The sequence below is a fragment of the Streptomyces sp. 3-6 genome, assembly GCF_056323165.1.
Genome location: NZ_JBWHZP010000009.1, coordinates 114771 through 228502, shown reverse-complemented (window position 1 = coordinate 228502; position 113732 = coordinate 114771). Strand labels below are relative to the sequence as shown.

The following is a 113732-nucleotide window of genomic DNA, read 5'->3' as shown; positions in this document are numbered from 1 at the left end:
CCCGGGACCCCCAGCCGCGCCGACCTGCTCGGCCACCTCACCGCCACCCGCATCGCGGGCGATGTCGCCACCCCCCGCGAGAACAACCTCTCCCACTACCGCAAGCTGGCGAACGGTGACCGCCACTACTGGCTCGGGCTGGAGCTCGGCGACCGCTGGAGCGACGAGCAGGACGTGCTCGCGGTGATGGCGGAGCGGGTCGGCGTCAACGACGACCCCGAGTACCGGTACGGCCAGGACACCATCGACCCGGAGCTGACCGTGTCCGCCCTGGAGCGCATGGCGGCCCGGCTGCGCAAGGCGGCGGACGGCCGGCAGCGGGTCCTGCTGGCCACCGGCCACCCGGGCGGGCTGCTCGACGTGCACCGCGCGACCGCCGACGCCCTGCGGGCGGCCGGCTGCGAGATCGTCGTCATCCCGGACGGGCTGACCACGGAGGAGGGCTACGTGATGCAGTTCGCCGACGTGGCGATGCTGGAGCACGGCGCCACCCTGTGGCACACGCACTCCGGTGAGCCGATGAAGGCGATCCTGACGGCGCTGGAGCGCGAGGGCCGCCCGCTGCCCGACCTGGTCGTCGCCGACCACGGCTGGGCGGGCGCCGCCGGGCAGTACGGCGTCGACTCCGTCGGCTACGCCGACTGCAACGACCCGGCACTGTTCCTCGCCGAGGCCGAGGGCACCGTGCAGGTGACGGTCCCCCTCGACGACCACGTGGTGAGCCCCCGCCACTACGACCCGATGACGGCGTACCTGCTGTCGGAGGCGGGGCTGACACAGGACTGAGGCGGCGCGGGCTGAGGCGGGACGGAGGCGAACCCGGCGAGGGCTGAGGCGGGACGGAGGCGGACCCGGCGCGGGACCGATGCGGGACCGGGCGGACCCGGCCCCCGACCGAGGCCCGACCGAGGCGGGAGGGCTGACCGGTCCGGTCGGCCGGAAGCGGCGGCCGTGGCGGCCGCGGGCACGCCGCCGGTCCGCCGGCCGCACCCCGGACGCCCGCGGGCGGAAGTCCCCCGAAGCGCCGGAACGGCCCCGTCCCCCCAGAGTCCCCCTAAGGGACCTCCCGCGGGACCCGGACCACGCCCTCCTGGATGACCGAGACCGCCAGCCGGCCGTCCTGGGTGTAGATACGGCCCTGGCCCAGGCCGCGTCCGCCGTGGGCCGACGGGGACTGCTGGTCGTACAGCAGCCACTCGTCGGCGCGGAACGGGCGGTGGAACCACATGGCGTGGTCCAGGGAGGCGCCGACGACGTCACCGACGGCCCAGCCGCCCCGCCCGTGCGCGAGGAGCACCGAGTCCAGCAGCGTCATGTCGGAGACGTAGGTGGCGAGCACCACGTGCAGCAGCGGGTCGTCGGCGGCGCTGTCCAGCTTGCCGTTGGTGCGGAACCAGACCTGGGAGTGCGGCGCGCGCGGCTCGCCGAAGCGGCCGTAGGGCGGCTCGTCGACGTAGCGCAGGTCGACGGCCGCGTGCGCCTCCAGGGACCGCCGGACGACCTCCGGGTCGAGGTGGCCGTACGCGCGCATCCGCTCCTCGGCGGTGGGCAGCGTGGCCGGGTCCGAGGACGGCGGCATCGGCGCCTGGTGGTCCAGGCCCTCCTCGTACGTCTGGAAGGACGCCGAGAGGTGGAAGATCGGCTTGCCGTGCTGCACGGCGACCACCCGGCGGGTGGTGAAGGAACGGCCGTCGCGGATGCGGTCCACGTCGTAGACGATCGGCGCGTCCGGGTCCCCGGGGCGCAGGAAGTACGCGTGCAGGGAGTGGGCGGGCCGGTCCGCCGGGACGGTGCGCCCGGCGGCGACCAGGGCCTGCGCGGCGACCTGCCCGCCGAAGACGCGGGGGACGACGGCGGAGCGGGAGCGGCCGCGGAAGATGTTCTCCTCGATCTGCTCGAGGTCGAGCAGATCGAGGAGCTGTCGGAGTGCCTGACTCATGGGGTTGTGTCGTACCCGTGGGTGCGGGGGCCCGTGAGCGGGCCCGACGTGTCCTACAGGCCCATGTCCTTTCCTACAGGCCCATGTCCTTGGCGATGATCGACTTCATGATCTCGCTGGTGCCGCCGTAGATGCGGTTGACGCGGTTGTCCGCGTACAGGCGGGCGATCGGGTACTCGTTCATGTACCCGTAGCCGCCGTGCAGCTGGAGGCAGCGGTCGATGACGCGGTGGGCGACCTCGGTGCAGAACAGCTTCGCGGAGGCGGCCTCGGCGGGGGTGAGCTCGCCGGCGTCCAGGGCCTCGGTCGCGCGGTCGGCGACGGCCTCGGCGGCGTCCACCTCGGCCTGGCAGGCGGCCAGCTCGAACTTGGTGTTCTGGAAGTGGGCGACCGGCTTGCCGAAGACGGTGCGCTCCTGCACGTACTGCTTGGCGAAGCGGACGGCGGCCTTGGCCTGGGCGTAGGCGCCGAAGGCGATGCCCCAGCGCTCGGAGGCCAGGTTGTGGCCGAGGTAGGAGAAGCCCTTGTTCTCCTCGCCGAGCAGGTCCTCCACGGGGACCTTCACGTCGACGAAGGCCAGCTCGGCGGTGTCGGAGGTGCGCAGACCCAGCTTGTCCAGCTTGCGGCCGACCGAGTAGCCCTCGGACTTCGTGTCGACGGCGAACAGCGAGATGCCGTGGCGGCGGTCCTCGGCGGTGGGCGCGGCGGTGCGGGCGCAGACGATGACCTTGTCGGCGTGGACACCGCCGGTGATGAAGGTCTTGGCGCCGTTGAGGACGTAGTGGGAGCCGTCCTCGGAGAGCTTGGCGGTGGTCTTCATGCCCGCGAGATCGGAGCCGGTACCCGGCTCGGTCATCGCGATGGCCCACATCTCCTCACCGGTGACGAACTTCGGGAGGTAGCGCTTCTTCTGCTCGTCGGTGGCGAGCATCTTGATGTAGGGCAGGGCCAGCAGGACGTGCACGCCGGAGCCGCCGAACTGGACGCCCGCGCGGGCGGTCTCCTCGTAGAGGACGGCCTCGAACTTGTGGGTGTCCATGCCCGCGCCGCCGTACTCCTCCGGCACGCTGATGCCGAAGATGCCGAGCTCACCGAGCTTGTAGTAGAAGTCGCGGGGGGCCTGGCCGGCCGCGAACCAGTCGTCGTAGACCGGGACGACCTCGGCCTCGATGAAGGCGCGGATGGTCTCCCGGAACGCCTCGTGGTCCTCGTTGAACAGCGTACGGCGCACGAACGCCCACCGCCCTTCCTCGCGCCTGCCGGCGCCGCTCTCGCGTACGGGGTTGCTCGCCGCGGGTTCCCCGGCGGGGGCACCGCATGGCTAAGCGCTTGCTCAGATTCCAAGATACCGGCGGGTATCCGCCATCGTCCAGAGCGGGGCGGGCGTAACGCTCGTCACGCGCGGACCACGCCGGGCGGAACCCACCGGGCGGAAGACCCGCGGGCGGAGGCCCCGCGGGCGCAGACCCCGCTCCACCGGGGCAGCCCCGCCACGCGGGCGGTCGCCTCCACACTCACCTGGACCCCTCGGGCGGTCGCCCCCCGCCCCCGTCCACCCCTCGCGCACGACCGCCTCGTACGCCCCCTCGGGAACGGCCACCCCGCACGCGCCGCTCCCTGGCACGGACGGCCACCCGCCCCGCCCGGCCGCCCCTCGCGCGGACGGCCACCCGCCCCGGCCCCACGCACGGACGGCCACCTCACCAGCGCAGGCGCCTCACACCCGTGAACGCCCAGACGCAGGCACCCGAACACAGGCGCCCGAACGCGGGCTCCTCACGCCCCCGGCTCCCCCGCCCTCACTCCCGCCCCCGCCCCCGCCCCCGCCGCCTCGAAGGCGCCGCGGGCCATGCGGTGCAGCAGTGCGGCGGTGGCCGCGCGGCCGGGCAGGGCGCCGGGGCGGCCGAGGTGCGGGGTGGAGTTGAGCAGGCCGAACACCGAGTGGACGGCGGACCGGGCGGCGGGCTCGCCGAGGTCCGGGTGGAGGGCGCGGACCACACCGACCCACAGCTCCACGTACCGCCGCTGGAGCCGGCGCACCAGCTTGCGGTCGGCCTCCCGCAGGCGGTCCAGCTCGCGGTCGTGCAGGGTGATCAGGGGGCGGTCGTCGAGCGCGAAGTCGATGTGCCCCTCGATGAGGGAGTCGAGGACCTCCTCGGCGGGCACCCCGTCGGCCTCCGCGAGGCGCCGCTCGGCGCCGGTGAGCAGCGAGCCGCTGATCCCCACCAGCAGCTCGGCGAGCATCGCGTCCTTGCCCGCGAAGTGGCGGTAGAGCCCGGGGCCGCTGATGCCGACGGCGGCGCCTATCTCGTCGACCCCGACGCCGTGGAAACCGCGCTCGGCGAACAGCCGCGCGGCCTCCTTGAGGATCTGCTCGCGGCGGGTCGGGGCGTCGGTTCTGGTGGCCATGAGGACGATTCTAGACAGCGAGGTTAGCGGTCGTTAACCTGTGGGAAATGCGTTAACGCTCATTAACAAGGTGAGGGGACCCGCAGGATGCATGAGGCACCGGAGCTTCACAGCGCGGCAGATCCCGCGTCCGAGGCCTTTCGGGCCAACGAGGAGGCGCACCGCGCCCTCGTGGCGGAGCTGCGCGCCAAGCTGGCCGCCGCCGAGCTCGGGGGCGGCGAGCGGGCCCGCGCGCGGCACACCGCGCGCGGGAAGCTGCTGCCGCGCGAGCGCGTGGACACGCTCCTCGACCCCGGCTCGCCCTTCCTGGAGCTGGCCCCGCTGGCCGCCGACGGGATGTACGAGGGGCAGGCCCCGGCGGCCGGCGTGATCGCCGGGGTGGGCAGGATCAGCGGCCGTGAGTGCGTGGTGGTGGCCAACGACGCCACCGTCAAGGGCGGCACGTACTACCCGATGACGGTGAAGAAGCACCTGCGGGCGCAGGAGGTGGCGCTCGACAACCGCCTGCCCTGTGTCTACCTGGTCGACTCCGGCGGGGCGTTCCTGCCGATGCAGGACGAGGTGTTCCCCGACCGGGACCACTTCGGGCGGATCTTCTACAACCAGGCCCGCATGTCCGGGGCCGGCATCCCGCAGATCGCGGCGGTGCTCGGCTCCTGCACGGCGGGCGGGGCGTACGTCCCGGCGATGAGCGACGAGGCGGTGATCGTGCGCGGCCAGGGCACGATCTTCCTCGGCGGCCCGCCGCTGGTGAAGGCGGCCACGGGTGAGGTCGTCACGGCGGAGGAGCTGGGCGGCGGCGAGGTGCACTCCCGGGTGTCGGGCGTGACCGACCACCTCGCCGAGGACGACGCGCACGCGCTGCGGACGGTGCGCACCATCGTCTCCACGCTGCCCGCGCGCGGCCCGCTGCCGTGGGGCGTCGAGGCGCCGGTGGAGCCGAAGGTGGACCCGGCGGGCCTGTACGGGGCGGTGCCGGTGGACTCCCGCACCCCCTACGACGTGCGGGAGATCATCGCGCGGGTGGTGGACGGTTCCCGGTTCGCGGAGTTCAAGGCGGAGTACGGGCAGACCCTGGTGACCGGCTTCGCGCGGATCCACGGTCACCCGGTGGGGATCGTCGCCAACAACGGCATCCTGTTCTCCGAATCGGCCCAGAAGGGCGCCCACTTCATCGAGCTGTGCGACCAGCGCGGGATCCCGCTGGTGTTCCTGCAGAACATCTCGGGCTTCATGGTGGGCCGGGACTACGAGGCGGGCGGCATCGCCAAGCACGGCGCCAAGATGGTCACGGCGGTCGCGTGCACGCGGGTGCCGAAGCTGACGGTGGTGGTCGGCGGGTCGTACGGCGCGGGCAACTACTCGATGTGCGGCCGGGCGTACTCGCCCCGCTTCCTGTGGATGTGGCCCAACGCCAAGATCTCGGTGATGGGCGGCGAGCAGGCCGCCTCGGTGCTGGCCACCGTCAAGCGGGACCAGCTGGAGGCCCGCGGCGAGGAGTGGTCCGCCGAGGACGAGGACGCCTTCAAGGCGCCGATCCGCGCCCAGTACGAGCAGCAGGGCAACGCCTACTACGCGACGGCCCGGCTGTGGGACGACGGGGTGATCGACCCGATGGAGACCCGGCAGGTCCTGGGCCTGGCCCTGACCGCGTGCGCCAACGCGCCACTGAGTGACCCTCAGTTCGGCGTCTTCCGGATGTGAGGGGACCGATGACGATGACAGCTCGGACGACAGATCCGGCCGCGGACGGGACGGCGCCGCGGATGTTCGACACGGTCCTGGTGGCCAACCGGGGCGAGATCGCGGTCCGTGTCATCCGCACCCTGCGGGCGATGGGCGTGCGCGCGGTGGCGGTGTACTCCGACGCGGACGCCGACGCCCGGCACGTGCGGGAGGCCGACACGGCCGTGCGGATCGGCCCGGCCCCGGCGGCGGAGAGCTACCTGTCGGTGGAGCGGCTGCTGGAGGCCGCCGCCCGCACCGGCGCGCAGGCGGTGCACCCGGGGTACGGCTTCCTCGCGGAGAACGCCGGTTTCGCGCGGGCTTGCGCGGAGGCGGGGCTGGTGTTCATCGGCCCGCCGGCCGAGGCGATCTCCCTGATGGGGGACAAGATCCGCGCCAAGGAGACCGTGAAGGCGGCCGGGGTGCCGGTGGTGCCCGGCTCCAGCGGCAGCGGGCTGAGCGACGCCCGGCTCGTCGAGGCCGCCCGCGCCATCGGCATGCCGGTGCTGCTGAAGCCGTCGGCGGGCGGTGGCGGCAAGGGCATGCGCCTGGTGCGGGACGAGGAGCGGCTGGCGGAGGAGATCGCCGCCGCCCGCCGCGAGGCCCGCGCCTCCTTCGGTGACGACACGCTGCTGGTGGAGCGGTGGGTCGACCGCCCCCGGCACATCGAGATCCAGGTGCTGGCCGACGGCCACGGGAACGTGGTGCACCTGGGCGAGCGCGAGTGCTCCCTCCAGCGCCGGCACCAGAAGATCATCGAGGAGGCGCCCAGTGTGCTCCTCGACGAGGAGACCCGGGCGGCGATGGGCGAGGCGGCCGTGCAGGCGGCCCGCTCCTGCGGCTACCGGGGCGCGGGCACGGTGGAGTTCATCGTCCCGGGCGACGACCCGGCGTCCTACTACTTCATGGAGATGAACACCCGCCTGCAGGTGGAGCACCCGGTCACCGAGCTGGTCACCGGGCTGGACCTGGTCGAGTGGCAGCTGCGGGTGGCCGCGGGCGAGCCGCTGGCGTTCGGGCAGGACGACGTCCGGCTCACCGGTCACGCGGTGGAGGCCCGGATCTGCGCCGAGGACCCGGCGCGCGGCTTCCTGCCCTCCGGCGGCACCGTGCTGCGGCTGCACGAGCCGCAGGGCGACGGCGTGCGCACCGACTCCGGGCTCGGCGAGGGCACCGAGGTCGGCAGCCTGTACGACCCGATGCTGTCCAAGGTGATCGCGTACGGCCCGGACCGGGCGAGCGCGCTGCGCACCCTGCGGGCGGCCCTGGCCCGGACGGTCACCCTCGGCGTGCAGACCAACGCCGGGTTCCTGCGGCGGCTGCTCGCGCACCCCGCGGTGGTGGCCGGCGACCTGGACACCGGGCTGGTGGAGCGCGAGGCGGGCGCCCTGGCGACGGACGAGGTGCCGGCCGAGGCGTACGCGGCGGCGGCGCTGCTGCGGCAGCGCGCCCTCGCGGCCCCGGCGGACGGCTCCGGCTGGGCCGACCCGTTCGCCGCGACGAGCGGCTGGCGGTTGGGCGGGCGGCGGGCGTGGACCACGCACCACCTGCGCGTCCCGGGCCGCGACCCGGTGGCCGTGCGGGTGCGGGAGACGGCCGACGGCGGCACGGACCTGCTGCTGCCGGGCGCCGACGCCCCCGTGCGGGGTTCGGCGGGCGTGCTGGACGGCGGCGGGTTCACCTTCGCGCTGGACGGCGTCACCCACACGTTCGCCGCGCTGCCGGACGGCACCTGGCTGGGCCGGGACGGCGACGCCTGGCAGGTGCGGGACCACGACCCGGTCGAGGAGTCCCTCAGCCGGGCGGGCCGGGCGGGCGCCGACTCGCTGACCGCGCCGATGCCGGGCACGGTGACGGTGGTGAAGGTCGCCGTCGGCGACACCGTGGACGCCGGCCAGAGCCTGCTGGTGGTGGAGGCGATGAAGATGGAGCACGTCGTCTCCGCCCCGCACGCGGGCACGGTCACCGAGCTGGACGTGGCCCCCGGCACCACGGTCGCCATGGACCAGGTGCTGGCGGTCATCGCCCCGGCGGAGAAGGAGACGGCATGAACGCGCACGAGCGGGGGCTGCCGATGGCCGTACCGGCCGAGGGCCTGCCCGCCCGGGTCCGCATCCACGAGGTGGGAGCGCGCGACGGCCTGCAGAACGAGCAGGGTGTCGTCCCGGTGGAGGTGAAGGCGGAGTTCGTGCGCCGCCTCGCCGGGGCCGGCCTGACCACGATCGAGGCGACCAGCTTCGTCCACCCCAGGTGGGTCCCCCAGCTGGCGGACGCCGAGGAGCTGTTCCCGCGGGTGAGCGACCTCCCCGTGGACCTGCCGGTGCTGGTGCCCAACGAGCGCGGGCTGGACCGCGCGCTGGCGCTCGGCGCCCGCCGGGTGGCGGTGTTCGCCAGCGCCACGGAGTCCTTCGCCCGCGCCAACCTCAACCGCTCGCTGGACGAGGCGCTCGCCATGTTCGAGCCGGTGGTCCGGCGGGCCAAGGCGGACGACGTGCACGTCCGGGGCTACCTGTCGATGTGCTTCGGCGACCCCTGGGAGGGCGCGGTCGAGGTCGGGCAGGTGGTCCGGGTGTGCCGGGCCCTGCTGGACATGGGCTGCGACGAGCTGAGCCTCGGCGACACCATCGGCGTGGCGACCCCGGGCCACGTGAGCGCGTTGCTCGACGCCCTCGCCGCCGAGGGCGTGCCGGTGGGCGTGGTGGGCGTGCACTTCCACGACACCTACGGCCAGGCCCTGTCCAACACCCTGACCGCGCTGCGGCACGGCGTCACCACCGTGGACGCCTCGGCCGGCGGGCTCGGCGGCTGCCCGTACGCGAAGTCCGCCACCGGAAACCTCGCCACCGAAGACCTGGTGTGGATGCTGCGCGGTCTCGGCATCGACACCGGCGTCGACCTCGGCCGCCTCGTCGCCACCAGCGCGTGGATGGCCGGACACCTGGGCCGACCCAGCCCGTCCCGCACCGTACGAGCCCTCTCCCACCAGGAGTCGTGACGACCATGAACCACAAGCTCTCCCCCGAACTGGAAGAACTCCGGCGCACCGTGGAGGAGTTCGCGCACGACGTGGTGGCGCCGAAGATCGGCGACTTCTACGAGCGGCACGAGTTCCCGTACGAGATCGTGCGGGAGATGGGCCGCATGGGCCTGTTCGGCCTGCCGTTCCCGGAGGAGTACGGCGGCATGGGCGGCGACTACTTCGCGCTCGGGGTGGCCCTGGAGGAACTGGCCCGGGTGGACTCGTCGGTGGCCATCACCCTGGAGGCGGGGGTGTCGCTGGGCGCGATGCCGCTGCACCTGTTCGGCACCGAGGAGCAGAAGCGGACCTGGCTTCCGCGCCTGTGCTCGGGCGAGATCCTGGGCGCGTTCGGGCTGACGGAGCCGGACGGCGGCAGCGACGCCGGCGCGACCCGCACCACGGCCCGGCTGGACGAGGCGACGAACGAGTGGGTGATCAACGGCACCAAGTGCTTCATCACCAACTCGGGCACGGACATCACGGGCCTGGTGACGGTCACCGCGGTCACCGGCCGCAAGCCGGACGGCAAGCCGCTGATCTCGGCGATCATCGTCCCGTCGGGCACCCCGGGGTTCACGGTGGCGGCGCCCTACTCGAAGGTCGGCTGGAACGCCTCGGACACCCGGGAGCTGTCGTTCCAGGACGTGCGGGTGCCGGCGGCGAACCTGCTGGGCGAGGAGGGGCGCGGCTACGCCCAGTTCCTGCGCATCCTGGACGAGGGCCGGATCGCCATCGCGGCGCTGGGCACGGGCCTGGCGCAGGGCTGTGTGGACGAGTCGGTGAAGTACGCCAGGGAGCGGCACGCCTTCGGCCGGCCGATCGGCGCCAACCAGGCGATCCAGTTCAAGATCGCGGACATGGAGATGAAGGCGCACACGGCCCGGCTGGCGTGGCGGGACGCGGCGAGCCGGCTGGTCGCCGGGGAGCCGTTCAAGAAGGAGGCGGCGCTGGCGAAGCTGTACTCCTCCACGGTGGCGGTGGACAACGCCCGGGAGGCCACGCAGATCCACGGCGGGTACGGCTTCATGAACGAGTACCCGGTGGCGCGGATGTGGCGCGACTCGAAGATCCTGGAGATCGGCGAGGGCACGAGTGAGGTGCAGCGGATGCTGATCGCACGGGAGTTGGGGCTGACGGGCTGAGCGGGCCCGGCCCGGCCCGTGGGCGGCGTCCCGCGCGGGGCGCCGCCCGTCGGCGGCCGGACGGACCGCGCTATCCCTCGACGAGGGCGAACAGCGTGGTCAGGAACACCATCGGCGTGACCAACAGGGCCGCGCCGACGGCCCAGTAGCGGCGCCGGGAGACGTCGGGCACCGCACGGCGGGCCAGGGAGCCCAGGGGCAGCCAGAGGGCCAGGAACACGGCCCACAGGGCGACGAGGACGACGATCCAGGGCAGCATGCCGTCGTTCTCCGTGGGTTCGCGGGTCGTGAGGCCCCACCGCGCCAGCGGGAAGTTCGCCGCGAACATCATGGACAGCCACAGCGGCACGACGGCCACCACGCCGAGGATCAGGTGCACGGCGACGGGCGGACCCCACCGGCGTATCGCCTCCCCCATCGCACCCCCTCACGTGACCGGTATCACGGTACAGAGCGGGCATCACGCCGCCTTCGGCGGGGGAAGCACAGGGCAACCCCTGGACAGTGCCTGAGGTTAGGCTAACCTAAGGCTGTTTCCGGCCCGGGGGCGCGCACCCGCGCACCCACCGGCTCCGTACGCACGAAAGCGAACCGACCCATGTCGCATTCCAGAACCGCCCGCCTCTCCCGTCGCGGACTGCTCACCGCCGGCGGTGTCCTCGGACTCGGCGCCGCGCTCGCGGCCTGTGGGGGCGACGACGCGAAAAGCGGCGGCTCGGAGTCGAAGAAGGACACCGGGTCCGGTCCCTGGAGCTTCAAGGACGACCGCGGCACCACGGTGAAGCTGGACAAGGCCCCCGCGAACATCGTGGCGTTCACCGGTGTCGCCGCCGCCCTGTACGACTACGGCGTCCAGGTCAAGGGCGTGTTCGGCCCGACCGAGACCAAGGACGGCAAGGCCGATGTCCAGGCCGGTGACATGGACATCAGCAAGGTGACCATCCTGGGCAACGTCTGGGACCAGTTCAACGTCGAGAAGTACGCGGCCCTGGCGCCCGACGTGCTCATCTCCACCATGTTCGACGACACCGGCACCCTCTGGTACGTCCCCGAGGCGTCCAAGGACAAGATCGCCAAGCTGGCCCCGAGCGTCGGCATCTCCGTCTACGACCGTCAGCTGACCGGCCCGCTGCAGCGCATGTGGGAGCTGGCCGAGTCGCTCGGCGGCGACATGAAGGCGGCGAAGGCGACCGACGCCAAGAAGCGCTTCGAGGAGGCGTCGGAGCGGCTGCGCAAGGCCGTCAAGGCGAACCCCGGCATCAAGGTGATGGCCGGCTCCGCCAGCCAGGAGATCTTCTACGTCTCCGGCACCAACCTCTCCATCGACCTGGAGTACTTCAAGGCCCTCGGCGTGGACTTCGTCGAGCCGCCGGAGAAGGCCAAGGCCGAGGGCGGCGGCTGGTTCGAGAGCCTGAGCTGGGAGAACGTCGACAAGTACCCGGCCGACATCATCATGATGGACGACCGCACCTCGGCCATCCAGCCCGCCGACATCAGCGAGGCGACCTGGAAGAAGCTGCCCGCCGTCAAGGCCGGCCAGGTCATCCCGCGCGCCGCCGAGCCGATCCTGTCGTACGACAAGTGCGTGCCGGTCGTCGAGCGTCTCGCCGAGGCCATCGAGAAGGCCAAGAAGGTCAGCTGACCCGACGTCCGGACCGTCCCCGCCCGCACCCGACGGCGAGGCCGCACCCGTGACTCCGGTCGCAGCCGCCCCGTTCCGTTCCCGGCCCCACGGGCCGTACGGACGGGGCGGCTCGGGCCGTCCCCGGCGCGGGTCGGCGCACCGCCAGGTGCCCGGTCCGGACGGCCGCGCGCCGGTGCCGGGCCCACCGGCCCCGGTCACCGGGCGCTGCCCCTCGGGCCCGACGCCGCCGACGACAGCGCCTTCCGGTTCCAAGGCCGCCCGGACGCCGATGCGGTGCCGCCGTGGGCCGACGGGACCGCGCTGCCCGCGGCGGCGGATCCTGGGGTCACTGCCGGCCGGGGCCCCCGGGCTCCGCGCCCGGCTCGAAGTGCCGTACTCCAGTGACGTGTTGGGCCGGGGCACCCACCACCACCGACCCGGCCGGGGCCGAGGCCGCGAGATCAACCGGTTCGGGCGGGACGACACGCCTCCGGGTCCGGACACCCCTCCGGGGCCAGGACTCCCACGCCGGGCCTCCCCGGCCCGGGGCCTCCCCGGGCCGGGGCCCACAGGCCGACTCTCCCTGCCGAGCCGCCCCAACCCCTTCCCCCGGCACCCCCTTTGGCCCGGGACACCGTCCGCGGCGCCGCACTCCCCCGCACGGAACGGGCGGGCGTCCGTACGGGACGTCGGTGAGGCCGGCGGTGTGAGCCGCCTGCGGCGGCCCTTCGTCCGCGAACGCGGCACCGACCGGCGCCGGGTGACGTCCGCGGGGCCCGCGACACGCGACGACCGTGCATCCGCTGCGGCGAACAGGGTTGATTTCAGCCGCAGTTGGCGCAGAACCGGCGCTCCGGCCGTGACCGCGGTCACGATGGACACCCGGAGGTCCCGAACAGTATGAGGTTAGGCTAACCTAAGTCCCGCTTCGGCCTCGCGCCGTGCGCCGCACCGGCCCGCTCACCGACCCGCGCCGTACCGTGCCCGGCCCGCTCTTCCCACCGCACCGGACCGTCCCCACCGGAGGACCCCCACATGCGCTCGCACCTGCTCAACGACACCACCGCGGAGCGGTACCGCAGGTCCGTCACCCAAGGAGTCGAGCGGGTGGCCGCCAGACTGGCCGCCACCGAACGGCCGTTCACCGGCGTCACGGCCGACGACCTCTCCCCCCTCATCGAGCGGATCGACCTCGACCGGCCGCTGCTGAACACCACGGCCGCGCTCGACGAGCTGGAGGAGGTCTACCTCCGGGACGCCGTCTACTTCCACCACCCCCGCTACCTCGCCCACCTCAACTGCCCGGTCGTCATCCCGGCCGTGCTCGGCGAGGCGGTGCTGTCCGCCGTCAACTCCTCACTGGACACCTGGGACCAGTCGGCCGGCGGCACCCTGATCGAGCGCAAGCTGATCGACTGGACCACCGCCCGCATCGGCCTCGGGCCCGCCGCCGACGGGGTGTTCACCTCCGGCGGCACCCAGTCCAACCTCCAGGCGCTGCTGCTGGCCCGCGAGGAGGCCAAGACCCAGTTCCCCGCGCGGCTGCGCGTCTTCGCCTCCGAGGTCAGCCACTTCAGCGTGCAGAAGTCCGCGAAGCTGCTGGGCCTCGGACCGGACGCGGTGGTCTCCCTCCCCGTGGACCAGGACAAGCGCCTGCAGACCGTCGCCCTGGCACGGGAGTTGGAGCGCTGCGCCGCCGAGGGCCTGGTCCCGATGGCGGTCGTCGCCACCGCGGGCACCACCGACTTCGGCTCCATCGACCCGCTGCCGGAGATCGCCGAACTGTGCGAGCGGTACGGCACCTGGCTGCACGTGGACGCCGCCTACGGCTGCGGCCTGCTCACCTCGCTGAAGAACCGGGACCGCCTGGCGGGCATCGAGCACGCCGACTCGGTGACCGTGGACTACCACAAGTCCTTCTTCCAGCCGGTGAGTTCGTCCGCCGTGCTGGTGCGCGACGCGGCCACCCTGCGGCACGCCACCTACCACGCGGAGTACCTCAACCCGCGCCGAACGGTGACCGAGCGGATCCCCAACCAGGTCGACAAGTCCCTGCAGACGACCCGCCGCTTCGACGCGCTGAAGCTGTGGATGACGCTGCGCGTGATGGGCGCGGACGGCATCGGCGCCCTGTTCGACGAGGTGTGCGACCTGGCCGCCGAGGGGTGGAAGCTGCTGGCCGCCGACCCCCGCTTCGACGTGGTCGTCGAGCCCTCGCTGTCCACGCTCGTCTTCCGCTACGTCCCGGCCGCCGTCACCGACCCGGCCGAGATCGACCGGGCCAACCTCTACGCCCGCAAAGCGCTGTTCGCCTCCGGGGACGCCGTCGTCGCCGGCACCAAGGTCGCCGGGCGGCACTACCTGAAGTTCACCCTGCTGAACCCCGAGACCACGACGGCCGACATCGAAGCCGTCCTCGACCTGATCGCCGGCCACGCCGAGCAGTACCTGGGAGAGTCCCTTGACCGCGCTTGCTGACACCGAAGCCACCACCGGCACCGTCCACGACTTCGTGGCGATCGGGCTGGGCCCCTTCAACCTGGGCCTGGCCTGCCTCACCGAGCCGATCGCCGAACTCGACGGGGTGTTCCTGGAGTCCAAGCCGGACTTCGAGTGGCACGCCGGGATGTTCCTCGACGGCGCGCACCTGCAGACGCCGTTCATGTCGGACCTGGTCACGCTCGCCGACCCCACGTCCCCGTACTCCTTCCTCAACTACCTGAAGGAGAAGGGCCGGCTGTACTCGTTCTACATCCGGGAGAACTTCTACCCGCTGCGCGTGGAGTACGACGACTACTGCCGCTGGGCCGCCGCGCAGCTGAGCAGCATCCGCTTCGGCACCACGGTCACCGAGGTCACCTACGAGGAGGCCGACGGGGTGTACGCGGTCCGCACCGGGGCCGGGGACACCTACCGCGGCCGTCACCTGGTGCTGGGCACCGGCACCGTCCCGTACGTGCCCGAGCCGTGCCGCGGGCTGGAGGGCGGCCTGTTCCACAACGCGCAGTACGTGCACCGGCGGGACGAGCTGCGCGGCAAGGAGTCGGTCACGATCGTCGGCAGCGGGCAGAGCGCCGCCGAGATCTACTACGAGCTGCTGTCGGAGATCGACGTCCACGGCTACCGGCTCAACTGGGTCACCCGCTCCCCGCGGTTCTTCCCGCTGGAGTACACCAAGCTGACCCTGGAGATGACCTCGCCGGACTACATCGACTACTTCCGGGCGCTGCCGGAGGAGACCCGCTACCGGCTGGAGAAGCAGCAGAAGGGCCTGTTCAAGGGCATCAACTCCGACCTCGTCGACGCGATCTTCGACCTGCTGTACCAGAAGAACGTGGAGAGCCGCGGCCGGGGCGTCGCCACCCGGCTTCTCACCAACTCCACTCTCAGGAAAGCGCGTTGGGAGGACGGCGCCTACACGCTGGGCTTCCACCAGGACGAGCAGGACAAGGACTTCGAGATCCGCACCGAGGGCCTGGTGCTGGCCACCGGCTACCACTACGAGCCGCCGGCCTTCCTGGAACCGGTCCGCGACCGGCTGCGGCTGGACGGCCACGGCCGGTTCGACGTGGCCCGCAACTACACCATCGACGTGACCGGCCGCGGCGTGTTCCTGCAGAACGCCGGGGTGCACACGCACAGCGTCACCAGCCCCGACCTGGGGATGGGCCCGTACCGCAACAGCTCCATCATCCGCGAGCTGCTGGGCCGCGAGGTCTACCCGGTCGAGAAGTCCATCGCGTTCCAGGAGTTCTCCGTATGACCATCGGCACCTTCACCTTCCGCCCGCTGGACCCGCTGCGCGACGCGGAGCTGCTGCACGGCTGGGTGACGCACCCCAAGGCCGCGTTCTGGATGATGCAGGACGCGAAGCTGCAGGACGTCGAGCGCGAGTACATGCGCATCGCCGCCCACGAGCACCACCACGCCCACCTGGGCCTGCACGACGGCGAGCCGGCGTTCCTGATGGAGCGCTACGACCCCCGGTACGTCGAGCTGACCGGCCTGTACGACCCCGAGCCGGGGGACGTGGGCATGCACTTCCTGGTCGCCCCCACCGACCGGCCGGTGCACGGCTTCACGAAGGCCGTCATCACCGCCGTGATGGAGGAGCTGTTCGCCGACCCGGCGACCCGCAGGGTCGTGGTGGAGCCGGACGTCGGCAACAAGGCCGTGCACGCGCTGAACGAGGCCGTCGGCTTCGTCCCCGAGCGTGAGATCGACAAGCCGGAGAAGCGCGCGCTGCTGAGCTTCTGCACCCGCGAGCAGTTCGAGGCCGCCCGAGGAGCAACCGCATGACCCCGTCCGACGCCGTGGCGCACCTGTCCCCGTCCCGCTGGGCGCGGGCCAACCGCCTGCTGGTCCGCAAGGCGCTCGCCGAGTTCGCCCACGAGCGGCTCATCACCCCCGAGGCCACCGGCGACGGCGGCTATGTCGTGCGCTCCGACGACGGCCTGACGGAGTACCGCTTCACCGCCGTCCGCCGGGCCCTGGACCACTGGCAGGTGGACGCCGAGTCCATCTCCCGGCACCGGGGTGAGGAGGAGCTGCCGCTGGAGGCACTGGACCTCGTCATCGAGCTGCAGAAGGCGCTGGGCCTGAGCGACGAGGTGCTGCCGGTGTACCTGGAGGAGATCTCCTCCACCCTCTCCGGCACCTGCTACAAGCTGACCAAGCCGCAGGTCACCTCGGCCGAGTTGGCCGGCGCCGGGTTCCAGGCCATCGAGACCGGCATGACCGAGGGCCACCCCTGCTTCGTCGCCAACAACGGGCGGCTCGGCTTCGGCGTGGACGAGTACCGGGCGTACGCGCCGGAGGCGGCGGCCCCGGTGAGGCTGGTGTGGCTGGCCGCGCACCGCTCGCGGGCCGCGTTCACGGCGGGCGTCGGCATCGACTACGAGTCGTTCGTCCGCCAGGAACTGGGCGCCGCAACCGTCGCCCGCTTCGACGGCGTGCTGCGCGAGCAGGGCCTGGACCCGGCCGACTACCTGCTGATACCGGTCCACCCCTGGCAGTGGTGGAACAAACTCACCGTCACCTTTGCCGCCGAGGTCGCCCGCCGCCATCTGGTGTGCCTCGGGGAGGGTGACGACGAGTACCTGGCCCAGCAGTCCATCCGGACCTTCTTCAACACCTCGCACCCCGAGAAGCACTACGTCAAGACGGCCCTGTCGGTGCTGAACATGGGCTTCATGCGGGGCCTGTCCGCCGCCTACATGGAGGCCACCCCGGCCATCAACGACTGGCTGGCCCGGCTCATCGAGGGCGACCCGGTGCTGCGCTCGACGGGCCTGTCGATCATCCGGGAGCGGGCCGCGGTCGGGTACCGGCACCTGGAGTACGAGCGGGCGACGGACCGCTCCTCCCCGTACCGCAAGATGCTGGCCGCGCTGTGGCGGGAGAGCCCGGTGGCCTCGCTGGGCGAGGGCGAGACGCTGGCCACCATGGCGTCCCTGGTCCACGTGGACCACGAGGGGACGTCGTTCGCGGGCGCGCTGATCGAGCGGTCGGGGCTGGCCCCGGCCGAGTGGCTGCGGCGCTACCTGGACGCCTACTACACCCCGCTGCTGCACTGCTTCTACGCCTACGACCTGGCCTTCATGCCGCACGGCGAGAACGTGATCCTGGTGCTGCGCGACGGGGTCGTGCAGCGGGCCGTCTACAAGGACATCGCCGAGGAGATCGTGGTCATGGACCCGGACGCGGTGCTGCCGCCGGAGGTCTCCCGCATCCGTGTGGAGGTGCCGGACGACCAGAAGCTGCTGTCGGTGTTCACCGACGTCTTCGACTGCTTCTTCCGGTTCCTGGCCTCCGACCTGGCCGCCGGGGGCGTCCTGAGCGAGGACGACTTCTGGCGGACGGTCGCCGAGGTCACCCGCGCCTACCAGGCGTCGGTGCCCGAACTCGCCGACAAGTTCGCCCAGTACGACCTGTTCGCGCCCGAGTTCGCGCTGTCCTGCCTCAACCGGCTGCAACTGCGCAACAACCGGCAGATGGTGGACCTCACGGACCCCTCCGGCGCGCTCCAGCTGGTCGGCACCCTGGAGAACCCCCTCGCGGGGCGCTGACCCCACCGGCCCGGCGGGCACCCCGGAGTACGGTCCTCCGGGGTGCCCGCCGCCGTGCGGGGCCCGTGGGGCGCCGCACGGGTGGAAGAATCTCTCCATGGTGGAAATCATCCAGAAGGACGGCACCTGGACCTTCGACGGGGAGACCCTGCGGCTGACTCCCGGCCGGGACAAGAGCGTCGGCCTGCTGCGTCGCACGCTCGGTGAACTGCAGGTGCCGCTGCGGGCGTTGGCGGGGATCTCGTTCGAGCAGGGCAAGAAGGCGGGCCGCCTCAGGCTGCGGCTGCGGGACGGCGCCGACCCCCTGCTGCAGGTGTCCGGGGGCCGGCTGACCGAGCCGCACGACCCCTACCAGCTGGTCGTCGAACCCGACCGGTACGGCGTCGCCGAGTACGTCACCGAGGAGGTCCGCAACGCCCTGCTGCTGGACGGGGTTCCCACCGACCCGGTCGACTCCTACCTGCTGCCCGGGCCGTCCCTGCCGCTGTCGGTGTCCGCCGGTGACGGCACGGTGAGCTTCGACGGCGAGCGGGTCCGCCTGGAGTGGAACTGGAAGACCGAGGAGGCCAAGGCCGCCTCCGGGGCCCGCGCGCTCGCCCTCACCGACATAGCCGCCGTGGAGTGGCTGCCCGCGGCCGGACTGGAGAACGGGCACCTGCGGTTCGTGGTGCGCCACGCCCCCGCCAAGACGCCGGCCAAGTACGACCCGAACGCGGTGGAGCTGTGGGGGTTCAAGAAGGACCCGCTGATGGCGCTGGTCGCCGCCGCCGTGCAGGCCCGGCTGCCGCATCCGGCGGCCCGGGACACCGGGGGCGCGCGGACGGAGCGGGACGGTGTCCCGGCCCTGACCGGCGCGGGCACCGCACCGGCCGTTCCGGCCCCCGCCGCACCGGTCGAGGACGGGCACGACGCCCTGCTGCGCCGACTGCGCGAGCTGGGTGAGCTGCACCGGTCCGGGGTGCTGACGGACGAGGAGTTCACCCTGGCGAAGCAGGCGATCCTCAAGCGGATGTAGGCCCTCGACGGCCAATCGGACGCAGTCCTGCCCGATATCGGGCAGATTTCTTGCGCAGGGCCCCGTCATACTTCAGGATCGTCGGGTGCACGACGAACTTGTTGACCACCTGGCGCGGTCCACGCCCCTCAGCCGGGGCGAGGCGCTGCGTGTGGTCCAGGACGTGCTCGCCTACTTCGACGAGACGACCGAGCAGTTCGTCCGCCGCCGCCACCGGGAGCTCCAGGCCCAGGGCCTGGTCAACGCGGCGATCTTCGAGCGGATCGCGGCGGACCTCGGACACCGTGCGGTGGCCCCGCCGGTGCTCTCACTCCGGCAGCTGCGCCGCATCGTCTACGGCTGAACCCCGCGACATCGTCCACCTCCGACCTCTACGACTAGGAACAACCCATATGTGCGGAATTGTCGGATACATCGGGAGGCGCGAGGTCGCGCCCCTGCTGCTGGAGGGCCTCCAGCGCCTGGAGTACCGGGGCTACGACTCGGCGGGCATCGTCGTCACGTCCCCCAAGGCGTCCGGTCTGAAGATGGTCAAGGCCAAGGGCCGGGTCCGCGACCTGGAGGCGAAGGTACCGGCGCGCTTCAAGGGCACCACCGGCATCGCCCACACCCGCTGGGCCACCCACGGCGCCCCGTCCGACGTCAACGCCCACCCCCACCTGGACGCCGAGGGCAAGGTCGCCGTCGTCCACAACGGCATCATCGACAACGCCGCCGACCTGCGCCGCAAGCTGGAGGCCGACGGGGTCGAGTTCCTCTCCGAGACGGACACCGAGGTGCTCACCCACCTCATCGCCCGCTCGCAGGCCGTGGAGCTGGAGGACAAGGTCCGCGACACGCTGCGCCTCGTCGAGGGCACCTACGGCATCGCCGTGCTGCACGCCGACTTCCCCGACCGCATCGTCGTGGCCCGCAACGGCTCGCCCGTCGTGCTCGGCATCGGCGAGAAGGAGATGTTCGTCGCCTCCGACATCGCCGCCCTGGTCGCCCACACCCGGCAGATCGTCACCCTCGACGACGGCGAGATGGCCACCCTCAAGGCGGACGACTTCCGCACGTACACCACCGAGGGCACCCGCACCACCGCCGAGCCGACCACCGTGGAGTGGGAAGCCGCCTCCTACGACATGGGCGGCCACGACACCTACATGCACAAGGAGATCCACGAGCAGGCCGAGGCCGTGGACCGGGTGCTGCGCGGCCGGATCGAGGACCGCTTCGCCACCGTGCGCCTCGGCGGCCTGAACCTGGACGCCCGTGAGGCCCGCCGGATCCGCCGGGTCAAGATCCTCGGCTGCGGCACCTCGTACCACGCGGGCATGATCGGCGCCCAGATGATCGAGGAGCTGGCGCGCATCCCCGCCGACGCCGAGCCGGCCTCCGAGTTCCGCTACCGCGACGCGGTCGTCGACCCGGACACCCTGTACATCGCCGTCTCCCAGTCGGGCGAGACCTACGACGTGCTGGCGGCCGTGCAGGAGCTCAAGCGCAAGGGCGCGCGGGTGCTCGGCGTGGTCAACGTCGTCGGTTCCGCGATCGCCCGGGAGGCCGACGGCGGCGTCTACGTGCACGCCGGCCCCGAGGTGTGCGTGGTGTCCACCAAGTGCTTCACCAACACCACGGTCGCCTTCGCCCTGCTCGCGCTGCACCTGGGCCGCACCCGTGACCTGTCGGTGCGCGACGGCAAGCGGATCATCGAGGGCCTGCGCCGGCTGCCGGAGCAGATCGCCGAGATCATGGAGCAGGAGGGGGAGATCGAGAAGCTGGCCCAGCAGTACGCCGAGGCCCGCTCGATGCTCTTCATCGGCCGGGTGCGGGGCTACCCGGTGGCCCGCGAGGCGTCCCTGAAGCTCAAGGAGGTCTCGTACATCCACGCCGAGGCCTACCCCGCCTCCGAGCTCAAGCACGGGCCGCTGGCCCTGATCGAGCCGGCGCTGCCCACGGTCGCGATCGTGCCGGACGACGACCTGCTGGAGAAGAACCGCGCGGCCATGGAGGAGATCAAGGCCCGCAGCGGCCAGATCCTCGCCGTCGCCCACCAGGAGCAGGAGAAGGCCGACCACACGATCGTGGTGCCGAAGAACGAGGACGAGCTGGACCCCATCCTCATGGGCATCCCGCTGCAACTCCTCGCCTACCACACGGCGTTGGCCCTCGGCCGGGACATCGACAAGCCGCGCAACCTCGCGAAGTCGGTCACGGTCGAGTAGCGAGTAAGGCGACCGGGTCCCTCGGCCCCACGGTACGACCGGCCCCCTCCGCCCCACGGCGCGAGGGGGCCGATCCAGTGCGGGGGCTCGTTTCGCGGGCCGACCCGGTGCGGGGGCTCGGTTTCGGGGGCCGCTGCGGCTCGGGGGTGCTCCGGCTCGGGGCCCTTGCGGGCCGGTTCGCCCCGGGCCCGGTTCACCTCGGACCCGGTGCACTTCCGGGTCGGGGTGGCCGGCCGTGCTTCGTGGGGGCCCCTCGCCGCGGCGGTCCCGCGCCGGGGCCGTCCCCACACCGGCCGGCGCCGCTCCCGGGGCCGCCCGCCGTCCGGGGTGCCGCGCCGGGCCCGGCCCGTCCAGCCGGCGGGCCCGGGTTTGCCCCGGCGCGGGACGGGGACCCGACGGCCGCGGAGAGACACGGGGTACGGCCCCGCCGGCGGGGACACCGGCGGGGCCTTCAGAGCAAGGCGTCGCCCGGTGGACGACGGGACGGGCGGCGGGAGCCACGGCGGCCGATGCGCGGGCGTCGGCGGGACACCCACCGGGAGCGGCAGGATCAGCACGTGGGGCCGTACGACCGTCCACAGGGTGCGGAATGCGCAGTTGTGGGGCGCGGGGTGTCAGGGGATGACGACGACCGGGCGCCGTGCGCGTTTGGCGAGGCGGCCGGCGACGGAGCCGAACAGCCGCCCCACGAGGCCGTGGGTGGAGCCCACGACGATCGCGTCGGCCTCGTACTCCTGCCCCACTTCCTCCAGTTCGTGGCAGATGTCCCCGCCGCGCTCCACCAGGATCCAGGGCACCTCGGCGAGGTACTCCGCGCAGGCGAGTTCGAGTCCGAGCACCTCGGTGCGGTGGTCCGGGACGTCCACGAAGACCGGCGGTTCGCACCCCGCCCACACGGTGGTGGGGAGCCGGTTGGCGACGTGCACGATGATCAGGCCGGAGCTCAGGCGCCGCGCCATGCCGATCGCGTAGGCGAGGGCGCGCTCACTGGAGGTGGAGCCGTCGAAGCCCACCACCACGCCGTGCCGGAAGGCGGGATCGCACGGATGGCGCGCCTCGTCGGCCGCCGGGGACTCGGCCGCCGTGGGGTCGGCGACCGGTCGCTTGCGGTCCGCGGGTTCGAAGAAGTCGTGACCGGCCATGGCTGTCTCGGCGTCGGGATCCTTTGACGGGGGACGACGGGTGCGGCGGAGCTGTGTCCGGGAATCATCTTCCCCACCCCATACCCTCAAGGGTACGGCGGCACTCCTCCTCGGCCCAGTCCTCGCCCCCGCCGGCGGGCGGGTTTCCCGGAGCATGCCCGAGGGGGCGCCCGTGACGCAACGGTTGCTGCGTTGTACAGCTGCTTTGCACAGGATTCAACCAGTGCGGTTCGGCCAGGGCCCCGAAGCGTTGTCCCGGGGCGGGTGCGCGGCCGTGCGGTGACCGACCGCCGGGCGGCGCGTTGAACCCCGTGAACCCGCCCCGAGGGAGCACGCCATGACCGGACCCGTCCCCGCCCGCACCCCGGCCCGCCCGGCCGCGCCGGGCCCGGACGCGGCCGGGGAGCTGGCCCGCTGGTCGGCCTTCGGTTCCGTCCTGACCTGCGCGGTCCTGCTGTGGTGCGGCTGCTCCGCGGTGGACGCGGTGGGGACCGCGGCGGGTCTGGGAGCCGTGGTGGGCGTCGCCCACCGGCTGATCCTCCGCTCCGCGCGGGTGGCCGCGGCCGGCCGCCCCGGGCGTCGCGGCCGACGTCACCGGCACGGCGGCGGAGCCCACCGGGGCTGACGCCGGGGCGGCGTGGAATCACCGGTCGGCTGACCGGTTTCCGTGCACGCGGCCGTAGCTTTTCAGCCAACTTCCGGAACCGGCGAACCCCCCGCCCGGACCACCCCCCAACCCCCGTTTGACCTGCACGGAAGGGGTCCGGGAGGGCACACGCACCCCACAGGGATTGGCCACCGCGACGAGGCGCACTTCCCGACACCCTCCCCGAGTGCAACGCTTCGTGATCGAATGCTTCACGCCAAGTTGCCAAGTCGACAATGCGCCGGGTGCCGAACTGGCCACCGGCGCGCGACCGGACACAGTAGATTCGATCTTGACTGTCTACGGCGGGGGACTCGTGCAGGACCGAGGGGAAACGTGCAGGAGCGACACAACCGAGGAGCCGCGACCACCGAGGGGGGCTTAGCAGTATGAGCCACGACTCCACTGCCACGCAGGACACCGCGGGCCGGAAACTCGCCGGGCGCCGCCGCAAGGAGATCGTCGCGGTGCTGCTGTTCAGCGGCGGCCCCATCTTCGAGAGTTCCATTCCGTTGTCGGTGTTCGGGGTTGACCGCCAGGACGCCGGCGTACCGCGCTACCGCCTGTTGGTGTGCGGGGGCGAGGACGGCCCGCTGCGGACCACAGGGGGCATGGAACTCACCGCGCCACATGGCCTGGAGGCGATCTCCCGGGCGGGCACCGTCGTGGTGCCCGCCTGGCGTTCGATCACCTCACCACCGCCCGACGCGGCGCTCGACGCGCTGCGCCGGGCCCACGAGGAGGGCGCCCGGATCGTCGGGCTGTGCACCGGCGCCTTCGTGCTCGCGGCGGCGGGCCTGCTGGACAGCAGGCCGGCGACCACGCACTGGATGTACGCGCCGACGCTGGCGAAGCGCTATCCGTCGGTGCACGTCGACCCGCGGGAACTCTTCGTGGACGACGGCGACGTGCTGACGTCGGCGGGCACCGCGGCCGGCATCGACCTGTGCCTGCACATCGTGCGCACGGACCACGGCAACGAGGCGGCCGGGGCCCTGGCCCGCCGCCTGGTGGTCCCACCGCGCCGGACCGGCGGTCAGGAGCGCTACCTCGACAGGTCTTTACCGGAGGAGATCGGCGCCGACCCGCTCGCCGAGGTCGTCGCCTGGGCGCTGGAGCACCTCCACGAGCAGTTCGACGTGGAGACGCTGGCGGCCCGCGCGTACATGAGCCGGCGTACGTTCGACCGCCGCTTCCGTTCGCTGACCGGGAGCGCGCCGCTGCAGTGGCTGATCACCCAGCGGGTGCTGCAGGCGCAGCGGCTGCTGGAGACGTCGGACTACTCGGTGGACGAGGTCGCGGGCCGCTGCGGCTTCCGCTCGCCGGTCGCGCTGCGCGGTCACTTCCGGCGCCAGCTGGGCTCCTCCCCGGCCGCGTACCGGGCGGCGTACCGGGCCCGGCGGCCACAGGCCGAGCGGGACCGCGGCCAGGACACCGGCGCGCACGTCCCGGGCGGCGTGCCGCCGGGGCAGCCGAACCACGCCGGCCACCCTCCGGGCCAGCCGGCCTCCGTCGGCCTGCCCCCGGAGGGGTCGGTGCCGCACCAGTCCCGACGGACCGCGGCGGCCGGCGCCCTGGGGCTGGCGGCCTCGGCGGAGGGCGCCCGGGAGGCGTACGTGCCGACCCGGGCGAGCGTGCCCGGGCAGCGGAGCGCGACGTGAGCGGCGACCAACGCGCGGGGCGGCCGGGCGTGACGTGAGGCAGGGGCCCGGCGCCCCGGGAAGGGGTCGGAGGCAGCGCCTCCGGCCCCTTCCGCCTGTCCGGCCGGGGGACCCGGCCGGCCGTCACCACTCCCGGTGAGACCCCGGCAGCGGTGCGCCACCCGCGCGGTGCGGGCGCCACCGCCGCCGTGCGGGTGCGGCCGTCGCGCTGCGGACGCGGCCGGTCTCCCCGCGACGGAGGCGGAACCGGCCGGTCCCCCGGGCCCGCGCTGCCCGTAGGGTTGGGGACATGAACGATCGCATGGTGTGGATCGACTGCGAGATGACCGGCCTCTCGCTGTCGGACGACGCGCTCATCGAGGTGGCCGCCCTCGTGACCGACTCCGAGCTGAACATCCTCGGCGAGGGCGTCGACATCGTCATCCGCCCGCCGGAACGGGCCCTGGAGACGATGCCGGAGGTGGTGCGCACCATGCACACCGCGTCGGGGCTGCTCGACGAACTGTCCGGCGGCACGACCCTGCGGGACGCCGAGGAGCAGGTCCTCGCCTACGTCCGCGAGCACGTCAAGGAGCCGGGCAAGGCACCGCTGTGCGGCAACTCCGTGGGCACCGACCGGGGGTTCCTGCTGCGCGACATGCCGACGCTGGAGGACTACCTGCACTACCGGATCGTCGACGTGTCCAGCATCAAGGAGCTGGCCCGGCGCTGGTACCCGCGGGCGTACTTCAACAGCCCCGAGAAGAACGGCAACCACCGCGCCCTCGCCGACATCCGCGAGTCCATCGCGGAACTGCGCTACTACCGCGAGGCCGTGTTCGTCCCCCAGCCCGGCCCGGACTCGGAGACCGCGCGGAAGATCGCGGCGAAGCACGTCCTGCCTGCTCAGTAGCGTGTGAGGGGGTTACCCGGCCCGGGGACAAACCCTGGCGCGAGCACCCCCGAAGACCCTGTAGACTCTTTCTCGGCCGGTCGGGAAGGACACCTCTTCCGACCGACAGCCGTGGTGGGTGTAGCTCAGCTGGTAGAGCACCTGGTTGTGGTCCAGGATGTCGCGGGTTCAAGTCCCGTCACTCACCCTGAACGATCGAGGGCCGACCTGCAGGACAGGTCGGCCCTTGATCGTGTGCGGTTCCGGTGGGAACGGCTCGGGAACACGGGCCCCGGCCGGGACCACGGACCGGGCGGCGTCGCTGACGTCGCGTCACCGGCTGAACGCCTCTCACGGGCCGTCCGCGGAGCGGCGCACGGGCGGACCCCGGCGGCCGGGCCGGAGCCGCCCTCGCGGAGCCGTCTCAGGTGGAGGACCGCGGCACCAGTTCGGTGGCGAGCACCACGTGGCGCCGCTCACCGCGGGCCACGGCCGGACGCCGGTCGGCTATCTCGGCCAGCAGCAGATCGATCATGGCGCGGCCCATCTCCTCGATGGGCTGGCGCACACTGGTGAGCGGCGGGTGCAGATGACGGGCGATGGCGGAGTCGTCGTAGCCGACCAGGGCCACGTCGTCCGGGATGCGGCGGCCGGCCTCGCGCAGGGTCTGACGGGCGCCCGCCGCGGTCACGTCGGAGGCCGCGAACACCGCGTCCAGGTCGGGACGGCGTTCCAGCAGCGCCGCCATGGCGCGCCGCCCGCCGTCCTCGGAGAAGTCGCCCGGCTCCACCAACAGCTCGTCCACCGGGTGGCCCGCCTCGCGCAGCGCGTCCCGGTAGCCGTCGATGCGGCGCTGGGCACCGTAGACGTCGAGGCGGCCGGTGATGTGGGCTATGGTCCGCCGGCCCCGGCCGATCAGGTGCTCCACGGCCTGCCGGGCGCCACCGTAGTTGTCGGAGTCCACCGAGGTCAGCGTCTCGGCGGCGGACCGCGGTCCGCTGATCACGGCCGGGATCTCCAGCTGGGCCAGCATGTCGGGCAGCGGATCGTCGGCGTGCACCGACACCAGCAGCACCCCGTCGACCCGGTGGGCGGCCAGGTACTGGGCGAGCCGCTGCCGCTCCCGGTCGCTGCCCGCGAAGATCAGCAGCAGCTGCAGCTCGGTGTCCGCGAGGGCGGCGCCGACCCCGCGCAGCATGTCGGAGAAGTACGGCTCGGCGAAGAACCGCGTCTCCGGCTCCGGCACCACCAGCGCGATGGCGTCGGTGCGGTTGGCGGCCAGGGCGCGGGCCGCGGTGTTCGGCACGTACCCCAGTTCGGCGACGGCGGCCTCGACGGCGGCACGGGTGGCGTCACTGACCCGGGGCGAGCCGTTGATCACCCGGGAGACCGTGCCCCGGCCGACACCGGCGCGCGCCGCCACCTCTTCGAGGGTGGGCCGGCCGCCGCTCCGGCCCCGCGCTCCGTGGCTTGCCATCGGGCCCCGCCTTCCGTCGTGTGTCTCCCCGGCCTGGAATCTAACAGCCCCGTAGGCGGGCGAAGCCGCTGCGTGACGGTCGTCGCGACGTCCCCCGGGGACCCGCGGCGCCCTCAACGGGGTCCCCGGCCGCTCCAGTTAACAGCCCGATAACTGAACGCTTCTCGCCGCGTCCGCTCCCTTGACACCCCCGTCCCGAGCCGGGACTCTTCAACACATCACTTGTGGGAGCGCTCCCACAGTACCTGACACATACACAACCCGCACGTTCCCCGCCCGAGCCGCAGCACGCAACAACGGGACCAACAACGCAGTTGGCCGGGGGGTCGGCACGTCAGGGCAACAGGAGGACGCAATGCGAGCACGTACCCTCCCCCACACTCGGCTGCGCTCGAGCGGGGGCAGGCCCGGGGTCCGCCGGGCCGTGACCGTCGCGGCCGTGGTGTCGCTCGGCGCCGGGCTGCTGGCCGGCTGCGCCGACGACGGCGGAGACGACGACTCCGGCTCCTCGTCGGGCAAGGGCAAGACCACGATCACCCTGGGCCTGTTCGGCACCATGGGCTTCAAGGAAGCCGGCCTGTACGCCGAGTACGAGAAGCAGAACCCCGGCATCAAGATCGCGGAGAACGTGATCGAGCGGAACGAGAACTACTACCCCGCGCTGCTCAACCACCTCACCACCAACAGCGGTCTGCAGGACGTCCAGGCCGTCGAGGTCGGCAACATCGCGGAGATCGTCGCCACCCAGGCGGACAAGCTGGAGGACCTCTCCAAGGCGCCGGGCGTGAAGAAGGCCGACTGGCTCGAGTGGAAGTGGGAGCAGGCCACCACCAAGGACGGCGCGACCATCGGTCTCGGCACCGACATCGGCCCGATGGCGATCTGCTACCGCAAGGACCTCTTCGAGAAGGCGGGCCTGCCCACCGACCGCGAGGAGGTCGGCAAGCTGTGGGCGGGCGACTGGGCGAAGCTGGTCGAGGTCGGCGAGGACTACAAGAAGAAGGCGCCCAAGGGCACCACCTTCATGGACTCCCCCGGCGGCCTGCTCAACGCCATCCTCAGCAGTGAGGAGGAGCGCTTCTACGACAAGTCCGGCGAGATCATCTACAAGACCAACCCGGCGGTGAAGAACGCCTTCGACCTGACCGCGAAGGCCGCCGAGGAGGGACTGGTCGGCGCCCAGACGCAGTTCCAGCCCGCCTGGGACCAGACGATCGCCAACAACAAGTTCGCCGCGATCTCCTGCCCGCCGTGGATGCTCGGCTACATCAAGGGCAAGTCGCAGCCCGACGCGGCCGGCAAGTGGGACGTCGCCGTGGCGCCCAAGTCCGGCAACTGGGGCGGCTCGTTCCTGACCGTGCCCAAGAGCGGCAAGAACGTCGACGAGGCCAAGAAGCTCGTCGCCTGGCTGACCGCGCCGGAGCAGCAGGCCAAGCTGTTCGAGGTGCAGGGCAGCTTCCCGAGCGCGCAGAGCGCCTACGACAGCCCGGCGGTCACCGGCGCCAAGAACGACATGACGGGTGACGCCCCCATCGGTGAGATCTTCGCCGAGGCCGCGAAGCAGATCCCGGTGCAGGTCATCGGCCCGAAGGACCAGATCATCGGCCAGGGCCTGGGTGACAACGGCGTGATCCTCGTGACCAAGGGCAAGTCCGCCGAGGAGGCCTGGGAGACGGCCACCAAGACCATCGACAACAACCTGGACAAGTGACCGGCATGGCCACCCGCTCCGACACCGCCGCGTCCCCCGTCAAGGGGGGCGCGGCCCCGGGCCGTCCGCGCAAGCGCAAGCCCTCCGCGCCGGTCGACAAGGAACAGCGGCGCCGCAACCGGCTCTCCCGGCGCTGGCAGCGCGACCAGCGCTGGAGCCCGTACGCGTTCGTCGCCCCGTTCTTCCTGCTGTTCGCCGCCTTCGGCCTGTTCCCGCTGATCTACACCGGCTGGGCCTCGCTGCACCAGGTGGAGCTGACCGCCCCCACCGACATGAACTGGGTGGGCCTGCGCAACTACACGCGGATCTTCGACGACGACTTCTTCTGGAACGCGGCGCAGAACACGCTGACCATCGGCATCATCTCCACCGTCCCGCAGCTGATGATGGCCATGGGCATCGCCCACATCCTCAACTACAAGCTGCGCGCCTCGACCTTCTACCGGGTCGCGATGCTCGCCCCGTACGCCACCTCGATCGCCGCCGCCTCCCTGGTGTTCGTGCTGCTCTTCGGGCGCGACTACGGCATGATCAACTGGGGCCTGGACCTCGTCGGGATCAACCCGGTGGACTGGCAGGGCGACAAGTGGCCCTCGCAGTTCGCCGTCTCCACGATCATCATCTGGCGCTGGACCGGCTACAACGCGCTGATCTACCTGGCGGCGATGCAGGCCATCCCGCAGGACCTGTACGAGTCGGCGGCGCTGGACGGCGCCAACCGGTGGCAGCAGTTCTTCCACGTGACGCTGCCCTCGCTGCGCCCGACGATCCTGTTCACGGTGGTCGTCTCCACGATCGGCGCCAGCCAGGTCTTCGGCGAGCCGCTGCTGTTCGACGCCAACAAGGGCGCGTCCGGCGGCGCGGAGCACCAGTTCCAGACGCTCGGCCTGTACCTCTACGAGCAGGGCTGGGTGAACCAGCACCTGGGCCGGGCCTCGGCGATCGCCTGGACGATGTTCGCGATCCTGATCGTCATCGGCATCATCAACTACGTCATCTCGCGCCGGCTGCGCGCCAGCAGTTAAGGAGGTGTGGCCGTGACGACGACTGTGACGCCCCCCGAGACCTCACCCGTGACGAAGGAGCAGAAGCGCTCGCGCCTGCCGAAGTCCGCCCGCGCGGGCGGCACGCTGCACGGCGGTCCGATCGCCTACGCGATCCTGGTCGTGTTCACCCTGGTGTCGCTGTTCCCCCTGGTGTGGACGGCGATCGCCGCCTCGCGGGACAACCAGCGGCTGGCGCAGACCCCGCCGCCGTTCTGGTTCGGCTCCAACCTGTTCAAGAACCTGGAGATCGCCTGGACCGAGGCCAACCTGGGCGAGGCGTTCCTCAACACCACGATCGTGGCGGGCATCTCGGCGGTGACCATCGTGGTGCTGTCGACGATCGCCGGGTTCGCCTTCGCCAAGCTGCGGTTCCGGGGCCGGGGCGCCATGATGCTGATCGTCATCGGCACGATGATGGTGCCGCCGCAGCTCAGCATCATCCCGCTGTACATGATGGTCGCCAAGCTGGACTGGACCGACCAGCTGCAGGCCGTCATCTTCCCGTCGCTGGTCAGCGCGTTCGGTGTGTTCTTCATGCGGCAGTACCTGATCCAGGCGCTGCCGGACGAGATCATCGAGGCGGCCCGGGTGGACGGCGCGAGCAGCTGGCGCGTGGTGTGGCACGTGGTGTTCCCGGCGGCACGGCCCGCGATGGCGGTGCTCGGCATGCTGATGTTCGTGCAGACGTGGAACGACTTCCTGTGGCCGTTCCTGGTGCTGACCCAGCACGGCAACCCGACCGTGCAGGTCGCCGTCGCGGCCCTCGGACGCGGCTACACCCCGGACCAGTCCCTGATCATGGCGGGTGCGCTGCTGGGCACCCTGCCGCTGCTGATCGTCTTCGCCATCTTCGGCAAGCAGATCGTGGGCGGCATCATGCAGGGCGCCGTGAAGGGCTGACGGGCCGGGCCGGGCTCGGCTCGGCTCGCGGGACGGCTCGGGGTTCCGGGCGGTGACTCGGCCCGGGGGTTCGGCTCGCGGTTCCGGACGGTGGTTCAGCCCAAGGTTCGGCTTCCGGTTCCGGACGGTGGTTCAGCCCAGGGTTCGGCTTCCGGTTCCGGCTGGCGGTGGGACTCACGTTCCGGCCGACGGGCTCGGGGCCGGGCGGCCCACCTCCGCGTCAGCCCTGGGCCTCCGCCCCGGTCCTCGCCTCGGCCTCGGCCTCCGCCCCGGTCCTCGCCTCGGCTTCGGCCTCGACCTCCACAAGTCCCCCTCCCCCTCCCTCCCTTCTACTTCCTCCTCTCCCTTCTACTTCCTCGCCCGTCTTCCGTCCTTCTCGTCCGCTGACTCGTCGGTCCTCCACGACCACCAATGGGAGCGCTTCCATGCCTGACTCCGCAACGCCGGTGACCCCGGCTGCCTTTCCTTCCGTCTTCCTCTGGGGCGCCGCGACCTCCGCGTACCAGATCGAGGGTGCGGTGCGCGAGGACGGACGAACCCCGTCCATCTGGGACACCTTCAGTCACACCCCGGGCCGGGTCGCCGGCGGTGACACCGGTGACGTCGCCGTCGACCACTACCACCGCTACCGCGAGGACGTCGCGCTGATGGCGGAGCTGGGGCTGACCGCCTACCGCTTCTCCGTCTCCTGGCCCCGGGTGCAGCCGACCGGGCGCGGTCCGGCCGTGCAGCGCGGGCTCGACTTCTACCGCCGGCTGGTCGACGAGCTGCTGGAGCACGACATCGCGCCGGCCGTCACCCTCTACCACTGGGACCTCCCCCAGGAGCTGGAGGACGCGGGCGGCTGGCCCGAGCGCGACACGGCCTACCGGTTCGCCGAGTACGCGCAGATCGTGGGCGAGGCGCTCGGTGACCGCGTCGAGCAGTGGATCACGCTCAACGAGCCGTGGTGCAGCGCCTTCCTAGGCTATGCCTCCGGTGTGCACGCGCCCGGCCGCACCGACGCCGCGGCCTCGCTGCGGGCCGCCCACCACCTCAACCTGGCGCACGGCCTGGGCACCAAGGCACTGCGCGCGGTGATGCCGGCCCGCAACTCGGTCGCGATCAGCCTCAACAGCGCCGCCGTCCGGCCGCTGACCCAGCAGCCCGCGGACCTGGCGGCGGCGCGCAGGATCGACGACCTGGCCAGCGGGATCTTCCACGGCCCGATCCTGCACGGCGCGTACCCGGAGACGCTGCTCGAGGAGACGTCCTCGCTCACCGACTGGTCCAGCATCGAGGACGGCGACCTCGACACGATCCACCAGCCGCTGGACGCGCTCTGCCTCAACTACTACACGCCCACCCTGGTGTCGGCGGCCGACCCGTCCTCGCCCGCCCCGCGCGCCGACGGACACGGCGCGAGCGAGCACTCGCCCTGGCCGGGCGTCGAGGACGTGACCTTCCACCAGCCGCCGGGCGAGCGCACGGACATGGGCTGGACCGTCGACCCGACCGGCCTGCACGAGCTGATCATGCGCTACACCCGGGAGGCTCCCGGCCTGCCGCTCTACATCAGCGAGAACGGTGCCGCCTACCCCGACAAGCCCGGGGCCGACGGCACGGTCCACGACCCGGAGCGGGTGGCCTACCTGCACGGCCACCTCTCGGCGGTCCACCGCGCCCTCGCCGACGGCGCGGACGTGCGGGGCTACTACCTGTGGTCGCTGCTCGACAACTTCGAGTGGGCGTACGGCTACGAGAAGCGCTTCGGGGCGGTGTACGTCGACTACGCGACGCTGCAGCGCACCCCGAAGTCCAGTGCCCTCTGGTACGGCCGGGCGGCCCGGACGGGTGTCCTCCCGGACCCGGAGCAGCTCTGACCACCCGGAAACGGGGGCACGCGGTCGCGGTGTGCTAGGGGAGCGCCGCGCCCCGTGTGCGTGCCCGCGGTCCGCCTTCCTGCCGGGCGGACCGCGGGCACGGGCTTCCTGCCGGGCGGACCGCGGGCACGGGTGTGCCGGGGCACGCGGAAAGGTGAGGAGAGACGGGCCCGTTGCCGCCGCCGGCGGCGGACCGGGCCACCCCTCCCCCGTCACTCCCTTCCCGGGCGCCTCACCGTCCCTTCGCGGCCGGTGCGGGTGAGCGGTTGAGGGAGGGCAGCAGGCGGCCGGGGCCCCGGCGGCGGACGCCTCCGCGGTGGCCTCGCCGCCGTGGGGCCGCGTCCCGGCCGTCGAGCTGGATCCAGACGCGCACCTCGGTGCCGCCGAGCACCGACGAGCCGATCCGCACGTCACCGCCGGTGGACTCCGCGAGGCGGCGCACGATGTCCAGGCCGAGCCCGGTGGAGCCGTCGGTGCCCGAGCCCCGGCCGCGGGCCATCGCCGCCTCGGGGTCGGGTATGCCGGGGCCCGCGTCGGAGACCAGCACGATCACGGCGTCCTCCCCGTTGTGCAGGTCGACGGCGAAGGCGGTGCCCTCCGCGGTGTGCCGGAAGACGTTGCCGAGCAGGGCGTCGAGGGCGGCGGCCAGGTCGGAGCGGGCGACGGGGATGCGCACCGGCCGGTCGGCCCCGGCGACGCGCCACTTGCGGCCCTCGTCCTCGGCGAGCGCGGACCAGAATCCCATCCGTTCCCGGACCACCTCGGCGGCGTCGCAGCCGGCGCCCGGTCCGGCCGCCGCGGTCTGCGGCTTGGCCTCCCGGGCGGTGCGGATGATGGTGTCCACCTCGCGTTCCAGCTGCTCGACCGCGGCGCGGGTCTGGTCGGCGGCCGGACCGTCGCCGAGGCTGGCGGCGTTGAGCCGCAGCACGGTCAGCGGGGTGCGCAGCCGGTGGGACAGGTCGGCTGCCAGTTCCCGCTCGTTGGCGAGGAGTTGGACGACCTGGTCGGCCATGGAGTTGAACGCGACGGCGGCCAGCCGCAGTTCGGTCGGCCCCTCCTCGGGGACACGTGCGCCCAGCTTGCCCTCCCCGAGTTCGTGCGCCCCTTCGACCAGCCGCTGCGCGGGCCGCACCATCCGGACGCCGAGCCGGTCGGCCACGGCCACCGAGCCGAGGATCAGGGCGACGCCGACGGCCGCGAGCACGGCCCAGGCGGTGGCCACGCCGTTGGTGACCTCCGACTCCGGGACATAGACCTCGACCACGGCGATCTCGCCGGAGCTGAGGGCGACCGGCTGGAGCAGCGCGACTCCCCCGTCCACCGTGGTCGTGGAGGCCCGGCCCATGTCCCGTACCGCGGCGATGTCCGCCCCGGCGGCGCGCTGCCGCCCGATGTGGAGCGCAGCCGCCTCCCCGTCGCCCTCCCCGTTGTCGCCGTCCCGGGCCTCGGCGTCGCCCTCGTCCTCGACCCGGCCTCCGCCGCCTCCCCCGCCTTCGCCGTCTCCTCCGCCGAGGGGGACGTGCACGGCCATCGCGGCGTCCGTGCCGGCGGAGGCGACGACGCGTTCGAGCTGTTCGCGGTCGGTGGTGATGGACAGGGCGGGAGCGACCGCGGCGGCCTCCCGCTCCGCCCGGGAGAAGGCCCGGTCGGCGGCGAGTTCCCGGATGACGAGGCCGAGGGGCACGGCGAAGGCGATGACGACCATCGCGGTCACCGCCAGCGACACCTTCACCAGGGCCCATCTCATCGGGGCGGCTCCGCTCCGTGGACGCCGCCCAACGCCCCTTCGGCGGCGGGCGGTTCGAGCTTCACGCCGACGCCCCGCAGGGTGTGCAGGTAGCGCGGCCGGGCCGCCGTCTCCCCCAGCTTGCGGCGCAGCCACGACAGGTGGACGTCGATGGTCTGGTCGTCGCCGTAGGACTGCTGCCACACCTCGGCGAGCAGTTCCTTGCGGGGCACGACGACCCCGGGCCGCCCCGCGAGGAAGGCGAGCAGGTCGAACTCGCGCCGGGTCAGGTCGAGGCGCACGCCGTCCAGTTCGGCCTGGCGGCGCAGCGGGTCGACGGTCAGGCCGCCGACCCGGATGACCGTGGAGGACGGCGCCTCACCGGCGGTGGACCGGGCTCTGCGCAGCACGGCGGCCATCCGGGCGGAGAGGTGTTCCACGGAGAAGGGCTTGGTGAGGTAGTCGTCCGCGCCGGCGTTCAACAGCCGCACGATCTCCGACTCGTCGTCCCGGGCGGTGGCGACGATGACCGGCACGTCCGTGATCCCGCGCAGCATCTTCAGTGCCTCGGAGCCGTCCAGATCGGGCAGTCCGAGGTCCAGGATGACCACGTCGAACCGGAAGTGGGCGACCTCGCGCAGCGCTTCCAGCGCCGTGCCCACACTGCGCACGAGGTGCGCGGCATCGGTCAGGTGCCGGATGAGCGCCGAGCGTACGAACTGGTCGTCCTCGACCACGAGAACACTTGCCATGGGCGGCACCGTACGCCATGCGAGCAGGCCCGGTACGGGCCTGTGGACAACTCCGGAACCGCCCCGCGGGCGGGACACCCGTGGGGCGCGTGGGGCAGTATGGGCCGACGATGCGCAGAGGACTCGTACACGTACTGGCTTGGCTGCTCGCCACGGGCGCGGCGGTCACGTTGTCGTGGTGGGGTGTCCACACGGTGATGGCGGGCACGGTCTACGACCCGCCGCGCGCCCTGCCCGTCGCGCCCGCGGGCTCCGCGGAGCAGGAGTCCGACCCGGTGTCGTCCTCCACCCGGCGACCGTCCGGCCCGCCGGCTCCGCGAACACCCGAGGCGGACGAAGCCGAGGGGGCCGACGGGGCCGACGGGACGAAGCCGTCGGCGACGCCGCGGGAGACCTCACGCCCCTCTTCGCCGCACCCCGACCGCACGACGCCGCCACCCCCGGCCGGCGACCCGGCGCCGGCCACCTCCGGCCAGGTCAGGGGCTACGACACCGACGGCGGCCGGGCGGTCTTCGATCTGGGCCCCGCCTCGGCGTCCCTGGTGTCGGCGACGCCCGGGCCCGGCTGGTCGATGCAGGTGTGGAAGACGGAGTCGTGGATCCGGGTGGAGTTCAGCTCGGGCGCGGACCGGGTGTCGGTGTTCTGCACCTGGCACGACGGCCCGCCGCGCGTGGAGATCGGCACGTACTGACCGCCCTCCGACCGCCGTCCGACCGCCCTCCGCCCGTCGTTCGACCGCCCTCCGACCGCCGTTCGGTCCCGTGCCCGCCCCCCATACGCCCCGTACCGCGCATGGCCCGCACGGCTCGTGGGCCGGTCAGCGGAACACGGACGGCGGCGGGGCGGGCGACGCGACGGCCGCGCGGTCGGTCACCACGGGAGCCCCGCCGGTGAAGTCCCTGAGTTCCCTGCCGTGCTGGACCCGGGCGGGGTGCGGGTCGGACGCGGCACGGCGGGTGAGTTCGGCGATCGGCAGCGGCGCGTCCGAGGCGACCAGGACGGCGTTGCCGAAGCGCCTGCCCCGCAGCACGGCCGGGTCGGCGATCAGCGCGACTTCGGCGAACCGGGAGGCGGCCGTGGCGATCTGGCCGCGCAGGTGGGCCAGCGGTGGTCCGTCGGCGAGGTTGACGGCGTAGGTCCCGCCGGGGGCGAGGGCGCGGCGGACCTCGTCGAGGAACTCGGCCGAGGTGAGGTGGGCGGGCGTGCGGGTCCCGCTGAACACGTCGGTGACGACGAGCCCGGCCCAGCCGTCGGGCACCTTGGCGAGCCCCTCCCGGGCGTCCGCCGAGCGCACCCGGATGCGGGCCCCGGGGGCGAGGGGCAGGTCCCGGCGCACCAGGCGGACGAGGGCGGCGTCCCGTTCGACGACCTGCTGGGTGGAGCGCGGCCGGGTGGCGGCGACGTAGCGGGCGAGGGTGAAGGCGCCGCCGCCGAGGTGCACGGCGTGCAGCGGCTTGCCGGGCGGCGCGGCGAGGTCGACGACGTGTCCGAAGCGGCGCTGGTACTCGAAGGAGAGGTGCTCCGGGTCGTCCAGGTCGACGTGCGACTGCGGGGCCCCGTCGATCAGCAGCGTCCAGGCCCTCGGCCGCTCACGGTCGGGGACGAGCCGGGCGAGCCCGCCGTCGACGCGCTCGCTGACCGCCTCACTCGCGGCCCGGGTCTGCCGCCGCTCCTGGTTCCTGGACCTCGCCATTCCGGCATTGTCCCAAGCGCCCGTCGCGGACGCCCGCCCGGTCCGCCGCCCGGCACCGGTCACCCCGCCCCGCCGTCCAGCACCGGTCCCCCGCCCAGCCCCCGGTCAGTCCGCCCCGCCGCCTAACGGCAGCTGTCCGCCGCCTCGATCAGGCGCTGGGCCTCGCCCAGGGCGGCCCGCAGCAGCGCCGGGTCCGTCGCGGGGTCCGTCGCCGGGTCGTCACCGGGCGGCAGCAGCCAGTCGGAGCCCTCCACCGGGGGGTCCGGCGCGAGCCGCAGTCCGCGGCCGTCCGTCCGCGTGCAGGTGCTGCCGGGGACGTCCCATCCCGCCGCCGTGCCCGGGGGCACCAGGAAGCCCAGCGTGCCGCCGCCGTCGTCGTGCAGCACCGGTCCCACCGCGTCCCGGGCGCCGCGGCGCAGGATGTCCACCGCCTCCAGGCCCTGCCGGGCCGGTACCGTCACCACGTCGCACGACGGGTCCGGCGCACTCACCGCGCCGCCCGCGCCGGGCGCCGTACCGAGCGGGTCCGGTCCTCTTCGAGGATCGCTGCTCCGGCTGGTCGCCATCCCACGCCTCCACCACACGAAATCCCTGTCGGACGAGCGGGTCGGGAGTCGGCGGTCTCCCGTTCCACGGGGTTCAACGCGCCACGCCGTCAACGGCAACGGCGGAAGTCGGCCGCAAAGGATGGCAGTTCATGGCGGATCGCGGATGAGATATCCGGTTTGTAGCCAAACCCTGCGTACCGGCTCCGTCACAGCAGGTACGTTCTTGCCCGCCGGAAACAGGACGGAACACCCACTCTTCCGCCCGGTGTCCGGCATGGTTCGACGGTTCGCAGAGAGGACCCGGCCATGGCGTCGTCATCGGTGCCCTCGTCCAACTCCGACCGGCCGGCACGGCCGAACCTCGTCTTCCGGCAACTGCGCGGAGCGCGCTCGCCGGGCGAGTTCGCCGCGGCGGTACGGCGTGCCGCCCACGAGATCGGCGAGCGCGTCAGCTGCGACGCGCGGTACGTGCACCGGGTCGAGACGGGCGAGATCCGCTGTCCCAACTACGCCTATGAACGGGTGTTCCTGCACATGTTCCCCGGCCGCACGCTGACCGATCTGGGCTTCGCGCCCCGATCGTCGGTGCGCGGTCGCGGGGCCCGGCAGGGGGAGTGCGGGGACCCGTCCCCGACGGCGCTCCTCGCGGGCCCGGCGGACGCCACGAGTGACACCGGTGAGACCGGCGGGGCCCCGGATCCGTATACGGAGCCGCGGGACCCGTACGACACGCACGACAACTACGAGGAGAGCGACGTGCTGCGTCGCGCATTCATGACCGGCGGCGGCGCCACGGTGGCCGCCGCCTCGCTGGGCCCTCTCGGCTTCGCCCGGGACGCCTCGGCGGCACAGCGCTCCGTGCGCCGCGCCGGGGCCAGTGACGCGGGTGCCCTGGAGGAGGCCGTCCGCAGGATCCGCCTGCTCGACGACCGGCACGGGGCGGACGGCCTCTACCGGCGGGCCGCGGCACCGCTGCGCGCCGCCTACGCCCTGCTCGACGCCGGTACGTCCCGGCAGCGGACGGCCGAGCGGCTGTACTCGGGCGCCGGCGAACTCGCCATCTCGGTCGGCTGGCTGGCGCACGACTCCGGCCGCTTCGACGACGCGCGCTCGCACTACGCGGAGGCGCTGGCGACCGCCCGGGTCACCGGCGACGCGGGGCTGGAGGCCCACGCGTTCTGCAACACGGCGTTCCTCGCCCGGGACGCGGGCCGGCCCCGGGAGGCGGTCCGCGCGGCGCAGGCGGCGCAACGGGCCGCCCGCCCGCTCGGCTCGCCGCGGCTGATGTCGCTGCTCGCGCTGCGCGAGGCGGGCGGCTGGGCCGGACTGGCCGACCGCGCGGGCTGCGAGCAGGCGCTGGCCCGCGCCCAGGCGTACTTCGAGCGCGGTCCCTCGGAGGCCGACCCGGAGTGGATGACCTTCTACGGCGAGGCGGAACTGGAGGGCCTGGAGGCGCAGTGCTGGTCGATGCTGGGCGACTGGCCGCGCGCCGCCCGGCACGCCCGCCGGGCGGCGGAGCTGCAGGATCCGCACTTCACCCGCAACATCGCGCTCTACACGGCGGAACTCGCGGACGACCTGGCCCGCGGCGGACGCCCCGACGAGGCGGCCACGGCCGGGATGCGCGTGCTGGACCTGCTGAACGAGGTGCAGTCGTCGCGGGTGCAGAGCATGCTGGCCGGCACGGCGCGCGTGCTGCTCCCGCACCGCCGCGCCTCGGGCGTCTCGGCCTTCCTGGACCGCCACGCCTCCCTGCCGCGCGGGGTGTGACAGGGGCCGGCCCACACGTCGCACCCACCCTGACGGACTTTCCCACGGGTGCCTCCGCCACGGACGCCGACACCGTCGCGGAACACCGGGACCCGGTCCACCCGGTCCTGCCAGGGATGCGGGCACCGGTTCCCTCCGCGCCCCGGCCCGTGTGGTCGGGGCGCGGGGACGCCGGCCCGGCAGGGGGTACCGGGCGGCTCCGCGAGGGTTTCCGGCCGGTACCGGGCGGCCCCGCGACGGTTTCCGGCGGTTCCCGAGCGGGGCCCCGCCCCGGCCCGGCCCGGCCCGGCCTCAGGCCACCAGATGCCCCTGGTCGTTCCAGCTCTCCACGGCCGGTTCGCCGTAGGCCCAGCCCAGGACGGACAGGGACGTCGGGTTGAGCCGGATGCGGGCCGCGAACTCCAGGGGCAGCCCGAGCCAGCGCGCGCCGATCGAGCGCAGGATGTGGCCGTGGGCGAAGACCATGACGTCGCGGTCCGCGGACCGGGCCCAGGCCACCACCTCGTCCGCGCGGGCGGTCACCTCCGCCAGGCTCTCCCCGCCCTCGGGGACACCGTCGCGCCAGATGAGCCAGCCGGGGCGCCGCGCCTGTATCTCGCTCGGCGTGAGCCCCTCGTAGGGGCCGTAGTCCCACTCCATGAGCGTGTCCCAGGTCTCGGCGCGCTCCGCGAACCCGGCCAGTTCGCACGTCTCCCGCGCGCGGCACAGCGGGCTGGTGCGCACCTCCACGCCGGGCAGCCCGTCGTACGGGGCGCGGCGCAGGCGTTCGCCGAGCAGCTCGGCGCCCCGCCGTCCCTCGTCCAGGAGCGGCACGTCGGTCCGCCCGGTGTGCTTTCCGGACAGCGACCAGGCGGTCTGTCCGTGCCGGGCCAGCAGAATGCGGGGTGCCATGGGGGAGACCTTCCGGTGAAACGCAGGTGGATCCCGCCCATCATCGCGCACCCCGGCCGAGGGCAACCCCGGGCCCGATCTCCGCGTCTATCAGGGCCGAGGGCGCCTCACGGGGGGCGTGGGCCCACGCCGTAGAGTGGCTGACCGCCGTTGGCGTGAGCGAGGACGAAGGGGGAGGCGAGCGGATGCCGCACAGCGAGAAACCGGGCATGGAGGGGGCCCCGGTGACCCGGCTGCGCTGGTGGACCGAGCTGCCGCTGATCGTCCTGGTGTACGTCTGCTACTCGCTGGGACGCCTGGTCGTCCGGGGCGACGTCTCGGACGCCGTGGACCACGGCCTGGCGATCCTGCGCATCGAGAAGGCGCTGTACCTGAACGCGGAGAGCCCGCTGAACCGCTGGTTCACCGAGGAGCCCTGGCTGGGGATACCCGCCGACTTCTGGTACGCCTCCCTGCACTACCTGGTCACCCCCGCCGTCCTGGTCTGGCTGTTCCGGTCCCGCGCGGTGCACTACCGGGCGGCCCGCACCTGGCTGATGGTGTCCACGTTCATCGGGCTGATCGGCTTCACCCTGCTGCCCACCTGCCCGCCCCGGCTGCTCGACGCGAGCCACGGGTTCGTCGACACGATGGCCCACTACAGCTCCTGGGGCTGGTGGGGCGGCGAGGCCAGCGCCCCGCGCGGCCTGGGCGGCATGACGAACCAGTACGCGGCGATGCCGAGCCTGCACGTGGGCTGGGCGCTGTGGTGCGGTGTGATCCTCTGGCGGCACGGGCGGACGCGCGCCACGAGGACGTTCGCCGTGATCTATCCGCTGGTCACCACGATCGTGGTGATGGGCACCGCCAACCACTACCTCCTGGACGCCGTCGCGGGCGCCGCCGTGATGGGCGCCGGACTGCTGCTGGCCGCGCCCGCGATGCGGTACGCGGACCGGGTCAAGGCCCGGCTCCTGCCGCGCCTCGTCCTGCCCGCCGCGGTCGCCGTCCGCACCGGTCCGGTCGCCGGTCCCGCCCCCGTTTCCGCCGCCGGTTCCGCGAATGTCAGTGACGGATGCCAGACTTCCGCGGGTGAGCGAATTCCACGGCAGCGGCACCACGAGCCGCGGTACGGGCCCGGAGCCGAACCGAGTGCCGCCCCCGCGGACACAGGGGAAGGCGCTCCGGCACCGGCTCGCTGAGCTGCGCGGCGGCCCGCAGGTGCCGCCCAAGGCGCTGGACGCGCGCGCCCTGGCCGCCCTGGCCGCCAACCCGGGCTGCGGCCGGCGCGCGATCCTCGACGGCGCCGGCGTGGACAAGGCGGCGCTGGCCCGGGCTCTGGGCGCCCCGTCGGCCTTCGGGCAGTCCCAGTTCGCGCTCGTGCGGGGCAACGCCTTCGAGGCCAAGGTCAAGGGCGACGGCGGTACGGAACTGCTGCGCCTGGCACACGAGCACCTGGACCGCGCCGCCGAACCGCCCACCGGGGCCCTGGTGCCCGACCTGACCGCGGCCGGTCCCTCGGGCCGCACGGCCCGTACGGAGCTGGCGCTGCGCGAGGCCGCCGGCTCCCCCGGTTCCTGGACCCTGCTGGACCACCCGATGCTGGCCCTCGACGTCGCGGGGTCGGTCGCCTTCCTGGAGCCGGACGCGGTGATCGTGCACCCGGACGGCAGCTGGACGGTCGTGGAGATCAAGTCGTTCCCCCTGCTGGACGGCGCCGCCGACCCCGCGAAGGTCGGCGCGGCGGCCCGGCAGGCCGCGGTGTACGTGCTGGCGCTGGAGGAGGTGGCCGCGCGGCTCGACCCGGCCCCCCGGGTGCGGCACCGGATCCTGCTGGTCTGCCCCAAGGACTTCTCCAACCTGCCCACCGCCTCCGCCGTGGACGTGCGCAAGCAGCGCGCGGTGACCGCCCGCCAGCTGGCCCGGCTCACCCGCGTCGAGGACATCGCCGCAGCCCTTCCCGAGGGCGTCAGCTTCTCGCCGGAGCTGCCCGCCGAGGAGCTGACCGCGGCGGTGGAGGCGGTCCCGGCGACGTACGCGCCGGAGTGCCTGTCCTCCTGCGAGCTGGCGTTCCACTGCCGGGACCGGTCCCGCGGGGCCGGCGCGGTCACCTCCCTGGGCCGCCCGGTCCGGGCGGAGCTGGGCGGCCTGACGACCGTGGAGGACGTGCTGGCCGCGGCCCGCGGCGAGGCGGGCGACGCCGACGACCCGGCGGTGGCCGCGCTGCGCCGGGCGGCGGCCCTGCGCGCCGAGGCCCTGGACGCGGCCCGCCGGGAGGTCGCCCCGTGTCCCTGATCACCACCCTGGCCCGCCTCGAGGCGGTGGGCACCGGCCGCGCCCAGCCCGCCGCGACCGTCCGGCACCGGCACCTGTCCGACCGTCCGCTGGTGTTCGTGCCGCTCACCACCGCCGGTGAGGCCGGGGCGCCGCTCGGCGCGCTCGTCGGCACCGACCGGGACGCGCCCCGGCTGCTGGTGGTGCCGCAGCCGCGCGACCGGGACCAGCGGTTCGCGTTCCTCGCCGACCTCGCCGACGTGGTGCTCCCCTACGTGGACGCGTACGCGGACGGGGTGGAGGCCGCGGAGCGTTCCGAGACCGACCCGGAGACCGCCAAGCGGGTCAAGGTCGAGGTGGAGCTGTGCGCGGACGCGCCCCAGCTGATCGTGCCCAGCCGGGCCGGCATCGACCTGGTGCGCCTCCTGGGCCGCTCCACCCGGTTCCGGCGCACGGCGGAGCAGGACCCGGAGGCGCCGTTCCCGGCGCCGCCCCGCGTACCGCTGCTCGGGCGGTGGCTGACCCACTTCGGGGAGCGGGCGCGGGTGCCCGGCTCGTCGCTGCTGCTCGCCCTGACCGACGTGCTGTCCCGGCACTGGGCGACCGGCCAGTCCACCCTGGAGGACCAGCACCTGGGCGCGCTGCTCGCCTGGATCGACCCGCCCGAGGGCCGCTCGGGCGCCGAGGCCGCCGAGGAGGCGGAGCTCGCCCGCGACGACCGCGGGCAGCTGCTGCATCCGCCGGCCGGCCCGGCGACCGATCCGGCCTTCGACAACAAGCTGCTCGCCCCGGCCATCGAACGCTACGACCGCGCCCGCACCGCCCTGGCGGCGGCCAGGGACGGCCTGGAGGCCGACGCCCGCCTCGGTGACCTGACGGCGGCCGAGCAGCGCATCCGCGACCTGGTCGAGAGCCGCACGCGCCCCACCTGGGACGCGGTGTGGCGGGGCCTGGACCTGCTGCGGTCGCTGCCCGAGGGCGCCCACGTCGAGGAGCGCTGGACGCGCGACCGGTGGTCCTTCACCGGGCACCGGGACCGCGTGGCGGCCGGCGAACCGCCCCAGCCGCGCCGCGACGACGCGGTCACCGCCGCCAACAAGCTGGCCACCCGCGAGCGCGAACAGGCCCGGCTGCAGGCGCAGGAGGCCCTGGACGACCCGCTGGAGATGGCGGCCCGCCGGCTGTCCGGGGAGGCGTTCGCCGGGGAGGTCACGGACGTGGTGATGGCGTACAGCGAGAGCAAGCGCCCAAGCCCGCGCCCCCTGGTCACCGTCCGCACCGACGACCGGCCGCACCTCGCCGAGCGGGCCCGGGTGTACCGCTCGCTGGACGGCAAGCCGCAGTCCGCGGAGTTCGTGGCGGCCGAGGAGGACGGGGCGCTGCTGGTGCTGCGGATCATGGACCGGATGGGCCGCGGCAAGGAACCCGCCCCGGGGTCCGTGCCGGAGAAGGGCGACCGGCTCTGCTTCACGCTGTTCGAGCACGAGCCGCGCGGCGGGGCCACGCTGCCCGACCCGGAGGAGACCCCCTGGACGCACGGCGGGCCGCCCGGCCAGGAGCGCGCGCCGGAGCCCGCCGACCCGGTGACCGAGGAGGACGTGCTGTGACCGCCCCCGCCGAGGAGACGGTGTTCCACCCCGGCGCGGAGGCCACCCGCGCCACCGAAGCGATCCTCCACGACACCCTGCACGGCACCGCGCGCGGCGTCGTCGTGGACTCCCCGCCCGGCGCCGGCAAGTCCACCCTGGTGGTGCGGGCCGCGCTGGAACTGGCCGCCGCCGGCCGCCCCCTGATGGTGGTCGCGCAGACGAACGCCCAGGTCGACGACCTCGTCCTCCGCCTCGCCGAGAAGGACCCGGACCTGCCGGTGGGCCGCCTGCACAGCAGCGACACCGACCCGTACGACAAGGCCCTCGACGCCCTGGACAACGTGCGGACCTCGGCGAAGGCGGCCGACCTGGCCGGCCTCGACGTGGTGATCTCCACGGCCGCCAAGTGGGCGCACGTCAAGGGCGTCGAGCCGTGGGGGCACGCGATCGTCGACGAGGCGTACCAGATGCGCTCGGACGCCCTGCTCGCGGTGGCCAACCTGTTCGAGCGGGCGCTGTTCGTGGGCGACCCGGGCCAGCTCGACCCGTTCTCCATCGTGGGCGGCGAGCAGTGGGCGGGCCTGTCGTACGACCCGTCGGCGTCGGCGGTCACCACGCTCCTCGCACACAACCCCGACCTCCCCCAGCACCGCCTCCCGGTCTCCTGGCGCCTCCCCGCCTCCGCCGCCCCGCTGGTCTCGGACGCCTTCTACCCCTACACCCCGTTCCGCTCCGGCACCGGCCACGGCGACCGCGCCCTCGCCTTCGCCGTCCCGTCCGACGGTTCGGGCCCGGACCGGGTGATCGACGAGGCGGCCGCGTCCGGCTGGGGCCTGCTGGAGCTCCCCGCCCGCCACACCCCGCGCACCGACCCGGAGGCGGTGCGGGCCGTCGCCCTGGTGGTCCGCCGCCTCCTGGACCGCGAGGGCGCGGCCACCTCCGAACGCTCCCCGGAACCCGCCCCGTTGACCGCCGACCGCATCGCCGTGGGCACCGCCCACCGCGACCAGGCGGCGGCCGTCCGGTCGGCGCTGGCCGCCCTCGGCGTCCGGGACGTCGTCGTCGACACCGCCAACCGCCTCCAGGGCCGCGAGTACGACGTCACCGTCGTACTCCACCCGCTCTCCGGCCGCCCCGACGCCACCGCCTTCCACCTGGAGACCGGCCGCCTCTGCGTCCTCGCCTCCCGTCACCGGCACGCCTGCATCGTCGTCTGCCGCGAGGGCGTGGACGACCTGCTCGACGCCTACCCGTCCACGGAACCGGTCCAGCTGGGAACGCTGGTCAAATTCCCCGACGGCTGGGAGGCCAACCACGCGATCCTGGCCCACCTGCGGGAACACCGGGTGGGGTGGCGGGGGTGAACACCGGGGCGAGCTGTGGCCCCGACGCCCTCTTGCGGTGGCGCGGGACAATGGACGGTGGCCCGCTTGCCCAGGGGTGTCCCCGTTCGCGGGGAGGAACGACCGCGACGACGTACGAGAAGGAGACGCACATGGCGGAGCCCAGGCCGCGTCAGGACCCACCGCGGCTACGCCCCGCGCCCCTGCTGTTCGAGCCGGCGGCGTCGGCCGCCGATCCGGAGCACTTCTTCGACCTGGAGTCGATCGACGACCCGCGCGCCCTGCTGGAGCGCGCGACGGAGCTGACGCTGGCCTTCCGGGCGGCGGCGGACCGGGCCGTGGAGTTCCAGGCACTGGCGGCGGCCCAGCTGGCCGACCCCCGGCGCTTCGACCGGCTGACGACGGCCGACATCGCGGAGCGCGCCCAGTGGACCGAGGACTACGCGAAGAAGATGGTCGAGTTCGGGCGTGACCTGCTGCGGGCCGGAGAGGGCCCGGGGGCCGTCGACACCCTGTGACCGGCCCGTGCGGCACGCAGGACGCCACCGTCCCGGCTGGAGGCGGCCGGCCACTGAGCCGCACCGGGATGACAAGACGGAAGGGCCGGATGGGGCCGGATCGGGTCGGCCCGGGCCGGCCCGAATCGGTCCGCGCTGGTCCGAGCTGGTCGGGTCGGTCTGGGCCGACCGGAGTCGGGCCGGTCCGAGCCGATCGGGGTGGCTCGAACAGGCGTGGCATATGCCAGGTGCGCAAGATACCCCGCCGCCCGGCGCGGTGTCCGCGTTTCCGGCAACTCTGGAGAACCGTTCCCGCACAGCGGGTAGACCTGGTGTCCATGAGCAGGACACGCAAGGTCACCGACGTCAGCGGCATCACCCCGGACGGTGCCGCCTGGCTCGCCTCGGCGGGGGCGTATCCGCGCAGCACGCTCGCCCTGTGGGAGGAGCGTCCGGAGGCCCCGCTGGTCCTGCCCTGCGGTGCCGTCTTCGACGTGGTGAGCGCGCCCGCCCTGTTCGGCCGGCGGATGCTGGACCGGATGTGGGACGAGGGGCCGGGGTCGGGGCCGGTCGCGCAGTACCGGGGGCGGATCCAGCTGTTCGCCGCGCCCGGCACCGCCCAGCGGCTGCCGGCGCTGCTGGAGTGGGAGGAGTGGGGCACGCCCGGCGCGGGGCACGTCCCCGACGTCGGCCGGGCCCCCGAGGCGCCCCGGACCTCCGCCGCGCACCCGTCGCCCGGCAGGCCCGCCCGGGATCTCGGCAAGGGCGGCCGGGCCGGGGCGGTGCCGCCGCTGCTGTGTCACGGGACGGGGGACGCGGTGACCGTGCCGCCCGCCGCGGGAGGCGCCGCGCAGGGGGGTCACCGGGCGCGCTGGCTGGTGGCCCCCGACACACGTCATCCCTGGTTACCGGGGCCGGAAGTGCTGCTCTGGGCGGCCGTCCGGGCGGCCCGCGCGGCCGTGCGGATATCGATTTTTCCTCCCGCCGAACAGGATGCTAATGTCTACGACGTCAGCAGGCGCCGCTAGCTCAGTTGGTTAGAGCAGCTGACTCTTAATCAGCGGGTCCGGGGTTCGAGTCCCTGGCGGCGCACGACATGGAGAGGTCCCCTGCGGGAAGCAGGGGGCCTCTCCATTTGCTTGTCGCCCTCGGTCCGGCGCCCGGCGACCGGAGACGGGAGGCCGGAGGCCGAAGACCCGGGTCGGGGCTCTCCCGTCAGGGCGCCCGTCAGGTGGTCTTCCGTGGGGGTGTCGCCAGGGTGATGCGGACCGTCCAGGCCCCCGACGCGGTCCGCCCCTCGACCTCCACCCGGACGTTCTCCCCCGGCACCGTGAAGCTCTCGCCGACGGCGACCGGGGCGTCCGCGAGGGGCGGGTACACCGATTCGGCCGCGCAGGCCTCGGTGTGCGGGTGGGCGTCGATCACCTCGACGGGGCCGCCGCCCGAGCGGGTGGCGCTGCGCACCCGGTAGACCAGCACCCCCGGCCGGCAGGCCGCCGCGTCGTTGCCCAGGCGGTCGCGCACCTCGAAGGCGAGGACGCTGTCGGGCCCGGTGCGCACGACCGCCAGCTTGGTGCCGCGGCCCAGACCGAAGGCCGGGGCGCCGGCCGCTCCCACCGCCTGCACCCCCGGGCCGGCGCCCAGCGGCTCCAGGGTCAGCCGCACCGGCTCCGTACCCCGCACGCACCGCACCTGCCGGGGCTCCAGCCAGCCCAGTTTCCACTTGTGCCAGCCGAACAGGTCGGGCGCGAGAGCGAACTGACTGCCCATCAGGTCCCAGTCGCCCACGTAGGTGTCCCAGTCGCCCTTGCCGTCGACGGGGCGGTTGTAGAGGTCGGGCAGGTCGAAGACGTGACCGGTCTCGTGGGCGAGGACCAGCCGGTCCGGGGGGTGGTTCTCGAACACGGTGACGACGCGGCGGATGTCGGTGCCGTCGGCGCGCAGCGGGGTGTCCAGGTTGACGACCTTGGTGGCGTCGGAGTCCACGCCGGGCGCGTCCGGGTCGGCGACGAGGTACACGATGTCGTACCGCGAGAAGTCGACCTCGGGGTCGGCCGCGGCGAGCGCGTCCCGCAGGTAGGCGGCCCGGTGGGCGAGGGTCCAGTCGCGCTGCACGGCGTACGCGGTGGACGGCTTCGGCATCCGGATCCAGTGCTTCAGGGCGTGCGGGCGCAGCGTGAACCTGCCGTAGGAGGACCGCTCGAAGAACTCGGTGGTGGCCGGGAAGTGGTCGGCGGTGAGGTCGGCGGGCGTGGTCAGGGGGTGGGAGTCCGGGAAGGACAGGAAGACCATCACCGCGTCGAGCCGTCGGGTGGGGCGGGGGTAGGCGGCGTTCCAGGTGTCCAGGCCCTCGGAGTGGTGGGCGTCGGTGCGGGTCAGCGCGCAGGGCGCCGGGGAGAAGGGCTCGGCCGCCGAGGGGGCGGAGAGGGTCGAGGTCGCGGCGAGGGCCGACATGGTGGTGAACACCGCTGCCGTGCTGCGCAGTCGGGGCCGTACCCCCGATCGGCCCAGCGCCCGGAGTGCCTCACGACCGAGTCCTCGCAGCGGGAGCCGACGCGGCACGGGAGACCTCCGGGAGACGGTTCACGGGACACCGCACCCAGCCTGTGGGGGTTTGTCGTACTACGCCCTGTTCGGCTGCACCGGACGGGTGAGCGAGCGCCGCTGTGCGCGCCCGAGCGACACCCCCGGCGTGTTCACGGAACGTCACAACCGGTCGATGGGCTCCGGAAGGCCGCCACCTGCGAGCAGAAACGATCTGGCAGAGATGCGGACCATGCCCGAGACTGAACACCGGCTGGAAGGGTCTGGCGCCGAGCTCTATGATCGGCACACTTTCTGAGACTTCCTGAGAGTTTCCTGCACGAACGGCAATCGAGTGCACGGCGGGAGCGAGCGGTGAGCGGAACCTCCGAAGGACCGGCGTCCGCAGTTGGTCTGGACCGTCCGAGCGTCACGGAGAGTGAGATCGTGGCGTCCACCCGTACCGGCCCCTCCCCGACGACCGCGCCCGCCGCCGACCGGGCCCCCGCCCCTTCCCCGACGACCGCACCCGCCCCCTCCGGTGCGGCCCCCGCCCCCTCCGGTGCGGCCCCCGCCCCCTCGGTCTCCCCCGGCGGCCGGCCGTCGCCCCCGGCGTTCCCGCGCTCCTCCTCGTCCCCCTCCGTGCCGTCCTACCGCTCGGTCTTCACCGCCGCGCCGTTGGCGATGGCGGTGGTGGACCGCGAGGGCACGGTGGTCGGCGTCAACGCGACCCTCGCCGCCCTGCTGGACAGCACCCCGGACGCGTTGGCCGGCGCGGTCGCCGCCGATCTGGTGGACCTCTCCTCCGACGCCCACACCTGGCACGCCTACCTCGAGGTCCTGCGCGGGCGCCGCCCGGAGCTGAGCTGTGCCCGCCGGCTCAAGCATCCGTCGGCCGGGGCCCTGTGGGTGCAGGTGACCGTCACCCAGCTGCCGCCCGGTGAGGACGGCGCCGACGGCGTGCTGCTGGCCATCGCCGACATCAGCGCCCGCCGCGAACTCCAGGAGCGGCTGCGCCACCTGGAGATGCACGACCCGGTGACCCGGCTGCCCAACCGCACCCTGTTCTTCGAGCGGCTGACGGCCGCCCTGGAGGAGGACTCCTCCGCGCACGGCGGCAGCGGCCGGATCGGCCTGTGCTACCTGGACCTGGACGGCTTCAAGGCCATCAACGACACCCTCGGCCACCGCATCGGCGACCGGCTGCTGACCGCCGTCGCCGAACGCCTCACGCGCTGCGCCGAGGAGGCGGGCCGCACGCGGACGGCCACCCCGCTGGTGGCGCGGCTCGGCGGCGACGAGTTCGCCGTCCTGGTGGAGGACTCCACCGGCACCGAACAGCTCGCCGAACTGGCCGAGTCGGTGCTCGCCTCGGTCCAGGAGCCCTTCGACCTCGGTGGGCGGCGGCTGTCGGTCTCCGCGTCCATCGGGGTGGTCGAGCGGCACGCCGCCGGAACCACGCCCACCGCCCTGATGCAGGCCGCCGACACGACGCTGTACTGGGCGAAGGCCGACGGCAAGTCCCGCTGGACCCTCTTCGACCCGGAGCGCAACGCCCACCGCATGACCCGGCAGGCCCTCGCCTCCACGCTCCGTCCGGCCATCGAGCGGGGCGAGTTCGCGCTGGAGTACCAGCCGCTCGTCGGCATGGAGGACGACCGGCTGCACGGGGTCGAGGCCCTGATCCGCTGGCACCACCCGCAGTTCGGCACGCTGACGCCGAATCGGTTCATCCACCTGGCGGAGGAGGACGGCTCGATCGTGCCGCTCGGCCGCTGGGTGCTGCGCACCGCCTGCGAACAGGCCCGCCGCTGGCAGGTGGAGCATCCCGACGACCCGCCGATCTTCGTCAGCGTCAACGTGGCGGTCCGCCAGGTCTGGGACTCCGACCTGGTGGCCGACGTCGCCGAGACCCTCGACGAGACGGGCCTCGCCCCGCACCTGCTGCAACTGGAGCTGACCGAGTCGGCGGTGATGGGGTCCTCCGGCCGCCCGCTCCAGGCGCTGAAGGCGCTCAGCGACATGGGGGTGCGGATCGCCATCGACGACTTCGGCACCGGCTACTCCAACCTGGCCTACCTCAGCAGGCTGCCGGTGTCGGTGCTGAAGCTGGACGGCTCCTTCGTCCGGGGCTTCCAGTACGAGGGGCGGGCCGCCGCCCCGCCCAACCCGGCGGACGAGGTCATCGTCGAGGCGATGGTGCAGCTCGCCCACCGGCTGGGCCTGACCGTCACCGCCGAGTGCGTGGAGACCTCGGCGCAGGCGACCCGGCTGCGCCGGATCGGGTGCGACACCGGGCAGGGCTGGCTGTACTCGCGCCCGGTGTCCCCGGACCGCATCTCCGAGCTGCTGGCGACCACGCCCGGGGTCCGGGCGGACGCCGCGGTCAACCCGTAGGCGCCGGCGGGGCGGTCAACCCGTGGGCGTGGGCGCCGCGGTCACCCCGTGGACGCCGGCGAGGCGGTTCACCCGTGATCCTCGGCCCCGCGGTCAACCCGTGGGCCTCGGCCCCGCGGTCACGGCGTGGGCGTCGGTGACGTCGGTGACGTCGGTGACGTCGGTGACGTCGGTGACGTGGGCAACGCGTAGGCGTCGGCGATGAGTTCGTAGGAGCGCAGGCGTACGTCCAGGCCGTGCGTGTTCGCGGTGATCATCAACTCGTCGGCCCCGGTGCGCTTCTGCAGGTCGTCGAGGCCGGCGCGGACCTCGTCCGGGGTGCCGAAGACGACGTTGGCGTTCCAGGAGTCGACGAAGTCCCGCTCCGTCGGGCTGAAGGGGTGCGCCTCGGCCTCCTCCGGGGTGGGGACGAGTCCGGGACGACCGGTGCGCAGCCGCACCATGTTCAGCGCGGCGGCCAGCACCTGGCGGCGGGCCTCCTTCTCGTCCTCGGTCGCGAGCGCGGAGACACCGATGAGCGCGTAGGGCGCGTCGAGCACCTCGCTGGGGCGGAAGGAATCGCGGTACAGGTCCAGCGCCGGGATCGTGTTCTGCGCGGAGAAGTGGTGGGCGAAGGCGAAGGGCAGGCCCAGCATGCCCGCCAGCCGGGCGCTGAAGCCGGAGGAACCGAGCAGCCAGATCGGGGGCCGGTGCGGGGACTGCACCCCGCCGGGCGAGGTGGCCTGCACCGGGCCGGGCACGGCGTGGATGCGCCGGTAGGGGTGGCCGTCGGGGAAGTCGTCGTCCAGGAACCGGGTCAGCTCGGCGAGCTGCTGGGGGAACTCGTCGGCGCCCTCGTGGAGCCGGTCGGTGCGGCGCAGGGCGGCGGCGGTGGCGCCGTCGGTGCCGGGGGCACGGCCGAGCCCGAGGTCGATCCGTCCCGGCGCCATGGCCTCCAGCGTGCCGAACTGCTCGGCGATGACGAGCGGCGCGTGGTTGGGCAGCATCACGCCGCCCGAGCCGAGGCGGATGCGGGTGGTGTGGGCGGCCAGGTGGGCCAGGATCACGGCCGGTGAGGAGGACGCCACCCCCGGCATGGAGTGGTGCTCGGCGACCCAGTGGCGGTGGAAACCGCGGGACTCCGCGAGCCGGGCCAGCTCGACACTGGTGCGCAGGGCGTCGGTGGCGGTGCTCCCGGCGCCCACGGTGACCAGGTCCAGGACGGAGAGGGGGACGGGGGCGCTCCCCCGCGCCGTGCCGCGGATCTCGTCGGCTGCGGTGTCGTCTGCGGCCACGGTGGGGTGCCTCCTGTGTGCTCGGCCTTGCGGTTCGCCGGGTACCGGCAGGCAGCTGCCGGTACCGCTGCGCGGGTGCAGCGGAAGGGCGCACGCGTGCGGTGCGGCGCCTTCAGGGCAGAACAGGGGACTGTCCCCGGTTATTCCCGGGTGGCCGGGGTGGCCCTGGCGTCCCCGATGGCTGGGGTGCCGGGATGGCCGCCGGGGTGGTCGCCGCCGGGCATCCGTGACCACCTCCGCCCACCGGACTGGCCGGCGCGTGAGGGCGGTCGGCTGCCCTCCCGTCCTTGACCTCGACCTGGCTTGAGCTCCTAGCGTCGTGACCGGTTCCGCAGCGACGGTCCGCGCTCTCCGCACGGATCTCCGCACGGGCCCTCACCCGACCCGGTCCGACCCGGTCGGGTCCGGTCGGGTCCGGACGGGTCCGGCCCTGGCACCCGGCCACACGCCCCGCCCCACCCGACCCGACCCGACCCCCGGAGGTTCCCGATGACACCCCTCTACCGCGTGGACAAGTTCGCCGTGCCCGAGGCCGCCCGCGAGGAGTTCTGGCGGCATGTGCGCCGCACGCACGCGCTGCTGCGGGAGCAGCCCGGTTTCCTGGACGACGTGCTGCTGGAGCAGCGGTCGGGGCCCGGCCGGTTCAACGTCGTCACCCTGGTGCGCCGGCGTTCCGCCGACGACCTGGCGGCGGCCCGGCCGGTGGTCGAGGCGTCGCACCGGGCCGCCGGGTTCAGTCCGGCCGCCTTCTTCGAGCGGACCGGCGTCGAGGCGGACCTGGCCGACTACGTCGAGGCCGGGTCGCCCGTCACGGCGGCGGACACGGGCGCGGTCCCGAGCACCTGAGAACGCCCGGTGCCGGGGCGTGGCCCCCCTCCCCCTCGCCCTCCCGCCCCGGCCCGCCCGGGTGTCGTCGTCGCTCCGCCGCCCCCGTCCGCCCCGCCCCCGTGCCGGCCCTGCCGTCGCTCACGCCTGGACGATCGGCTCCCGGGTGAACAGGGCGCCCAGGGAGGGGGCGTTGACCCGGCGGTCGGCCAGGCGCAGGCCCTCCCAGACGGTGACCTGGTTGGCGGTGAGGACCGGCTTGCCCAGCTCCTTCTCCAGGGCCGGGATGTGGGCGGCCGTGTGCAGGGCGGTGTCGGGGAGCAGCAGCAGCTCCGCGTCGGAGTGGTCGGCGGCGCGGGCCAGGGCGAACAGCTCCGCCTCCTCCCAGGTGCCGACCTCCGCCGCCGTGACGATGCCGGAGCTGCGCACGCCGGTGACCTCGATGCCTCCGGTGCGCAGGAAGGCAGCGAACAGTCCGGCCACGTCGTCCGGGTAGGTCGCCCCGACGGCCACGCGCCGGGCGCCCATCTCGCGGACCGCGTGCACGAAGGCGAAGGAGGTCGAGGACGCGGGCATGCCGGCGGCCAGGGCCAGGGAGCGCACCTGCTGCTGGGCCCCGTCCCAGCCGTGCACGAAGCTGCCGCTGGTGCAGGCCCACACCACGGCGTCCGCGCCGGTGAGCCGCAGGTGCTCCACCCCGGCGGCGAGCCGCTCCGGTGAGCCCATCTCGCGCAGGGCGTCGACCCGGTGCGCGTCCTCACCGATGTCGGTGTGCACCAGGTCCACCCGTACGTCGCTGCCCAGCAACTGCTCCATGCGCGGGTAGTCGTCCTCGGCGGAGTGTCCGGGGTAGAGGAATCCCAGTGCGGTCATGTCCAGCCTTCCTGCTGTTTCTTCTCCGGCACGTCCGGCAGTACGGGGCCGGACGCCTGGTCCGGCAGTACGGGCCCGGAGCGCGCCGACACGTCGATCAGCGCCTGATACGGTCCCACCGCCCGGGTACCCAATCGGCGCAACGCCGCCCACATGGTCACCTGGTTGGCCGAGATGACCGGGATGCGCAGTTCGGCTTCGAGCTGCGGGATGACGTCGTAGGTCGGCAGGTTGGTGCAGGACAGGAACAGCGCGTCGGCCGGGCCGAGGGGTCCGCGCACCGCGGCCTGCCGAGCCATGTCGACCACCTCGCGGTAGGTGACCGTCCAGATGTGCCGGGTCAGGCCCATGAAGGCGCAACCGGTGACCGCGACGCCCGCCTGGCCGACGTACCGTTCCAGCGCCCGGGTCACCGACACGGTGTAGGGGGTCACCAGGGCGACCCGGCGCACGTCGAGTTCCACCAGCGCCTCCAGCAGGGCGCCCGAGGTGGTGATGGCCGGGACCCGGCCGGTGCGGCTCATGGCCTCGCACATGGCGCGTTCGCCCATCACGCCGCCGACGAAGCTGCCGGACGTGCAGGCGTAGGTGACGACCTCGGGGGCGACGGCGGTGAGGGTGCGCACCGCGTTGCCGAGGGTCTCGTGCTCGCTGATGAGGCGGGCGAGGTCCAGGCTCACCTCGACCGGCACGTAGGGCGTGCGGGTCAGGTGCAGGGACACCTCGTCGGGGACCCAGCGCCACAGCTCCCGGTCCAGGGCGAAGTCGAAGGGGGCCACCACCCCGACCCCGCGCTGCGGCCCCGGTCCACCGAGAAGGGAGACGTCCATGTCAGCACCGGCCTCACGCTGGGGGACGAGCCCACGACGGACCGTCGAACGGCCCGTGGGGAGCACGCAAGGAGCACGCAACGGATCGTCGGAACGCCCGTGTTGACGACGGTAGGTTCGGGTGCCAGCGTGGTCAATCCGCGCATCTGAGACTTTCGGCCACAGCGCAGAAACGGCGGTCATGACCACCCCCCGTACCCCTTCCGTCCCTCCCGTACCGGCCGTCCCCACGGTCCTCGTGCTGGACGCGGATCCCCCGCCCCGGCTCGGCCGGCTGACCGGCCGGGCCCGGATCGAGCACGCGGACGCCTCCACGCTCGCGGAGCGGCTGCCGCACGCGGACGTGCTGCTGGTGTGGGACTTCACCTCGCACGCGGTGCGCGCCGCCTGGCCCGGTGAGGGGCCCCGGCCGCGCTGGGTGCACACGGCGAGCGCGGGCGTGGACCATCTGCTCGGTCCGGAACTGGCCGGCTCCGACACGGTTGTCACCAACGCGCGGGGCGTCTTCGACGGGGCGATCGCCGAGTACGTGGCCGCGCTGGTGCTGGCGCACGCGAAGGACCTGCCGCGGACGCTGGAGCTCCAGCGGGGGCGGACCTGGCGGCACCGGGAGACCCGCAGGGTGGCCGGGACCCGCGCCTGCGTGGTCGGCTCCGGGCCGATCGGCCGGGCGATCGCGGGGACGCTGCGCGCGCTCGGGGTGACGACGGCCCTGGTCGGGCGGACCGCGCGCCCGGGGGTGTACGGGCCCGGGGAGCTGGACCGGCTGCTGTCCCGCGCGGACTGGGTGGTCGCCGCGGCGCCGCTGACCGACGCCACCCGGGGCATGTTCGACGCGCGCCGGTTCGGCGTGATGCAGCCCTCCGCGTACTTCGTGAACGTCGGGCGGGGGCAGCTCGTCGTGGAGGACGCCCTGGCCGAGGCGCTGCGGCGGCGCTGGATCGCGGGGGCGGCCCTGGACGTGTTCGAGACGGAGCCGCTCGCCCCCGACAGCCCGCTGTGGGAGGTGCCGGGGCTGGTCGTGTCGCCGCACATGAGTGGTGACACGGTCGGCTGGCGGGACGAACTGGCCGCCCAGTTCGTGGAGTTCTTCGAGTTGTGGGCGGCGGGCGAGCCGCTGCCGAACGTGGTCGACAAGCACCGCGGGTACGTACCCGGCCACTGACGTCCCCGGGAGGGCGGATGACCGAGTTCACCGAGTCGAGCAGGCCCAGCGGATCCGGCGCGTCCCGCCGGCGGACCGGCCCCGCCCACCCCACCCGCCCGACGGACCCGGCCGGCCCCGCGGACCGGGCCGACCGGACGGACCGGGCCGACCCGGCCGGCCTCACGGCCGTGCAGCTGCTGGCCCGCTACCGCGCCGGGGACATCGGCCCGGTGGCGGCGACCCGGGCGGCGCTCGCGCGGGCCGAGGAGATCCAGCCGGAGCTGAACGCCTTCGTGCGGCTGACGGCCGAGCAGGCGCTGGAGCGGGCCGCCGCGTCCGAGGAGCGGTGGCGGCGCGGTGAACCGTGCGGGCTGCTGGACGGGGTGCCGGTCACGGTGAAGGACATCCTGCTGCTGCGCGGCTCCCCCACGCTGAAGGGGTCGCTGACCGTCGATCCGGCCGGCCGCTGGGACGAGGACGCACCCTCGGTGGCCCGGCTGCGGGAGCACGGGGCGGTGTTCCTGGGCAAGACGACGACCCCGGAGTTCGGCTGGAAGGGCGTGACGGACTCCCCGCTCAGCGGCGTCACCCGCAACCCGCACGACCCGGCGCGCACCGCGGGCGGCTCCAGCGGGGGCGCGGCGGTGGCGGTGGCGCGGGGCGCGGGGCCGCTGGCGCTGGGCACGGACGGCGGGGGCAGCGTCCGCATCCCGGCGTCGTTCTGCGGCGTCTTCGCGCTGAAGCCGACGTACGGCAGGGTGCCGCTGTATCCGGCGAGCGCGTTCGGCACGCTGGCGCACGTCGGTCCGATGACCCGGGATGCGGCGGACGCGGCGCTGCTGATGGACGTGATCGGCGGCGCGGACTCGCGGGACTGGTCGGCGCTCGCCCCGCCGACCGGTTCCTTCTCTGCGGCGCTGGAGGGCGGGGTGCGCGGCCTGCGGGTGGCGTTCTCGCCGACGCTGGGCGGGCAGGTGGCGGTGCGGCCGGAGGTGGCGGCGGCGGTGCGGCGGGCGGTGGAGGCGCTGGCCGGGCTCGGCGCGCACGTGGAGGAGACCGACCCGGACCTCGCCGACCCGGTGGACGCCTTCCACACGCTGTGGTTCGCCGGGGCGGCCCGGGTGACCCAGCACCTCGGACCGGAGCAGCGGGCCCGGCTGGACCCGGGGCTGCGAGAGGTGTGCGCGGCGGGGGCGCGGCTGACGGCGCTGGACTACCTGGCCGCGGTGGACGTGCGCATGGACCTCGGCCGCCGGATGGGGCAGTTCCACGACACCTACGACCTGCTGGTCACCCCGACGATGCCGGGCACGGCGTTCGAGGCGGGGGCGGAGGTGCCCCGGGGTTCCGGGCTGAGCCGCTGGACGGGCTGGACGCCGTTCACGTACCCCTTCAACATGACCCAGCAGCCCGCGGCGTCGGTGCCGGTGGGCACGGACCCGGACGGTCTGCCGATCGGTCTGCAGTTGGTGGCGGCCCGCCACCGGGACGCGCTGGTGCTGCGGGCCGCGCACACGCTGTACGCGGCGGGCGTGGCCCGCGCGGCCGGCGCGGGCACCGCGGTCACGCCCGGCGGAAGCTGAGCGTCTCCCCCGCCGCCCCGGTGCGCCACAGGTCGTTGCACCCCTCGGCCAGCGCGGCCAGCCCGTCCACCACCTGCCCCCAGACGATGCCGGGCACCCAGCCGACGTCGCCGTTGAGCAGCAGGTTGTTGCGCTCGTAGAAGAGGGCGAGGTCGACCACCGTCGTGCCGGGGCGGACCTCGCGGTCGTAGCCGTAGGCCCGCGTGCCCAGTTCGGCGCCGGCGAAGGAGAAGTAGCACAGGTCGCCGGGGATGGGCGTGACGGTCGGGTTCTCCAGGGGCGGCTCGGCCCGCGCGAAAGGCTCGAACAGGGCGTAGATCTCGTTCCGGGCGTATTTGGCGTGGTAGACGTCGCCGCTCAGGGGCAGCGCGTCCCAGACGGCCGCGCACGTGACCGGGGCCCGGTCGTCGAGCAGCCGGGCGGTCGCGGTGATGCCGCGGGTGACCAGTGAGACCTCGATGTGTCGGTCGACCATGTGTCCCATGGTCCCGTGCCGGTCAAGACCGCCCCACCGCCGAACGGGGCTGGAATTGGCCGGAATAAGTGTCATCGCTTCGGGTAGCTGCGCCGCCATGGCTCCACCACTGGGACAACCACTGAGACGATACGGAGTTGCCTCCGGGCCCTCGCGCCGGTCGCTGCTCGCGGGGGTCGCGGCGCTCGGCGCACTGGGCGCCGCGGGCTGCTCGCGGGTGCCGACGGAGTCGAGCGCGGACGGCGGTGACCTGCTGGAACGGCTCCGGGCGGCGGGCGTCGCCCGGCTCGGCATCGCCGGCGAGATACCCTTCGGCTACATCGACAAGGACGGCGAGCTGACCGGCGAGGCGCCGGAGCTCGCCGAGGTCATCTTCAAACGGCTGGGCGTGGACCGGGTGCAGCCCGTGCCCACGGAATTCGGCTCCCTGATCCCGGGACTGAACTCGCAGCAGTTCGACATCGTGGCCGCCGGGATGTACGTCAACCCCGAGCGCTGCGAGCAGGTCATCTTCTCCGATCCCGACTACCAGATGCTCGACTCCTTCATCGTCCGCAAGGGCAACCCGAAGGGGCTGCACAACTACCAGGACGTCGTCGAGAAGAAGGCGAAGTTCGCCACCGGCACCGGGTACGCGGAGATCGCGTACGCCGTGGAGGCCGGGTACAAGGAGAGCGACATCCTGATCGTCCCCGACCAGGTGGCCGGCCTGAACGCCGTCGAGGCCGGACGGGTCGACGTGTTCGCGGGGACCGCGCTCACCACCCGTGAGGTGGTGAAGAAGTCGACGAAGGCGGAGGTCACCGAGCCGTTCAAGCCGATCGTCGGCGGGAAGCCGCACGTCGACGGGGGCGCCTTCGCCTTCCGGCCGACGGAGACGAAGCTGCGGGACGCCTTCAACGAGGAGCTGCACAAGCTGAAGAAGAGCGGTGAGCTGCTCCGCATCCTCAAGCCCTTCGGTTTCACCGAGGACGAGATGACGGATCTGACCGCGAAGGAGTTGTGCGGCGGATGACCTCAGGACTCTGGGAACGCGTACTCGAAGGCGTCTGGGTCACGATCCAGCTGCTCGTCCTCAGCGCGCTGCTCGCGACGGCCGTGTCGTTCGTCGTCGGCATCGCGCGCACGCACCGGCTGACGTTCGTCCGCTTCCTGGCGGGCTTCTACACCGAGGTGTTCCGCGGCACCTCGGCCCTGGTGATGATCTTCTGGGTGTTCTTCGTGCTGCCCCCGGCGTTCGGCTGGCAGCTGGTGCCGCTGTGGGCGGGCACGCTGGCACTCGGCCTGACCTACGGGGCGTACGGCTCGGAGATCGTGCGCGGCGCGCTCGCCGCGGTCGACCCGGCCCAGCGCGAGGGCGGCATCGCCCTCAGCTTCACGCCCGCCCAGCGGATGCGGCTGATCCTGCTGCCGCAGGCGGTGCCGGAGATGATCCCGCCGTTCTCCAACCTGCTGATCGAGCTGCTCAAGGGCACCGCCCTGGTGTCGATCATGGGCATGGGCGACCTGGCGTTCAGCGCCAACCTGGTGCGCCTGGCGCTCCAGGAGAGCGCGGAGATCTACACCTACATCCTGCTGATCTACTTCGTGATCGCCTTCCTGCTGACCCGGCTCATGCGCGGGCTGGAGAAGAAGCTGAAGGCCGGGGTCGGCCGGACCCCGGCGAAGACGACCGCCGCGCGCGTGCCCGAGGGAAGTGGTGTCTCGTGAAGTGGGACTGGGGCGCGGTCGCCGATTTCATGCCGTACTTCTGGGACGGTCTGCTGGTCACCCTGCAGATCGTGGTCCTCGGCTCGCTGATCTCGTTCGCGCTGGGACTGGTGTGGGCGCTGCTGATGCGGGTGCCGTCGCGCTGGGTGACCTGGCCGGTGGGGTCGGTGACGGAGTTCGTCCGCAACACCCCGCTGCTGGTGCAGCTGTTCTTCCTCTACTACGTGATGCCCGAGTGGGGGGTCACCTTCTCGGCCCTGACCACCGGTGTCTTCGCCATCGGTCTGCACTACTCGACGTACACGATGCAGGTCTACCGGGCCGGCATCGAGGCCGTACCGGTGGGCCAGTGGGAGGCGGCGACGGCGCTGAACCTGCCGCTGCGCCGGACCTGGACCGTGGTGATCCTGCCGCAGGCCGTGCGCCGGGTGGTGCCCGCCCTCGGCAACTACGTCATCTCGATGCTGAAGGACACGCCGCTGCTGATGGCCATCACCGTGCTGGAGATGCTCGGCCGGGCGCGGCTGTTCTCCCAGCAGAACTTCCAGTTCACCGAGCCCCTGACGGTGATCGGCGTCGCCTTCATCGTCATCTCCTACCTGGCATCCCTTGCCCTGCGAGCCCTGGAGCGACGCCTTGCCCACTGACACCCACGCACCGTTCGAGAAGAAGCCCGAGACCCCGCGCGGCACCGGTGAGCTGATCCGGCTGGAGCAGGTCACCAAGCGGTTCGGCGACCACACCGTCCTGGACCACCTGGACTTCTCCGTCGACGCCGGCAAGCACGTGACGCTGATCGGCCCGTCGGGGTCCGGCAAGACCACGATCCTGCGGCTGCTGATGACCCTGCTGAAGCCGGACGAGGGCACCATCACCGTCGACGGGGACCGGCTCTTCCCCGCGCCGGAGAAGCAGGTCCGCGAGGTCCGCAAGAAGATCGGGATGGTGTTCCAGCAGTTCAACCTGTTCCCGAACATGACCGTGCTGCGGAACATCACCGAGGCCCCGGTCACCGTCCTCGGCCTGTCCAAGGACGAGGCGGAGGAGCGGGCGCGGGACCTGCTGGAGCTGGTCGGCCTGACCGACCAGACCGACAAGCACCCCGCCCAGCTGTCCGGCGGCCAGCAGCAGCGGGTGGCCATCGCCCGGGCGCTGGCCATGCGGCCGCAGGTGCTGCTGCTGGACGAGGTGACCTCGGCACTGGACCCCGAGCTGGTCGCGGGCGTGCTGGACGTGCTGCGGGACATCGCCCGCTCCACGGACATCACGATGCTGTGCGTGACCCACGAGATGAACTTCGCGCGGGACATCTCCGACCGGGTCCTGATGTTCGACTCGGGCCGGGTCATCGAGTCCGGGTCGCCGGAGAAGATCTTCAGCGACCCGGAGCACGACCGGACCCGGGAATTCCTCAGCGCGGTCCTCTGACCACGGGGCGGGTGCGGGCGAAGAGCCGAGGTCCACGCCTTGTCTCATGTCGCCGGCATGTGCCAGAGGGTCTGCGCCGCAGTTCGGAGGGGCCGCAATCTTGTCAACACCCCCTCTGCGACGGCCGTTCGGCGGCTATCGTGGACGGGATTCGCCGACCGGATCGCGGCCCACCGAGCGAGCGCAGGGGGAAACCGTGGCGCTGAAGCACGAGCCGACCGCGCCGTACCACTCGGCCCAGGACGCCCTGCGCGTCCTGGAGACGGTGGCGCGGCACACCACCGGAGTCACCGACGACGACCTGGCACGCGAGAGCGGCCTGCGCGGGCAGCGGCTGACCACCCTGCTGCGGATGCTGCGCCGCGAGGCGTACGTCGAACAGATCGCCGACGGCGCGTACGTCACCGGGGAGGCGTTCGCCCGCCTCGGTGCCACCGAGGGCCACGACCAGGCGGTGCGGGACACCCTCCAGCGCACCCTGGACCGCCTGCGCGACCGCGTCGGCGCCGCCGTCTACGTGAGCCGGTACGAGGACGGTGAGGTCAAGGTCACCCAGTACGCCGACAGCCCGGCCACCCCGAAGGTCAACGAGTGGGTGGACTTCCGCAGCTCCGCGCACGCCACGGCGGTCGGCAAGAGCCTGCTCACCCAGCTGGACCACAGCGGACGGCGCGACCACCTCGCCCGGCACCGGATGGCCCGGCTCACCTCGCGCACCATCACCAGCGACAAGCTGCTGCTGTCCCAGCTGGCCACCCAGCCGCCCTCGGTCCCGGTGCTGGACCTCCAGGAGTACGCGGTCGGCACCGTGTGCGCGGCCGTCCCGATCACGGCGGGCTCCTCGGTGGGCTGCCTGGCCCTGTCGCTGCCGGTCGAGCACGCCCACCGGCTGCGCCGGGCCGCCGAGACCCTCAACCGCAGCGCCGCCCCGGTGCTGCTGTCGCTGACGATCTGAGCGGTACGGGGCTCAGTGCGGCGCCCCGCACGAGGCCCCGCGCCGGGGTCGGGGCCGGGCCCGGCGCCTGGGCCGGCGCGGCACCCGGAGCGGTGGTCCGAGGTGGTCCGAGCGGTGGTCCGAGCGGTGGTCGGGAGCACCCCCGGGGAGCGGGTATTATTTTTCGCGTCGCCGGCCGCGGGAAGCGGACGGCGGGAGTCATGCGCCGCTAGCTCAGTTGGTTAGAGCAGCTGACTCTTAATCAGCGGGTCCGGGGTTCGAGTCCCTGGCGGCGCACGGTGAAGGGCCTCTCGTGGGAGCGGGAGGCCCTTCGGTGTTCTCCGGGCCGGGCGCGGGCCCGGCGCTCGGGGCCCGGGGCCCGGGGCCCGGGCGTGAGGTCCTGCGGTACGGACCGGCGTCACGGTCCCGCGGTACGGGACCGGCGGTGCGCTTCCGGCGGGGCGGCCGGGTTCCGGTCGCCCCGCCGGGCCGGCTCAGAAGGTGACGTCCGAGCAGGCGTAGAACGCGTTGTTCGTGTCGGCGACCGTCCAGACGGCCACGATCACGTGGTGTCCGCTCAGCCCCGAGGGCAGCCTTCCGGTGTGCGAGAGGGTCTGCGGGGGCCGCTGCCCGTTGTAGGGCACCGTGAAGAACGGGGTGAGGTTGAGGTCGGACCGGGTCAGGGCGTGGTTCTGGTTCCAGCCCGGCTTGGTGACGTAGTACTTGAAGTCGCTCGTGGCGTGCATGGCCGTGAACTGCCACCGGAAGGTGTAGTTCTGGCCGCCGCCGACCCGGGTCGTGGGCCAGGCCCCGCCCGAGGGCGTGCGCGGGGCGTCGAGCTGGGAGAACCGGGTGTTGTTGCCCGAACAGATCCGCCCGTCGGCGGGCCCGGAGGAGGGGAAGCCCTTCGGGCCCTCGACGCTCTGCGGCTCCCACTGGATGGCGCCGCAGTTGGTGACCGTGCCGTTCTGGCACAGCTTCTGCCGGCTGACCGGCAGATCGGTGTAGCCGTGGCCGCTGGCCCCGCCGGAGGAGAACGCGAGCGCTCCGGTCGTGGCCAGTCCCACCGCGGCTGCGTACAGCTTGGTCCGTGTGCGCATGCTGCCGCTCCTGGTGAACGTGGGGGTGTCAGTGAGGCGTGCAGGGTGATGCCAGTAGGTCTAGACCAAGTCTGAGCGTAGGACTGCGACATGAACATGTCCAGACCAGATACGCGACGCTTTCAACCACCCACGACGGACGGCCCCCGCGCGGGTCAGGGCATCGTCTCGCCCCGCCCCGCGCAGAACGCCACCGTCAGGTCCTTCACCAGCGCCTTGCGCTCGTAGTCGTCCAGCTCGACCAGCCCGCGCACGGTCAGCCGGGTCACCGTGTCCTCCACCGAGTCCACGACCGAACCGAGCACGCTGGCCCGGTGCCGCGCGTCCAGCGCCGCCATCCGGCGCCGGTGCATCGCCGCGGCCACCTCCGGCGCGTACTCCACCCGGACCGGCCGCACCGCGAAGACCTCCACCCCGACCGGCGCGGTGTCCGCCGCCACCTGACGGGTCAGCGCGTCGCGCACCGCGTCCATCGCGCCCTGGCCCGCGCCCGGCGCCTCCACCGGCAGCCGCAGCAGCGCCGCCTCGACGCACTCGCGCAGATACGTCTCGTGGTCCTCCACCCCGAGCGTGGCCCGCGCGGTGTCCCGCACCCGCCACACCACCGTGACGACCACCCGCAGCGCGACCCCGCCCCGGTCCGCCGCCGGCATCGGCTCGCTGCGCCAGTGCCGCAGCCGCACATCGACCCGCCGGCGCAGCAGCAGCGGGTTCACCCACAGCAGCCCGGTGCGGCGCACCGTCCCCCGGTAGCGGCCGAACAGACCGAGCACCCAGGCCCGGCCGGTCCTTCCGCGGGCCAGCCCGCCGAAGCCGAACAGACCGGCCGCCCCCGCCACCGCGTACGCCGCCCACTGCGCGGGGCCCGCCCCGGCCACGGGCGACGACGGCAGCCCCAGCGCCCCGGCCGCGAGCGGCGGGAGCGCCCCGCTCCACCACGCGGTGGCCAGGCAGCCGGCCGCCCCGCACACGCCGGCCAGCACCCCCACGGCTCCCGGCAGCACCCGGGCGGGCCGCTCCACCAGGTCGGGGTCGACCCGGGGCAGCGCCTCGGGCCGCTCGGGGGCCGGGCGCCGCAGCCGGGGCTGCTCCCCGGTGCCCTGCCGGCGCGCCACCACGGCGGGCCGCAACGGCACCGGTGCCGGATCGGGGTCGTCGCGGAACAGCAGGTGGACGGGGATCTCGGTGGTGGACTCGGTGTGGATGAGCCGGGCCGGACGAGCGGCCGGCCCGCCCTCCGCGGGCTGCTCGGACTCCGGGGTGTGGGACGTGGTCGTGGTCATGCGTGCCTCCAGCCTCCGCGCCAGATGCGTCACATCGGATGGGTCCGGCCGGCCGGGCCGGGCGGCCGGGTGCCGCCCGCGTCACCGGCGGGCGCGCGGACGGGCCGGGGGTTCCCCGGCCGTCAGGAGAACAGCCGCCGCCAGGTCTCCGGGCCCGGGTAGCCGTCGGCGGCCCCGCCCCGCCAGCCCTGGGCGCGCTGGAACGCCTCGACGTTGCGGCGGTCGGCCTCGCTCCAGCGGGGGCCCGGTCCGGTGGTGTAGTGCCGTCCGAACCCCTTCTTCACCAGCTGCCGCCCCAGGACGGTGACGTGGTCGTTGTGCGCGCCGGGCCGGAAGAAGGCCCGCCCCGGGTAACCGGGCACCCCGTGCGAGGCGGGGGTCCCGGCGCCGGGGGCCGCGGCCCGGACGTCCTTGCCGCGGCCGGTCACCAGCAGCTCCCAGGTCACCGGCCCCGGCAGCCCGTCCGCCTCGGCCCCCCGCCAGCCCTGGGCCTCCTGGAACGCCCGGGTCGCCCTGCGGTCCGCCTCCGTCCAGCGCGGACCGGGGCCGACGGTGTAGAAGCGGGCGCCGCCGCGCTCGACCAGCATCCGGCCGAGCCGGGTGACGTGGGCGTTGTTCGCCCCCGGCCCGAAGTACGCCGCCCCGGGGAAGGGCGTGGCCACCGGGGTGGCCGGTTTCGCGGTGTCCGGCTCGGAGCCGGCCGTGCCGCTCGTCACCCCCTTGTACCGGTACGGGACGTAGCGGGAGGAGTCGCTCCAGTAGGCGTACGGGGTGTTCAGCCGGCGGGTGTGCGGGCGGGTCTGCTCGTAGGCCACGTAGGCGGTGCGCGTGTGGTCCGTCCAGCCGCCGAACAGGACGACGTGGGATCCCGCGTGCGGGTCGGACTGATTGTGGAAGAGCAGCATGTCGCCGGGCTGCAATTCGTCCTTGGTGATTTTGTCGGCGTACTTTCCGAGACTTCCGGTCCATTCGTTCCCGGCGAGGTTCCAGGCCATCGAGACATAACCCGAACAGTCCTGCCGGTATCCGTCGGACCAGTACGCGGTCATGCTGTACGGGACTTTCGCGGCGACCCAGGTCTTCGCCCGGTTGATGATCTCCGCCCGGGTGGTCGCCGGGGTGCTCGTGGGGGCCGCGGGCAGGGCGGCCTGGGCGCTCGGGCCGTGCAGCGGGGCGCGCTGCCCCTGGGGGGTGTCGGGCTCGTCAGCTGGGGAAACGTCCGGGGAGCCGGGCCGCTGGGCGGACTGCGGGGCAGCGAGGGCGGGTACCGCGGCGCCCCCGATCACCGTCGAGGCGGCGGCCGCCAGGATCACCGTCCGGTGGGCGGCCGGACGGCCGGACGGGCCGCCGTCCGGCTCCTGCGGAAGAATGCGGCGCCCGTGAACACAGCCGGGGCACTCGCAATCGCTCGCGGGGTCGAATTCCTCGAATACCGGGGACTCCATGCGATACCCCTCACACGTCCGGTGAACATCTCCACACCTGTGCACGGTGATCAGTTTCCCAACTGTCGTCGTGATGCGCATGTTGACGGTCCGAATGATGTAAGCGGGGAGGCGGCCGGGGCGCTCCGGGCGGGGCCGGCGGCGGTCCGGACCACCCGGCGGGGTCCTGTAGAGTGTCTCCGTCAGCGCGCGCCGCTAGCTCAGTTGGTTAGAGCAGCTGACTCTTAATCAGCGGGTCCGGGGTTCGAGTCCCTGGCGGCGCACCGACTGGACGGGCTCCTCGTGACCGGGGGGCCCGTCCGCGTTTGGCCGGATCCGGCCGGGTTTCACCGCGCGGTGAGCGGCCGGCGCCCGCCGTCCGTACTGGACTGCGGTCCGTCGTCCGCACCGGAGCGCGGGCCGTGGCCGGTGAACGGTGGTCCGTGGTCCGTGCAGGGCCGCGGTCCGTCGTCCTTACCGGACCGCGGGTCGTTCCGTCCAGGACTGCGGCCCATCGTGCGCAACCGTCCTCCGCGGTCCCCTCCCGGGGGTCACAATGGGCGCGTATGACCGGTGAACACCGTGTATCGCACCTTGCGATCATGATGGGCACCGTACAACCTGGTTCCTTCGACGATCGGCGGGTTCGCGGTCGTCGGGGGGCGGGAAACCGGTTGCCGCCGGACGGGTCCGGCGGACCGGTCCGGGGGCGATGCCGAGGGGGGCGTCGTGCAACCGGAAGGGCGCTGTGCCGTGTCTATAAGGTGTGCGGGACGTGGTGACAGCGGTCTACCACTGATACGTCCGTGAAGGTCGAGGGGGACCGGACGCGGGCGGAAGGAAGCGACGAAACACGCGGGTGACCCGCGTGTGGGGGGATGACTCATGACGTCGACGCCGACGGGCGCCCATAGGGACGACGACCCGTCCCAGACCACCCAGCTCAGGGTGCCTGCCCACCGGACAGGCAACACGGGCGCGTTCCGGCGCATCAAGAAGACGCTGCCGCGCTACGACTACGAGCACTACAGCCGGCTCGCGGGCCCCCTCACCCAGCCGGATCCGACCAAGCCGTACAAGGTCCAGTACCGCTCGCTGATCGGCCAGGAACCGCACCGCATCCGCATCGCGCTGATGCTGGCCGCGGCCCCGGTGCTGTCGCTGGTGCTGCTGGTGTGGCTGCTCCAGCCGTCGCACTGGACCGAGCGCGACCACCCGGCGTTCGACTGGCTGCCGGCCCTCGACATCGTGATGCTCGTCTCGATCGGCCTGATCGAGTTCTTCCGCTGCATGAACGTGCTGTCGAACGCGCACGCCACCCTCGTCGCCCGCGACCCGATCCCGGTGGTGCCGGAGACCGGCACCCGCGTGGCCTTCCTCACCTCCTTCGTGCCCGGCAAGGAGCCGCTGGAGATGGTGACGAAGACCCTGGAGGCGGCCGTCAAGATCCGCCACCGGGGCCTGATGCACGTCTGGCTGCTCGACGAGGGCGACGACCCCGAGGTCAAAGAGGTCTGCGCGCGCCTGGGGGTGCACCACTTCTCCCGCAAAGGGGTCGCGAAGTGGAACATGCCCAAGGGGCCGCACCGCGCCAAGACCAAGCACGGCAACTACAACGCCTGGCTCGAGGCGCACGGCGACGACTACGACTACTTCGCCTCGGTCGACACCGACCACGTCCCGCTGCCGAACTACCTGGAGCGGATGCTCGGCTTCTTCCGGGACCCGGACGTCGGCTTCGTCATCGGCCCGCAGGTGTACGGCAACTACGACAACTTCGTCACCAAGGCCGCGGAGTCGCAGCAGTTCCTCTTCCACGCGCTGATCCAGCGGGCCGGCAACCGCTACGGCTCGCCGATGTTCGTCGGCACGTCCAACGCCGTGCGCATCAAGGCGCTGAAGCAGATCGGCGGTCTGTACGACTCGATCACCGAGGACATGGCGACCGGCTTCGAGATGCACCGCCACAAGAACCCGGAGACGGGCCGGAAGTGGCGCTCGGTCTACACCCCGGACGTGCTCGCCGTCGGTGAGGGCCCCAACGCCTGGACGGACTTCTTCACCCAGCAGATGCGCTGGTCGCGCGGTACGTACGAGACGATCATCGGGCAGTACTGGAAGGGCTTCTACTCGCTCCCGCCGAGCAAGCTCTTCAACTACACGATGATGATCATCTTCTACCCGATGTCCGCCCTGAACTGGATCCTGGCGGCGCTGAGCTGTGCGCTGTTCCTGGGCCTGGGCGCCTCCGGCGTGAACATCGACCCGACGATCTGGCTGATGCTCTACGGCAACGCCTCCGCGCTGCAGATCGGCCTGTACATCTGGAACCGCCGCCACAACGTCTCGCCGCACGAGCCCGAGGGCTCCGGCGGTGTGGCCGGCATGGTGATGTCCGCGCTGTCCGCCCCGCTCTACGCCAAGGCCCTCATCGACTCGGTGCTGCGCCGCAAGAGCAAGTTCGTGGTCACCCCGAAGGGCGACTCGGCCAGCCCGGACACCTGGTTCGGCACGTTCCGCTACCACTGGTACTTCATCACGATCTTCGGTGGCTCCATCGTCGCGGGCTTCGTCTTCGGACACTCCCACCCGGCGATGGTCATCTGGGCCACGTTCGCCCTGCTGATCACGGCCACGCCGATGTTCGCCTGGCGCCACGGCATGCGGCAGGACAGGAAGAAGCCCGGCGCGCACGCCGCGGGGCAGGCCGCGCCCTCCGGTCCGGCGGGCGCGGAGCCGGCCATGCCGCAGCAGCACGCACCGCACGAGCCCCGGACCGGCCCCAGCTGGGCCGGCTCGCACGGCGCACCGGGCGGAACAGGGGGCCCCGAAGGCCCGGGCGGGACCGGGGGCGGCAACCCCGGCAACGACCAGACCATGCAGATCGCCCTTGGTGGACTTGGGGGACGTAAGAAATGAAGGACCGTGCTGGCCGTCGTCGCGCACGTCGCATCGCGATAGGCACGACGGTGGTGCTCGCGCTGGCCGGGATGAACGGGCCGTGGCTCTACCGCTTCGGTACCGAGAAGTACCACGCGTACAAGATCAATCAGCCGGAGTACAAGGCCGAGAACGGCCGCTGGGAGATCATCGAGTTCCCGGAGAAGTACCGGCAGAACACGATCCACGCGGCGCTGCTGCGCACCGGGAAGGTGCTGCTCGTCGCGGGGTCGGGCAACGACAAGGACAACTTCGACGCGAAGAAGTACGACACCCGGATCTGGGACCCGGTCAAGGGGACCATCAAGAAGGTGCCGACCCCGAGCGACCTGTTCTGCACCGGGCACACCCAGCTCGCCAACGGCAACCTGCTGATCGCGGGCGGCACCAAGCGGTACGAGAAGCTCAAGGGTGACGTGAAGAAGGCGGGCGGCCTGATGGTCGTCCACAACGAGAACCCGGACAAGCCGATCACCCTCCCGGCGGGCACCAAGTTCGTCGGCAAGAAGAACGGCAAGACCTTCGTCTCGAAGGACCCGGTGCTCGTCCCGCGCGCCAAGAAGAACTTCGACAAGGAGACCGGCGAGTTCCTGGGCAACACCCCCGGGTACGGCCGGACCTACGTCGAGGCGCAGAAGGAGGGCGCCAAGTACGAGACCGGCACGCAGGACAACTACACCGTGCAGGGTCTCACCGGCGAGGACAAGCAGAACACGTACGGCATCGCCGAGAAGCTCGCCCTGGACAAGAAGGACTTCCAGGGCATCGACGACGCCTTCGAGTTCGACCCGATCGCCGAGAAGTACATCAAGGTCGACCCGATGAAGGAGGCGCGCTGGTACCCGACGCTCACCACCCTGAGCGACGGCAAGATCCTCAGCGTGTCCGGCCTCGACGACATCGGCCAGCTGGTCCCGGGCAAGAACGAGATCTACGACCCCGAGACCAAGAAGTGGACCTACACCGACAAGGTCCGCCAGTTCCCGACCTACCCGGCGCTGTTCCTCATGCAGAACGGCAAGGTCTTCTACTCGGGTTCGAACGCGGGCTACGGGCCGGCCGACGAGGGCCGTGACCCGGGCGTCTGGGACGTGGAGAGCAACAAGTTCACCAAGATCCCCGGGCTCAGCGACCCCGACATGATGGAGACGTCCAACACGGTGCTGCTGCCGCCCGCCCAGGACGAGCGCTACATGGTGATCGGCGGCGGCGGCGTCGGCGAGTCCCGCAAGGCCAGCGAGAAGACCCGGATCGTGGACCTCAAGGCCGACGACCCGAAGTTCGTCGACGGCCCCTCGCTGGACAAGGGCACCCGCTACCCGCAGGCGTCCATCCTGCCCAACGACGACATCCTCGTCTCGGGCGGTTCGGAGGACTACCGCGGCCGGAGCGACTCCAACATCCTGGAGGCGCGGATCTACGACACCGAGAAGAACGAGTTCAGGCAGGTCGCCGACCCGCTGGTGGGCCGCAACTACCACGCCGGCTCGATCCTGCTGCCCGACGGCCGGGTGATGTTCTTCGGCTCCGACTCGCTCTACGCGGACAAGGCCAACACCAAGCCGGGCGAGTTCGAGCAGCGCATCGAGATCTACACCCCGCCGTACCTGTACGGGGAGCGTGAGCAGCCCCAGCTGGCCGACGGTCCGGAGACCATCGAGCGCGGCGGGTCCGGCACGTACACCTCGAAGGACGCCTCGAAGATCAAGAACGTCCGGCTGATCCGCCCGAGCGCCTCGACCCACGTCACCGACGTGGACCAGCGCTCGATCGCGCTGGACTTCGAGGCCGACGGCGACAAGCTGACGGTGACCGTGCCGAAGAACCGCAACCTGGTCCAGGCGGGCTGGTACATGCTGTTCGCCACGGACTCCGACGGTACGCCGAGCAAGGCGCAGTGGGTCCAGGTGCCGTAGCACCGGCATGGGTGGCACGCGGTGGCCCCGGGGCCGGGTGAGGTCCCGGGGTCGGTGACGGTGCCTGGGCCTGGGGTCGGTGACGACTTCCGGGCCGGGGCCGGTGACGGTCCTGGGCCGGTGACGGCTTCCGGGCCGTCGTGCGGACGGGAAAGGGGCGCCCTCCTTGGGGGCGCCCCTTTTCGTTGCTCTCTCCGGTGGGGTGGTTCCCGGTCCGGCGTGCTCCGGTGGTTCCTCGTCCGCCGTACAGAGGTGGTCCCCGGTGTCAGGGCCGTCGAAGTGACGGCCCTGACTGGCGGTCACGTCCCGTCAGTCGGCGGCCCGGGCGAGGCCGAGGGCGTATTCCTCCCACCACTCGCCCGCCTTCGGGCCGCCCTTGCACTCGCCGTCCGACTCGCCGGGGCGCTTGATCCACAGGTAGGCGTCGACCAGCGGGTCGTCGGTCTTCACGGTCGGGGTCTCGCCGAGGGCGCGGCCGGGCGGGTTGCACCAGCGTTCGTCCGCGGCGCCCTCCGTATAGGGGCCGTTGCCGTTGCGGCTGGTGTCGATGACGAAGGGCTTGTTGCCGACCTTGGCGGAGAGCTGCTTGCCGTAGGCGATGGAGTCCTCGGTGGAGTAGAAGTTGGAGACGTTCACCGAGAAGCCGTCGGCCTGGACGATCCCGGCCCGCTTCAACGGGTCGAAGATCTGGTCGGGGTTCCCCCAGCCCGCGTTGCCCGCGTCGATGTAGACCTTGGTGTCCTTCAGGCCCTTCAGCTTGGCTACGGCGCCCTTGAGGAGGTCGTAGCGCTCCTCGTGGAACTGCTGCGGGGTGCAGCCGTCGACCAGGTGGAGCACCGCGTCCGGTTCCAGGATCACGGTGGCCGGACGGTCGCCGATGCCCTTGGCGACGCCGTCGACGAAGTCGCGGTAGGCGTCGCCGTCGGCGGCGCCGCCCTGCGAGTACTGCCCGCAGTCGCGGTGCGGGATGTTGTAGAGGACGAGCAGCGCCGTGCGGTCCGCCTCGGCGGCGGCCTCGGTGAAGCCGCGGGTCTGCTCCTCCGGGTTCTCCGGGCTGATCCACTCGGCCACGGGCTGCTCGGCGATCTTGCGGACCTGCGCCGCCTCGTCCTTCTTGCCGGCCTCGGTCAGCGCGGCGACCTCGCGGGCCGCGGTGCCGTTCGGGTTGACCCAGTAGGGGTCGGCCTCCTTCGGCTGCTGCGCGATCCCCGTGCCGGCCGACTCCGGGTCGTCCCCCGTGCCGTCGCCGTCGGAGGAGCACCCCGCGATCAGCAGTGCCGCCCCCAGCACCGCTGCGGACGCCCGCCTCCCGGCGAACGCCCCGACCCCCCTGCTGCCGTACATCCAACCCCCCTCGGGTGCACTTGGTTCCCGGTGTCCGGGTGTGCCGTTCCGGACCGCTCCGCTCCGGGACCGCTGCGGGGACTGCTTCCCCGCCGCCGTCCGTGGACTGCTGCTTCCGGTCCTCTGTTCCGATGTTCGGGTCCCAATCCTGACATACGTGCCCGGACACCCACGAGGGCCGACCGAACCGGCTCGGCTGCCCGACCCCAAGTGGTAGGGAGGCGCCGGGCTGTAGGAGGGGGACACGGCCGTAGGAGGGGACACGGGCCGGTCCCGGCGGACGTCCGTGCGGGAGGGCGCGTTCCCGCACGGGGCGGTGCGGGGGCATGCGTGAGCGCGACGGGTCCGGTCGGCCGCGGGGACGGCCCGGACCCGTCGCGCTCTCGACCGGAGGGTCAGGCGGCGCCCCGGGCGACGGTGCTGGTGCCCGGGCTGCTCTCGGTGCCGGAATCGGTCTCGGTGCCGGTTTCGGTGCCGGTGCTCGTGCCGGTCAGGTAGGCGGAGACGACGACGTTGGCGGTGTAGCTGTCGGTGGCCTCGTCGAAGGTGCCGCCACAGGTGATCAGGCGCAGTTCGGCCCGGCCGTCCCGGCGGGGCCCGTACGCCTGACGGGCGTCGAAGCCGTCCCGCTCCAGGACCTGGACGCCCTCGATGGTGAACTCGGCGACCTCGTCGTCCGCGCGGACCACCCGGATCGTCTGGCCCGCCTGCAGCGAGCTCACCTGGTAGAAGACGGCGGGCCGGGTCTCGGTGTCGACGTGCCCCACCATCAGGGCGGTGCCGGGCTCCCCCGGGGTCACACCGTCCGCGTACCAGCCGACCACCTCGGGGCGGTCGAAGGGCGGCGGGTCGAGCGCGCCCCGCTCGTCGAGGCCGCGGGAGACGACCGGAGCCCGGACGTCGAGGCCGGGGATGACCAGGCGCTCGGGCAGCGCCTCGTCCAACGGGCGGTGCGCCGGGGGCAGTTCGACCTGGGGCGGGCGTCCGGCCGCGGCCATGTCACCGGTGGCGGGTCCGGTCGGCCCCGGGGGCGTGTCGGTCGCGTCGCGGCCCCAGAGCCACAGGCCGAGCAGCAGCACCAGCCAGGCCACCCCGGTGAGCAGCCGGCCCGAACCGGACCGGGCGGATTCCTGTGCGGACATGGTCAGCCGGTCCCGCCGGTGCGGCGGACCCGGTCGCGGGCGACGGCCACCGCCGCGGCTCCCGCGAGCGCCAGGCCGGTCACCACCTGCGCCGTGCCGGGACCGTCCTCGGCCTCGGCGGACGCCAGCCGCGCGGTGCCGCCGCCACCCGCGTCGACCGGTGCGACCGGTGAGGCGGGGGCCGTCGGCCGGTGGGTGGCCGGTTCGTCGTGGCCGCCGGACGGGGTGCGGGCCGGGGAGACGGTGATCGTGCCCCGGCGGTCGGTGCCGCCGCAGTTCACCTTCACGTCGTACACGCCCGCCGTGAGGGAGGACCGGACGCGGCTCTCGCCGACGAGGACGCCGTCGGAGACGCTGAGCCGGACCTCGGAGACGAACGCCGCCGACACGGCCACCGCCGTCCGCTCGGCGCACTCGGGCACCCGCAGGGTGACGTCCGTGCCGGGCGCGGGGGCCGCGGGGGTCACCGCGACACCGCCGCCGTCCGCCGCCTGTGCCGACGCCGGGGTGAGCGCGGCCACGGCCAGGGCGCCCGTACAGAGAGTGAGTCTCATGGAACGCATCGTGAACCTCCAGACACACGGAGCCTCCCCCGCGAGAGGGGTGCACGCATCCTCGCGGGTGCCGTGATTACGCCGTCCGGGTGGCGGCCGGGCGGGGGGAGGTTTGAACGCCGCAGGTCGGAGGGGGTGTGCGGGGGTGCCGGGGGTGGGGCCGCAGGGGTTGTCTCCGGCCGGGTCGGGCCGGGCCCGGCGGGACGCACGGGTCCGGCTGCGGGGTGGGCAGGGCCCGACCGTGGACGGGCGGTGCCCGGGGACCGGTGGGTCCGCGGACGGGTGGGTCCGCGGACGGGTGGGGCCGCGGACCGGTGGGGCCGCGAACGGTTCGTGCCCGACCCGGGTTCCGGGCGTGACGGTCAGATGAGGTCGACGAGGTCCGCGATGGAGTCCAGGACCTTCGACGGCCGGTAGGGGAAGTCCTCCACCTGGTCGGCCCGGGTCAGTCCGGTGAGCACCAGGAAGGTCCGCATCCCCGCCTCGATGCCGGCCAGCACGTCGGTGTCCATGCGGTCGCCGATCATGGCGCTGGTCTCCGAGTGCGCGCCGAGCACGTTGAGGCCGGTGCGCATCATCAGCGGGTTCGGCTTGCCCGCGAAGTACGGGTGCTTGCCGGTCGCCTTGGTGATCAGCGCCGCCACCGCGCCGGTCGCCGGGAGCGGGCCCTCGGTGGACGGGCCGGTCTCGTCCGGGTTGGTGCCGATGAACCGGGCGCCGTTGTTGATCAGCCGGACGGCCTTGGTCATGGCCTCGAAGGAGTAGGTGCGGGTCTCCCCGAGGACGACGTAGTCCGGCTCGTGGTCGGTGAGGACGTACCCGATGTCGTGCAGCGCGGTGGTCAGCCCGGCCTCGCCGATGACGTAGGCGGAGCCGTTCGGGCGCTGGTCGTCCAGGAACTGCGCGGTCGCCAGGGCCGACGTCCAGATGTTCTCGATCGGCACCTCCAGGCCCATGCGGCGCAGGCGGGCGTGCAGGTCGCGCGGGGTGTAGATCGAGTTGTTGGTCAGGACCAGGAAGGGCCTTCCCGACTCGCGCAGCTTCTTGATGAAGGCGTCGGCGCCGGGGATGGGGACACCCTCGTGGATGAGCACCCCGTCCATGTCGGTCAGCCAGGACTCGATGGGCTTGCGGTCTGCCATGTGCCGGATCTCCTGCCGTACGCGGTGCTGCGTCCGCCCCAGCCTAAACAGACCGGGATCTTGTGGGAACGGCGGCGGGGCCCGATGCGGCCGGCCGGGCCCGCGGCGGGGAGCGGGACGGTGGGGTGTGCGGGGCGGGACGGTGGGGTGGGAGCCCGCCCGGGCACGGCGTCCGACGGTCAGCCGCGCCGGCGGGCGAGCAGCACCGCGGCTCCGCCGGTGAGCACGGCCGCCGCGGCTCCGGCGAGGACACGGGTGCGGGTTCCGGTGCTGGTGCCGCTGGCGGCCAGTTCGTCGGGGAGGGGGGCCTCGGACGCGGTGGGTGGTGCGGGTGGGTCGGTGGCCGCGGTGCCGTCCGGGGTCGGGGCGGGGGGCGGGCCGGTGCTGTCGCCGGGGCGGGGGTACGGGCCGGGGCTCGGGGCGCGGGTGGCCCCGGGGTCCCGCGAGCGGTCCGGGGCGGGATCGCGCGGGCCGGTGCCGGAGGGGGCGTCGACGCGGAAACGGTAGTCGTTGGACTGGCCCACCCAGTCACCGTCGTCCTGGTGCCGCTGGACGACGGCGGCGTTGGCCACGACCTCGTTGGCCACGGCGTCCGAGGTGAACTGGAGCCGCAGTGTCACGGTGAGCGTCCGGCCGGGCGCGACGGTGAAGCCGGGGAAGCCCGCCTCGTCGTCGGCGAGGGCCCCGACGAGTTCGTCCTGGTCGGTGAGTTCGAAGCGGACGGGGTGCGGCCGTCCCTCCGCGCCGTCGGCTCGGCCGGCTTCGTCGGTGCCGTCGGCTTCACCGGTGGACTCGGCTCCGTCGGTCTTCCCGGTCGCGTCCGGTCCGTCGGTCTTCCCCGTCGTGTCGGCTCCGTCGGCCGGCTCCTCCGCGCCGGTGTCCCGCCCGCGGTCGTAGAACTCCAGGGTGGCCTGGCCGGGTTTCAGGGCCCGTTCCGCGTCGACGAGGACGATCACGGGGTGGACGGCGGTGCAGGTGCGGTCGGTGGTGTTGGTGAGGTCGACGTACCAGACGCCGAAGCCGCCCCCGGCGGTGTAGGTGCCGGGACCGCCGTGGAGGCGGGTGGTGAGGGGGAAGTCGCGGTCGTCGGCGGCGGCGCAGGCGACGGCGGCGGGGCGGGCGTCCGCGGGCACGGCGGCGGCCGACGTCCCGGCGACGGGGAGAACGGCGGCCGCCGCCACGAGGCAGCAGGCCGCGGGCAGGCAGGGGCGCATGCCATGACTCCTTGCCGCGGCGGCGGTACCGGTCCCCCGACACGCGGGAAGGCCACCCGGACGGGCCCCGCCTTCCGTCCGTCCGGCGGAGGGGCGGTCGTCGGCTACCGGGGGTGGCGGGTGCTAACCGTCGCCGCGGCCGAACACCGGGGCCAGGACCAGCTGGGCGGCTCCCTCCGCGATCCCGGCGGCGCCGTCTGCCGTGGTCGGACCGGCGTCGCCGCCGTGGTCGCCCTCCCCGGCCCCGCCACCGCCCGGGGAACCGTCTCCCGCCCGGCGGCCGGAGGCGAGGCGCACCGTGACGGGTGGGTCCCCCGTGCGCCGGGCACGGGCGTCCAGCACGGCGCGTACACCACGGACGAAAGTGTCCGGGGCCGCCTCGATCGTGCGCCCACCGAGCAGAACGCGGTCGATGTCCAGCAGTCCCACGAGGTTGGCCGCGCCCGTGCCGAGCACCCGGGCCGCCTCCTCCGTGTCGCCCCGGGCCACCGCGTCCAGGCACAGCGCCTCGATGCAGCCCCGGTCGCCGCAGGGACAGCGCGGTCCGTCGAGCTGCACGACCTGGTGACCGAACTCCCCCGCGCCGGTCCGCGGCCCCCGGTGCACGCTCCCGCCGATCACCAGTCCGGCCCCGAGGCCCGTCCCGAGGTGCAGGTAGGCGAAGGAGCCGCCCTCGCCGCCGACGGCCAGCCCGAGGGCCGCCGCGTTGGTGTCCTTGTCGACGACGACCGGGGCGCCTAGCCGGTCCGCCAGGGCGTCCCGCAGCGGGAACCCGTCCCAGTCCGGGTAGCCGGTGACCCGGTGCAGCACACCCCGCGCGTGATCGAGCGGGCCGGGCAGCGCGACACCGACCCCGAGCAGCGTCCGGACCGGCCCGCCCACCGTGCCCGCGGTGGCGGCGGTACTCGCGGTGCGCCCGACGGCCGGCGCGGCGCCCGCGGCGCCCGCGGTGGCGGTGGCGGTGGCGGCGGTGACCGGGCGGTCCGGCACCAGGTCACCGGCCGTCTCGTCGCCACCCTCCGCCGCCGGTCCCCCGGCCGCCGCCTCGGCACCCTCCGCCGCCGGCCCCCCGGCCACCGCGCCGGAACCGCCCGCGCCCCGATCCCCGGCCGCATGGCTCGCGACCAGCTCCCCGGCCACCGCCGCGACCCGGGCGAGCACCGTTTCCGCGCCCGCGCCCAGGTCCAGCGGGGTGCGCCGCTCGGCCACCACCCTGCCGTCCAGGTCGGCCAGGACGGCGCGCAGTCCGTCCCGGTCGAGGTGCACGCCGACCGCGTGACCGGCCTCCGGGACCAGGCGCAGGACGGTCCGCGGCTTGCCGCCGGTGGACGCCCGGCGGCCCGCCTCGACCGCCAGGCCGTCCTCCCGGAGCCGAGCGGTGATCTTGCTGACGGCCTGCGGGGTGAGCCCGGTGCGCTCGGCGAGCTCCAGGCGGCTGATGCCCTCGGCGCCGGCGGTCCGCAGCAGGTCCAGCACCAGCGCGGAGTTGTGACTGCGCAGGGCCAGGAGGTTCACACCCCCGGCCCCGCGCGCCGCCGCACCCTCGGCCCCGCGCGCCGCCGCACCCTCGGCCGGGGCACCGCCGGTCGCCGCGCTCCCGGTCACCGGCCGCAGGCCCGTTCCCGTTCCCGGCCCCGTTCTCGGCCCCGAACCCGGGGTCGACCCCGGAGTCGACCCCGGGGGCGACCCCGTTCTCAACCCCGCTCGCGATCCCGATGCCGACCTCGGTACCGGTCCCGGCTCCCGTCCGCCGTTCGTCCTCTTCACCGGGCCATTGTCCCTCCTGCTTGCACTTTGGCAACAGCGTTGCGAAAGTAGGGGCATGACTGGCAACCCCCTCCGCGTCGGCCTCGTCGGCTACGGCCTCGCGGGCTCCGTGTTCCACGCCCCGCTGATCGGTGCCACCGAGGGCCTCGCGCTCGACACCGTGGTCACCTCCCACCCGGAGCGGCAGCAGCAGGCCCGCGCCGCCCACCCGGACGTCCGGATCGCCGCGAGCCCGGACGAGCTGTTCGCCCGCGCCGCCGATCTGGACCTGGTCGTCGTGGCGTCCCCGAACCGCACCCACGTCCCGCTCGCCACCACCGCCCTGGAGGCCGGCCTGCCGGTCGTCGTCGACAAGCCCCTGGCCGGTACGGCGGCCGAGGCGCGGCAGCTGGGGGCGCTCGCCGAGGAGCGCGGACTGCTGCTCTCCGTCTTCCAGAACCGCCGCTGGGACAACGACTTCCTCACCCTCCGCAAGCTGGTCGCCGACGGCGAACTCGGCGACGTGTACCGCTTCGAGTCCCGGTTCGAGCGCTGGCGTCCGCAGCTCAAGGGCGGCTGGCGGGAGTCGGGCGACCCGGCGGAGATCGGCGGCCTGCTCTACGACCTCGGCAGCCACGTCGTCGACCAGGCGCTGGTCCTGTTCGGTCCGGTGACCGCCGTCTACGCCGAGTCGGACCTCCGCCGGGAGGGCGCGATGGCCGACGACGACACGTTCCTCGCGCTGACGCACGCGAGCGGGGTCCGCTCCCACCTCTACGTCTCCGCGACGACGGCCCAGCTCGGCCCGCGCTTCCGGGTCCTCGGCTCGAAGGCCGGCTACGTCAAGCACGGCCTGGACCCGCAGGAGGCCGCCCTGCGCGACGGCGCGCGCCCGGGCCCGGACGCGGCCGGCTGGGGCACGGAACCCGAGGAGCTGTGGGGCCGGCTCGGCGCCGGGGAGTCCCCGGTGACCGGCGGCGGACGGGCCGTGGAGACGCTGCCGGGCGACTACCCCGCCTACTACGCGGCCGTGGCGCGGGCCCTGCGCGACGGCGGCCCCAACCCGGTGACCGCCCAGGAGGCGGCCGACGCCCTCGACGTCCTGGAGGCGGCCCGCCGTTCGGCCGCCGAGAAGGTGACGGTGACGCTGTGAGCAGGCCCGAGGTGACGCCGACCGTCGAGGAGTTGGAGGCACAGGAACAGCGCCTGGTCTTCCGCCGGTTCACCCACGAGGACGCCTGGGAGCTGGGTTCCCTCCTGGTGGAGATGGCCCGGGAGCGGCAGGCCCCGGTCGCCGTCGACATCCACCGCGCGGGTCAGCAGCTGTTCCACGCCGCCCTGCCCGGCTCCACGCCGGACAACGACGCCTGGATCGCCCGCAAGCGCCGGGTCGTCGAGCGCTACGGCGCCTCGTCCTACCTCGTGGGCGCCCGGCACCGCGCCAAGGGGACGACCTTCGAGGCGTCCTCCCGCCTGGACCCCGACACGTACGCGGCGCACGGCGGTTCGTTCCCGATCACCGTGGCGGACGTGGGCGTGATCGGCGCCGTCACGGTCTCGGGGCTGCCCCAACTCCAGGACCACCGCATGGTGGTGGAGGCGCTGGAGCGGTTCCTGGCCGCCCGCTGAGCCGGGCCGCAGCACCGACCGGGGCCCTCACCGCACGGCGCGCGGTGAGGGCCCGTCGTCGTACACGGTAAAGGTCAGACGCCCGCGACCGACTGGATCCAGGAGCGGTACGCCGTCACGTTGGTGTACGCCGTGGTCGTCTGGCGGTCGCTGGTGGAGGCGACGCCCACCTGGACGCCGTTCGCCATCATCGGGCCGCCGGAGTCGCCGCCGGCGGTGATGCCGTCACCGCGCCGGGCGCAGATCGCGGAGCCCCCGTAGGCGTCCGAACAGCCGCCGGTGACCGTCACGTTGGCCACCTTCAGGTACCGGGACTGACAGTTGGCCTCGGAGCCGCACCGGGAGGTGGCGCCCCAGCCGTACACCTGGACGTTCTGGCCGACGCGGACGGTGCCCGGCTGGCCGAGGCGGGCGTAGGTCGCGGACACGGAGCGGTCGAGGCGGACGAGCGCGAGGTCCGAGCCGTGGGTGTAGGTCTGGACGCCGTTGGCGACGGTGCCGCCGCTGTGCTGGTCCAGGCTGCCGATGCGGAAGGACAGACCGCCGCCGGTGACACAGTGCTTGGCGGTGAGGATCCAGGTCGGCGCGATGATCGTGGCCGAGCAGGTCTCCCTGCCGTTGGAGAACAGCCGCGCGGCCCAGGGACCGCTGGAGGCGTGGCCGCCGCCGATGATGGGCTGCGGCGCCTTGGTGCTCGGGGGCGGCACCGGTGCCTCGGCCGCGGCGGCGGTGGGGCTGAGGAGTGCGAGGACGGTGACCGCGGCGGCGGCGAGCGCGGGAACGAGCCGGGATATGCGCAAGGTTCCTCGATTCGACGGGCACGCGAGGGGGCGCGTGCTCAGCTGTGGGGGACGCGGCCCGGCGAGGAACACGGGGCCGCACCCCACTCGAACTCCGGCCCGTGACACAGGAGTTCGGCGTGGGGTACGGCACAGCTTCCCGAAGAATCGTCCAACGGGGTACTAACGGTTGGCGATAACGCGGTGCTATACCCGGCCGGGGGGCCGGTCTCGTGCGCGGGCGCCGAGGTGGACCACCAGGCCAGGGACCAGGGAGTCTCCTCCTCCGGTGGATCACGAGATCGTACGGAATCGTACGGACCGAGCATGTTCCGGCGAAGGAGAAGTGAGCCGGTGTCCCGACGACGCGTTCCGGCGGCCGGCTGAGCCCGCCGTGACCGCGAACGCCGCCGGGCGCCGGCGGTGCGCGCGGGCGGATGGGCGGCGCGGGTGCCGGACCGCTGTGTGCTCGCCGCCCGTCCGCCGGGCCGGCCCTGTCGGGGACGGGCCGCCGCCGGGCCCGGTCAGGCCGGGCGCAGCTCCTGCCGTTGCCGTCCCAGGCCGTCGATCTCCAGCTCCACCACGTCCCCGGCACGCAGGTACGGTTTCGGCTCGGGCCGGCCCATGGCCACGCCGGCCGGTGTGCCGGTGCTGATCACGTCGCCGGGGCGGAGCACCATGAAGTGGCTGACGTAGCGGACGACGTCACCCACCGGGAAGATCTGCTCGGCGGTCGTGCCGTCCTGCCGCAGCGTGCCGTTCACCCACAGCCGCAGCCGCAGGTCCTGCGGGTCGGGGACCTCGTCGGCGGTCACCAGCCAGGGGCCGAGGGGGTTGAACGTCTCGCAGTTCTTGCCCTTGTCCCAGGCGCCGCCGCGCTCGGTCTGGAACTCCCGCTCGGACACGTCGTGCCCGATCGTGTACCCGGCGACGTGGGCGAGGGCGTCCTCCGTCGACTCCAGGTAACGCGCCTCCCGGCCGATGACGACCGCGAGTTCGACCTCCCAGTCCGTCTTGCGGGACCCGCGCGGCACCAGCACCGGGTCGTCCGGCCCGACGACCGTGTCCGGCGCCTTCAGGAACACGACGGGCTCCGCGGGCGGCTGGGCACCCGTCTCCCGGGCGTGGTCGTGGTAGTTGAGGCCGATGCAGACGATCTTGCCGATCCGGGCCAGCGGCGGACCGGTCCGCAGCCCCGCCCGGTCCAGCACCGGCAGGTCACCGGTGGCGGCGGCCGTCCGGACCCGGGCGAGCGCCTCCGGGTCGGAGAGCAGCGTCCCGTCGATGTCCGTGACGAGGTCCGACAGGTCGCGCAGAGTACCGCCGTCGTCTAGCAGCGCGGGCCGCTCCCGTCCCGCCGTACCGACTCGCAGCAGCTTCATGGGCACGTCTCCCTCGATCGTGAGCCCGGCGGACGGGCTCGATCGTGAGCCCGCCCGACGGGAGCGACCGGTGCGGCGGGACGCGCCCCCTCGGCGGACTCGGACGATCCTCCAAGGTGCGCGTCCACGCGGCAAGCCCCCGTTCACGTACTGGACCGCGTACCGCCGGGCGTCACCGGTACAGGACGGCCCGCTCCACCACGCTCCACGTCGTGCTCGTCACCACGTAGAGCGCGGCGGCGAGCGGCACGACGGCCACGGTGACGAGTGTGAAGAAGGACGTGAACGGCAGGAACCGGGTCAGCGCGGCCGTCCCCGGCACCGGCACGCCCGCACCGGAACCCGCCGGCGACGGGGCGGCCCCGGCGGCCATCGACCGCCGGGTCAGCCGGTAGCCGAACGCGGCGACGACCGCCACGACGGCGAACAGCCCGAGGTACACGAGCCCGGCCGCCCCGAACACCCCGCCGTCGCCCAGCGCGTCGGTCCAGCGCCCGCCGAGCGGCGCCGCGAACAGTTCGTGCCCGAGCAGGGTGTTGGCCCGCCCGCCGACCGTCTCGCTGGAGAAGAGGTGGTAGAGCAGGAAGAACGCCGGGAGCTGGAACAGGCTGGGCAGGCATCCCGACAGCGGGGACACCTTCTCCTCCGCGTGCAGCCGCAGCACGGCCTCCTGGAGCCGTGCCGGATCACGGTGGTGCCGGGCGCGCAGTTCGGCGATCCGCGGCTGGAGCGCGGCCCGCGCCTTCTGGCCGCGCGCGGCGGCCCGGGACAGGGGGTGGACGAGGAGACGTACGAGCGCGGTGAACAGGACGACCGCGGCGGCGGCCGAGGCGGCGCCGAACAGCGGCTGGAGCAGGTCGGTCAGGTGCCGGACGAGATCGGCGACAACGGACATGGGTGAACCCTCCGGGGGGTGCGTCGTGCCGGACGACGTCCCGGTCCGCGCGAGGGGCGGGGCGGGGACGCCGCCGGATGGAAGGACGGCATGACGACACGACACGGCCCGCGCGAGGCAGGTCCGGCAGGAGTGTGGCAGAGGGGTGGGAGGTCGCCGGGGCCCTACGCGGCGGCGGTCGCCGGGAGGGCCGACCCGGGCGCCCGGGGCCGGGTGCGCCCGCGGGCGTCGGGGTCCCGCTGCGGCAGGAAGGCGGTCCGCAGCGTCCGGTCGCGCAGCGCCGTGCGCACCCGTGTGGGCGGCACGACGGGCGCGCAGCGTGCGGACGCCAGGGCGCAGACGGTGAGCGCGGCCCCGGCGGCGGTGGTCGCGGCGAGCGCGACACCGGCGGACAGCCCGCCGGCGGCCTCGGGCGCGACGAGCAGCAGCACGAAGGGGACGAGGACGAGGAGAACGGCGAGGAGACGGCCCCCGGCGGGGCGCGGTCGCACACTCCGACCCGACATCACCGCCGTCACCGCCCCCCTGGTTCTGGTTCGTCACCGGTCACGGACCGGTCCCGCGCCGCCTGGTCCCACCTGGTGCCGCCCGGCTTCGTCCCCCGGGCTGCTTTCGTTATACAGGACGGGGCCGTCATACAGGACGGTCGCGGACGGGCGCAGGCCCGGTGGAGGCGAGGCCCCGCGGGCGCAAGGCCGGGCGGACGCGAGGCCCTGCTGGCGCAAGACCCCGCGGGCGCGGTGGGGCGTCCGGCGGCCGACCGCTCCCTCACGCCTGTCACCCGTCGGCAGTACGGTGTCCCCCATGCGCCCCGACACGCCTGCCGAGAACGTCGACCACATCGCGGAAGCGGACCGCCTGGAGCGGATCGCGGATCGGTACCCCGAGGACGCCGAAGCCCTGCTGCTGCGGGCCGCGGCCCACCGGGAACTGTCCGGCGACCGCCCCGCCGCCACCGCCCTCTACGACCGCCTGCTGTCCTCCGGCGAGCCGCTGGAGGGCCCGTTCCTGGTCCGCGCCCTCAAGGCGGCCAACCTGTGGGAGTACGGCCACGAGGCGGAGGCCCGCGCCATCATCGACGGCATCCGCACGGCGTCCCCGCACGACCCGGCGGCCTGGGTGATCATCGCCGAGGCGCTGGAGGCGCACGACGAGCTGGAGGCCGCGCAGGAGACGTTCACCGAGGCGGTGCGTCTGCTGCTGCCCGACGGCACGGAACCGACCCGGGCCGCGCGCCCCCTCCTCTTCGGCCGCCACCGCGTCCGCCGCATGCTGGGCGTCCCGCACGACGCGTGGGACGCGGTGGCCGACTCGGTGCACTCCCTGCCGGTCACCCTGGACGAACTGCACGACCCCAAGCGGGTGTGGTCCCTCGGCTCGGAGAACCCGGCGGAGCTGGAGGCCGAGATCAGCCGCCTGCGCGCCGAACTGGGCGCCTTCCGCGAGGCACTGTCCCGCCCCTTCCCCGTCGCCGTCCTGCACTGGCAGACCGACGAACTGGCCGAACTGCTCGCGGCCTACCCGTCGTTGGCCTCCGAGTACCCTTCCCCCGAACGCCACCTGGCGACCATAGAGGCCGCCCTGCGCGAACTCGCCGCCTCCGGCACCCCCAACCTGGGCATCGTCACCGGCACGGTCCCCTCCTACGAGGCCTTCGCCGCCTCGGAGGGCGCCTCCCCCGACGACGCCGCCCTCCTCCCCCAGTACGCGACCACTCTCGCGGCCCGCGGCCGTGCGGTGGCGTGGCCGCCGGAGCGGGGCGCCGGCTGCTGGTGCGGGTCGGGGCGGACGTACGGGGAGTGCCACGGGACGCAGGCGTGACGTCCTGACCGGACCGCGCCCGGCTGCCGCGCTCCGCCCACCGGGTCATGGCAGCCGGGGCGCACCGGGACCGCGTCCTCCCCACCGGGCGACGCGACCCCGCCCGTCAGCGGGGCGCCCCCGGCTCCGCGGCGGTCGCCCTCAGCAGATCCCGCACCAGCTCGAAGTCGACGTCCCCGGCCTTGCGGAACCGCAGACACCCCTTGCCCATGTCGCGCCCGGCCAGCCGCCCCTCGAACGCCTCCCGGACGTCGCCGCGCATGAGATAGAAGGAGATGTACTGCTTCTGGCTCGCGAAGGCGATCTCCGCGGTCCCCCCACCGCCGCCCCGCACATAGGTGGGCATCCCGTAGGCCATGACCTCGTCGAACCCGCCGAGCTCGGCCCGGCACAGCTCACGCAGCCGCGTCAGGACACCCCTGCGGTCCTCGGGGACCTCGGCGAGGTAGCCGTCCACGTCTTTTGCGCTGCTTTGCACCATGGGGGGAGCTTATGCAAGGCGGGGCCACATCTCTCGACGTGACCTCCTGCCCGTCCTTCCGGCGCCGGCACAATGTCGGTGTGTCCGGTGTCGTCCCGTCCTCCCCCGTCGTCTCCGCCCGCATGAGCAGGCAGGTGAGCAAGGACACCGGAGCCGAACTGGCCGTACGACGGCTGCTGCACGCGGCCGGACTGCGATACCGCGTCGAGTACCCGGTGCCCGGAATGGCGCGACGACGCATCGACGTGGCCTTCACGCGCGCGAAAGTGGCCGTTCTGATCGACGGCTGCTTCTGGCACGGATGCCCGGAGCACGCCACACACCCCAAGTCCAATGCCGACTGGTGGCGCGCGAAGCTGGAGCGCAACATGGCTCGGGATCGGGAGACCACCGAGCATCTGACCGCGATCGGGTGGGCGGTTCTGCGATTCTGGGAGCACGAGGATCCGGAGGACGTGGCCACCCGGGTGAGAGCGGTCGTGGAAGCGCGCCTGGCGGAGCGGGCGGGAAAGCAGGGGGCATGGGAGGACTGACGTTCGTGGACGTGTGCTCGGGGGCGGGTGGACTCGCCCTCGGCCTGGAGCAGGCCGGATTCGAACCGCGGCTGCTCCTGGACGACGACGCTGACGCCGTCGCGACGCTGCGCGCCAACCGGCCGCACTGGAACGTGCTCGCCGCCGACCTGCTCGACTTCGACCCGTCCGAGCACCCGGAGAGCTACGACGTGGATCTTCTCTCGGCGGGGTTGCCGCGGGTGAAGTCGAGTGCGACCGTCCGACGGGCCGAATCAGGGCGGGAGGAACGCCTGTTGGAGGCAGCGGTCTACCTGGCCCACGCCATCAGACCGCGAGCCGTGATCATCGAGAACGTTCCCGACCTCGCCCACTCGGACAGGTATCAGCGCTTCCGCGACTTCGCCCGCGCCGAACTGGCGCACCTGGGCTATGAGTTCAGCTGGTTCGTCGTGAACGCCGTCGACTTCGGCGTGCCGCAGAACCGTAAGCAGGGTGTGTTGGTGGCCGTCGAGCGACGACGGGCCGGGGCGTTCCGTCCGCCGACGCCGACGGTGACGCGACCCGTCACGGTCGGCGCCGCCCTGGGGCCGTCCATGGCGGCACGTGGATGGCCGGACGCAGCCCGTTGGGCCGCTCAGGCCGATCAACCGGCTCCCACCCTCGTCGGAGGCTCGAAGAACCGAGGAGGCGCAGATCTCGGGCCGACCGGGGCCAAACGGAGGTGGGCGACCATGGGCGTCGACGCGCACACGGTGGGCAACGAGGTGCCCGGCCCCGACTTCGTGTGGGATCCCGCGCGCGGCAGGGAGACCATGGTGAAGATCACAGTCGAGCAGGCAGCGCTGGTGCAAGGGTTCCCCGAATCGTGGCAGGTCACAGGACTCAAGACCGCCCGGTACCGCCAGATCGGGCACGCGACACCGCCGTCCGTCGGCCAGGCACTGGGGCGGGCCGTCGCCGAAGCGCTGCGCAGGGAACCGGTGACGCCCGCTGCCGGCTAGACTTCCGCCACATGACCAGCACACCGCCCCACCAGTCCATCCTCGACAAGCCCTTTGTCCTGGATCTGTTCGCCGGCCCCGGCGGGCTGGACGTCGCCGGTCACACCTTGGGGCTCCCGAGTCTCGGGATCGAGTGGGACAGAAGCGCGTGCCTGACGCGCTACGCGGCCGGCCTGGACACCCTTCACGCCGACGTGAGCGCGGTCCGCCGGGACTCCTTCGAGTCGCTGCCGCCGGAGATCAACGTGCTCGCCGGTGGCCCCCCTTGCCAGACGTACTCGGTCGCCGGGAAAGGCGCGGGGCGCAAGGCTCTGGACGAGGTCAAGAAGTTCATCGAACGACTCATGGCGGGTGATCCCGACGAGGAGATCGACAAGGAGCTGAAGAACCTCAGCGACCCGCGCACCGCACTGGTGCTGGAACCTCTGCGCTACGCGATTCAGGCGACCCGGAGTGCGAACCGGGGGTGTCGACCGTACGACGTCATCGTCCTGGAACAGGTTCCCTCGGTCGAAGCGCTCTGGAACCGCTATGCCGAAGTTCTGCAGGAGATCGGCCTCCCCGACGGCACCAAGTACAAGGTCGTCGTCGACGTCCTGAGAACCGAGACCTACGGCGTTCCGCAGACCCGGTCGCGTGCCGTGCTGATCGCTCGTCGTGAGGGACTCGGTGATCCTTCCTTGCCCGAGCCGACCCACCGCGCTTACGAGGCGAGGGAATGGAACCGCAGGAACGGTGAGGTCGCGTCTGCGACGGTCCAACCGGCCCTCTGCGACGGGGAGGTGCCCGGACCGGTGGGGAGCGTCCCGGAGGACGACGGTCTGGAGCACTGGACGTCCATGGGCGACGCGCTCGCCGAGCCGGTGGGCACGCACCCGGGCCGCAGGACCCCCTTCCTGATCCGGTCGAACTACGGCAGTTCGGGGAACCCAGGGCGACGCGGAGTACGGACCGACCGACAGCCCGCCACCACCGTCACCGGCCGTATCTCACGCTTCGTGGTCTTCGAGTCCGTCGGTGACCACCACCCCGACGTCGTCCGGGAAGGTCCGAGGTTCAGCATGAACGAGGCGGGAATGCTGCAGAGCTTCCCGCCGGACTATCCGTGGTCGGGCACGGCCAAGGCCCAGCAGGTGGGCAACGCCGTGCCGCCCCTCTTCGGGGCCCACCTGCTGAGCGCGGCGCTCGGTCTTCCCGCTCCGGCCCCGGAGACGATGCGCGAGCCGTGGGTGCCCGCCACGGAGGAGCAGCGGGCCAAGCTGCGCAGCCACGGCTGCGGAGCGGCGGACGACTGCACCGCCCGCTGCCCTCGTCCCGAGTGACTCGTCGGCGCCGCCTCAGTTCTCGCCGGTCCGGCCCCTGACCGGAGCGGTCTCGAACAGCTCGGTGAAGTAGTCCGTCAGTGCTGTCACGGATTCCTCCGGGACGGGGTCCTCGTCGGGCCCCTCCGGCAGGATGTGACGCGAGACGGGTGGGGCCGTCTGCGCCCCCTCGATCCAGTCCCGCAGACGGGCGGGGTCCCTGGGCTCGTCAGGCGCCAGAACGTCGTAGATCACGGTCGCGCCGGCCGCGTTGACGGCGACGCTCAGCCCGTTGATCTCGCGCCCGGTGGTGACCTTCCCGACCTCCAGGAGACGGACCAACGCCTGGGCCGTGGGGCGGTGGTCGATCAGATCCTTCCTGAGCACGGTGTGGATGAGGTCCTGATTGCCGCAGGCGGCCTCGACCGGCCGATAGTCCGGCCCGTTCCGAAAGAGCTCGGCCGCCCACCACAGACGGGAGAAACACTGCCGGTCCGCAGGACCTTGGAAGCGCTCCGCGGCCACGAGTCGGGACGGTTCCGAAAGGTGCCGCCACACGACATAGTCAGGGGCGACACCAAGCGCCAGGTGGTTCCACAACCGTTTGTCCGCCGCCTCCCTCCGCGTCAGACGCAAGGTGGCATGGAGCCGTGGCGCGAGCCAGGCGTCGGCCTTGGTGCGCTCGTCGCGGAACTCGAACATGGCGTCCTCGACCAGGCTGCGGATCGGCTCGACCGACCACCGTGCGTCGTCCTCGGGGAGCGGTTCGACGACCTTGGCGAGGTCGATGCCGCTGTGGACCTCTTCACCTCTGAGCAGGCCGTCGGTGAGGAAAGCGTCCGCAGCCGAGCCGGAGAGCAGCGCCAGGCGCTCCGGTACGTGGTGGGGCTGGGTGATCACGTCTCGCTCTCCCTGTTGGTCCGTTCCAGACTGCGGATCATGTAGCCCACCGCCTTGGCGGCCTCGGCCCGCCGGACCGCCGCGTAGTGGATGCGCGTCTGCAACTCGCCCCAGCCCGAGTCACCGGTACGTCGGCGGTGCACCTGGCGCAAGGCCTCCTCGACGTGCGCACCGGGTACGACGTCCGGGAGCATCTCCCGCAGCACCTCGCCCTGCCAGTCGGTCGGGAAGACCGGACCACCGCCGGGTTCCACCTCCAGGTCGCCGATGGCGCCGTGGAACACCGCCGTCCACACGTCCGTGGCCATCTGCGCGACCAGGAGATCGCGCACCTTGCTGTCCACACCGGAGCCGTTGCTGTCCAACAACCCGACGATGCCGTCGATGTCGGTGTTGACGAACACCGTGGGGACACGCGCCGTGGTGTCCACGAGCCAGGGCGCGTCGGCGTAGGCGCGGAGCCATTCCCTGGAACTCTTGCTGAACGACGCCTTTCGGACGTCCAGTCGCAGACCTCTGACCGGCTCGTCGGAGACGGTGTCGACGATCCAGTTCCGGTCGGTCTCGGTGATCGACCGTCCGCGCACGCCGTCGACGGTTCCCACGGCGTACGCGCTGAGGGAGGCTCGTCCCAGGTGATCGTCACGGTGCAGTTCCAGGGAGCCCGACCAGTCGCGGCTGCCCTCGGTGTCACGGGTGAGGGCCGTCGAGGTACGGATGTTGGTCTCACCGTCGGTCAACACCGCGAGGACGCGCAGATCGGACCAGGCAGCGTCCGGGGCATCGGCGCCGGGCGGCAGGGTGGCCGTGAGACCGATCGTGGCGCTCACCCAGTCCGCGTGACCCGCGACACCGAGGGCGACGGCCTGCTCCTGGACCGAGTAGGCGCTGGTGTCGAGTGGATCACGGGTGCCGTCGGTCAGCTTGAGGGCGACCGACGTCACCCTGAGCGTGATCGGACGGTTGAGCCGCTTGTACGGGTAGATCTTCACGCGTCATGCCCCCTTGCCGGCGCGCAGCTCGAGGACGAGGCGAGTGAGCGTGGTCCGCACGGGATGGCTGGAGACGTCGGTGACGCCCCGGAACGTCGCGCGGCGCGTACCGGGCGGGAAACGCAGGGTCCCGCCTTCCACCTCACAGCCGTCGACAGCCACGAGTTCCGCCCAGTCGAGCCTCGGGCGCCCTCCGGAGCGGACATCCATCTGGGCGACCGGCACCATCGGGACGATCTCGTCACCGCGCGGAATGCTCACTTCCGCGGCGATCAACCACTCCCCCCGGTCCCCGATCGTCGCCTCGAGCCCGTCCAGCACCGGCACCACCGGGCCGGACGGCACCTTGGCCTTGGGCCGGCTCTTGACGGTCAACGCCTTGCGCAGCGCCTCGCCGCCCTCGCCCCTGCTGCGTCTGGGGCGGGCGACGAGTTCTCTCACCGCGCTGTTGACTTCGGTGGTCAGGTTGCCGATCCGTCGATACGCGGAGGGGGACCAGCGCAGGGACAGTTCCTCCGTCTGTCCCCAGCGATCGTGCTCAGGGGGCTCGGCCGCGCGCAGGAACTCCTCGGCCTCCTTCGCGAAGGGGGCCGACTCCCCGGCGGCGGCACCCACCAGGAGAACGGCTTGGAAGGGGTTGGTGCCGAGTGGCAGATTCGGGACCGTGGCCTTCTTGACCGTCATGCGGTTGCCGCGCAGCGAGTGCACTTGATTCTTGGGGGTGTCCTTGTCGCCGGACGCCTCGGTGACCAGCAGGACAGCCTGGTGCGTGCCGAGCGTCCCGCGGGCCCCTCCGGTCAGCGGTAGCTTCAGCGGGACGTTCCTGATCGCCACCTGCCCGGCCTCGGTGAGCCGGTCCACCGTGGTGCCCTCGTAGTGGGCCCGCAGGGCGCGCGTACGGGAGGGCTGTTCGACGGACGGGTCCACCTTCGTCTCCGCCACGACCTCCTCGCCGTTGCGCAGAGCACGGACGGAGGCCTCCAGCAGCGGGAGCCGACCCCCTCCACCGATCATGGCGGCCCAGAAGTCGCGGCCCAGTGCCTCGACCAGTCGACCGTGCATTCTGACGATGTCGCGTGAGTCCTCGGGGCCCTCCTCGTCGCGAGGCTTCCCGTCCTGGTCGTGGGCGTCCCCTTCGAGACTGGCCACGTCGTGCGCGCCCACGATGAGGAAGGACGTACCGGGTTCGTCACTGTCCCGGCTCAGATGCAGACGGGCCACGGCCTCCTCGTCCGCCCACCAGGAACGGGCGACCTCGGCTCCCGGCTTGTCGGGGTCGGGGCGCCCCAACCAGGCGGGCCCCGCGTAGGCGCGTCCGTCGACCTCACGCCAGGGGAGTTCAAGACGGCCGATCACCCGTCGCTCGGTACGCCCCTCGTGCGGCACGGACAGGGTGGAGTTGATGAGCACGAGACCGAGGGCGCTGGTGGCCCACAGTGTGGCCTTGCCCAGGCCGTACGAACCACCGGCGGCCGGACCGGACTTCAGGCTCTCGAGCTGGCGCCGGACGACGGCGGCGAACTTGCCGTCCCCGTAGTCGTCGCCGGTGAGCCCGGACGCGTTGTAGTCATCGACCCGAAGAAGGACCAGCCGGCCCCTCTCGTACATGTCGCGTACACCGGCGTCGACGACCCGACCGACTTTCTGGTTGCCCGCGAGCTCGGACACTGCGGAGTAGTGCGGGAAGAGGTCGTTCCAGAGGATCGCGTCGCGGAAGGCCTCCAGGTGCTCGCCGGTCAACTCGTGCAGCGTGTAGCGGACGCGTACGGGACGACCGTTCTTCGTCAACCGCTCATCGAGACTGTTCTGGCAGGTCTCACGCGCGAGGATCTGGACGTCGGCGTCGAAGGCGAAGGCCGCGGCATTGCCCAGGTCACGACCACCGTCGGGGTAGCCGGGACGGTGGTACCAGGTGATCGGGAGGCCGGCTTGGGTGTCGGTGGTGCGGGTGTGCAGTGTGCCGACGTCCGTACCGAGCGCGTCGGCGATCTCCGTCATGACGGTCGGGCGAGGGGTCGACCGCCCGGCGATCCACGCGGAGACGGCGGCTCGGGTCAACCCGAGCTCCTTGGCCAGTTCGGCCTGCGTCTTCCCCGTGAGCTTGAGCTGCCGGGCCAGCCACGGCCCGAACTCCTCGCTTGTCTCCACGCGCCACCTGCTCTTCCTCGGGTCGTGGAGGGAGGCTAATTTGACGATCGCGATCATGTCAACCAGAAGTTAACTGACCGAGGGGCGACGGCAGGTCCAGTCAGTCGGTCCGATATCAACCGGTTCACCCCTGATCACACCCATTCAACCGAGTCACACAAGCGGAGGTCGTCAACTCCCTTCGGAAAAACGGGCATTGAGGCTTGCCGACACCCCGGGACATCGGTACCTTCGCCATGTTGGAAAAGCCAACTCGCTCGGAAACCGGTATGTCCGGGACCGTGCGGCCGGGTCAGAGGTGTGCCCTCATGCCTTCGACGAGCGCACGGGGAAACGTTTTTGGAAAAATTCTGGCGGTCGGGTGATCCGGTCGCTACCGTGATCAGCGGGAGCGAATCCCACAGCAAGGCCGATTCGCTTCACGGGGGGCGTTACCCGATTACACCCCTGCGCGAATCACAGAAACGTCGATCGACAGGGGTGGGGACGAGATGAACGAGGACGAGTGTTTTCCCTTACTGCTCTCCCAGCGGGAGCGCAGCGCGCTTGAGCTGCAAGTCCCGGATGTGGTGGACGAGGTCGAAGTCGTGGACCTTTCAAACCGTGACGAGTTGTCCGAGGACGACTCCTCCACGGGATCCATCGACCTGGACGGGACGGTCCCGGCACCGCTGGGCGAGAGCCCTCCCGCCGCCTGATCCCTGCGCATTGCACTCGTACGACCTGCACGTGTACGGAGAGACTCTCCGGTATCAGTGCGCGTCGACACCACGGGCCGGCTCGCGCCACAGTCGGTGAGCCGGCCCACCGTCCAGCTCCTCACCATCCTCGACCTCAGGAGTGTCGCAACCGTGCCGTCCTTGTCATCAGCGGTGATCGAAACCGTTCTCGAACAGTCGTCACGTGTTCTACAGACGTACGCGGTGGATCCCGGACTCGTGGCCGAACACGCCAATGGTGAGCGCCGCATCACACAGGGCGGATACGGAGATCGGCAGCTTTTCGAACTCGTGCAGAACGCGGCCGACGAAATCGCGAACGAACCCGGTGGACGTGTGCACGTGGTTCTCACGGAATCGCGTCTGTACTGCGCCAACGAAGGCAGTCCGGTCAGCCCGGAAGGGGCGGAGACCATCCTTCGAATGAGTATGTCAAAGAAGCGCGGTGGGCAGATCGGACGGTTCGGAGTCGGGGTGAAGTCGGTTCTCGTCGTGACCGACGCACCGGAATTCTTCAGCCGCACCGGGAGTTTCGGATTCGACCGCGCCTGGTCATACGAGCAGATCAAGGCCGTGCCCGGTGTGACGGAGCGCTACGGACCGGAGTTCGACGCTCCCGTCCTGCGGATGGCCCGCCCGCTCGACATGGAGGCCGAACGAGCCGCCGATCCCGTGCTGGACAACTTGCTGACCTGGGCGACCACGGTCGTTCGGCTCCCCCTGCTCCCGAAGGCGGACAACCGTCTGGGCAAGGACATGCACGGAAACCGTGGCAAGGACCACGGCGAACCCCGTGAGGAGTTCCCCCTCGGGTTCCAACTCTTCTCGCCGCACGTCGCCGAGGTGGTGCTGGAGGATCACCGCCCCAGGCCCATGGCGCGTCGGATCCTCACCTCCCAGCAGGCCGGTGACCTGCACACCGTGACCGAGGAGCGGACGGGGAAGGCGCTCTCCACCGAGCGGTGGCGCGTGTTCACCACCACGCACGAGCCGGGAACCGCGGCTCGCGCGGACGCCGGAGAGCTGCACGACCGGGTCGCACTCGACCTGGCCTGGGCCGTCCCCGCTCTGGAACGGGACGCGGAGAGCGGCCTGTACGTCAGCCCCCGCTCACGTGGTCGCGGCAAGTTCTGGTCCTTCTTCCCCACCAAGTACGAGATGTCACTCAGCGGCATCCTCAACGGGGCGTGGAAGACCAACGAGGACCGGCAGAACCTGCTCGACTCCTCGCCGTTCAACCAGGAAATGATCAAGGTGTCGGCGAAGCTGGTCGTCGACTCCCTGCCCGCACTCGCCCCGGCCGAGGACCCGGCCGCTTACCTCCCGCTGCTCCCCGGTCGTGTGAAGGAGTCGATCAGCTGGGCGGACGAGTTCCTGACCCGGGAGATCTGGGCCCGGACCGCCACCAGTCCCTCTCTGCCCGACCAGGACGGCGTCCTGCGCGTCCCCGGCCACCTGCGCATCCACCCGCGGCTGGGCAAGGACCTGAAACAGCTGACGCGGTGGCTGCGGATGTGGCACGAGTGCCCCGGACGTCCTTCGGACTGGCTGCACCCGAGTGTGGAGGCCGATGCCCTGCGCTCGGGCAAGGTCGAGCACATTCTCACCGCCGCCGGTCACGAACGGGCCGATGTCCGCGAATGGTTGGAGGCCCTCGTCGCGAACGGCACCGCCGAGGCGTCGGCGGTGGCCGTCCGCATCCTGGCAGACATGATCGAGACGCGCGCACCCTTCGCCGACGAGGCCCGCAAGGCCCACATCGTGCTCACCGAGGAACACGGGATGGTCCCGCCGGTCCACGGCAAGGTGTTCCGCCGAGCCGAGCACCAGGACGGACTCCGCGAGTCCACGGTGTACGTCGTCGCCGAGCTCGCACAGGACCCGTCACTGGCTCATGCGCTCAACGTCCTCGGCATCCGCGAGGCCGACGTGGAGGGCCGGTTCACCAGCGTCCTCGACCAGGGCTTCGACCACTACGGTGAGTCCGACTGGGAGCGCTTCTGGGAGCTGTTCCGTCAGGCCGGCATCCGTCGACTGGCCCACAAGGTCCTGGAGCGCGTACCCGATCCCCGCACGACACTCCGGGTGCGGACGGCCGACAAGCGTTTCCGACCGGTCGCGGACTGCATGCTGCCCGGTGCCGTCGTGGACGCCGAACGCGATCCGAGCGTCGCCGTCGACATGACGTTCCACTCCGACGACGTGTCCTTCCTGTCCTCGATCGGCCTGCGGGAACGGCCGTCCGGCGGTGTGCAGCCGCGAGCCGACGAGGCCTGGTTCGAGGAGTACCGGGCAGCCGTGCACGCCTCCTACCTCCGTTCCCTGGACAGCCGGGCCCCGCGTCCCGCGCTGAACAGGATGAAGGTCGAGGGTGCCGCGATCGGTGGTCCCCTCCACCTCTTCCGTGCCCTGTCCGACAAGTCGCGCGCCGCCTTTCTGAAAGCGCTGCCCGACGACGCCGTGGTGGACAACTGGACGCGTCAGTTCGGCGCTCAGACCAGCACTCGGCAGGCGGTGATGTCCCCGATTCGATGGATGTTGCGCAAGCACGGCAGAGTCACCACCTCCCAGGGGATCAAGCCGCTGACGGAGGCCGTCGGCCCCCAGCTCGCCGCCTACCGCGACGTCCTGCCGGTCGCCGACATCTCCCCCGAGAAGGCCCGCAAGCTGCGTCTGCCGATCACCGTCGACGAGGTTCCCGCCGACCGTTGGGACGCGCTCCTCGCCGAGGTGTCCCGTAGCGAGGACGATGCCTTCGTCGGCGCCACCTATGTGATGCTGACCCGGTTCGGCGCGGCCTTCCCCGAGGACTCCCTCACCCGGTGCCGGATCGGTGACACCTGGGACACCCGCCCGGACAACGAGATCACCCTCGCCGTCGGTGCGGCCGAGTACCGGGCCCTGCGGGCCGAACAGCTCCCCGCCCTGCTCGTGCCGACCGCCGAGGACGCCGAGCTGATGGTCGAGCAGTGGGGCATGCTCCGCTACGCCGACGTGATCAGTCGGGAGACCCGCGAGGTGCCCGAGGGCGCCCCCGTCCCCCTCGTCGAGCTGTTCCCCGCGCTGCGGCAGCGCCTGAGCAGCGGCAGCCGGAACAGCGTGGTGCAGCGGTGCACCGAGCTGGAGGAGGTCACCCGTACTCCCAACGGCACGCACGCCTCCCCCTTGGACGCCGTGCGCCAGAACAACACGGTCAAGGTCCGCGTGCCGCGAGAGCCCGAGTCCATGCTCCGGCTGATCGACCGCGAGCTCGGCCTCGGCCTGGGCGCGGCCGGTTGCCGCGCGGTGCTGGAACATCAGGACCGCATGGCCAAGGACACCGCCCTGAAGGCGGCACAGAAGGCCGTTCGTGACGCCGAGGACGTCGTGACCAAGCTCGAGTTGCTGATCGGTGCGGACGCGCTCCGGGCCGGCCTTCCCGAAGGACTGATGGACGCCGAACTGCAGGCGACCGGCGGCACGGAACCGTCCGGGCGCCGCATCGCCCAGATGGCTTTCAACGCGCACGGGGACGGGGTGCTCCAACAGCACGCTCGGGACATTCAGGCGCGCTTCCCCAACGCACCGGTGGGATACGCAGGCTCGTCGTCCGCTATCACGTTCGTCTCCGACCTGCGTCTGCCGGTGACGTTCGCCGGTTCCCGGACGCCCTCACCGCCCTCCTCCGAGACGATCGAGGGCCCCCGGGACTTCCCGGCGCTCCACACCTACCAGGAGGATCTGGTCCGGAACATCTCCACCCTGCTCGACCGACTCGCCCCGCAGCGCGGCATGCTGTCCCTCCCCACGGGCGCCGGCAAGACACGGGTCACCGCCGAGGCCGTCATCCGCTGGGTGAAGCGGGTCGGTGACCTCAAGGGCCCGCTGCTGTGGATCGCGCAGACCGAGGAACTCTGCGAACAGGCCGTACAGAGTTGGAAGTTCGTCTGGAGCAGGGTCGGCGCCGAGCGACCGCTGACCATCAGCCGATTGTGGAGCAGCAACGAGGTCGGGAACGTCGTCGACCACCCTCACCTGGTGGTCGCGACGGACGCGAAGCTGGAGCGCTGCCTGGGCACCGACCAGTACGCGTGGCTGCGTGAACCCGCCCTCGTGATCGTGGACGAGGCACACACCGCCATCTCCAAGCGCTACACGGAGATCCTCGGCCTGTTGGGCCTCACCCAGTACGAGACACGTCGTCATCTGCTCGGTCTGACCGCCACACCGTTCCGCAACACCAACGAGGACGAGACCCGCCGGCTGATCACCCGTTTCGGCAACCGGCGTCTCGACGAGGGCGTGTTCCCCTCCGGCGATCCGTACCGCGACCTGCAGGAGTGGGGCATGCTCGCCCAGGTCGAGCACCGCACCCTGGAGGGAGGGCGGATCACCCTCGACCAGGACGAGAAGACCCACGCCGAGCGGATGGCGATGCTCTCTCGTGCGGCCGAGCAACGGCTCGCCGACGACCACGCACGCAGTCAGCGCATCGTGGAGTCCGTCGCCGCGCTGCCTCCGGACTGGCCGACGTTGCTCTTCGCCACCTCGGTCGACCACGCGAAGTACCTGGCCGCCATGCTCAACGACCGGGACGTCCCGTCCGCGGCCGTTGACTCCACGACCAGTACCCAGGACCGTCGAACTCGGATCGAGAACTTCAGGAACGGCCGTATCCGGGTGCTCACCAACTACGGCGTCCTCACCCAGGGGTTCGACGCTCCCGCGACCAGGGTCGTGGTCGTGGCACGGCCGGTCTACAGCACCAACGTGTACCAGCAGATGATCGGCCGAGGGCTGCGTGGCCCGAAGAACGGTGGCAAGGACACCTGCCTGATCCTCAACGTCGACGACAACATCGCGAACTTCGACACCAAGCTGGCCTTCACCCAGTTCGAGCACCTCTGGAGCCGTACGTGACGGACGTCTACCTCGACAGCCCTCCGCTCACCGCCGAGCAGCGGGCCGTCGTCGAGCAGCCGTGGGACGCCCGGGTCCTGGTCACCGCCGGGGCCGGCGCGGGGAAGACGCACACCCTGGTGCGTAGGCTCGACGCCCTGTGCGGGCACGAGGACCCGGAGGAGGCACTGGACGCCGGCGACATCCTGGTGCTCACCTTCTCCCGTGCGGCGGCGCGTGAGCTGCGCGAGCGCATCACCCGCCACGGGGACCGGGCCCGCCGGGTGCGTGCCCAGACCTTCGACGCCTGGGCGTACGGGGTGCTCCTCCAAGGACGCCCGGACCGGGACTGGGCCACGACCTCCTTCGACGAGCGGATCAGGGCGGCGGCCGAAGCCGTGGAGGAGGGTGCGCTGGAGGCCGGCGACTCGGTCCCGCCCTCCCATGTGGTGATCGACGAGGTGCAGGACCTGCTGGGCGACCGCCGTGAGCTGGTGGAGGCCCTGCTCGACCGCTACCAGGAGAGTTGCGGTTTCACCGTGGTCGGTGACGCCGCCCAGTCGGTGTACGGCTTCCAGATCGAGGACCCGGCCGAGCGCAACGACGAGACCGGCCGATTCTTCGAGTGGCTGCGCCGCTCCTACTCCGACGACCTCGTGGAGCTGCGCCTCACCGAGAACTTCCGGGCCGTCACCCCGGAGGCACGGGTCGCGCTGTCGCACGGCCCCCGGCTCCAGAGCGTCCGGGACGGGGACGAGGCCGCCGCGCTCTACGAGGAACTGCGCGACCTCCTCCTGGACCCGGTGAACTCGCTGGGCGCTCTCGCCGACGAGTACACGCTGCAGGGGCTGCGGGACCTCGACGACACCTGCGCCGTTCTCACCCGCGACAACCGGCAGGCACTGGTGGTCTCCCGGCTGCTGCACGAGAACGGCGTCGAACACCGGCTGCGCCGTCCTCTCGAGGAACGGCCGGTGCCCTACTGGGTGGCCGAGCTGCTGCGCCGTACCGAGGCGACCGGACTGTCCGAGGAGCGGTTCCGTTCCCTGCTGGACCAGATCCCGTTGCCTCACGAGCCGAACGCGGGCGCCCTGTGGACGGTCCTGCGACGCGCGACCCGCTCACCCGGGCGGACCGCGCTCGATCTGGACCGGCTGCGTCGTCTGGTCGCCGACGGCCGCTTCCCCGACGACGCGGCCGACCCGGAGACGGCGCGGATCGTCGTCTCCACCGTGCACCGGGCCAAGGGGCTGGAGTTCGACCGCGTGATCGTCCTGGATCCGCCGACCGTCGCGGAACTGCGCAAGCGGTACGGCACCGAGGTGGACCTCCCGGCGGAGGCTCGCGCCCTGTACGTGGCGATGACCCGCGCCCGACAGGACCTCTATCACGTCGACTCCCCCGAGTTGCCGATCATCAAGAGGGCGGGGAACCGCAAGAACGGTCGGCGCTTCGTCGGCGGGTGGCGGTCGCACGACAGATTCGGCGTGGTGGCGGAGGCCGATGACGTCTGCCGGGACCACCCGCCCGGACCCACCACCGACGCCGTGGAGACCCAGTCCTACCTGCTGCGGGAGGTGGGCCCCGGCCAGGAGGTGCTGCTGCGCAAGCGCCACGATCTGCCGGCGGGCGAGGCCCAGAGCCCGCCGTACGCCCTGCTGCACCGGGGACGGGAGATAGGCGAGGCCTCCGAGCGGTTCCGCCAGGACCTGTTCCGGGTGCAGAAGGTGAGCCGGACCTGGGAGCCCTGGTGGCCCGACGAGATCCAGGGCCTGCGGATCGACACCTTGGAGACGGTGACGGGCAGCGTCGCGGCCGGCGCCAACGCCGGCCTGGGCGACCGAGGTGTGTGGATCGTTCCGCGGATCACCGGCATCGGCATGTTCCGCCGGGCCGACAACGAAGAGGAGCAGCGCGCATGACGCACGTGGCAGGTCGGCACTCCGAGCACTACCGGGTGCGGGACGAGGAACTTCTCGCGGGACTGCGCAGGGAACTGTTCGGCCCCACCGAGGAGTCCGCGCCGGAGGATCGAGCCGAGGTGCTCCCTCACGACGCGCCGATCGACCGTTACCTGACCGGGGTGCTGTACCCCCGTGCCTCCCGGGAGCGGAGGGCCGAGAACGCCGCCGAGCAGGACGGCCCGGACACCGCGCCCGTGCTTGCCCGCCAGGACGCCGAGGAGGCCGGTGCCGCCCAGGAGGCCGGTGTCTCGGGCGACAAACGTCCGTCCTCCATGGGGTTGACCTTCGCGGTCGATCCGGCCATGAGCGACACGATCGTGGTGTCGACGCGCGCGGCGGTCTACGAGCCCACCGACGCGGACGGCAATCCGGTCCCGGCCCGCCGCGCCGAGGCCCGGACCGTCGCGGAGCAGCGGGAGCGGTGGCGACGCAAGGAACTCCCACTCCCCGAGAAGACCGTCGATGTGACGGTCCCCAACCCCGGTGAGCTGTTCGACCTCGTGCCGGAGAAGGTCGCCCTGCACGTCATCGTCCGACCCCCTCATCCGGGCACCGGCACGGTCACCGTCACGGTCACGCTGATCAACCGGCAGAAGGTCGGTGAGCGGGACCTCCAGGACGCCTTCGCCCTGTTCCAGTGCGGCCTGGTCATCTGGGCCGCCGACGGTTCCAGCGCTTTCGTCGAGCGCCCCGCCCCGGACTCCGCACACGACCGCGAGGTCGCCACCAGTCGCCTGCTGCACCGCCATGCCCCGACGTTCGCCGTCGGCCACGGCTGCGCCGCCGCCTGGGACTGGGTCCCGTCGCCGATCGGCGTGACCGACAGCATCCCGGCCGCCGTCCCCGAGGTGCGCAGTGAGTTCGTCCCCAGCGTGGAGGTGTTGCTGACCGACTCGAATCCGGAGATCGACAGCTCCTCGCTGTCGATGCTGGGCCTGGCCGAGAGGCCCGACACCGAGGTCCTGTCCGCCCTGGAGGCGTTGGCGACGGGGTACGAGGACTGGATCGCCCGTAAGTCCGCCGAGGCCGACTCACTGGTCGGCAGCTCTCACGAACAGTCCGCACGAGATCAGGTGGAAGCCTGCCGTGAGGCGCTCGGCCGAATCCGTGAGGGCATCGAACTGCTGCGCACCAAACCCGACCTGATGCGGGCGTTCCGGCTCGCCAACCGTGCCATGGCCGACCAACGTGCCCGCAGCGTCTGGGTGAAGGGCGGACGCGTCGGCGGGCCCGATCCGGCCGCCGGCCGCTGGCGTCCCTTCCAGATCGCCTTCCTGCTGCTCTGCCTGGCCGGCATCGACGACCCCGAGCACGACGACCGGAAGGTCTCCGACCTGCTCTGGTTCCCGACCGGTGGTGGCAAGACCGAGGCGTACCTCGGCCTGATCGCCCTCACGTCCTTCCTGCGCCGCATCCGCAAGGGCGCGCACGGCGGCGGAGTCACCGTCCTCATGCGCTACACGCTGCGGCTGCTCACCCTGCAGCAGTTCGAGCGGGCGGCGATCCTGCTCTGCGCCATGGAACACATGCGGGCCCGCACACCCGAGCTGGGCGACGAACCGTTCTCCGTCGGCATGTGGGTGGGGCGCTCCGCCACCCCCAACACACTGGCCGAGGCCGCCGCCAGGCTCGACGAGCTGCGTGCCGACCTCGACAAGCGTCTCGCCACCGAGAATCCCGTCCAGTTGCACGCCTGCCCCTGGTGCGGGACCCGGCTCGACGCCCGGGACTACGAGGTCGACGAGGACGCCAAGCGGATGCACATCCGTTGTCCCGGCACCGACTGCGACTTCACCGGCGGTCTTCCCGTCCACCTGATCGACGAGGCGGTGTACGACGCGCGTCCGACGCTGGTGATCGCCACGGTCGACAAGTTCGCGTCGATGCCGTGGCGTCCGGCGACCTCCGCGCTGTTCAACCTGGACGACCTCACCGACGGCACTCCTCCCCCGGAGCTGATCGTCCAGGACGAGCTCCACCTGATCTCCGGCCCTCTGGGCACCCTCACCGGCCTGTACGAGACCGCTGTCGACGCCTTGGCCGAGCGACCCAAGGTGATCGCCTCGACGGCGACCATCCGTCGTGCCGCCGACCAGGGCCGGCACCTCTTCGCCCGGGAGGTGCGGCAGTTCCCGCCCGCAGGGCTGGACGCGCGGGACTCGTGGTTCGCGGTGGAGACGCCGCGCGAGGAGAAGGCGAGCCGCCGCTACGTCGGCCTCCTGGCTCCCGGCACCAGTCAGTCCACGCTGCTGATCCGGACGTACGCCACGTTGCTGCACCGGGCCCTGCACGCGGACACCGACGACAAGGTGCGCGACGCGTACTGGAGCCTCGTCGGCTACTTCAACAGTCTGCGGTTGCTCTCAGCGGCCGAACTCCAGGTCCACGACGACGTGGTGGCGTATCTCGAACTCCTCGCCGACCGCGAGGGCGTGGCGGTGCGCTCGGTGGCCAACTACTCGGAACTGACCAGCCGGATCGACGCCAGCGAGATCCCCACGCGCCTCAAGGGCATCGAGAAGCGCCTGCCCGACGAGGACACGGTGGACGTCCTGCTCGCCACCAACATGATCGCGGTGGGCGTGGACGTGGACCGACTCGGGTTGATGGCCGTCATGGGCCAGCCGCAGACGACCGCCGAGTACATCCAGGCCACGAGCCGCGTCGGCCGCGCCCACCCCGGTCTGGTCGCGGTCATGCTCAACGCGGCACGGGCGCGCGACCGTTCGCACTACGAGAACTTCCAGCACTACCATTCGGCCCTCTACCGCGAGGTCGAGTCCACGTCCGTGACCCCGTTCTCCGCCCGCGCGCGTGAACGGGGACTGCACGCGGTGATCGTCGCTCTCGCCCGCATCCTCATCCCGGCCGCCCGCCCGAACGAGGGCGCCGGTCAGGTCGAGTCCTACGAGCACGTGCTCCGGGGCGGCATCAGGGACCTGCTCCTGAATCGCGTCCAGGCGGTCACCCCCTCGGAGGCCGAGGCCGTGGCACAGGGCTTCGACGAGTTCGTCGACTGGTGGTGCCGGGAGGCCGACATCCACGGTGCCTTGCTCTTCGAACCGAAGCGGGGCAGCCGTGCCCCTTCGATCCTGAAGTCGTACGACGACGACTCCGAGGACCGCCAGGCGTGGCGCACCCTGTGGAGCCTGCGCGACGTCGACGCCGAGTCCGCCCTGTTCCTGGAGGGAAGCCGATGACCCCGCCCCCCGCCCGCCGACGTCGGACCGCGGCGAACGGCGCCGCCCCGGCCCACAACCTCCCCCGTCGCGGCACGGTCCGCCGTGCCCAGGCCATCAGCACGTACGGTGTCGGATCGCTCATCGCCGTCGACCACGAGTCGTTCGTCGTCTCGGGCCTGGACCAGGCCGACCAGAGCTGGCGCAAGGACGAGTCGCCCGTCGTCCACGAACGGCGACTGGCCCGACTCCTCGATGTCGACTACTTCCGGCTGCCGCCGGCGTCCGACGACACCAGCAAGGACGGCCTCCGGGTCCGTCGCTTCCCCTTGACGCACTCCTGTCCCGAGTGCAACGACCTGCAGCCGCACCGCGACTTCTCCCCGCCGGCCGGTCGGAGCGTCTGCGGCACGTGCGAGGTGGATCTCGTCCCCTCCCGTTTCGTCGTCGCCTGTGAGGCCGGGCACCTCGACGAGTTCCCCTACTGGCAGTGGGTGCACCGCTCGCCCGACCGTGACTCGGCGAGGATCGGCAGGTGCGGCGGCAGGCTGAGGATGCGCACGACCGGACGCACCTCCTCGCTCCGCTCCATCGTCATCTCCTGCACCTGCGGTCAGGTGCCCGAGGTGTCGATGGAGGGCTCCTTCCGCAGGAACGCCCTGAAGGACCTGCGCCTCACCTGTCGAGGCGCCCGCCCCTGGCTCGGTACCTCCGCCACGGACCCGAAGGGCTGCGGACTCTCCCTGCGCACCCTGCAGCGCGGTTCCTCGTCGGTGTGGCAACCGGTGCTGAAGTCCGCGCTCTCCATCCCGCCGTGGAGCAGCGGCCGTGCCGATCCGCTCGCGGAGCACTGGCCCGCTCTGCGCCGGTTCACAGACCCCGAACACGTCCGGATCTATCTCCAGGGAGCGTTCCGGGGCGACTGTCCGCTCTCGCTGGACGAGGTCATGGACCTCCTCGACGCGGAGCGCGAGGAGGATCCCGAGGTCGACAGGGCGCCAAGCTTCGACCACCGTTATCGCGCCCTCCGCAACAAGGAGTACGAGCGGCTTTGCTCGGGCAACGACGAGAGCGAACAGTCCCATGACGAGCAGTTCGTCTGCGAGACCCCGCTGGGCGACCCGAGTGTGCTCCGGCCGCTGGGGATCACCGGCCCGATGCTGGTGAAGAAGCTTCGTGAGGTCCGAGCCCTGAAGGCGTTCACCCGTCTCGTCGACGCGGAGTCGACGACCGATCCGAAGGAGATGCCGCTCTCCGAGAAGCCATTGAGCTGGCTCCCGGCGATGGAGGTCCAGGGCGAGGGCGTCTTCCTGCGCCTGGACGAGAGCCGACTGGACGCCTGGGAGAAGGCGCCGGCCGTGGCCGCTCGGGTCGAACGCATGCGGACCGCTCACCAACGGATGCTCGAGCAGCGGGCCGACGACCCGAGTCGGGCCGTGTCGTCGCCGGCGACCCCGCGCATGGTGCTGTTGCACACATTGGCCCATGTCATCATCAACGAGTGGAGCCTGGAGGCGGGTTACCCGTCCGCCTCCTTGCGTGAGCGCCTGTACGCCGCGGACGACATGGCCGGTGTCCTCGTCTACACGGCGACGAGCGACTCGGCGGGGAGCCTGGGCGGGCTCGTCGCTCAGGGCGAACCGGAGCCCCTCGACCGCGCTGTGCGTTCGGCCGTCCGCCGGGCCGAGTGGTGCGCTTCCGACCCGCTCTGCATGGAGGCCGAGGCAGCCGGCTCGATCGGCATCAACCTCGCCGCCTGTCACGCCTGCGTGATGCTCCCGGAGACCAGCTGCGAGCACAACAACGTCCTGCTGGACCGCGCCCTGCTGGTCGGCACTCCGGATGAGCCCTCCGTCGGGTTCTTCCGGCAGGTACTGACAGGCTGAGTCGGTCGTCATCGCCGGCAGTTCGGCAGGGTCGCCTCGTAGCGGCTCTGCGCGCGGTCGAGCACCTCGTCCGCGTCGCAGCCGCGGACACGGAGCCAACGGAGGAAGTCCGTGATGACGTCGATCACGGACTCCTCCGCCACCGCCCGGCCCACCCTGCCGGGACCGGGTTCGTGACTCCAGGTCGGTGGCCGCAATGTGGCATAGGTGCTCAGGAGCGCCTCGGCTCTCGTCACTGAGGGATCCGCCGTGCCGTCGGCCGTCGACGTGGGTCCGGTGACCATTTCGCACCACGTCACCTTGTGGTCGGAGTACAGCTCCACACCCCAGCGCTCGGTCAGCGCGTCCACGAGCGCCATCCCCCGCCCACCTTCCTCGTCGACCTCCGCGTCCACGAGGGTGGGCAGGACCTGTGTGTCCGGGTCGTGCACCTCGACACGCAGTCGTGCGCCGTCCGCCGACAGGACGAGCGAGCCGGGAGTACCGGTCCCCACGTGCGTGACGATGTTGGACACGAGTTCGCTGACGCAGAGCTGCGCCGTGTCGACCAGATCGTCGAGCCCCCATGCCGTCAGGTGGGGCCGTACGAGACGGCGCAGGTGGGCGACTTGCTCGGGGTACGCGGTGAAGGCCACGTCCCATGACCTTCGCGTGCCTCGGTGTCCCTGGATCACTGCGGACTCTCCCATCACGTGCGTCGTGGCGGTTCCCGGAGCGCGACCGATGATCACCCTCCGTCGCTCCGTGACTACAGAATGGCCTGATCTCATCCCGCCGTGCAATGTGCACGACGGGATTCCCACTTCCGTGTGATTGGCAGGCGGCCCTCTTGGCAGGAGACTGAAGTCTCGCTACGCACCACGCGGTTGAGGGGAAGACATGGCGGGTTCACCGACGGCGCGTCGACGGCGGCTGTCGATCGAGCTGAAGAAGCTCCGGGAAGGGAGCGCCCTGACCTGCGCCCAGGTGGGGCAGGCGCTCGACTGGAGCGGTTCCAAGGTCAACCGCATGGAGACGGGCAGCGGCAGGGTCCAGCCCTCCGACGTCGACGCGCTGTGCAGGTTCTACGGCACGAGCGACGAGCTGCGCGAGTTCCTCAAGTCGCTGGCCCGGGAAGCGAAAACGCGCGGCTGGTGGCAGGTGCACGGAGCGGGCGTGCCCGAGTGGTTCAACATCTACATCGGCCTCGAACAGGACGCCTCGACGCTCCGCCAGTACCAGTGCGAGCTGCTGCCCGGCCTCATGCAGACCGAGGCGTACGCCCGTGAACTGCACACGACCGGCGCCCACATGTCCTCGGAGGACATCGACCGGGCTGTCCGCGTCCGCCTGGAACGGCAGGAGATGTTGACGCGGAAGGACGCTCCCGACGCGTGGTTCGTCGTGAACGAGGGAGCCGTGCGCAACGTCATCGGTGATCGGGAGCTGATGCGGGATCAGTTGGAGCGGGTGCTCGACGCGATGGCGCTGCCGAGCGTGACCCTCCAGGTCCTCCCGTTCGACTCGGGGACCTATCCGGTCACGGGCTCCTTCACCATGCTCGGCTTCCCGGCGCCGGAGGATCCGGACCTGGTGTACCGGGACGGCATCACGGATGCCGTGTACCTGGAGGGTGAGCATCACGTCCGGGAGTACACCAGGGCGTTCGACGGACTGCGCGCCGCGGCGCTCAGTCCTCAACGTTCCGCCCGACTCGTCGCATCCGTCGTGAAGGAGTACGCGAAGTGAGCGCCACCGCATCCCTCGGACCCGACGGGGGCTGGTTCAGGTCCTCGTACAGCAACGGCGCCGGTGGCGAATGCCTCGAATGTGCGATCACCCGCGCAGCGGTCGGTGTCCGCGACTCCAAGAACCCGGAGATCGGAGCCATCGCGGTGAGCCCCGCCGCCTGGACTCCGTTCGTACGGTCGGCCCGACGAGCGAGCCGCTGACCGCCTCGTCGCACCACGCCCACAACCACCTTCGCGTGTTCGCGAGTTGGTGCCCTAACGAAGCCCCGCCCGCGAGGCTGCGGGGCTGACATCGGTGGCGGGACGGATACCGGCCGAGGAGTACGGGTATCAGGTGTCACCACGGCCTGCGGCGAAGACGGTGCAGGCCGTGGGCTCGCTCGTCCTCCTCGGTGTCCTCCACGCGATCCACCGCCGTAGATCTGCGGTTCCAGGGGGTCGCGGCCGTGCCCGGCGGCCGGCCGTTGTGGGTCGTCGAACCGGAGAAGCCCGCGCAGCGGCCGGCCGCGCCCGCGGCAGGGGGCTCCGGTGGGGCGGGCTTCGACGAGCTTGTCTCCGAGGCCCGTTCGGCGGTCGTGTGGAACATGCTGAACTGACCAGGCGCTGCGGGGAGCGGATCCGGCCGTCCGGCAGCCGGCGTCGGCACGGTCACGGGTACTGGCACGGGCATGAGTACGCAGCGCCCTGCGCGGACGGCGCCGTGCTCGTATGAGGCTTCCGTGAACAAAACACGGCGTTGTGCTCACGCCGGCCGGGCACAGCCCGCAACGACTCCGAGTCGGGGCGGACCCGGACGCGCGGCCGATGTCACCGCAGCGTGATCCGCGCCGTCACCGGCACGTGGTCGCTGCCCGTCCTGGGCAGGGTGCGGATGCCGTGGACGGTGGCGGAGCGGGCCATCACCTGGTCGATGCGGGCGACGGGGAAGGCGGCCGGGAAGGAGAGGGCGAAGCCGCGGGGCGGGGTGGTGAGCCGGGAGGTGAGGGGCGTCAGGGCGCGGTCGTGGACGGTGGCGTTGAGGTCGCCCATGAGGATCACGTGCCGTACCGGCTCGGCGGCGACGGCGCTGCCCAGGCGGCGGGCGCTCTCGTCGCGCCAGGCGGAGGCGAGGCCGGTCGGGCGGAGGCGGACCGACGGGAGGTGGGCGACGTAGGCGGCGAGCCGGCCGTGCGGGGTGTGGACCTCGGCGCGCAGGCCGCGGTTCCACGGCTCGGTGATGCCACGGGGTCTGATGTCGACGGCGCGGGAGCCGGTGAGCGGGTGCTTCGACCAGAGGCCGACGGTGCCGTGGACCGCATGGTGCGGGTAGTGGGCCCGCAGCGCCTTCTCGTAGGCGGGGACGGCTCCCGGGAGCAGTTCCTGCAGGGCGATGAGGTCCGGCTCGGCGGCGGCCAGGGCGCGGGCCGTGGACGTGGGGTCGGGGTTCTCGTCGCTCACGTTGTGCTGGACGACGGTCAGATCGCGGGGCCCGGGGCTTCCGGCGGGCAGGAGCAGGGGGCCGAAGGCGTGGGTCCAGGCGGCCACCGGGAGCAGGAGGGCGAGCAGCGCGAGGGCCGAGCGGCGGATCAGGGCCAGGGCGAGCAGCACGACCGTGGCCAGGCCGAGCCAGGGCAGGAAGGTCTCCAGCAGACTGCCCAGGCGGCCGACCGAGTTGGGCACCGCGCCGTGGAAGGCCAGGAGTCCGGCCGTCAGGACCGCCAGTGCGGCGAGCACGCGCCCACGCACCCGTGCGGGGCCACGGGTCCACGCGGGTCCGCGGGCCCGCAACGCTCGCAGGGAGGCGCGGCGCGGGGGCGTTCCGTCCGTTCGCTGCACCGTGCGCGGCCCCCTGTCGTGTGGTGATCAACAAGGACGCCGGGGACGGCGCGGTCGGTTCCCCGTGGCGGAACGGCGGCCCCGGGGCGTCAGTCCAGGTCTCCGCGCTCCACGCAGAACTCGTTGCCCTCCGGGTCGGCCAACGTGACCCAGCCTCCGCCGTCGGGCCGCGTGTGGTCGGCCAGTTGGCGGGCGCCGAGGGACAGCGCCCGGGCCACTTCCTCGGCACGGGTGCGGCCGGTCGGCCTCAGGTCGAGGTGGACGCGGTTCTTCGCCGTCTTTCCCTCGCCCACCCTGACGAACAGCAGGCCGGGGCCTCCGTCCGGGTCCGCGATCAGCGCTTCCGGGTCGCCGGGCTTGTCGTCGTCGGCCGGCGGCCTGCCCAGCAGGGCACTCCAGAAGCGGGCCAGGTCGTAGGGGTCCCCCGTGCAGTCGAAGGTGAGGTGGCGGATGGTGGGGTGCAACGGTCCTCCGGTGGTCGGACGGCGCGGCCCGCGGGGCCCCGGGGCGGAACTCCCCGTGTGGTTCCCGGAGTTCGGCGCCCGGCTTCCTCGGACCGCGGTACGCACGCAGCATGTCCTTCGGAGGGCGGAGGCGTCGAGCGGTTTACGGCGGGGCCCGCGGACGGAGGCCCGGCTCATCCACGGAGGCCCCGTCCTGGAAGGCCGCACCCTCGACGGAGGCCCCGTCCCCGCCGAGCCCCGCCCACGCACGCCCCACCCGTGGAAGCCTCCGCCCGCGGACGGCGACCGCCCCCGCCCTGCCGCCGTCCGCGGAACCGTCGCCCGGACGGGACGTGCGCCGGGCGATCGGTGCGGTGGAGGGCAGCGGGGCGGGGGCGGTCAGGGGTCGGCGCGGTCACGGGCCGGGCGGCGCCCGGCGTGGTCGCGGGCCGGGCCCCGGGTCACTGCGCCGGGGCCAGTTCCGCGCGGCCGAAGAGGAGGGCGTAGCCGGAGGGCAGCTGGTCCAGGATGCGGGTGATCAGGTCGTCACCGGTCAGCGTGGGCAGCACGCTGAGCACCGAGCTGACGTCCCAGCGGGCCGTCGCCGGGGTCGCGCCCTCGATCCGGGTGGCCACCGAGTCGACGAACTCCGCCGCCGTCAGCGGACGGGTCGCCGGGACCTGCGAGGCGACCACCCGCGCCGCCTCCTCGGGCAGGGCGCGGGCCAGTTCCACCCGCTCGTCGCCGACGACGTGGCCGCCGAGGGCCGACAGGACGACGCGGGTGACGCTCTCCGCCTCCGCCCTCGTCGCGTACTGGCCCGACTCGCGTACGGCCTCGACGAGTTCCCGCCACCGTTCGGCGTCCCGGCTGCCCGGGGTGCGGGCGACACGGTCGTGGTGCGGGGCCGGAATCACCCGTTCCCGGCGCGACGGCGCGGGCTTGTTCGGGGTCATCGTCGTCATCGTGCTCTGGACTCCTCTCCTACTGCGGGCCTGCGACGCCCTCCGGAACCGGCGGGCAGGGGGCCGCGTCCCGCGACGGCCGTTCCGCGGGACGCGTTCGCGCTACGAGCGGCGTTTCAAGCGGCTTTCCGAGCGGCACTACGAACGGCACTACGAACGGCGCTTCGAGCGGTGCTTCAGCCGCGGAGCTGCTTGCGTCCGCCGCCCCCGCTGATCTGGATGCGGCGCGGCTTGGCCTGTTCGGCCACCGGGATGCGCAGGGTCAGGACGCCGGCGTCGTAGGACGCGTCGATGCGCTCGGTGTCCAGGGTGTCGCCCAGGAAGAGCTGACGGGTGAACGTGCCGCTGGGGCGCTCGGCGACGATCGTCTCGGCTCCCTCGGGGGCCGGGGAGCGGCGTTCGGCGCGCACGGTCAGGACGTTGCGCTCGACGTCCAGCTCGATCGTCTCGGGGTCGACGCCGGGGAGGTCGAAGTGGACCAGGAAGTCGTCCCCGGAGCGGTAGGCGTCCATCGGCATGGCGGCGGGACGGCCCGCGGGGCCCTCGCCGAAGAACTGCTGCGCGAGGCGGTCGAGGTCACGGAAGGGGTCGGTACGCATGAGCATCACGGGTCACTCCTCTCCTCGGGTCCGGTCAGTGCGATGCCCGTACTTCTTATATAGCTCGAAGGAGGAAACTTGACAAGTGCCGACTCAACTACGGTCCACGGGTCCACGGGTACCCTCGGGACGCAGTGGACCGTGACGTGTGAGACGGACATGACGGCGACCCCTTCGGGGGAGCATCGGAGGCAGGGCGGCATGGCGAGGATTCCCAGTTCGGTGGTGGCGGCGAGCGGGCTCGTCGGCGGGTACGCGGTGGCCCGCTGGACGCGGCAGCGCCCGCTGGGCGGAGTCGTCCTCGCCGCCGCGGGGACGGCCGCCGCCCGGCAGTGGCGGCAGCGCGCCGGGGGGCCGGCCGCGGGCGCGCTGACGGCCGCCTACGTCGCCGCGTTCGCCGGGTCGCACCCGCTGGCCAAGAGGGTGGGTGCCTGGCCGTCGGTGTTCGGGGTGGCCGGCGCCGTGGCGCTGGCGTCCTGGGCGGTGGCCGACCGGCGGGGCTGAGCCGGCCGAACCCCGGACGCCCCGCGTCAGCCGGCCCGACCCCCGGTCACCTGACGTCAGCCGGCCGCCCGCAGGCCGCCCCGCGTCAACCGGCCGCCCCCCGGACGCCCCGCGTCAGCGGGCCGAAGCCCGGACGCCCCGCGTCAACCGGCCGCCCGTCGCGCCTCCGGCCCCGGGCCGCCCGACGCCGGGCCGCCCGACCCCGCGCTGTTCGCCCCCGCACCCTGCGTCCCCGGACCACCCGGCCCCGAGCCGGCCGGCTCCGCCGCGGTGAGCGGTGTGGCGATGTCCTCCAGCGCACGGCGTTCCGCGTTCACCGCGAGGAACACGGCCACCAGACCCGCCGCGCACATCAGGCCCGCGCCGATCTGGAACGCCAGCACGGTGTCGGCGACCTTGCCGGTGTTGGTGAGTTCCGCGAAAAGCAGCGGGCCGCTGATGCCGCCGGCGGCGGTGCCGATGGCGTAGAAGAAGGCGATGGACATGGCGCGGGTCTCCATCGGGAAGATCTCGGAGACCGTGAGGTAGGCGCTGGAGGCGCCCGCCGAGGCGAAGAACAGCACCGCGCACCAGCAGGCCGTCATGGTCGTCGCGTCCAGGGACCCCCGGTCGAACAGCCAGGCCGTGCCGAACAGCAGCACACCCGAGAGCAGATACGTGCCGGAGATCATCACCCGGCGGCCGACGGTGTCGAACAGCTTGCCCAGCAGCAGCGGTCCGAGGAAGTTGCCGAGCGCGATGACGGCGAAGTAGTAGCCGGTGTGGCCGCTCGCCACGTCGAAGAACTGGGTGAGGATCGCGCCGAAGCCGAAGGTGATGGCGTTGTAGAGGAACGCCTGGCCGATGAAGAGGGCGAAGCCGAGCGTGGCCCGCTTGCGGTACCGGGAGAGGATCGTGCGGGCGATCTCCGTGAACGACACGCTGCGGCGCTGGTGGATGGTCAGCTCGCCCTCGGGCTCCGGCAGGGTTTCGCCCCGCTCCTGCTCCACCCGGCGTTCGATCTCGGAGACGATGCGTTCGGCCTCGTCGTCACGGCCGTGGATCAGCAGCCAGCGCGGGCTCTCCGGGACGTGCCGGCGGACCAGGAGGATCACCAGGGCGAGGACCGCGCCGAGGGCGAAGGTGAGCCGCCAGCCCACGTCGGCCGGGAAGATCGACGTGTCGAGGGCGACGATCGACAGCAGGGCGCCGCCGACCGCGCCGAGCCAGTAGCTGCCGTTGATGAGCAGGCCGACGCGGCCCCGGTAGTGGGCGGGGATCAGCTCGTCGATGGCGGAGTTGATGGCCGCGTACTCGCCGCCGATGCCGAAGCCGGTCAGGAAGCGGAAGAGGAAGAACCACCAGGTGTCGAAGGCCAGGGCGGTCAGGGCGGTGGCGCCCAGGTAGACCGCCAGGGTGATCATGAAGAGTTTCTTGCGGCCCCACAGGTCGGTGAGGCGGCCCCAGAACAGGGCTCCGATGCAGGCGCCGGCCACGTAGAGGGCGGCGGAGATGCCGGTGACCTCGCCGGAGGTGATGGGCAGTCCGCTGCCGGGCTCGGACAGACGGGCGGCGATGTTGCCGACGATGGTCACCTCGAAGCCGTCGAGGATCCACACCGTGCCGAGGCCGATGACGATCGACCAGTGCCAGCGGGACCAGGGCAGGCGGTCCAGGCGGGCGGGAATGCTGGTGGTGACGGTGCGTCCGGTCCCGGACCGCGCGGTGGTCATGGCCCCCTCCTCGGCTCCTCGACGACTCGCCCGGACCGGGTCCTCGACGCCGTGACGGGCCGTCGTCGGATCCCCGGGGAGCGAACCACCGTCAGGTGCCCGGGGTGCGGCCCTTTACGCCCCCGCCCCGGCCCGGACGGGGCCGCACGGCGCCGCCGCGGCCCGGCTCCAGCGCCGGGAGCGGCCTGCCCGCTCCAGCGCCGAGGGCCGCCTGCCCTCTCCCCCGCCGCTGCCCCGGAGGGCCCCGCCCCGCGACCCCGCTCCAGCGCCGGGAGCCGCCTGCCCGCTCCCCCACGGCTGCCCCGCACGGGGCCGCGCCCTACGCCCCCAGCGCCCGCGACACCGTGTGGATGAGCAGTCCGACCAGCGAGCCCACCACCGTGCCGTTGATCCGGATGAACTGCAGGTCGCGGCCGATGTTCGCCTCGATCTTCTTCGTGGTGTGCTCGGGGTCCCAGCTCGCCACCGTGTCGGTGATCAGGGAGGTGATCTCCTTGCGGTAGGTGGTGACCACGTAGACCGCGGCGCTCTCCAGCCAGCCGTCGACCTTGCCCTGCAGCGTGGTGTCGGCGGACATCCGGGACCCCAGGGAGAGGAGCGAGGCGCGCACGCGCAGCCGCAGCTCGCTGCGCTCGTCCTCGGCCGCCGCGACGATCATCGCGCGTACGGCGGTCCAGGCCGAGGCGATGAGGTCCTGGACCTCGCCGCGGCCGAGGATCTCGCCCTTGAGGCGTTCCACGCGGGCGCGGGTCTCGGTGTCGGACTGGAGGTCGGAGGCGAAGTCGGTGAGGAAGCGGTCCAGTGCGCCGCGCGCGGGGTGCTCGGGCATGTCGCGCATCTCGGTGACGAAGCGCAGCAGTTCCTTGTAGACGCGCTCGCCGACCTTGCGGTCCACGAACCGCGGGGTCCAGCCGGGCGCGCCGACGTGGACGGCCTCCATCACCGTGTCGCCGTGCAGCACCAGCCAGTCGTGGGCCCGGTTCACCACCAGGTCGACGGCCCGCTTGTGGCCGCCGTCGGCCACGATCCGGTCCAGCATCTTGCCCATGCCGGGCGCGATCTCCTGGGCGTCGGCGCGGCGGGTGATGGCCTCGCCGACCACGGCCTGGACGTCGGAGTCGCGCAGCACGGCCAGCGCACCGCGCAGGGCCGCCGCCAGCTCGGCGGTGACCCGGTCGGCGTGCTCGGGGACGGCGAGCCAGGCGCCCAGCCGGCTGCCGATGCCGACGGCCCGCAGCCGGCCCCGCACGACCTCCTCGGAGAGGAAGTTCTCCCCGACGAACTCCCCGAGGGAGACGCCGAGCTGGTCCTTCTTCCGGGGGATGATCGCCGTGTGCGGGATGGGCAGGCCCAGCGGGTGGCGGAAGAGGGCGGTGACCGCGAACCAGTCGGCGACCGCGCCGACCATGCCCGCCTCGGCCGCGGCGGCGACGTACCCCGCCCAGGCACCGGCGCCCCGGTGCGCGGCCCACTCGGCGAGCACGTAGACCACGGCGACGAAGACCAGCAGGCCGGTGGCGGTGAGCTTCATCCGGCGCACACCGCGCCGCTTCTCCTCGTCCGCCGGGCTGAACGCGGTCATCGCGCGGTTCGACACGGCGCCGGGACGGTCCTGCCGCCCCTCGGCGCCGCGCCCTGTGCTCCGCGGTGCGGTCTCCGCCGCCGTCTGCGGTTCCTCGGTCCGTTCCATCCACTCCACCCGTTCGGTGATCCCTCACACATTGTCCCTTCCTGACCGACTCCCGGAACGGAACAGGAGTTCCCGGCGTCTGTTCCGGGGGGGCGACCGCGCGGGGTGGCGCGCACCGCCTCCCGCCCGTGACGCATCATGGGTTCGTCGGACCGGAGCCTCGGGGCTCCCACCTCCCGAGGAGAACAGCACAGCATGACCAGGGGACGTGACGGGGGCTCGGGGACGCCCCCAGCGAAGCAGCGCGCCCTGCTGGCGGCCGTCCTCGCCGCGATCGTGGCCCTCTCCGCCGCCCTGTACGTGGGCGTCGCGGCCGACGACGGCACCGAGCGGCGCGACACCCTCGCCGGCGGCCGCGCACCCCACAACCCGGCCGCGCCCGCCTCCACCGGGACCTGGGTGGCCTCCTGGGCCACCGCGCCCGTCGGCGGCGAGCCCGGCACCGAGACCACCGGCCTGGCGGGCCGCTC

At 72.7% G+C, this 113732-nt stretch carries 95 protein-coding genes and 4 tRNA genes (2 of these 99 cut by a window edge); 59 read left to right on the top strand and 40 right to left on the bottom strand.

The window, feature by feature from the left end; translation table 11 throughout:
• Nucleotides 1–786 carry the 3' portion of a phosphatase gene (locus tag AC02VZ_RS14805; protein WP_476475549.1) on the top strand. It extends 9 nt beyond the left edge of the window, so the window shows 786 of its 795 coding nt (coding positions 10–795); its start codon lies off the left edge, out of view; it ends in the stop codon at nt 784–786.
• Between the two features lie 268 nt (nt 787–1054).
• On the opposite strand, the gene AC02VZ_RS14800 is transcribed toward AC02VZ_RS14805, so the two are convergent.
• The 3 genes from AC02VZ_RS14800 to AC02VZ_RS14790 form a co-directional block, all read right to left on the bottom strand.
• Nucleotides 1055–1939: an acyl-CoA thioesterase gene (locus AC02VZ_RS14800; protein WP_476475548.1), complete on the bottom strand. Its 885-nt coding sequence runs from the start codon at nt 1937–1939 to the stop codon at nt 1055–1057.
• A 73-nt stretch (nt 1940–2012) separates the two neighbouring features.
• Complete coding sequence (locus AC02VZ_RS14795) at nt 2013–3170, bottom strand: acyl-CoA dehydrogenase family protein (RefSeq protein WP_432057007.1); 1158 nt, start codon at nt 3168–3170, stop codon at nt 2013–2015.
• Between the two features lie 545 nt (nt 3171–3715).
• Entirely contained in the window at nt 3716–4348 is a 633-nt protein-coding gene (locus AC02VZ_RS14790) for an SACE_7040 family transcriptional regulator (protein ID WP_476475547.1), read from the bottom strand.
• An 87-nt stretch (nt 4349–4435) separates the two neighbouring features.
• On the opposite strand from AC02VZ_RS14790, the gene AC02VZ_RS14785 reads away from it, so the two are divergent.
• The 4 genes from AC02VZ_RS14785 (at nt 4436) to AC02VZ_RS14770 (ending at nt 10234) form a co-directional block, all read left to right on the top strand.
• Nucleotides 4436–6052 (top strand): carboxyl transferase domain-containing protein, encoded by a 1617-nt coding sequence (locus tag AC02VZ_RS14785; RefSeq protein WP_432057005.1) that lies wholly within the window; start codon nt 4436–4438, stop codon nt 6050–6052.
• Nucleotides 6053–6114: 62 nt separating this feature from the next.
• Entirely contained in the window at nt 6115–8124 is a 2010-nt protein-coding gene (locus AC02VZ_RS14780; RefSeq protein ID WP_476475567.1) for an acetyl/propionyl/methylcrotonyl-CoA carboxylase subunit alpha, read from the top strand.
• The gene (locus tag AC02VZ_RS14775; protein WP_476475546.1) at nt 8121–9068 is read left to right on the top strand and encodes a hydroxymethylglutaryl-CoA lyase; all 948 of its coding nucleotides are present in this window, start codon (nt 8121–8123) and stop codon (nt 9066–9068) included. Before AC02VZ_RS14780 ends, AC02VZ_RS14775 begins: the two co-directional genes overlap by 4 nt.
• A gap of 5 nt (nt 9069–9073) precedes the next feature.
• On the top strand, nt 9074–10234 hold the full coding sequence (locus tag AC02VZ_RS14770; protein ID WP_432057023.1) for an acyl-CoA dehydrogenase family protein: 1161 nt from the start codon (nt 9074–9076) through the stop codon (nt 10232–10234).
• A 70-nt stretch (nt 10235–10304) separates the two neighbouring features.
• Here the strand turns inward: AC02VZ_RS14770 and AC02VZ_RS14765 are convergent, their stop codons facing one another.
• Nucleotides 10305–10652, bottom strand: a complete 348-nt coding sequence (locus AC02VZ_RS14765) for a hypothetical protein (protein ID WP_432057003.1) — start codon at nt 10650–10652, stop codon at nt 10305–10307.
• A 180-nt stretch (nt 10653–10832) separates the two neighbouring features.
• On the opposite strand from AC02VZ_RS14765, the gene AC02VZ_RS14760 reads away from it, so the two are divergent.
• The 8 genes from AC02VZ_RS14760 (at nt 10833) to glmS (ending at nt 21151) form a co-directional block, all read left to right on the top strand.
• Nucleotides 10833–11876, top strand: a complete 1044-nt coding sequence (locus AC02VZ_RS14760) for an ABC transporter substrate-binding protein (RefSeq protein ID WP_476475545.1) — start codon at nt 10833–10835, stop codon at nt 11874–11876.
• Nucleotides 11877–12893: 1017 nt separating this feature from the next.
• Nucleotides 12894–14336 carry a lysine decarboxylase DesA gene (gene desA / locus AC02VZ_RS14755; protein WP_476475544.1) on the top strand — a complete coding sequence of 481 codons (1443 nt, stop codon included), beginning with the start codon at nt 12894–12896 and terminating at the stop codon, nt 14334–14336.
• Nucleotides 14320–15621, top strand: a complete 1302-nt coding sequence (locus AC02VZ_RS14750; RefSeq protein ID WP_476475543.1) for a lysine N(6)-hydroxylase/L-ornithine N(5)-oxygenase family protein — start codon at nt 14320–14322, stop codon at nt 15619–15621. Before desA ends, AC02VZ_RS14750 begins: the two co-directional genes overlap by 17 nt.
• On the top strand, nt 15618–16157 hold the full coding sequence (locus AC02VZ_RS14745; protein ID WP_476475542.1) for a GNAT family N-acetyltransferase: 540 nt from the start codon (nt 15618–15620) through the stop codon (nt 16155–16157). The genes AC02VZ_RS14750 and AC02VZ_RS14745 overlap by 4 nt, the downstream gene beginning before the upstream one ends.
• The gene (locus AC02VZ_RS14740) at nt 16154–17926 is read left to right on the top strand and encodes an IucA/IucC family protein (RefSeq protein ID WP_432056998.1); all 1773 of its coding nucleotides are present in this window, start codon (nt 16154–16156) and stop codon (nt 17924–17926) included. Before AC02VZ_RS14745 ends, AC02VZ_RS14740 begins: the two co-directional genes overlap by 4 nt.
• A gap of 97 nt (nt 17927–18023) precedes the next feature.
• Complete coding sequence (locus AC02VZ_RS14735; RefSeq protein WP_476475541.1) at nt 18024–18941, top strand: DUF4429 domain-containing protein; 918 nt, start codon at nt 18024–18026, stop codon at nt 18939–18941.
• A gap of 85 nt (nt 18942–19026) precedes the next feature.
• Nucleotides 19027–19284, top strand: coding sequence for a hypothetical protein (locus AC02VZ_RS14730; protein WP_476475540.1), 258 nt, complete (start codon nt 19027–19029; stop codon nt 19282–19284).
• 49 nt (nt 19285–19333) lie between these two features.
• On the top strand, nt 19334–21151 hold the full coding sequence (glmS, locus tag AC02VZ_RS14725; protein WP_362090045.1) for a glutamine--fructose-6-phosphate transaminase (isomerizing): 1818 nt from the start codon (nt 19334–19336) through the stop codon (nt 21149–21151).
• 614 nt (nt 21152–21765) lie between these two features.
• On the opposite strand, the gene AC02VZ_RS14720 is transcribed toward glmS, so the two are convergent.
• Complete coding sequence (locus AC02VZ_RS14720) at nt 21766–22293, bottom strand: universal stress protein (RefSeq protein ID WP_362090047.1); 528 nt, start codon at nt 22291–22293, stop codon at nt 21766–21768.
• A 337-nt stretch (nt 22294–22630) separates the two neighbouring features.
• On the opposite strand from AC02VZ_RS14720, the gene AC02VZ_RS14715 reads away from it, so the two are divergent.
• From AC02VZ_RS14715 to AC02VZ_RS14700, 4 genes are all read left to right on the top strand, one after another.
• Nucleotides 22631–22918 carry a hypothetical protein gene (locus AC02VZ_RS14715; protein ID WP_476475539.1) on the top strand — a complete coding sequence of 96 codons (288 nt, stop codon included), beginning with the start codon at nt 22631–22633 and terminating at the stop codon, nt 22916–22918.
• A 410-nt stretch (nt 22919–23328) separates the two neighbouring features.
• On the top strand, nt 23329–24600 hold the full coding sequence (locus AC02VZ_RS14710; protein WP_432056995.1) for a helix-turn-helix domain-containing protein: 1272 nt from the start codon (nt 23329–23331) through the stop codon (nt 24598–24600).
• A 289-nt stretch (nt 24601–24889) separates the two neighbouring features.
• Nucleotides 24890–25492 carry an oligoribonuclease gene (gene orn / locus AC02VZ_RS14705; protein WP_432056994.1) on the top strand — a complete coding sequence of 201 codons (603 nt, stop codon included), beginning with the start codon at nt 24890–24892 and terminating at the stop codon, nt 25490–25492.
• A 114-nt stretch (nt 25493–25606) separates the two neighbouring features.
• Nucleotides 25607–25679, top strand: a tRNA-His gene (locus AC02VZ_RS14700).
• Nucleotides 25680–25895: 216 nt separating this feature from the next.
• On the opposite strand, the gene AC02VZ_RS14695 is transcribed toward AC02VZ_RS14700, so the two are convergent.
• Nucleotides 25896–26948 (bottom strand): LacI family DNA-binding transcriptional regulator, encoded by a 1053-nt coding sequence (locus AC02VZ_RS14695; RefSeq protein ID WP_432056993.1) that lies wholly within the window; start codon nt 26946–26948, stop codon nt 25896–25898.
• A gap of 355 nt (nt 26949–27303) precedes the next feature.
• On the opposite strand from AC02VZ_RS14695, the gene AC02VZ_RS14690 reads away from it, so the two are divergent.
• From AC02VZ_RS14690 to AC02VZ_RS14675, 4 genes are all read left to right on the top strand, one after another.
• Nucleotides 27304–28659 (top strand): ABC transporter substrate-binding protein, encoded by a 1356-nt coding sequence (locus AC02VZ_RS14690; protein ID WP_476475538.1) that lies wholly within the window; start codon nt 27304–27306, stop codon nt 28657–28659.
• Between the two features lie 5 nt (nt 28660–28664).
• Nucleotides 28665–29684, top strand: a complete 1020-nt coding sequence (locus tag AC02VZ_RS14685; protein WP_432057022.1) for a carbohydrate ABC transporter permease — start codon at nt 28665–28667, stop codon at nt 29682–29684.
• 12 nt (nt 29685–29696) lie between these two features.
• Nucleotides 29697–30605 (top strand): carbohydrate ABC transporter permease, encoded by a 909-nt coding sequence (locus AC02VZ_RS14680; RefSeq protein ID WP_432056991.1) that lies wholly within the window; start codon nt 29697–29699, stop codon nt 30603–30605.
• A 425-nt stretch (nt 30606–31030) separates the two neighbouring features.
• Nucleotides 31031–32467 carry a GH1 family beta-glucosidase gene (locus tag AC02VZ_RS14675; RefSeq protein WP_476475537.1) on the top strand — a complete coding sequence of 479 codons (1437 nt, stop codon included), beginning with the start codon at nt 31031–31033 and terminating at the stop codon, nt 32465–32467.
• A 232-nt stretch (nt 32468–32699) separates the two neighbouring features.
• On the opposite strand, the gene AC02VZ_RS14670 is transcribed toward AC02VZ_RS14675, so the two are convergent.
• Together AC02VZ_RS14670 and AC02VZ_RS14665 are read right to left on the bottom strand one after the other, a co-directional pair.
• Nucleotides 32700–34214: a sensor histidine kinase gene (locus AC02VZ_RS14670; RefSeq protein WP_476475536.1), complete on the bottom strand. Its 1515-nt coding sequence runs from the start codon at nt 34212–34214 to the stop codon at nt 32700–32702.
• On the bottom strand, nt 34211–34945 hold the full coding sequence (locus tag AC02VZ_RS14665; protein WP_476475535.1) for a response regulator transcription factor: 735 nt from the start codon (nt 34943–34945) through the stop codon (nt 34211–34213). Before AC02VZ_RS14665 ends, AC02VZ_RS14670 begins: the two co-directional genes overlap by 4 nt.
• 110 nt (nt 34946–35055) lie before the next feature.
• Here AC02VZ_RS14665 and AC02VZ_RS14660 point away from each other — a divergent pair, with 110 nt between their 5' ends.
• A complete protein-coding gene (locus tag AC02VZ_RS14660) occupies nt 35056–35637 on the top strand; it encodes a hypothetical protein (RefSeq protein ID WP_476475534.1) in 582 nt (193 codons plus the stop codon).
• A 126-nt stretch (nt 35638–35763) separates the two neighbouring features.
• Here AC02VZ_RS14660 and AC02VZ_RS14655 read toward each other — a convergent pair whose 3' ends face one another.
• Both AC02VZ_RS14655 and AC02VZ_RS14650 read right to left on the bottom strand, forming a co-directional pair.
• Nucleotides 35764–36639, bottom strand: a complete 876-nt coding sequence (locus AC02VZ_RS14655; RefSeq protein WP_476475533.1) for a spermidine synthase — start codon at nt 36637–36639, stop codon at nt 35764–35766.
• A 122-nt stretch (nt 36640–36761) separates the two neighbouring features.
• Nucleotides 36762–37205 carry a hypothetical protein gene (locus AC02VZ_RS14650; protein WP_432056985.1) on the bottom strand — a complete coding sequence of 148 codons (444 nt, stop codon included), beginning with the start codon at nt 37203–37205 and terminating at the stop codon, nt 36762–36764.
• Between the two features lie 288 nt (nt 37206–37493).
• Between AC02VZ_RS14650 and AC02VZ_RS14645 the strand changes: the two genes are divergently transcribed.
• A complete protein-coding gene (locus tag AC02VZ_RS14645) occupies nt 37494–38957 on the top strand; it encodes an NsdA family TPR-like regulatory protein (protein WP_432056984.1) in 1464 nt (487 codons plus the stop codon).
• A gap of 291 nt (nt 38958–39248) precedes the next feature.
• On the opposite strand, the gene AC02VZ_RS14640 is transcribed toward AC02VZ_RS14645, so the two are convergent.
• Nucleotides 39249–39848, bottom strand: a complete 600-nt coding sequence (locus AC02VZ_RS14640) for a histidine phosphatase family protein (RefSeq protein WP_432056983.1) — start codon at nt 39846–39848, stop codon at nt 39249–39251.
• A gap of 185 nt (nt 39849–40033) precedes the next feature.
• Here AC02VZ_RS14640 and AC02VZ_RS14635 point away from each other — a divergent pair, with 185 nt between their 5' ends.
• The 7 genes from AC02VZ_RS14635 (at nt 40034) to AC02VZ_RS14605 (ending at nt 46622) form a co-directional block, all read left to right on the top strand.
• Nucleotides 40034–41029 carry a phosphatase PAP2 family protein gene (locus AC02VZ_RS14635; RefSeq protein ID WP_476475566.1) on the top strand — a complete coding sequence of 332 codons (996 nt, stop codon included), beginning with the start codon at nt 40034–40036 and terminating at the stop codon, nt 41027–41029.
• Entirely contained in the window at nt 40980–42122 is a 1143-nt protein-coding gene (locus tag AC02VZ_RS14630; RefSeq protein WP_476475565.1) for a hypothetical protein, read from the top strand. The genes AC02VZ_RS14635 and AC02VZ_RS14630 overlap by 50 nt, the downstream gene beginning before the upstream one ends.
• Nucleotides 42113–43708, top strand: coding sequence for a hypothetical protein (locus AC02VZ_RS14625; RefSeq protein ID WP_476475532.1), 1596 nt, complete (start codon nt 42113–42115; stop codon nt 43706–43708). Before AC02VZ_RS14630 ends, AC02VZ_RS14625 begins: the two co-directional genes overlap by 10 nt.
• A complete protein-coding gene (locus tag AC02VZ_RS14620) occupies nt 43705–45054 on the top strand; it encodes an AAA family ATPase (RefSeq protein WP_476475531.1) in 1350 nt (449 codons plus the stop codon). Before AC02VZ_RS14625 ends, AC02VZ_RS14620 begins: the two co-directional genes overlap by 4 nt.
• A 131-nt stretch (nt 45055–45185) precedes the next feature.
• A complete protein-coding gene (locus tag AC02VZ_RS14615; protein WP_362090078.1) occupies nt 45186–45551 on the top strand; it encodes a hypothetical protein in 366 nt (121 codons plus the stop codon).
• Between the two features lie 317 nt (nt 45552–45868).
• Entirely contained in the window at nt 45869–46558 is a 690-nt protein-coding gene (locus AC02VZ_RS14610; protein ID WP_476475530.1) for a bifunctional DNA primase/polymerase, read from the top strand.
• Nucleotides 46549–46622 (top strand) — tRNA-Lys (locus tag AC02VZ_RS14605). The genes AC02VZ_RS14610 and AC02VZ_RS14605 overlap by 10 nt, the downstream gene beginning before the upstream one ends.
• Before the next feature lie 135 nt (nt 46623–46757).
• Here AC02VZ_RS14605 and AC02VZ_RS14600 read toward each other — a convergent pair.
• Nucleotides 46758–48092, bottom strand: coding sequence for a M6 family metalloprotease domain-containing protein (locus tag AC02VZ_RS14600; protein ID WP_432056979.1), 1335 nt, complete (start codon nt 48090–48092; stop codon nt 46758–46760).
• Nucleotides 48093–48428: 336 nt separating this feature from the next.
• On the opposite strand from AC02VZ_RS14600, the gene AC02VZ_RS14595 reads away from it, so the two are divergent.
• Nucleotides 48429–50450 carry a putative bifunctional diguanylate cyclase/phosphodiesterase gene (locus AC02VZ_RS14595; RefSeq protein ID WP_476475529.1) on the top strand — a complete coding sequence of 674 codons (2022 nt, stop codon included), beginning with the start codon at nt 48429–48431 and terminating at the stop codon, nt 50448–50450.
• Between the two features lie 119 nt (nt 50451–50569).
• On the opposite strand, the gene AC02VZ_RS14590 is transcribed toward AC02VZ_RS14595, so the two are convergent.
• A complete protein-coding gene (locus AC02VZ_RS14590) occupies nt 50570–51724 on the bottom strand; it encodes an LLM class flavin-dependent oxidoreductase (protein ID WP_476475528.1) in 1155 nt (384 codons plus the stop codon).
• A gap of 489 nt (nt 51725–52213) precedes the next feature.
• Between AC02VZ_RS14590 and AC02VZ_RS14585 the strand changes: the two genes are divergently transcribed.
• Nucleotides 52214–52570, top strand: coding sequence for an antibiotic biosynthesis monooxygenase (locus AC02VZ_RS14585; protein WP_476475527.1), 357 nt, complete (start codon nt 52214–52216; stop codon nt 52568–52570).
• Nucleotides 52571–52690: 120 nt separating this feature from the next.
• Here AC02VZ_RS14585 and AC02VZ_RS14580 read toward each other — a convergent pair whose 3' ends face one another.
• A complete protein-coding gene (locus tag AC02VZ_RS14580; RefSeq protein ID WP_432056975.1) occupies nt 52691–53422 on the bottom strand; it encodes a maleate cis-trans isomerase family protein in 732 nt (243 codons plus the stop codon).
• Nucleotides 53419–54252 (bottom strand): maleate cis-trans isomerase family protein, encoded by an 834-nt coding sequence (locus AC02VZ_RS14575; protein WP_362090091.1) that lies wholly within the window; start codon nt 54250–54252, stop codon nt 53419–53421. The genes AC02VZ_RS14580 and AC02VZ_RS14575 overlap by 4 nt, the downstream gene beginning before the upstream one ends.
• Nucleotides 54253–54433: 181 nt before the next feature.
• Between AC02VZ_RS14575 and AC02VZ_RS14570 the strand changes: the two genes are divergently transcribed.
• Nucleotides 54434–55417, top strand: coding sequence for a D-2-hydroxyacid dehydrogenase (locus AC02VZ_RS14570; protein WP_476475526.1), 984 nt, complete (start codon nt 54434–54436; stop codon nt 55415–55417).
• A 17-nt stretch (nt 55418–55434) separates the two neighbouring features.
• Nucleotides 55435–56982 (top strand): amidase, encoded by a 1548-nt coding sequence (locus AC02VZ_RS14565; RefSeq protein ID WP_476475525.1) that lies wholly within the window; start codon nt 55435–55437, stop codon nt 56980–56982.
• Here the strand turns inward: AC02VZ_RS14565 and AC02VZ_RS14560 are convergent.
• Nucleotides 56963–57457 (bottom strand): DUF3830 family protein, encoded by a 495-nt coding sequence (locus tag AC02VZ_RS14560; RefSeq protein ID WP_476475524.1) that lies wholly within the window; start codon nt 57455–57457, stop codon nt 56963–56965. The two genes, AC02VZ_RS14565 and AC02VZ_RS14560, sit on opposite strands and share 20 nt — an antisense overlap.
• 97 nt (nt 57458–57554) lie before the next feature.
• On the opposite strand from AC02VZ_RS14560, the gene ehuB reads away from it, so the two are divergent.
• From ehuB to AC02VZ_RS14530, 6 genes are all read left to right on the top strand, one after another.
• Nucleotides 57555–58472, top strand: a complete 918-nt coding sequence (gene ehuB / locus AC02VZ_RS14555) for an ectoine/hydroxyectoine ABC transporter substrate-binding protein EhuB (protein ID WP_476475523.1) — start codon at nt 57555–57557, stop codon at nt 58470–58472.
• Nucleotides 58469–59167: an ectoine/hydroxyectoine ABC transporter permease subunit EhuC gene (gene ehuC / locus AC02VZ_RS14550; RefSeq protein WP_476475522.1), complete on the top strand. Its 699-nt coding sequence runs from the start codon at nt 58469–58471 to the stop codon at nt 59165–59167. Before ehuB ends, ehuC begins: the two co-directional genes overlap by 4 nt.
• Nucleotides 59164–59814 carry an ectoine/hydroxyectoine ABC transporter permease subunit EhuD gene (gene ehuD / locus AC02VZ_RS14545; RefSeq protein ID WP_432056968.1) on the top strand — a complete coding sequence of 217 codons (651 nt, stop codon included), beginning with the start codon at nt 59164–59166 and terminating at the stop codon, nt 59812–59814. The genes ehuC and ehuD overlap by 4 nt, the downstream gene beginning before the upstream one ends.
• Entirely contained in the window at nt 59804–60595 is a 792-nt protein-coding gene (gene ehuA / locus AC02VZ_RS14540) for an ectoine/hydroxyectoine ABC transporter ATP-binding protein EhuA (protein WP_432056967.1), read from the top strand. The genes ehuD and ehuA overlap by 11 nt, the downstream gene beginning before the upstream one ends.
• Before the next feature lie 196 nt (nt 60596–60791).
• A complete protein-coding gene (locus tag AC02VZ_RS14535) occupies nt 60792–61550 on the top strand; it encodes an IclR family transcriptional regulator (protein WP_476475521.1) in 759 nt (252 codons plus the stop codon).
• A 202-nt stretch (nt 61551–61752) separates the two neighbouring features.
• Nucleotides 61753–61826, top strand: a tRNA-Lys gene (locus AC02VZ_RS14530).
• A 197-nt stretch (nt 61827–62023) separates the two neighbouring features.
• On the opposite strand, the gene AC02VZ_RS14525 is transcribed toward AC02VZ_RS14530, so the two are convergent.
• The 3 genes from AC02VZ_RS14525 to AC02VZ_RS14515 form a co-directional block, all read right to left on the bottom strand.
• Entirely contained in the window at nt 62024–62629 is a 606-nt protein-coding gene (locus AC02VZ_RS14525) for a lytic polysaccharide monooxygenase auxiliary activity family 9 protein (protein WP_476475520.1), read from the bottom strand.
• 155 nt (nt 62630–62784) lie between these two features.
• A complete protein-coding gene (locus AC02VZ_RS14520) occupies nt 62785–63912 on the bottom strand; it encodes an SPFH domain-containing protein (RefSeq protein WP_476475519.1) in 1128 nt (375 codons plus the stop codon).
• Nucleotides 63913–64034: 122 nt separating this feature from the next.
• The gene (locus tag AC02VZ_RS14515) at nt 64035–65357 is read right to left on the bottom strand and encodes a peptidoglycan-binding protein (RefSeq protein ID WP_476475518.1); all 1323 of its coding nucleotides are present in this window, start codon (nt 65355–65357) and stop codon (nt 64035–64037) included.
• Between the two features lie 189 nt (nt 65358–65546).
• Between AC02VZ_RS14515 and AC02VZ_RS14510 the strand changes: the two genes are divergently transcribed.
• The 3 genes from AC02VZ_RS14510 to glxA all read left to right on the top strand — a co-directional run bounded on the left by AC02VZ_RS14510 (nt 65547) and on the right by glxA (nt 70192).
• Nucleotides 65547–65620 (top strand) — tRNA-Lys (locus AC02VZ_RS14510).
• A 601-nt stretch (nt 65621–66221) separates the two neighbouring features.
• Nucleotides 66222–68255, top strand: a complete 2034-nt coding sequence (locus AC02VZ_RS14505) for a glycosyltransferase family 2 protein (protein WP_432055186.1) — start codon at nt 66222–66224, stop codon at nt 68253–68255.
• The gene (glxA, locus tag AC02VZ_RS14500; protein WP_432055185.1) at nt 68252–70192 is read left to right on the top strand and encodes a radical copper oxidase GlxA; all 1941 of its coding nucleotides are present in this window, start codon (nt 68252–68254) and stop codon (nt 70190–70192) included. The genes AC02VZ_RS14505 and glxA overlap by 4 nt, the downstream gene beginning before the upstream one ends.
• A 309-nt stretch (nt 70193–70501) precedes the next feature.
• On the opposite strand, the gene AC02VZ_RS14495 is transcribed toward glxA, so the two are convergent.
• The 6 genes from AC02VZ_RS14495 to AC02VZ_RS14470 form a co-directional block, all read right to left on the bottom strand.
• Nucleotides 70502–71536, bottom strand: coding sequence for a glycoside hydrolase family 6 protein (locus tag AC02VZ_RS14495; protein ID WP_432055184.1), 1035 nt, complete (start codon nt 71534–71536; stop codon nt 70502–70504).
• A 395-nt stretch (nt 71537–71931) separates the two neighbouring features.
• Nucleotides 71932–72678 (bottom strand): class F sortase, encoded by a 747-nt coding sequence (locus tag AC02VZ_RS14490; RefSeq protein ID WP_432055183.1) that lies wholly within the window; start codon nt 72676–72678, stop codon nt 71932–71934.
• A gap of 2 nt (nt 72679–72680) precedes the next feature.
• The gene (locus tag AC02VZ_RS14485; RefSeq protein WP_432055182.1) at nt 72681–73241 is read right to left on the bottom strand and encodes a hypothetical protein; all 561 of its coding nucleotides are present in this window, start codon (nt 73239–73241) and stop codon (nt 72681–72683) included.
• Between the two features lie 353 nt (nt 73242–73594).
• The gene (locus tag AC02VZ_RS14480) at nt 73595–74374 is read right to left on the bottom strand and encodes an HAD-IIA family hydrolase (RefSeq protein ID WP_432055181.1); all 780 of its coding nucleotides are present in this window, start codon (nt 74372–74374) and stop codon (nt 73595–73597) included.
• 179 nt (nt 74375–74553) lie between these two features.
• Entirely contained in the window at nt 74554–75588 is a 1035-nt protein-coding gene (locus AC02VZ_RS14475) for a hypothetical protein (protein WP_432055180.1), read from the bottom strand.
• A 123-nt stretch (nt 75589–75711) separates the two neighbouring features.
• The gene (locus tag AC02VZ_RS14470; RefSeq protein ID WP_476475517.1) at nt 75712–77103 is read right to left on the bottom strand and encodes an ROK family transcriptional regulator; all 1392 of its coding nucleotides are present in this window, start codon (nt 77101–77103) and stop codon (nt 75712–75714) included.
• Nucleotides 77104–77410: 307 nt separating this feature from the next.
• Between AC02VZ_RS14470 and AC02VZ_RS14465 the strand changes: the two genes are divergently transcribed.
• A complete protein-coding gene (locus AC02VZ_RS14465) occupies nt 77411–78487 on the top strand; it encodes a Gfo/Idh/MocA family oxidoreductase (RefSeq protein ID WP_476475516.1) in 1077 nt (358 codons plus the stop codon).
• Entirely contained in the window at nt 78484–78963 is a 480-nt protein-coding gene (locus tag AC02VZ_RS14460) for a heme-degrading domain-containing protein (RefSeq protein ID WP_476475515.1), read from the top strand. The genes AC02VZ_RS14465 and AC02VZ_RS14460 overlap by 4 nt, the downstream gene beginning before the upstream one ends.
• A 74-nt stretch (nt 78964–79037) precedes the next feature.
• Here the strand turns inward: AC02VZ_RS14460 and AC02VZ_RS14455 are convergent, their stop codons facing one another.
• The 4 genes from AC02VZ_RS14455 to AC02VZ_RS14440 all read right to left on the bottom strand — a co-directional run bounded on the left by AC02VZ_RS14455 (nt 79038) and on the right by AC02VZ_RS14440 (nt 82525).
• Entirely contained in the window at nt 79038–79763 is a 726-nt protein-coding gene (locus tag AC02VZ_RS14455; RefSeq protein WP_476475514.1) for a S1 family peptidase, read from the bottom strand.
• A gap of 503 nt (nt 79764–80266) precedes the next feature.
• A complete protein-coding gene (locus tag AC02VZ_RS14450) occupies nt 80267–81124 on the bottom strand; it encodes a fumarylacetoacetate hydrolase family protein (RefSeq protein ID WP_476475513.1) in 858 nt (285 codons plus the stop codon).
• 172 nt (nt 81125–81296) lie between these two features.
• On the bottom strand, nt 81297–82019 hold the full coding sequence (locus tag AC02VZ_RS14445; RefSeq protein WP_432055174.1) for a YidC/Oxa1 family membrane protein insertase: 723 nt from the start codon (nt 82017–82019) through the stop codon (nt 81297–81299).
• A gap of 164 nt (nt 82020–82183) precedes the next feature.
• Nucleotides 82184–82525: a DUF6412 domain-containing protein gene (locus tag AC02VZ_RS14440; RefSeq protein ID WP_432055173.1), complete on the bottom strand. Its 342-nt coding sequence runs from the start codon at nt 82523–82525 to the stop codon at nt 82184–82186.
• Between the two features lie 298 nt (nt 82526–82823).
• On the opposite strand from AC02VZ_RS14440, the gene AC02VZ_RS14435 reads away from it, so the two are divergent.
• Complete coding sequence (locus AC02VZ_RS14435) at nt 82824–83840, top strand: SEC-C domain-containing protein (RefSeq protein WP_432055172.1); 1017 nt, start codon at nt 82824–82826, stop codon at nt 83838–83840.
• Between the two features lie 106 nt (nt 83841–83946).
• Here the strand turns inward: AC02VZ_RS14435 and AC02VZ_RS14430 are convergent, their stop codons facing one another.
• On the bottom strand, nt 83947–84321 hold the full coding sequence (locus tag AC02VZ_RS14430; protein ID WP_476475512.1) for an iron chaperone: 375 nt from the start codon (nt 84319–84321) through the stop codon (nt 83947–83949).
• Nucleotides 84322–84443: 122 nt separating this feature from the next.
• Here AC02VZ_RS14430 and AC02VZ_RS14425 point away from each other — a divergent pair, with 122 nt between their 5' ends.
• The 3 genes from AC02VZ_RS14425 to AC02VZ_RS14415 are packed head-to-tail and all read left to right on the top strand — an operon-like array spanning nt 84444 to nt 87159.
• Complete coding sequence (locus AC02VZ_RS14425) at nt 84444–84854, top strand: very short patch repair endonuclease (RefSeq protein ID WP_476475564.1); 411 nt, start codon at nt 84444–84446, stop codon at nt 84852–84854.
• A complete protein-coding gene (locus AC02VZ_RS14420; RefSeq protein ID WP_476475511.1) occupies nt 84842–85837 on the top strand; it encodes a DNA cytosine methyltransferase in 996 nt (331 codons plus the stop codon). The genes AC02VZ_RS14425 and AC02VZ_RS14420 overlap by 13 nt, the downstream gene beginning before the upstream one ends.
• 11 nt (nt 85838–85848) lie before the next feature.
• Nucleotides 85849–87159: a DNA cytosine methyltransferase gene (locus AC02VZ_RS14415; protein WP_476475510.1), complete on the top strand. Its 1311-nt coding sequence runs from the start codon at nt 85849–85851 to the stop codon at nt 87157–87159.
• Nucleotides 87160–87174: 15 nt separating this feature from the next.
• Here the strand turns inward: AC02VZ_RS14415 and AC02VZ_RS14410 are convergent, their stop codons facing one another.
• From AC02VZ_RS14410 to AC02VZ_RS14400, 3 genes are read right to left on the bottom strand one after another with little or no spacing between them, the layout of a single operon-like run.
• Nucleotides 87175–88038 (bottom strand): DUF6339 family protein, encoded by an 864-nt coding sequence (locus tag AC02VZ_RS14410; RefSeq protein WP_476475509.1) that lies wholly within the window; start codon nt 88036–88038, stop codon nt 87175–87177.
• A complete protein-coding gene (locus AC02VZ_RS14405; RefSeq protein ID WP_476475508.1) occupies nt 88035–89030 on the bottom strand; it encodes a hypothetical protein in 996 nt (331 codons plus the stop codon). Before AC02VZ_RS14405 ends, AC02VZ_RS14410 begins: the two co-directional genes overlap by 4 nt.
• Nucleotides 89031–89033: 3 nt before the next feature.
• Nucleotides 89034–91235 carry a helix-turn-helix domain-containing protein gene (locus AC02VZ_RS14400; protein ID WP_476475507.1) on the bottom strand — a complete coding sequence of 734 codons (2202 nt, stop codon included), beginning with the start codon at nt 91233–91235 and terminating at the stop codon, nt 89034–89036.
• 434 nt (nt 91236–91669) lie between these two features.
• On the opposite strand from AC02VZ_RS14400, the gene AC02VZ_RS14395 reads away from it, so the two are divergent.
• From AC02VZ_RS14395 to drmB, 5 genes are all read left to right on the top strand, one after another.
• Nucleotides 91670–91876, top strand: a complete 207-nt coding sequence (locus tag AC02VZ_RS14395; protein ID WP_476475506.1) for a hypothetical protein — start codon at nt 91670–91672, stop codon at nt 91874–91876.
• Nucleotides 91877–92029: 153 nt separating this feature from the next.
• Nucleotides 92030–96796 carry a DEAD/DEAH box helicase gene (locus AC02VZ_RS14390; RefSeq protein ID WP_476475563.1) on the top strand — a complete coding sequence of 1589 codons (4767 nt, stop codon included), beginning with the start codon at nt 92030–92032 and terminating at the stop codon, nt 96794–96796.
• The gene (locus tag AC02VZ_RS14385; RefSeq protein WP_476475505.1) at nt 96793–98697 is read left to right on the top strand and encodes a UvrD-helicase domain-containing protein; all 1905 of its coding nucleotides are present in this window, start codon (nt 96793–96795) and stop codon (nt 98695–98697) included. Before AC02VZ_RS14390 ends, AC02VZ_RS14385 begins: the two co-directional genes overlap by 4 nt.
• Nucleotides 98694–101939 carry a helicase-related protein gene (locus AC02VZ_RS14380; RefSeq protein ID WP_476475504.1) on the top strand — a complete coding sequence of 1082 codons (3246 nt, stop codon included), beginning with the start codon at nt 98694–98696 and terminating at the stop codon, nt 101937–101939. Before AC02VZ_RS14385 ends, AC02VZ_RS14380 begins: the two co-directional genes overlap by 4 nt.
• Nucleotides 101936–103804 carry a DrmB family protein gene (gene drmB / locus AC02VZ_RS14375; protein ID WP_476475503.1) on the top strand — a complete coding sequence of 623 codons (1869 nt, stop codon included), beginning with the start codon at nt 101936–101938 and terminating at the stop codon, nt 103802–103804. The genes AC02VZ_RS14380 and drmB overlap by 4 nt, the downstream gene beginning before the upstream one ends.
• 8 nt (nt 103805–103812) lie before the next feature.
• Here the strand turns inward: drmB and AC02VZ_RS14370 are convergent, their stop codons facing one another.
• Nucleotides 103813–104439: an ATP-binding protein gene (locus AC02VZ_RS14370; protein WP_476475502.1), complete on the bottom strand. Its 627-nt coding sequence runs from the start codon at nt 104437–104439 to the stop codon at nt 103813–103815.
• A gap of 244 nt (nt 104440–104683) precedes the next feature.
• Here AC02VZ_RS14370 and AC02VZ_RS14365 point away from each other — a divergent pair, with 244 nt between their 5' ends.
• From AC02VZ_RS14365 to AC02VZ_RS14355, 3 genes are all read left to right on the top strand, one after another.
• Nucleotides 104684–105532 (top strand): helix-turn-helix domain-containing protein, encoded by an 849-nt coding sequence (locus AC02VZ_RS14365; protein ID WP_432055164.1) that lies wholly within the window; start codon nt 104684–104686, stop codon nt 105530–105532.
• The gene (locus AC02VZ_RS14360) at nt 105529–105735 is read left to right on the top strand and encodes a DUF397 domain-containing protein (protein ID WP_432055163.1); all 207 of its coding nucleotides are present in this window, start codon (nt 105529–105531) and stop codon (nt 105733–105735) included. Before AC02VZ_RS14365 ends, AC02VZ_RS14360 begins: the two co-directional genes overlap by 4 nt.
• A 191-nt stretch (nt 105736–105926) precedes the next feature.
• A complete protein-coding gene (locus AC02VZ_RS14355; RefSeq protein ID WP_476475501.1) occupies nt 105927–106130 on the top strand; it encodes a hypothetical protein in 204 nt (67 codons plus the stop codon).
• A gap of 211 nt (nt 106131–106341) precedes the next feature.
• Here the strand turns inward: AC02VZ_RS14355 and AC02VZ_RS14350 are convergent, their stop codons facing one another.
• From AC02VZ_RS14350 to AC02VZ_RS14335, 4 genes are all read right to left on the bottom strand, one after another.
• On the bottom strand, nt 106342–107310 hold the full coding sequence (locus tag AC02VZ_RS14350) for an endonuclease/exonuclease/phosphatase family protein (protein WP_476475562.1): 969 nt from the start codon (nt 107308–107310) through the stop codon (nt 106342–106344).
• A gap of 128 nt (nt 107311–107438) precedes the next feature.
• Nucleotides 107439–107813, bottom strand: a complete 375-nt coding sequence (locus tag AC02VZ_RS14345; protein ID WP_476475500.1) for a VOC family protein — start codon at nt 107811–107813, stop codon at nt 107439–107441.
• Nucleotides 107814–108253: 440 nt separating this feature from the next.
• The gene (locus tag AC02VZ_RS14340) at nt 108254–108757 is read right to left on the bottom strand and encodes a DUF2267 domain-containing protein (protein WP_432055160.1); all 504 of its coding nucleotides are present in this window, start codon (nt 108755–108757) and stop codon (nt 108254–108256) included.
• Between the two features lie 176 nt (nt 108758–108933).
• Nucleotides 108934–109362: an Hsp20/alpha crystallin family protein gene (locus AC02VZ_RS14335; protein ID WP_432055193.1), complete on the bottom strand. Its 429-nt coding sequence runs from the start codon at nt 109360–109362 to the stop codon at nt 108934–108936.
• A 195-nt stretch (nt 109363–109557) separates the two neighbouring features.
• Between AC02VZ_RS14335 and AC02VZ_RS14330 the strand changes: the two genes are divergently transcribed.
• Complete coding sequence (locus tag AC02VZ_RS14330; protein WP_432055159.1) at nt 109558–109860, top strand: hypothetical protein; 303 nt, start codon at nt 109558–109560, stop codon at nt 109858–109860.
• Nucleotides 109861–110003: 143 nt separating this feature from the next.
• On the opposite strand, the gene AC02VZ_RS14325 is transcribed toward AC02VZ_RS14330, so the two are convergent.
• A complete protein-coding gene (locus AC02VZ_RS14325) occupies nt 110004–111572 on the bottom strand; it encodes an MFS transporter (RefSeq protein WP_432055158.1) in 1569 nt (522 codons plus the stop codon).
• Nucleotides 111573–111891: 319 nt separating this feature from the next.
• The gene (locus tag AC02VZ_RS14320) at nt 111892–113262 is read right to left on the bottom strand and encodes a DUF445 domain-containing protein (protein ID WP_432055157.1); all 1371 of its coding nucleotides are present in this window, start codon (nt 113260–113262) and stop codon (nt 111892–111894) included.
• A 195-nt stretch (nt 113263–113457) separates the two neighbouring features.
• Between AC02VZ_RS14320 and AC02VZ_RS14315 the strand changes: the two genes are divergently transcribed.
• Nucleotides 113458–113732: the 5' end (the start) of an SGNH/GDSL hydrolase family protein gene (locus AC02VZ_RS14315; protein WP_432055156.1), read on the top strand. Its footprint extends 1090 nt past the window's final position; only the first 275 of its 1365 coding nucleotides appear in the window; the start codon lies at nt 113458–113460; its stop codon lies beyond the right edge, outside the window.

What these genes read in the sequence shown, in the direction of transcription:
- AC02VZ_RS14800 (WP_476475548.1), bottom strand. Translation starts at nt 1,939, where the DNA reads ATGAGTCAGGCACTCCGACAGCTCCTCGATCTGCTCGACCTCGAGCAG.
- AC02VZ_RS14790 (WP_476475547.1), bottom strand. Translation starts at nt 4,348, where the DNA reads ATGGCCACCAGAACCGACGCCCCGACCCGCCGCGAGCAGATCCTCAAG.
- AC02VZ_RS14785 (WP_432057005.1), top strand. Translation starts at nt 4,436, where the DNA reads ATGCATGAGGCACCGGAGCTTCACAGCGCGGCAGATCCCGCGTCCGAG.
- AC02VZ_RS14780 (WP_476475567.1), top strand. Translation starts at nt 6,115, where the DNA reads ATGTTCGACACGGTCCTGGTGGCCAACCGGGGCGAGATCGCGGTCCGT.
- AC02VZ_RS14775 (WP_476475546.1), top strand. Translation starts at nt 8,121, where the DNA reads ATGAACGCGCACGAGCGGGGGCTGCCGATGGCCGTACCGGCCGAGGGC.
- AC02VZ_RS14770 (WP_432057023.1), top strand. Translation starts at nt 9,074, where the DNA reads ATGAACCACAAGCTCTCCCCCGAACTGGAAGAACTCCGGCGCACCGTG.
- AC02VZ_RS14765 (WP_432057003.1), bottom strand. Translation starts at nt 10,652, where the DNA reads ATGGGGGAGGCGATACGCCGGTGGGGTCCGCCCGTCGCCGTGCACCTG.
- AC02VZ_RS14760 (WP_476475545.1), top strand. Translation starts at nt 10,833, where the DNA reads ATGTCGCATTCCAGAACCGCCCGCCTCTCCCGTCGCGGACTGCTCACC.
- desA (WP_476475544.1), top strand. Translation starts at nt 12,894, where the DNA reads ATGCGCTCGCACCTGCTCAACGACACCACCGCGGAGCGGTACCGCAGG.
- AC02VZ_RS14745 (WP_476475542.1), top strand. Translation starts at nt 15,618, where the DNA reads ATGACCATCGGCACCTTCACCTTCCGCCCGCTGGACCCGCTGCGCGAC.
- AC02VZ_RS14740 (WP_432056998.1), top strand. Translation starts at nt 16,154, where the DNA reads ATGACCCCGTCCGACGCCGTGGCGCACCTGTCCCCGTCCCGCTGGGCG.
- AC02VZ_RS14735 (WP_476475541.1), top strand. Translation starts at nt 18,024, where the DNA reads ATGGTGGAAATCATCCAGAAGGACGGCACCTGGACCTTCGACGGGGAG.
- glmS (WP_362090045.1), top strand. Translation starts at nt 19,334, where the DNA reads ATGTGCGGAATTGTCGGATACATCGGGAGGCGCGAGGTCGCGCCCCTG.
- AC02VZ_RS14720 (WP_362090047.1), bottom strand. Translation starts at nt 22,293, where the DNA reads ATGGCCGGTCACGACTTCTTCGAACCCGCGGACCGCAAGCGACCGGTC.
- AC02VZ_RS14715 (WP_476475539.1), top strand. Translation starts at nt 22,631, where the DNA reads ATGACCGGACCCGTCCCCGCCCGCACCCCGGCCCGCCCGGCCGCGCCG.
- AC02VZ_RS14710 (WP_432056995.1), top strand. Translation starts at nt 23,329, where the DNA reads ATGAGCCACGACTCCACTGCCACGCAGGACACCGCGGGCCGGAAACTC.
- orn (WP_432056994.1), top strand. Translation starts at nt 24,890, where the DNA reads ATGAACGATCGCATGGTGTGGATCGACTGCGAGATGACCGGCCTCTCG.
- AC02VZ_RS14695 (WP_432056993.1), bottom strand. Translation starts at nt 26,948, where the DNA reads ATGGCAAGCCACGGAGCGCGGGGCCGGAGCGGCGGCCGGCCCACCCTC.
- AC02VZ_RS14690 (WP_476475538.1), top strand. Translation starts at nt 27,304, where the DNA reads ATGCGAGCACGTACCCTCCCCCACACTCGGCTGCGCTCGAGCGGGGGC.
- AC02VZ_RS14685 (WP_432057022.1), top strand. Translation starts at nt 28,665, where the DNA reads ATGGCCACCCGCTCCGACACCGCCGCGTCCCCCGTCAAGGGGGGCGCG.
- AC02VZ_RS14675 (WP_476475537.1), top strand. Translation starts at nt 31,031, where the DNA reads ATGCCTGACTCCGCAACGCCGGTGACCCCGGCTGCCTTTCCTTCCGTC.
- AC02VZ_RS14670 (WP_476475536.1), bottom strand. Translation starts at nt 34,214, where the DNA reads ATGAGATGGGCCCTGGTGAAGGTGTCGCTGGCGGTGACCGCGATGGTC.
- AC02VZ_RS14665 (WP_476475535.1), bottom strand. Translation starts at nt 34,945, where the DNA reads ATGGCAAGTGTTCTCGTGGTCGAGGACGACCAGTTCGTACGCTCGGCG.
- AC02VZ_RS14660 (WP_476475534.1), top strand. Translation starts at nt 35,056, where the DNA reads ATGCGCAGAGGACTCGTACACGTACTGGCTTGGCTGCTCGCCACGGGC.
- AC02VZ_RS14655 (WP_476475533.1), bottom strand. Translation starts at nt 36,639, where the DNA reads ATGGCGAGGTCCAGGAACCAGGAGCGGCGGCAGACCCGGGCCGCGAGT.
- AC02VZ_RS14650 (WP_432056985.1), bottom strand. Translation starts at nt 37,205, where the DNA reads ATGGCGACCAGCCGGAGCAGCGATCCTCGAAGAGGACCGGACCCGCTC.
- AC02VZ_RS14645 (WP_432056984.1), top strand. Translation starts at nt 37,494, where the DNA reads ATGGCGTCGTCATCGGTGCCCTCGTCCAACTCCGACCGGCCGGCACGG.
- AC02VZ_RS14640 (WP_432056983.1), bottom strand. Translation starts at nt 39,848, where the DNA reads ATGGCACCCCGCATTCTGCTGGCCCGGCACGGACAGACCGCCTGGTCG.
- AC02VZ_RS14635 (WP_476475566.1), top strand. Translation starts at nt 40,034, where the DNA reads ATGCCGCACAGCGAGAAACCGGGCATGGAGGGGGCCCCGGTGACCCGG.
- AC02VZ_RS14615 (WP_362090078.1), top strand. Translation starts at nt 45,186, where the DNA reads ATGGCGGAGCCCAGGCCGCGTCAGGACCCACCGCGGCTACGCCCCGCG.
- AC02VZ_RS14610 (WP_476475530.1), top strand. Translation starts at nt 45,869, where the DNA reads ATGAGCAGGACACGCAAGGTCACCGACGTCAGCGGCATCACCCCGGAC.
- AC02VZ_RS14585 (WP_476475527.1), top strand. Translation starts at nt 52,214, where the DNA reads ATGACACCCCTCTACCGCGTGGACAAGTTCGCCGTGCCCGAGGCCGCC.
- AC02VZ_RS14580 (WP_432056975.1), bottom strand. Translation starts at nt 53,422, where the DNA reads ATGACCGCACTGGGATTCCTCTACCCCGGACACTCCGCCGAGGACGAC.
- AC02VZ_RS14575 (WP_362090091.1), bottom strand. Translation starts at nt 54,252, where the DNA reads ATGGACGTCTCCCTTCTCGGTGGACCGGGGCCGCAGCGCGGGGTCGGG.
- AC02VZ_RS14570 (WP_476475526.1), top strand. Translation starts at nt 54,434, where the DNA reads ATGACCACCCCCCGTACCCCTTCCGTCCCTCCCGTACCGGCCGTCCCC.
- AC02VZ_RS14565 (WP_476475525.1), top strand. Translation starts at nt 55,435, where the DNA reads ATGACCGAGTTCACCGAGTCGAGCAGGCCCAGCGGATCCGGCGCGTCC.
- AC02VZ_RS14560 (WP_476475524.1), bottom strand. Translation starts at nt 57,457, where the DNA reads ATGGTCGACCGACACATCGAGGTCTCACTGGTCACCCGCGGCATCACC.
- ehuB (WP_476475523.1), top strand. Translation starts at nt 57,555, where the DNA reads ATGGCTCCACCACTGGGACAACCACTGAGACGATACGGAGTTGCCTCC.
- ehuC (WP_476475522.1), top strand. Translation starts at nt 58,469, where the DNA reads ATGACCTCAGGACTCTGGGAACGCGTACTCGAAGGCGTCTGGGTCACG.
- AC02VZ_RS14525 (WP_476475520.1), bottom strand. Translation starts at nt 62,629, where the DNA reads ATGCGCACACGGACCAAGCTGTACGCAGCCGCGGTGGGACTGGCCACG.
- AC02VZ_RS14520 (WP_476475519.1), bottom strand. Translation starts at nt 63,912, where the DNA reads ATGACCACGACCACGTCCCACACCCCGGAGTCCGAGCAGCCCGCGGAG.
- AC02VZ_RS14515 (WP_476475518.1), bottom strand. Translation starts at nt 65,357, where the DNA reads ATGGAGTCCCCGGTATTCGAGGAATTCGACCCCGCGAGCGATTGCGAG.
- AC02VZ_RS14505 (WP_432055186.1), top strand. Translation starts at nt 66,222, where the DNA reads ATGACGTCGACGCCGACGGGCGCCCATAGGGACGACGACCCGTCCCAG.
- glxA (WP_432055185.1), top strand. Translation starts at nt 68,252, where the DNA reads ATGAAGGACCGTGCTGGCCGTCGTCGCGCACGTCGCATCGCGATAGGC.
- AC02VZ_RS14495 (WP_432055184.1), bottom strand. Translation starts at nt 71,536, where the DNA reads ATGTACGGCAGCAGGGGGGTCGGGGCGTTCGCCGGGAGGCGGGCGTCC.
- AC02VZ_RS14490 (WP_432055183.1), bottom strand. Translation starts at nt 72,678, where the DNA reads ATGTCCGCACAGGAATCCGCCCGGTCCGGTTCGGGCCGGCTGCTCACC.
- AC02VZ_RS14485 (WP_432055182.1), bottom strand. Translation starts at nt 73,241, where the DNA reads ATGCGTTCCATGAGACTCACTCTCTGTACGGGCGCCCTGGCCGTGGCC.
- AC02VZ_RS14480 (WP_432055181.1), bottom strand. Translation starts at nt 74,374, where the DNA reads ATGGCAGACCGCAAGCCCATCGAGTCCTGGCTGACCGACATGGACGGG.
- AC02VZ_RS14475 (WP_432055180.1), bottom strand. Translation starts at nt 75,588, where the DNA reads ATGCGCCCCTGCCTGCCCGCGGCCTGCTGCCTCGTGGCGGCGGCCGCC.
- AC02VZ_RS14465 (WP_476475516.1), top strand. Translation starts at nt 77,411, where the DNA reads ATGACTGGCAACCCCCTCCGCGTCGGCCTCGTCGGCTACGGCCTCGCG.
- AC02VZ_RS14450 (WP_476475513.1), bottom strand. Translation starts at nt 81,124, where the DNA reads ATGAAGCTGCTGCGAGTCGGTACGGCGGGACGGGAGCGGCCCGCGCTG.
- AC02VZ_RS14445 (WP_432055174.1), bottom strand. Translation starts at nt 82,019, where the DNA reads ATGTCCGTTGTCGCCGATCTCGTCCGGCACCTGACCGACCTGCTCCAG.
- AC02VZ_RS14440 (WP_432055173.1), bottom strand. Translation starts at nt 82,525, where the DNA reads ATGTCGGGTCGGAGTGTGCGACCGCGCCCCGCCGGGGGCCGTCTCCTC.
- AC02VZ_RS14435 (WP_432055172.1), top strand. Translation starts at nt 82,824, where the DNA reads ATGCGCCCCGACACGCCTGCCGAGAACGTCGACCACATCGCGGAAGCG.
- AC02VZ_RS14430 (WP_476475512.1), bottom strand. Translation starts at nt 84,321, where the DNA reads ATGGTGCAAAGCAGCGCAAAAGACGTGGACGGCTACCTCGCCGAGGTC.
- AC02VZ_RS14425 (WP_476475564.1), top strand. Translation starts at nt 84,444, where the DNA reads ATGAGCAGGCAGGTGAGCAAGGACACCGGAGCCGAACTGGCCGTACGA.
- AC02VZ_RS14420 (WP_476475511.1), top strand. Translation starts at nt 84,842, where the DNA reads ATGGGAGGACTGACGTTCGTGGACGTGTGCTCGGGGGCGGGTGGACTC.
- AC02VZ_RS14415 (WP_476475510.1), top strand. Translation starts at nt 85,849, where the DNA reads ATGACCAGCACACCGCCCCACCAGTCCATCCTCGACAAGCCCTTTGTC.
- AC02VZ_RS14400 (WP_476475507.1), bottom strand. Translation starts at nt 91,235, where the DNA reads ATGATCGCGATCGTCAAATTAGCCTCCCTCCACGACCCGAGGAAGAGC.
- AC02VZ_RS14395 (WP_476475506.1), top strand. Translation starts at nt 91,670, where the DNA reads ATGAACGAGGACGAGTGTTTTCCCTTACTGCTCTCCCAGCGGGAGCGC.
- AC02VZ_RS14380 (WP_476475504.1), top strand. Translation starts at nt 98,694, where the DNA reads ATGACGCACGTGGCAGGTCGGCACTCCGAGCACTACCGGGTGCGGGAC.
- drmB (WP_476475503.1), top strand. Translation starts at nt 101,936, where the DNA reads ATGACCCCGCCCCCCGCCCGCCGACGTCGGACCGCGGCGAACGGCGCC.
- AC02VZ_RS14365 (WP_432055164.1), top strand. Translation starts at nt 104,684, where the DNA reads ATGGCGGGTTCACCGACGGCGCGTCGACGGCGGCTGTCGATCGAGCTG.
- AC02VZ_RS14340 (WP_432055160.1), bottom strand. Translation starts at nt 108,757, where the DNA reads ATGACGACGATGACCCCGAACAAGCCCGCGCCGTCGCGCCGGGAACGG.
- AC02VZ_RS14335 (WP_432055193.1), bottom strand. Translation starts at nt 109,362, where the DNA reads ATGCTCATGCGTACCGACCCCTTCCGTGACCTCGACCGCCTCGCGCAG.
- AC02VZ_RS14330 (WP_432055159.1), top strand. Translation starts at nt 109,558, where the DNA reads ATGGCGAGGATTCCCAGTTCGGTGGTGGCGGCGAGCGGGCTCGTCGGC.
- AC02VZ_RS14325 (WP_432055158.1), bottom strand. Translation starts at nt 111,572, where the DNA reads ATGACCACCGCGCGGTCCGGGACCGGACGCACCGTCACCACCAGCATT.
- AC02VZ_RS14320 (WP_432055157.1), bottom strand. Translation starts at nt 113,262, where the DNA reads ATGGAACGGACCGAGGAACCGCAGACGGCGGCGGAGACCGCACCGCGG.